This window comes from Streptomyces avidinii (assembly GCF_014650695.1).
GTDB lineage: Bacteria > Actinomycetota > Actinomycetes > Streptomycetales > Streptomycetaceae > Streptomyces > Streptomyces avidinii.
Genome location: NZ_BMVL01000019.1, coordinates 1 through 114,721, shown reverse-complemented (window position 1 = coordinate 114,721; position 114,721 = coordinate 1). Strand labels below are relative to the sequence as shown.

98 protein-coding genes, 1 tRNA gene and 1 pseudogene (1 of these 100 cut by a window edge) are annotated in these 114,721 nt (G+C 72.5%); 51 read left to right on the top strand and 49 right to left on the bottom strand.

Features of this window, described 5'->3' with window-relative positions; genetic code table 11:
* On the bottom strand, nt 1-666 hold the 5' portion of the coding sequence (locus IE257_RS34215; protein WP_189973729.1) for a DUF8842 C-terminal domain-containing protein. Its footprint begins 144 nt before the window's first position; only the first 666 of its 810 coding nucleotides appear in the window; the start codon lies at nt 664-666; its stop codon lies off the left edge, out of view.
* Nucleotides 667-961: 295 nt separating this feature from the next.
* Here IE257_RS34215 and IE257_RS39250 point away from each other — a divergent pair, with 295 nt between their 5' ends.
* The 3 genes and pseudogenes from IE257_RS39250 to IE257_RS34200 all read left to right on the top strand — a co-directional run.
* Nucleotides 962-1,732: a LysM peptidoglycan-binding domain-containing protein gene (locus tag IE257_RS39250; RefSeq protein WP_189973728.1), complete on the top strand. Its 771-nt coding sequence runs from the start codon at nt 962-964 to the stop codon at nt 1,730-1,732.
* A 100-nt stretch (nt 1,733-1,832) separates the two neighbouring features.
* The gene (locus IE257_RS34205; protein WP_229920830.1) at nt 1,833-2,363 is read left to right on the top strand and encodes an MTB12 C-terminal domain-containing protein; all 531 of its coding nucleotides are present in this window, start codon (nt 1,833-1,835) and stop codon (nt 2,361-2,363) included.
* Between the two features lie 37 nt (nt 2,364-2,400).
* Nucleotides 2,401-3,354: pseudogene (locus IE257_RS34200) on the top strand (helix-turn-helix transcriptional regulator); the annotation flags it as partial.
* Between the two features lie 308 nt (nt 3,355-3,662).
* Here IE257_RS34200 and IE257_RS34195 read toward each other — a convergent pair.
* Together IE257_RS34195 and IE257_RS34190 are read right to left on the bottom strand one after the other, a co-directional pair.
* Nucleotides 3,663-4,769, bottom strand: coding sequence for a phosphatase PAP2 family protein (locus tag IE257_RS34195; RefSeq protein WP_189973725.1), 1,107 nt, complete (start codon nt 4,767-4,769; stop codon nt 3,663-3,665).
* A 241-nt stretch (nt 4,770-5,010) separates the two neighbouring features.
* A complete protein-coding gene (locus IE257_RS34190) occupies nt 5,011-6,126 on the bottom strand; it encodes a putative hexosyltransferase (protein ID WP_189973724.1) in 1,116 nt (371 codons plus the stop codon).
* 293 nt (nt 6,127-6,419) lie between these two features.
* Between IE257_RS34190 and IE257_RS34185 the strand changes: the two genes are divergently transcribed.
* Complete coding sequence (locus IE257_RS34185; protein ID WP_189973723.1) at nt 6,420-8,072, top strand: MFS transporter; 1,653 nt, start codon at nt 6,420-6,422, stop codon at nt 8,070-8,072.
* Nucleotides 8,073-8,318: 246 nt separating this feature from the next.
* Entirely contained in the window at nt 8,319-9,488 is a 1,170-nt protein-coding gene (locus IE257_RS34180) for an acyl-CoA dehydrogenase family protein (protein WP_189973722.1), read from the top strand.
* Between the two features lie 9 nt (nt 9,489-9,497).
* Here the strand turns inward: IE257_RS34180 and IE257_RS34175 are convergent, their stop codons facing one another.
* Nucleotides 9,498-9,947, bottom strand: a complete 450-nt coding sequence (locus IE257_RS34175) for a cell division protein SepF (RefSeq protein ID WP_052875748.1) — start codon at nt 9,945-9,947, stop codon at nt 9,498-9,500.
* Between the two features lie 284 nt (nt 9,948-10,231).
* Here IE257_RS34175 and IE257_RS34170 point away from each other — a divergent pair, with 284 nt between their 5' ends.
* From IE257_RS34170 to IE257_RS34155, 4 genes are all read left to right on the top strand, one after another.
* Nucleotides 10,232-11,494, top strand: coding sequence for a DUF5685 family protein (locus IE257_RS34170; protein ID WP_189973772.1), 1,263 nt, complete (start codon nt 10,232-10,234; stop codon nt 11,492-11,494).
* Between the two features lie 77 nt (nt 11,495-11,571).
* Nucleotides 11,572-12,387: a DUF1684 domain-containing protein gene (locus IE257_RS34165; protein WP_189973721.1), complete on the top strand. Its 816-nt coding sequence runs from the start codon at nt 11,572-11,574 to the stop codon at nt 12,385-12,387.
* Between the two features lie 135 nt (nt 12,388-12,522).
* The gene (locus IE257_RS34160; protein ID WP_372453125.1) at nt 12,523-13,407 is read left to right on the top strand and encodes a S1 family peptidase; all 885 of its coding nucleotides are present in this window, start codon (nt 12,523-12,525) and stop codon (nt 13,405-13,407) included.
* 100 nt (nt 13,408-13,507) lie between these two features.
* Complete coding sequence (locus IE257_RS34155) at nt 13,508-13,987, top strand: OTU domain-containing protein (RefSeq protein ID WP_189973719.1); 480 nt, start codon at nt 13,508-13,510, stop codon at nt 13,985-13,987.
* Nucleotides 13,988-14,022: 35 nt separating this feature from the next.
* Here IE257_RS34155 and IE257_RS34150 read toward each other — a convergent pair whose 3' ends face one another.
* The 8 genes from IE257_RS34150 to IE257_RS34115 form a co-directional block, all read right to left on the bottom strand.
* Nucleotides 14,023-14,919, bottom strand: a complete 897-nt coding sequence (locus IE257_RS34150) for a DUF4231 domain-containing protein (RefSeq protein ID WP_189973718.1) — start codon at nt 14,917-14,919, stop codon at nt 14,023-14,025.
* 84 nt (nt 14,920-15,003) lie between these two features.
* Nucleotides 15,004-18,993: an FxSxx-COOH system tetratricopeptide repeat protein gene (gene fxsT / locus IE257_RS34145; RefSeq protein ID WP_189973717.1), complete on the bottom strand. Its 3,990-nt coding sequence runs from the start codon at nt 18,991-18,993 to the stop codon at nt 15,004-15,006.
* On the bottom strand, nt 18,977-20,389 hold the full coding sequence (locus IE257_RS34140) for a TIR-like protein FxsC (RefSeq protein WP_189973771.1): 1,413 nt from the start codon (nt 20,387-20,389) through the stop codon (nt 18,977-18,979). Before IE257_RS34140 ends, fxsT begins: the two co-directional genes overlap by 17 nt.
* A 43-nt stretch (nt 20,390-20,432) precedes the next feature.
* Nucleotides 20,433-21,167: an AAC(3) family N-acetyltransferase gene (locus tag IE257_RS34135; RefSeq protein WP_189973770.1), complete on the bottom strand. Its 735-nt coding sequence runs from the start codon at nt 21,165-21,167 to the stop codon at nt 20,433-20,435.
* 107 nt (nt 21,168-21,274) lie between these two features.
* Nucleotides 21,275-23,527 carry a radical SAM/SPASM protein FxsBH, inactivated beta-hydroxylase extension form gene (gene fxsBH, locus IE257_RS34130; RefSeq protein ID WP_189973716.1) on the bottom strand — a complete coding sequence of 751 codons (2,253 nt, stop codon included), beginning with the start codon at nt 23,525-23,527 and terminating at the stop codon, nt 21,275-21,277.
* A 29-nt stretch (nt 23,528-23,556) separates the two neighbouring features.
* The gene (gene fxsA / locus IE257_RS34125) at nt 23,557-23,721 is read right to left on the bottom strand and encodes an FxSxx-COOH cyclophane-containing RiPP peptide (protein WP_209468431.1); all 165 of its coding nucleotides are present in this window, start codon (nt 23,719-23,721) and stop codon (nt 23,557-23,559) included.
* A 390-nt stretch (nt 23,722-24,111) separates the two neighbouring features.
* A complete protein-coding gene (locus IE257_RS34120; protein WP_189973715.1) occupies nt 24,112-25,014 on the bottom strand; it encodes an alpha/beta fold hydrolase in 903 nt (300 codons plus the stop codon).
* A gap of 297 nt (nt 25,015-25,311) precedes the next feature.
* Nucleotides 25,312-25,914, bottom strand: a complete 603-nt coding sequence (locus IE257_RS34115) for a TetR/AcrR family transcriptional regulator (RefSeq protein ID WP_189973714.1) — start codon at nt 25,912-25,914, stop codon at nt 25,312-25,314.
* A 143-nt stretch (nt 25,915-26,057) separates the two neighbouring features.
* Between IE257_RS34115 and IE257_RS34110 the strand changes: the two genes are divergently transcribed.
* From IE257_RS34110 to IE257_RS34090, 5 genes are all read left to right on the top strand, one after another.
* Nucleotides 26,058-27,455, top strand: a complete 1,398-nt coding sequence (locus IE257_RS34110; RefSeq protein WP_189973713.1) for a purine-cytosine permease family protein — start codon at nt 26,058-26,060, stop codon at nt 27,453-27,455.
* Between the two features lie 32 nt (nt 27,456-27,487).
* Nucleotides 27,488-29,143, top strand: a complete 1,656-nt coding sequence (locus tag IE257_RS34105; protein WP_189973712.1) for an amidohydrolase — start codon at nt 27,488-27,490, stop codon at nt 29,141-29,143.
* Between the two features lie 822 nt (nt 29,144-29,965).
* Nucleotides 29,966-33,541 (top strand): DNA polymerase III subunit alpha, encoded by a 3,576-nt coding sequence (locus tag IE257_RS34100; protein WP_189973711.1) that lies wholly within the window; start codon nt 29,966-29,968, stop codon nt 33,539-33,541.
* A complete protein-coding gene (locus tag IE257_RS34095) occupies nt 33,538-34,548 on the top strand; it encodes a DinB/UmuC family translesion DNA polymerase (protein WP_189973710.1) in 1,011 nt (336 codons plus the stop codon). The genes IE257_RS34100 and IE257_RS34095 overlap by 4 nt, the downstream gene beginning before the upstream one ends.
* 212 nt (nt 34,549-34,760) lie before the next feature.
* Entirely contained in the window at nt 34,761-35,621 is an 861-nt protein-coding gene (locus IE257_RS34090) for an esterase/lipase family protein (RefSeq protein WP_189973709.1), read from the top strand.
* 29 nt (nt 35,622-35,650) lie between these two features.
* Here IE257_RS34090 and IE257_RS34085 read toward each other — a convergent pair whose 3' ends face one another.
* On the bottom strand, nt 35,651-36,748 hold the full coding sequence (locus tag IE257_RS34085; RefSeq protein WP_189973708.1) for a lytic polysaccharide monooxygenase auxiliary activity family 9 protein: 1,098 nt from the start codon (nt 36,746-36,748) through the stop codon (nt 35,651-35,653).
* A gap of 522 nt (nt 36,749-37,270) precedes the next feature.
* Here IE257_RS34085 and IE257_RS34080 point away from each other — a divergent pair.
* On the top strand, nt 37,271-38,527 hold the full coding sequence (locus IE257_RS34080; protein WP_189973707.1) for an esterase/lipase family protein: 1,257 nt from the start codon (nt 37,271-37,273) through the stop codon (nt 38,525-38,527).
* Nucleotides 38,528-38,576: 49 nt separating this feature from the next.
* Here the strand turns inward: IE257_RS34080 and IE257_RS34075 are convergent, their stop codons facing one another.
* The 4 genes from IE257_RS34075 to IE257_RS34060 form a co-directional block, all read right to left on the bottom strand.
* Nucleotides 38,577-39,248: a histone deacetylase gene (locus IE257_RS34075; RefSeq protein ID WP_189973706.1), complete on the bottom strand. Its 672-nt coding sequence runs from the start codon at nt 39,246-39,248 to the stop codon at nt 38,577-38,579.
* Between the two features lie 10 nt (nt 39,249-39,258).
* Nucleotides 39,259-40,332: a tRNA (adenosine(37)-N6)-threonylcarbamoyltransferase complex transferase subunit TsaD gene (tsaD, locus tag IE257_RS34070; protein ID WP_189973705.1), complete on the bottom strand. Its 1,074-nt coding sequence runs from the start codon at nt 40,330-40,332 to the stop codon at nt 39,259-39,261.
* Between the two features lie 224 nt (nt 40,333-40,556).
* Nucleotides 40,557-41,039, bottom strand: coding sequence for a ribonuclease FAU-1 family protein (locus IE257_RS34065; RefSeq protein ID WP_189973704.1), 483 nt, complete (start codon nt 41,037-41,039; stop codon nt 40,557-40,559).
* On the bottom strand, nt 41,036-42,001 hold the full coding sequence (locus IE257_RS34060; RefSeq protein WP_189973703.1) for a GNAT family N-acetyltransferase: 966 nt from the start codon (nt 41,999-42,001) through the stop codon (nt 41,036-41,038). Before IE257_RS34060 ends, IE257_RS34065 begins: the two co-directional genes overlap by 4 nt.
* Nucleotides 42,002-42,072: 71 nt before the next feature.
* Here IE257_RS34060 and IE257_RS34055 point away from each other — a divergent pair, with 71 nt between their 5' ends.
* Nucleotides 42,073-42,462, top strand: a complete 390-nt coding sequence (locus IE257_RS34055; RefSeq protein WP_229920828.1) for a GntR family transcriptional regulator — start codon at nt 42,073-42,075, stop codon at nt 42,460-42,462.
* 94 nt (nt 42,463-42,556) lie between these two features.
* On the opposite strand, the gene IE257_RS34050 is transcribed toward IE257_RS34055, so the two are convergent.
* The gene (locus IE257_RS34050) at nt 42,557-43,654 is read right to left on the bottom strand and encodes a DUF5925 domain-containing protein (protein WP_372453126.1); all 1,098 of its coding nucleotides are present in this window, start codon (nt 43,652-43,654) and stop codon (nt 42,557-42,559) included.
* A 206-nt stretch (nt 43,655-43,860) separates the two neighbouring features.
* On the opposite strand from IE257_RS34050, the gene IE257_RS34045 reads away from it, so the two are divergent.
* Nucleotides 43,861-44,664, top strand: a complete 804-nt coding sequence (locus tag IE257_RS34045) for an SGNH/GDSL hydrolase family protein (protein WP_189973769.1) — start codon at nt 43,861-43,863, stop codon at nt 44,662-44,664.
* Here the strand turns inward: IE257_RS34045 and IE257_RS34040 are convergent.
* Nucleotides 44,634-46,454 carry a serine/threonine-protein kinase gene (locus tag IE257_RS34040; RefSeq protein ID WP_229920827.1) on the bottom strand — a complete coding sequence of 607 codons (1,821 nt, stop codon included), beginning with the start codon at nt 46,452-46,454 and terminating at the stop codon, nt 44,634-44,636. The genes IE257_RS34045 and IE257_RS34040 overlap by 31 nt on opposite strands.
* Nucleotides 46,455-46,733: 279 nt before the next feature.
* Here IE257_RS34040 and IE257_RS34035 point away from each other — a divergent pair, with 279 nt between their 5' ends.
* Nucleotides 46,734-47,003: a hypothetical protein gene (locus tag IE257_RS34035; RefSeq protein ID WP_076046471.1), complete on the top strand. Its 270-nt coding sequence runs from the start codon at nt 46,734-46,736 to the stop codon at nt 47,001-47,003.
* A 49-nt stretch (nt 47,004-47,052) separates the two neighbouring features.
* On the opposite strand, the gene IE257_RS34030 is transcribed toward IE257_RS34035, so the two are convergent.
* Together IE257_RS34030 and IE257_RS34025 are read right to left on the bottom strand one after the other, a co-directional pair.
* Nucleotides 47,053-48,249 (bottom strand): CaiB/BaiF CoA transferase family protein, encoded by a 1,197-nt coding sequence (locus IE257_RS34030; protein WP_189973699.1) that lies wholly within the window; start codon nt 48,247-48,249, stop codon nt 47,053-47,055.
* Nucleotides 48,250-48,541: 292 nt separating this feature from the next.
* The gene (locus tag IE257_RS34025) at nt 48,542-49,666 is read right to left on the bottom strand and encodes a type ISP restriction/modification enzyme (RefSeq protein WP_189973768.1); all 1,125 of its coding nucleotides are present in this window, start codon (nt 49,664-49,666) and stop codon (nt 48,542-48,544) included.
* Nucleotides 49,667-49,811: 145 nt separating this feature from the next.
* Between IE257_RS34025 and IE257_RS34020 the strand changes: the two genes are divergently transcribed.
* Complete coding sequence (locus IE257_RS34020) at nt 49,812-49,985, top strand: hypothetical protein (RefSeq protein WP_189973698.1); 174 nt, start codon at nt 49,812-49,814, stop codon at nt 49,983-49,985.
* A 160-nt stretch (nt 49,986-50,145) separates the two neighbouring features.
* Here IE257_RS34020 and IE257_RS34015 read toward each other — a convergent pair whose 3' ends face one another.
* Both IE257_RS34015 and hmgA read right to left on the bottom strand, forming a co-directional pair.
* Entirely contained in the window at nt 50,146-50,895 is a 750-nt protein-coding gene (locus IE257_RS34015) for a GntR family transcriptional regulator (protein WP_189973697.1), read from the bottom strand.
* Nucleotides 50,896-50,958: 63 nt separating this feature from the next.
* A complete protein-coding gene (gene hmgA / locus IE257_RS34010; RefSeq protein ID WP_189973696.1) occupies nt 50,959-52,272 on the bottom strand; it encodes a homogentisate 1,2-dioxygenase in 1,314 nt (437 codons plus the stop codon).
* A gap of 217 nt (nt 52,273-52,489) precedes the next feature.
* Here hmgA and IE257_RS34005 point away from each other — a divergent pair, with 217 nt between their 5' ends.
* The 8 genes from IE257_RS34005 to IE257_RS33970 all read left to right on the top strand — a co-directional run bounded on the left by IE257_RS34005 (nt 52,490) and on the right by IE257_RS33970 (nt 64,476).
* The gene (locus IE257_RS34005) at nt 52,490-54,628 is read left to right on the top strand and encodes a right-handed parallel beta-helix repeat-containing protein (RefSeq protein ID WP_189973695.1); all 2,139 of its coding nucleotides are present in this window, start codon (nt 52,490-52,492) and stop codon (nt 54,626-54,628) included.
* A gap of 160 nt (nt 54,629-54,788) precedes the next feature.
* Complete coding sequence (locus IE257_RS34000; RefSeq protein WP_189973767.1) at nt 54,789-55,628, top strand: cupredoxin domain-containing protein; 840 nt, start codon at nt 54,789-54,791, stop codon at nt 55,626-55,628.
* Nucleotides 55,629-55,983: 355 nt separating this feature from the next.
* The gene (locus tag IE257_RS33995) at nt 55,984-57,303 is read left to right on the top strand and encodes a hypothetical protein (protein WP_189973766.1); all 1,320 of its coding nucleotides are present in this window, start codon (nt 55,984-55,986) and stop codon (nt 57,301-57,303) included.
* Between the two features lie 35 nt (nt 57,304-57,338).
* On the top strand, nt 57,339-57,959 hold the full coding sequence (locus IE257_RS33990; RefSeq protein ID WP_189973765.1) for a TetR/AcrR family transcriptional regulator: 621 nt from the start codon (nt 57,339-57,341) through the stop codon (nt 57,957-57,959).
* A gap of 85 nt (nt 57,960-58,044) precedes the next feature.
* On the top strand, nt 58,045-60,243 hold the full coding sequence (locus IE257_RS33985; protein WP_189973694.1) for a molybdopterin oxidoreductase family protein: 2,199 nt from the start codon (nt 58,045-58,047) through the stop codon (nt 60,241-60,243).
* A gap of 73 nt (nt 60,244-60,316) precedes the next feature.
* On the top strand, nt 60,317-61,780 hold the full coding sequence (locus tag IE257_RS33980; protein WP_189973693.1) for a CitMHS family transporter: 1,464 nt from the start codon (nt 60,317-60,319) through the stop codon (nt 61,778-61,780).
* Nucleotides 61,781-61,878: 98 nt separating this feature from the next.
* A complete protein-coding gene (locus IE257_RS33975) occupies nt 61,879-63,291 on the top strand; it encodes an aldehyde dehydrogenase family protein (protein ID WP_189973692.1) in 1,413 nt (470 codons plus the stop codon).
* Between the two features lie 105 nt (nt 63,292-63,396).
* A complete protein-coding gene (locus IE257_RS33970; protein WP_189973764.1) occupies nt 63,397-64,476 on the top strand; it encodes a Zn-dependent alcohol dehydrogenase in 1,080 nt (359 codons plus the stop codon).
* A gap of 359 nt (nt 64,477-64,835) precedes the next feature.
* On the opposite strand, the gene IE257_RS33965 is transcribed toward IE257_RS33970, so the two are convergent.
* On the bottom strand, nt 64,836-65,486 hold the full coding sequence (locus IE257_RS33965) for a TetR/AcrR family transcriptional regulator (RefSeq protein ID WP_189973691.1): 651 nt from the start codon (nt 65,484-65,486) through the stop codon (nt 64,836-64,838).
* 69 nt (nt 65,487-65,555) lie between these two features.
* Between IE257_RS33965 and IE257_RS33960 the strand changes: the two genes are divergently transcribed.
* From IE257_RS33960 to IE257_RS33950, 3 genes are all read left to right on the top strand, one after another.
* On the top strand, nt 65,556-66,707 hold the full coding sequence (locus tag IE257_RS33960; RefSeq protein WP_189973690.1) for an acyl-CoA dehydrogenase family protein: 1,152 nt from the start codon (nt 65,556-65,558) through the stop codon (nt 66,705-66,707).
* Between the two features lie 135 nt (nt 66,708-66,842).
* Nucleotides 66,843-67,130 (top strand): YiaA/YiaB family inner membrane protein, encoded by a 288-nt coding sequence (locus IE257_RS33955; RefSeq protein WP_189973689.1) that lies wholly within the window; start codon nt 66,843-66,845, stop codon nt 67,128-67,130.
* Nucleotides 67,131-67,224: 94 nt separating this feature from the next.
* Entirely contained in the window at nt 67,225-67,860 is a 636-nt protein-coding gene (locus IE257_RS33950; protein WP_189973688.1) for a TetR/AcrR family transcriptional regulator, read from the top strand.
* 16 nt (nt 67,861-67,876) lie between these two features.
* On the opposite strand, the gene IE257_RS33945 is transcribed toward IE257_RS33950, so the two are convergent.
* On the bottom strand, nt 67,877-68,338 hold the full coding sequence (locus IE257_RS33945; protein WP_189973687.1) for a MaoC family dehydratase: 462 nt from the start codon (nt 68,336-68,338) through the stop codon (nt 67,877-67,879).
* A gap of 106 nt (nt 68,339-68,444) precedes the next feature.
* Between IE257_RS33945 and soxR the strand changes: the two genes are divergently transcribed.
* Nucleotides 68,445-68,888 carry a redox-sensitive transcriptional activator SoxR gene (gene soxR, locus IE257_RS33940; protein ID WP_189973686.1) on the top strand — a complete coding sequence of 148 codons (444 nt, stop codon included), beginning with the start codon at nt 68,445-68,447 and terminating at the stop codon, nt 68,886-68,888.
* Here soxR and IE257_RS33935 read toward each other — a convergent pair.
* The 4 genes from IE257_RS33935 to IE257_RS33920 all read right to left on the bottom strand — a co-directional run bounded on the left by IE257_RS33935 (nt 68,869) and on the right by IE257_RS33920 (nt 73,076).
* The gene (locus tag IE257_RS33935) at nt 68,869-69,684 is read right to left on the bottom strand and encodes a 3-keto-5-aminohexanoate cleavage protein (RefSeq protein ID WP_229920825.1); all 816 of its coding nucleotides are present in this window, start codon (nt 69,682-69,684) and stop codon (nt 68,869-68,871) included. The two genes, soxR and IE257_RS33935, sit on opposite strands and share 20 nt — an antisense overlap.
* A complete protein-coding gene (locus IE257_RS33930) occupies nt 69,681-70,262 on the bottom strand; it encodes a hypothetical protein (RefSeq protein WP_189973685.1) in 582 nt (193 codons plus the stop codon). The genes IE257_RS33935 and IE257_RS33930 overlap by 4 nt, the downstream gene beginning before the upstream one ends.
* 95 nt (nt 70,263-70,357) lie before the next feature.
* Entirely contained in the window at nt 70,358-71,668 is a 1,311-nt protein-coding gene (locus IE257_RS33925; RefSeq protein WP_189973684.1) for a serine-threonine protein kinase, read from the bottom strand.
* A gap of 94 nt (nt 71,669-71,762) precedes the next feature.
* Complete coding sequence (locus IE257_RS33920; RefSeq protein ID WP_189973683.1) at nt 71,763-73,076, bottom strand: exo-beta-N-acetylmuramidase NamZ family protein; 1,314 nt, start codon at nt 73,074-73,076, stop codon at nt 71,763-71,765.
* Nucleotides 73,077-73,171: 95 nt separating this feature from the next.
* Here IE257_RS33920 and IE257_RS33915 point away from each other — a divergent pair, with 95 nt between their 5' ends.
* The 3 genes from IE257_RS33915 to IE257_RS33905 all read left to right on the top strand — a co-directional run bounded on the left by IE257_RS33915 (nt 73,172) and on the right by IE257_RS33905 (nt 76,418).
* Entirely contained in the window at nt 73,172-73,936 is a 765-nt protein-coding gene (locus tag IE257_RS33915; RefSeq protein WP_372453127.1) for an SDR family oxidoreductase, read from the top strand.
* Nucleotides 73,921-75,744 (top strand): class I adenylate-forming enzyme family protein, encoded by a 1,824-nt coding sequence (locus tag IE257_RS33910; protein ID WP_189973681.1) that lies wholly within the window; start codon nt 73,921-73,923, stop codon nt 75,742-75,744. The genes IE257_RS33915 and IE257_RS33910 overlap by 16 nt, the downstream gene beginning before the upstream one ends.
* A gap of 68 nt (nt 75,745-75,812) precedes the next feature.
* Nucleotides 75,813-76,418 carry a TetR/AcrR family transcriptional regulator gene (locus tag IE257_RS33905; RefSeq protein ID WP_189973680.1) on the top strand — a complete coding sequence of 202 codons (606 nt, stop codon included), beginning with the start codon at nt 75,813-75,815 and terminating at the stop codon, nt 76,416-76,418.
* Nucleotides 76,419-76,518: 100 nt separating this feature from the next.
* Here IE257_RS33905 and IE257_RS33900 read toward each other — a convergent pair whose 3' ends face one another.
* From IE257_RS33900 to IE257_RS33865, 8 genes are all read right to left on the bottom strand, one after another.
* Nucleotides 76,519-77,718 carry a S8 family peptidase gene (locus IE257_RS33900; RefSeq protein WP_189973679.1) on the bottom strand — a complete coding sequence of 400 codons (1,200 nt, stop codon included), beginning with the start codon at nt 77,716-77,718 and terminating at the stop codon, nt 76,519-76,521.
* A 189-nt stretch (nt 77,719-77,907) separates the two neighbouring features.
* Complete coding sequence (locus tag IE257_RS33895) at nt 77,908-79,140, bottom strand: acyl-CoA dehydrogenase family protein (RefSeq protein WP_189973678.1); 1,233 nt, start codon at nt 79,138-79,140, stop codon at nt 77,908-77,910.
* Nucleotides 79,141-79,151: 11 nt separating this feature from the next.
* Complete coding sequence (locus IE257_RS33890) at nt 79,152-80,201, bottom strand: phosphotransferase family protein (protein ID WP_189973677.1); 1,050 nt, start codon at nt 80,199-80,201, stop codon at nt 79,152-79,154.
* A 132-nt stretch (nt 80,202-80,333) separates the two neighbouring features.
* A complete protein-coding gene (locus IE257_RS33885; RefSeq protein ID WP_189973676.1) occupies nt 80,334-81,245 on the bottom strand; it encodes an MBL fold metallo-hydrolase in 912 nt (303 codons plus the stop codon).
* Nucleotides 81,246-81,364: 119 nt separating this feature from the next.
* Nucleotides 81,365-81,661 carry a hypothetical protein gene (locus tag IE257_RS33880; protein ID WP_189973675.1) on the bottom strand — a complete coding sequence of 99 codons (297 nt, stop codon included), beginning with the start codon at nt 81,659-81,661 and terminating at the stop codon, nt 81,365-81,367.
* 87 nt (nt 81,662-81,748) lie between these two features.
* Complete coding sequence (locus IE257_RS33875; RefSeq protein WP_189973674.1) at nt 81,749-82,066, bottom strand: DUF202 domain-containing protein; 318 nt, start codon at nt 82,064-82,066, stop codon at nt 81,749-81,751.
* Nucleotides 82,063-82,461, bottom strand: coding sequence for a YidH family protein (locus IE257_RS33870; RefSeq protein ID WP_189973673.1), 399 nt, complete (start codon nt 82,459-82,461; stop codon nt 82,063-82,065). The genes IE257_RS33875 and IE257_RS33870 overlap by 4 nt, the downstream gene beginning before the upstream one ends.
* Before the next feature lie 9 nt (nt 82,462-82,470).
* Complete coding sequence (locus tag IE257_RS33865; RefSeq protein WP_245385618.1) at nt 82,471-83,001, bottom strand: NUDIX hydrolase; 531 nt, start codon at nt 82,999-83,001, stop codon at nt 82,471-82,473.
* A gap of 76 nt (nt 83,002-83,077) precedes the next feature.
* Between IE257_RS33865 and IE257_RS33860 the strand changes: the two genes are divergently transcribed.
* Nucleotides 83,078-84,733: an FAD-binding dehydrogenase gene (locus IE257_RS33860; protein WP_189973671.1), complete on the top strand. Its 1,656-nt coding sequence runs from the start codon at nt 83,078-83,080 to the stop codon at nt 84,731-84,733.
* Nucleotides 84,734-84,770: 37 nt separating this feature from the next.
* Here the strand turns inward: IE257_RS33860 and IE257_RS33855 are convergent, their stop codons facing one another.
* Complete coding sequence (locus IE257_RS33855; RefSeq protein WP_189973670.1) at nt 84,771-85,196, bottom strand: ASCH domain-containing protein; 426 nt, start codon at nt 85,194-85,196, stop codon at nt 84,771-84,773.
* Nucleotides 85,197-85,462: 266 nt separating this feature from the next.
* Here IE257_RS33855 and IE257_RS33850 point away from each other — a divergent pair, with 266 nt between their 5' ends.
* From IE257_RS33850 to IE257_RS33830, 5 genes are all read left to right on the top strand, one after another.
* The gene (locus IE257_RS33850; RefSeq protein ID WP_189973669.1) at nt 85,463-86,410 is read left to right on the top strand and encodes a hypothetical protein; all 948 of its coding nucleotides are present in this window, start codon (nt 85,463-85,465) and stop codon (nt 86,408-86,410) included.
* 135 nt (nt 86,411-86,545) lie between these two features.
* Nucleotides 86,546-88,117, top strand: a complete 1,572-nt coding sequence (locus IE257_RS33845; protein ID WP_189973668.1) for an APC family permease — start codon at nt 86,546-86,548, stop codon at nt 88,115-88,117.
* A gap of 221 nt (nt 88,118-88,338) precedes the next feature.
* Nucleotides 88,339-89,778 carry an amino acid permease gene (locus IE257_RS33840; RefSeq protein WP_189973762.1) on the top strand — a complete coding sequence of 480 codons (1,440 nt, stop codon included), beginning with the start codon at nt 88,339-88,341 and terminating at the stop codon, nt 89,776-89,778.
* A gap of 140 nt (nt 89,779-89,918) precedes the next feature.
* Nucleotides 89,919-90,863 carry an aminoglycoside phosphotransferase family protein gene (locus IE257_RS33835; RefSeq protein WP_189973667.1) on the top strand — a complete coding sequence of 315 codons (945 nt, stop codon included), beginning with the start codon at nt 89,919-89,921 and terminating at the stop codon, nt 90,861-90,863.
* Between the two features lie 85 nt (nt 90,864-90,948).
* Entirely contained in the window at nt 90,949-92,364 is a 1,416-nt protein-coding gene (locus tag IE257_RS33830) for a hypothetical protein (RefSeq protein ID WP_229920823.1), read from the top strand.
* 15 nt (nt 92,365-92,379) lie between these two features.
* Here IE257_RS33830 and IE257_RS33825 read toward each other — a convergent pair whose 3' ends face one another.
* Entirely contained in the window at nt 92,380-92,763 is a 384-nt protein-coding gene (locus IE257_RS33825) for a hypothetical protein (protein WP_189973666.1), read from the bottom strand.
* A 101-nt stretch (nt 92,764-92,864) separates the two neighbouring features.
* On the opposite strand from IE257_RS33825, the gene sigJ reads away from it, so the two are divergent.
* Nucleotides 92,865-93,809, top strand: coding sequence for an RNA polymerase sigma factor SigJ (sigJ, locus tag IE257_RS33820; protein ID WP_229920822.1), 945 nt, complete (start codon nt 92,865-92,867; stop codon nt 93,807-93,809).
* 112 nt (nt 93,810-93,921) lie between these two features.
* Here sigJ and IE257_RS33815 read toward each other — a convergent pair.
* A tRNA-Leu gene (locus IE257_RS33815) sits at nt 93,922-94,009 on the bottom strand.
* Between the two features lie 167 nt (nt 94,010-94,176).
* Between IE257_RS33815 and IE257_RS33810 the strand changes: the two genes are divergently transcribed.
* From IE257_RS33810 to IE257_RS39245, 3 genes are all read left to right on the top strand, one after another.
* The gene (locus tag IE257_RS33810; RefSeq protein WP_189973665.1) at nt 94,177-95,502 is read left to right on the top strand and encodes a M20/M25/M40 family metallo-hydrolase; all 1,326 of its coding nucleotides are present in this window, start codon (nt 94,177-94,179) and stop codon (nt 95,500-95,502) included.
* A gap of 129 nt (nt 95,503-95,631) precedes the next feature.
* A complete protein-coding gene (gene chpH, locus IE257_RS33805) occupies nt 95,632-95,865 on the top strand; it encodes a chaplin ChpH (RefSeq protein WP_033223906.1) in 234 nt (77 codons plus the stop codon).
* A gap of 161 nt (nt 95,866-96,026) precedes the next feature.
* The gene (locus IE257_RS39245) at nt 96,027-96,785 is read left to right on the top strand and encodes a chaplin (RefSeq protein WP_229920821.1); all 759 of its coding nucleotides are present in this window, start codon (nt 96,027-96,029) and stop codon (nt 96,783-96,785) included.
* Nucleotides 96,786-96,824: 39 nt separating this feature from the next.
* Here the strand turns inward: IE257_RS39245 and IE257_RS33795 are convergent, their stop codons facing one another.
* Nucleotides 96,825-97,013: a DUF5703 family protein gene (locus IE257_RS33795; RefSeq protein WP_030388705.1), complete on the bottom strand. Its 189-nt coding sequence runs from the start codon at nt 97,011-97,013 to the stop codon at nt 96,825-96,827.
* Nucleotides 97,014-97,060: 47 nt separating this feature from the next.
* Here IE257_RS33795 and IE257_RS33790 point away from each other — a divergent pair, with 47 nt between their 5' ends.
* Nucleotides 97,061-97,717 (top strand): hypothetical protein, encoded by a 657-nt coding sequence (locus IE257_RS33790; protein ID WP_189973664.1) that lies wholly within the window; start codon nt 97,061-97,063, stop codon nt 97,715-97,717.
* A 95-nt stretch (nt 97,718-97,812) separates the two neighbouring features.
* Here IE257_RS33790 and IE257_RS33785 read toward each other — a convergent pair whose 3' ends face one another.
* Together IE257_RS33785 and IE257_RS33780 are read right to left on the bottom strand one after the other, a co-directional pair.
* Nucleotides 97,813-100,095 carry an ATP-dependent DNA helicase gene (locus IE257_RS33785; protein WP_189973663.1) on the bottom strand — a complete coding sequence of 761 codons (2,283 nt, stop codon included), beginning with the start codon at nt 100,093-100,095 and terminating at the stop codon, nt 97,813-97,815.
* The gene (locus IE257_RS33780) at nt 100,092-101,075 is read right to left on the bottom strand and encodes an aldo/keto reductase (RefSeq protein WP_189973662.1); all 984 of its coding nucleotides are present in this window, start codon (nt 101,073-101,075) and stop codon (nt 100,092-100,094) included. The genes IE257_RS33785 and IE257_RS33780 overlap by 4 nt, the downstream gene beginning before the upstream one ends.
* Before the next feature lie 100 nt (nt 101,076-101,175).
* Between IE257_RS33780 and IE257_RS33775 the strand changes: the two genes are divergently transcribed.
* Together IE257_RS33775 and IE257_RS33770 are read left to right on the top strand one after the other, a co-directional pair.
* A complete protein-coding gene (locus tag IE257_RS33775) occupies nt 101,176-102,225 on the top strand; it encodes an LLM class F420-dependent oxidoreductase (RefSeq protein WP_189973661.1) in 1,050 nt (349 codons plus the stop codon).
* A 222-nt stretch (nt 102,226-102,447) separates the two neighbouring features.
* Complete coding sequence (locus tag IE257_RS33770; RefSeq protein ID WP_189973660.1) at nt 102,448-103,278, top strand: ferritin-like domain-containing protein; 831 nt, start codon at nt 102,448-102,450, stop codon at nt 103,276-103,278.
* Here the strand turns inward: IE257_RS33770 and corA are convergent.
* Entirely contained in the window at nt 103,256-104,248 is a 993-nt protein-coding gene (corA, locus tag IE257_RS33765; RefSeq protein ID WP_189973659.1) for a magnesium/cobalt transporter CorA, read from the bottom strand. The two genes, IE257_RS33770 and corA, sit on opposite strands and share 23 nt — an antisense overlap.
* Before the next feature lie 54 nt (nt 104,249-104,302).
* Here corA and IE257_RS33760 point away from each other — a divergent pair, with 54 nt between their 5' ends.
* The 4 genes from IE257_RS33760 (at nt 104,303) to mshC (ending at nt 107,841) form a co-directional block, all read left to right on the top strand.
* Nucleotides 104,303-105,022, top strand: a complete 720-nt coding sequence (locus tag IE257_RS33760) for a histidine phosphatase family protein (protein ID WP_189973658.1) — start codon at nt 104,303-104,305, stop codon at nt 105,020-105,022.
* Nucleotides 105,023-105,098: 76 nt separating this feature from the next.
* The gene (locus IE257_RS33755; RefSeq protein WP_189973657.1) at nt 105,099-105,689 is read left to right on the top strand and encodes a DUF3090 domain-containing protein; all 591 of its coding nucleotides are present in this window, start codon (nt 105,099-105,101) and stop codon (nt 105,687-105,689) included.
* On the top strand, nt 105,653-106,501 hold the full coding sequence (locus IE257_RS33750) for an SCO1664 family protein (protein ID WP_189973656.1): 849 nt from the start codon (nt 105,653-105,655) through the stop codon (nt 106,499-106,501). Before IE257_RS33755 ends, IE257_RS33750 begins: the two co-directional genes overlap by 37 nt.
* Nucleotides 106,502-106,611: 110 nt before the next feature.
* On the top strand, nt 106,612-107,841 hold the full coding sequence (mshC, locus tag IE257_RS33745; RefSeq protein WP_189973655.1) for a cysteine--1-D-myo-inosityl 2-amino-2-deoxy-alpha-D-glucopyranoside ligase: 1,230 nt from the start codon (nt 106,612-106,614) through the stop codon (nt 107,839-107,841).
* A 254-nt stretch (nt 107,842-108,095) separates the two neighbouring features.
* On the opposite strand, the gene IE257_RS33740 is transcribed toward mshC, so the two are convergent.
* The 5 genes from IE257_RS33740 to IE257_RS33720 form a co-directional block, all read right to left on the bottom strand.
* Nucleotides 108,096-109,088: a PAC2 family protein gene (locus IE257_RS33740; RefSeq protein ID WP_189973654.1), complete on the bottom strand. Its 993-nt coding sequence runs from the start codon at nt 109,086-109,088 to the stop codon at nt 108,096-108,098.
* A gap of 127 nt (nt 109,089-109,215) precedes the next feature.
* Entirely contained in the window at nt 109,216-110,823 is a 1,608-nt protein-coding gene (locus tag IE257_RS33735) for a glycerol-3-phosphate dehydrogenase/oxidase (RefSeq protein WP_189973653.1), read from the bottom strand.
* 41 nt (nt 110,824-110,864) lie between these two features.
* Nucleotides 110,865-112,391 carry a glycerol kinase GlpK gene (gene glpK / locus IE257_RS33730; protein ID WP_189973652.1) on the bottom strand — a complete coding sequence of 509 codons (1,527 nt, stop codon included), beginning with the start codon at nt 112,389-112,391 and terminating at the stop codon, nt 110,865-110,867.
* An 81-nt stretch (nt 112,392-112,472) separates the two neighbouring features.
* Nucleotides 112,473-113,255, bottom strand: coding sequence for an MIP/aquaporin family protein (locus IE257_RS33725; RefSeq protein ID WP_189973651.1), 783 nt, complete (start codon nt 113,253-113,255; stop codon nt 112,473-112,475).
* A 313-nt stretch (nt 113,256-113,568) separates the two neighbouring features.
* Nucleotides 113,569-114,336 (bottom strand): IclR family transcriptional regulator, encoded by a 768-nt coding sequence (locus IE257_RS33720; protein ID WP_189973650.1) that lies wholly within the window; start codon nt 114,334-114,336, stop codon nt 113,569-113,571.
* Nucleotides 114,337-114,721: the final 385 nt, after the last annotated feature.

Below are 114,721 nucleotides of genomic sequence, written 5' to 3'. Positions count from 1 at the left end.
CTGGGTCTTGTTGACCGCGGCCCGCCAGCCGTCGGTGACCGACAGGGCCTGGTGCGCCTGCCACCAGGCGACCTGGCCGCCGCCCTCGGCGCCCGGCTGCAGTACGGCGTGCAGCTGGCCCGCGGCGAGCAGGACCGACCAGCCGCCGAGGAGGCCGGGGACCTCGGCGGTGTCGGTGACCGGGATGAACCCCTGCTCGATGAGGAGCGGCAGGAAGTCGTCGCCGGGGCCGTCGCTGCCGGGGCGGGCGATCGGGGCGGTCGGCTCGACCACCAGGGCGGGGTGCAGCTCGCCGCCGATCAGGATGAGGCCGCTGGTGATGCCGAGGACGGCCTGGCCGCCCTGCACGTTCTGCGGGGGGACCCCGGGGCCACCGGCGGCGGCCGGGCTGTCGCCGGTGATGCTGCGGACGGCGCCCTGGAGCTGCTCCTCGGAGACCGAGACGACCTGCGAGGGGATGCAGGTGGCGTGGGCGAACGCGAGGACGGCGGTCTCCTCGCCGACGAACAGCACCGTGCTGGTGCGGTCGTTCTCGGGGTCGCCCGGGGTGCGGCAGGAGGTGCAGTCGTAACTGCGCGGCGCGTCTTCGCCGACGAGCAGCCTGTCGGCTTCTTCGTCACCGATCTCGGCACGTACCTCATCACTGACGTCGAGCATGCGCGGCACGGGGTGGCTCCTCGGCATAGGTGCGGGTCCGGGAGGCTCCCGGCTCGCCGGGCTCAACGGCCCGGCGGCGGCCGGGGTCACGCCATTTGAGGGAACGGATTCGAACCTGGCCCCCGGAAGGGTGAACCGTCCGACCGGACCTTTGTTTTCGTGCCAACTGTTTTCTGGTTGTGTGCAGTTGATGCCCGGGTGTGGCTGTTTCGAGCGGAGTCGGCGGTCGGCCGACCGGGTGGGGTGCGGGCCCCGCCGCGTGGCGGGCCGGAGGAGGCCGCGGGCGGCTGCGTAGCGTGACCCGATGCCCAACCACCGGACCCGTCGGGCCGTCGGCGCCGGCGCCGCAGCCTTTGTCCTCGCCTCCGTGCTGGCGCTCGCACTGCCCCGCGGTGAAGCGGTGGCCGCGGCTCCGCCGCCACCGGCACCGGGGCCCGCGGGGGCGGCGCATCCCGGCTCGCCGGGGGTGATCGGGAGCGGGCCCGGGGACTGCGGGCCGGGCGGGGAGTGGCCCTGGGACTGCGTGGCCGACTGCGAGAGCGGTGGGCGGTGGTCGGTGAACACCGGCAACGGCTTCTACGGCGGGCTGCAGTTCTGGCAGCCGACGTGGGAGGAGTACGGCGGGCTGGCGTTCGCGAAGCGGGCCGACCTGGCCGCGCGCGCGCAGCAGATCAGGGTCGCGGAGGACGTGCTCGGCTCGCAGGGCTGGAACGCGTGGCCGGTGTGCTCGAAGCGGTACGGGCTGGCGGGGCGGATGCACACGGTCCGGGAGGGGGACACCCTGGTGTCGATCGCCCGCAAGCACCGCGTGCGGGGCGGGTGGCGAGCGCTCCACGAGGCGAACCGGGCGCTGATCGGGCCGAAGCCGGAGGCCATCGCGGTGGGCATGCTGCTGGCCCTCCCCACCCCGGAGCCCACCGCCCCGGCACCGGTCCCGGCCGCCCCGAAGCCCGCCCCGTCGCCCACTCCGAAGCCCGCCCCGTCTTCCGCCCCGAAGCCCGTTCCGGCGGGGCCGGCGCCCGCGCCGGTGCCGGTCGCCGCACCGGCCGCCCCGCGGCCCGTCCCGCGGCCCTGACCGTCCCGCGGGACCGTTCGCGCGTTGCGCGATGACCGGAAGGCGCTGACCCTGGAAACGACGGGCCGAACGGCTCGGTCGGACTCCGGTGGTGAGCCAGATGGTCCAGAGCAGACACCCACGCGCACCCTCACGTGCCGCGGCATGCACGGCGGCCGCGGTCCTGCTGGCCGTACCGGCCGTCGTGGGGTGGTCCTCGGGCGCCACGGCGGCGGGTGCCCCGGCCCCACCGGCCGCCGCGGTCCTGATCCTGCCGGCCGCGGACGGGCCCGCGGATCCCGAGGCGGCCAAGAAGCAGATCGAGAAGAACTGGACCGCCTTCTTCGACCCGAAGACCCCGACCGACGAGAAGGCCGAGCTGTTGCAGCACGGCGACCTGCTCAAGCTGCTGCTGAACGGCTTCTCGGCCGGTGCCGAAGCGGCCAAGACCTCCGTCAAGGTCACCGACATCACCTTCACCTCGCCCACCGAGGGCACGGTGACGTACGACCTGAGCGTCGGATCCGAGACGGTGCTGCCGGGCAGCAAGGGGTCCGTGGTGCTGGAGGACGGGGTCTGGAAGGTCTCGTTCGAGACCGTCTGCGAGCTCATCGAGGCGAGCGGCGCGGAGGCGCCGCCGCTGCTGTGCTGAGTACGGGCCGATCGCGGGGCTTTGGCAGACTCGGGGGATGCTCGACACCTCCGCACGACTGCTGCGCCTGCTCTCCCTGTTGCAGGCCCACCGCGAATGGACCGGCGCCGACCTCGCGGACCGGCTCGGAGTCACCGCGCGGACGGTCCGGCGGGACGTGGACCGGTTGCGGGAGCTCGGATACCCGGTGAACGCCAGCCCCGGTACCGGCGGCGGCTATCAGTTGGGCGCGGGGGCCGAGCTGCCGCCGCTGCTGCTGGACGACGACGAGGCCGTGGCCGTCGCCGTGGGCCTGCGGACCGCCGCCGGGAACGGGGTCGAGGGCATCGGGGAGGCCTCCGTACGGGCCCTCGCGAAACTGGAGCAGGTGCTGCCGTCGCGGCTGCGGCGCAGGGTGTCCGCGCTCAACGAGTTCACCGTGCCGATGCTGCGCGGGGCGCAGCGGTCCACCGTGGACGCCTCGGTGCTGACCGAGCTGGCCTCCGTCTGCCGCGACGCCGAGCGGCTGCGCTTCGGGTACCGCGACCACCGGGGGAACGTCAGCCGCCGCACGGTCGAACCGCACCGGCTGGTGTGCACCGAGCGCCGCTGGTACCTCGTCGCCTGGGACCTGGACCGGGAGGCGTGGCGGACCTTCCGCGCCGACCGGATCGAGCCCAGACCGCCGCACGGACCACGGTTCACCCCGCGCCCGCCGCCCGCCGAGGACCTCGCCGCGTACGTCTCCGAGGGCGTGTCGCAGCGGGTGTACGCGGCCCGCGCGGTGGTGCGGCTGAAGGTGTCGGCGCAGGACGCGGCGCGGATCATCGGGCCGAGCGAGGGAGTCCTGGAACCGGTCGACGGGGAGAGCTGCCTGCTGCGCACCGGGGCGGTGAACCTGGACGTTCTGGTGATTCACGTCATGCTGCTCGGCTGCGAGTTCGAAGTGGTCGAGCCGCCCGAGCTGACGGATCGGATCAGGTGGGCGCGGGATCTCCTGACCAGAGCCGTGGACCCGGAGAAGTGAAGGAAATGTAGCGGACCTGAGGGGGATTCAGCTGGTCCGGACCAGTGTGATCACGGCAATTCCGGACATGAATTCCGCAGGCTCCGGGCCGAATTCCAAACCGCCCGCATCCCGGGCGTGTCGCGGACCGGTAAACAATTTGCGGCTGTAGATATTCTGTGACACAAGCGTGACCCGGGACGGACGAACGTCCGGGCGTGGCGCTGACGAACGGCGAAGGCGGGCCGGGTCCGAGGACCCGGCCCGCCTCGGTGTCGCGGGGGGAAGGTGGTGCGTACCGTCCCCCGCCCCGGTCAGCCGCCGGCGACCGGACGGGCCGCGGCCCCCCGGGCGGCGGCCCGGTCGGTGTGCGGCGGGCGGCGGCTGCCGGCCGGGGTGACCGGGGTCCGCTCGGAGCGGATCACGTGCGGCCGGCCGGCCGGGTGCACGGTGGCCCGGGGTGCCGAGGAGTGCACGGCGACGACGGCCGCCACGGTCGTGGCCGCCGCCGAGGTCGCGGCGGTGGCTGCCACGTTGGCCGGTACGGGCTGCGGGACCGGCTCCCCTCCGGTGCCGGCCGCGGGGCGCAGCTGCCACTTGCCGCCCGCCGAGAGCAGCGGGGTCAGCGCGGAGACGACCGGCGCGGGCATCCGTCCGGTCTCGGCACGGCGGCGCAGCAGCTCGCGCCGGTCGAAGACGTAGGCCTCGGTCCGGGCGATGAGCGGTTCGAACCAGGGGAGGGCCAGCATGATCAGCAGGCCCGCGGACCACCCGAGCAGGACGTCGCTGACCCAGTGGGTACCGAGGTACACGGTCGTGGCGCCGACGCTCAGCGAGACGACGGCGGACACGATGGACAGCACCCGCCGGGTGACTCCGGTCGAGGCCAGATAGGCCAGGATTCCCCAGGTCACAACGGCGTTGGCGGTGTGGCCGGAAGGGAATATATCGCCACCGGCGAAGAGTTCGGCGGATCCGATCTCCGTGGCGTAGTGCGGGCCGAGCCGGCCGAGGCCGAGCTTGACGGCACCGACGGTGACGTTGAGCAGCAGCAGCGCGACGGCGAGGGTGATCAGCGGGCGCAGGGTGTGCTGCCGCCAGGAGCGCCAGCCGAGCCAGGCGGCGACCATGACCGCGGTGGGTCCGCGCTGGCCGAGCACGACGAGATAGTCGAGGAAGGCGTGCAGTTGCGGCCACTGCTCGTAGGGCCGGAAGAACATGATCTGCCAGTCCAGCCGGACCAGCCAGGAAGTGGTCAGTACGGCAACCACGATTGCGAGGTAGAACGCGAGGGTCGATCCCAGGAGCACGACGCGGTGCCGGCTCATCTGCGGAGTTTGCAGATGAGCCGGTCGCTCTGGTTCCCGGTCCAGCCGGGCGAACACCCGCTCCAGACGGGTCAGGATTTGGTCGGTACGCACTCAATCGACGTTACCGCCCGCCGCTGGTCGGCCTGGGCGAATCGCGGGCTTTGTGATGACCATGTGATGTGGAGTTGGTCTCATGCGGGACTTAATTCCCGCTATTTCGACTGCGGTTGGAAGCTTCTTGATCCACTGCTTCGAGAATTGTTTCGGCCGCTTATCGGGACTTTATTGCCCTACGGGTCATTTCTTTTGCCGAAAGATGGATGGGAATGATCCGTTCCGTGACGTGCCGGCTCTACGGAGGACCCGAGCCGTTCAGCCAGAACGCCCCGTAGACCGCCGAGGCCACCGCCAGCGCGCCCACCACCGACACCGCCCGCCCGGTCCGCCGGCGCGCCAGCGCCACCGCGGGCGGCAGCATCAACGGGAAGGCCGGAAGCAGCAGCCGCGGCTTGGAGCCGAAGTACCCCGACGCGCACAGCGCCAGCGCCACGACGATCCCGCAGTACACGAGCAGCGGCACCGGCTGCCGCTGCCGGACGCACTTCCCGTACAGCCAGAGCACCAGCACGACCCCCGCGACCAGTCCCACCCCGGCGAGGAACGCGGACGAGGCCAGCTTCGCCCCGACGAACCGCGCGAACGCCCAGCCGCCGTCGAAGCCGTTGCCCCAGCCGCCCTGCACGTCCAGATAGCCGAGCAGTCCGCCCCCGGTGCGCGCACCGACCCACAGCACGTACGCCGCAGCGCCCGCCGGAGCCAGCAGTGCGCCGGCGACCGTCCGCCAGGACCGCTCCCCGCGCCGCCGGGCCAGTACGGCGGCCACCCACACCGCCGCGACCACGGCCGCACCGACCGGGCGGGTCAGTCCGGCCCCGGCCGCGAGCAGCCCGGCCGTCAGCCACCGACCGCGCAGGGCCCCGTAGAGCGCCCAGGCGGCCAGGGCGGTGAACAGCGACTCGCTGTACGCCATGGACTGCACGATCCCGACGGGCAGCGCCGCCCACAGGGCGACCGCGAACAGCCCGGCCCGGCGGCCGTGGACCAGATCGGCCACCGCGAAGATCCCCCAGGCCGCGGCGAGGCCCGCGACCACCGACACCACCAGCCCCGCGGAGCCGTACGAGAGCCCGGTCGCAGCCGACACCACCCGTTCCAGCCACGGCAGCAGCGGGAAGAACGCCAGGTTCGAGTGCACGTCCCCGTTCGGGAGGACCACCTCGTACCCGTACCCCTCCGCGGCGATGCGGGCGTACCAGAGCGAGTCCCAGCGGGCCGACAGCAGCGTGTGCGGGCTGCTGCCGACCGCCGCGCCCCACACCGCGAGCACGGTCAGCCCGAGCAGCCGGACCGCGGCGAAGACGGCCAGTGCGGGCGCGGCCCGGCGAAATCCAAGATCCTTCACGGGCATGATTATCGGTGGCGCCGGTGAAGCGGCTCGCGGGCCGGGGGGCCAGAACCACGGACCGTGAGCATGCGTGTACGCGGGGGAGGGCCGAGGGGGAGGTGAGTGGCGTACGCCACACGGGGGCCGCCGGGGGGATGAGAGCTTGACCACGTGTGGCACATGCGAACTCGCGTACGCTGACCGTTCACTCGCGTGTCGATGCCGGACCCCGTTGGACGCCGCACAGCGCACCCCCCCCCGTGGCTCCGCAAGACGCTGGTCCGCCGAGCGCGAGGGATCACCTGGGAGGTACATGCATGTCGGGGACGAACGCGGCCGGAGTCGGGACCCCTTCCCCCTGGCAGCGGATCGGCGCGGCTTCCGGCGGGGTCAACCGCTGGGTCGTCCTGGCGGTCCTCTGCATCAGCCTGGTCCTCGTCGCGCTCGACGCGACGATCCTGCACGTCGCTGTCCCCTCCGTCACCGAGGACCTGCGCCCCGGGTCGATCGAGCTCCTCTGGATCGTCGACGCCTACCCGCTGGTCTGCGCCTCCCTGCTGATCCTCTTCGGCACCCTCGGCGACCGCGTCGGCCGCCGCCGCATCCTCCTCCTCGGCTACGGACTCTTCGGCGTGGCCTCCGCGATAGCGGCCCTCGCCGACAACGCCCAGGTCCTCATCGCCGCGCGCGCCCTGCTCGGCATCGGCGGCGCGATGATCATGCCCGCCACCCTGTCGATCCTGCGCCAGGTCTTCCCCGACCGGCGCGAGCGGGCGCTCGCCATCGGCATCTGGACCGCGGTCGCCGCCATCGGCGCGGCCAGCGGCCCGGTGCTCGGCGGCTTCCTCGTCCAGCACTTCTGGTGGGGCTCCGTCTTCCTCATCAACATCCCGCTGATGGCACTCATCGTGCCGCTCGGGCGCTGGCTGCTGCCGGAGTCGCGCGGCGCCGCCGACGGGCCGTGGGACGTACTCGGTGCGCTGATGGCCGCCGGCGGTGTGCTCGGCGCGGTGCTCGGCATCAAGCGGCTGGGCGCCGAGCGCCGGCTCCTCGACGCCGAGGCACTGCTCCCGCTGCTGGTCGGCGTGGTGCTGCTCGTACTGTTCGTGCGCCGGCAGAAGCGGCGTGAGCACCCGCTGATCGACATCCGGATGTTCTCGCGGGCCGCCTTCTCCACGTCGGTCGCCTGCATCGTGCTCGCGATGCTGGCGCTGGTGGGCCTGGAGCTGATCGCCGTCCAGTACCTCCAGCTGGTGCTGCAGCTCAGCCCGCTGGAGACCGGCCTGCGGCTGCTGCCGCTGACCTTCGCCGCGATGGCCGCGGGCGCCACCGGCTCGTACACCCTGAACCGGATCGGGCCGCGCACGATGGTGTCGCTGGGCTTCGTCCTGACCGCCTTCGCCGTGCTGCTGCTGACGCTGATGGGCCAGCACGACCGGCCGCTGCTCCTGACCGTCGGCTTCATCCTGCTCGGCTTCGGACTGCAGACCACGCTGTTCGCCGCGTACGAGTCGATGCTGAGCGAGGCTCCGGCCGAGACCGCGGGCGGTGCGGCGTCGATCGGCGAGACCTCGTACCAGCTCGGCGCGGGCATCGGCATCGCGCTGCTGGGCAGCGTGATGAACGCGGCGTACCGGCCGGGGCTGGTCGGGGTGCCGGGGGTGTCGGCGGCGGATTCGGCGGGCGCGGCGAATTCTCTGGGCGAGGCCTACCAGATCGCCGCGCACCTCGGGGGGCCGGCGGGGGCCTCGCTGTACGCCGCGGCGCGGCAGTCGTTCGTGCACGGACTGCATGTGACCCTGCTGGTCAGCGCGGCGTTGTTGGTGGCGGGGGCCGTGATGGCGCTGAAGCTGCCGCGGGCGATGGATTGCGGGGCGGTGGAGCCGCTGCCCGACGGCGAGGCGGTGCGGTTGCCCGCGCAGGCGAAGGGGGAGGCGGCGCGGCCGACCCCGGTGGAGCAGGCGGGCTGACACCGTCCGGCCGGCCCGCGGGTACGGCGCCGTTGCCGGGGCGCCGCCCCCGAACCCCCGCGCGTCGAACGCCGGCAGGGCTGGACGGGCGCCGCAAGCGTCGGCCGGGCTGGAAGAGCGCCTCGGCGGGGCCGGAGCAGCGGCCTCGACAAGTGGGACTGGATTTGCCCGGCAAGGGCTAATAGCGTCGGCCGAGCGCAAAAACTTGCGCTGCTAGGTTCCTGCTCAGGCCGCCGGGAGGCCCCCGTGTCCTTCGTTCCCACCGATCCGCTCGGGCTCGACGAGCTCCTCGGGCCCGAGGACCTCGCCGTCCGGGACACCGTGCGTGCCTGGGCCGCCGACCGGGTGCTGCCGAACATCGCGCAGTGGTACGAGGACGGCGAGCTGCCCGGGATCCGGGAGCTGGCGCGGGAGCTCGGCGCCATCGGGGCGCTCGGGATGTCCCTCCAGGGGTACGGGTGCGCCGGCGCCAGTGCCGTGCAGTACGGGCTCGCCTGCCTGGAGCTGGAGGCCGCCGACTCCGGGATCCGTTCGCTCGTCTCGGTGCAGGGCTCGCTCGCCATGTACGCGATCTGGAAGTACGGCTCCGAGGAGCAGAAGCAGCGCTGGCTGCCCGGTATGGCGGCGGGCGAGCTGATCGGCTGCTTCGGGCTGACCGAGCCCGATGTGGGGTCGGACCCCGCGGCGATGCGGACCTACGCCAAGCGCGACGGCACGGACTGGGTGCTGAACGGCCGCAAGATGTGGATCACCAACGGTTCCGTGGCGGCCGTCGCCGTGGTGTGGGCGCAGACCGACGACGGGATCCGCGGCTTCGCGGTGCCCACCGACACCCCCGGGTTCTCCGCGCCGGAGATCAAGCACAAGTGGTCGCTGCGGGCCAGCGTCACCAGCGAGCTGGTGATGGACGACGTACGGCTGCCCGCGGACGCGGTGCTGCCGCAGGTCACCGGGCTCAAGGGGCCGCTCGGCTGCCTCAGCCACGCGCGGTACGGGATCATCTGGGGATCCATGGGCGCGGCGCGGGCCAGTTTCGAGTCCGCGCTCGACTACGCGAGGACGCGGGAGCAGTTCGGCAGGCCGATCGGCGGCTTCCAGCTCACCCAGGCCAAGCTGGCGGACATGGCCCTGGAACTCCACAAGGGCATCCTGCTCGCCCACCACCTGGGCCGGCGGATGGACGCGGGCACCCTGCGGCCGGAGCAGATCAGCTTCGGCAAGCTCAACAACGTCCGCGAGGCCATCGAGATCTGCCGTACCGCGCGGACCATCCTCGGTGCCAACGGGATCTCCCTCGAATATCCCGTCATGCGGCACGCCACCAACCTCGAATCGGTCCTCACCTACGAGGGCACTGTCGAGATGCACCAGCTGGTGCTGGGCAAGGCGCTCACCGGGCTGGACGCCTTCCGGTGAGAGCCCTGCTCAGCTCTGGTTGAAGAAGTCGCGCGAGCGGCCGCCCGCTTCGCCGCTGACGATCTGGGTGTCGGCCGGGGTCAGGAGGAAGACCCTGGTCGCCACCCGCTCGATCGACCCGCGCAGCCCGAAGGTCAGTCCGGCCGCGAAGTCGACGACGCGCTTCGCGTCACCCGGGTCCATCGACGACAGGTTGACGATCACCGGCACCCCGTCGCGGAACAGCTCGCCGATCCCCCGTGCGTCACGGAAGCCGTCCGGGGTGACCGTCGCGATACGACGGCCGTGCTCCACGGCAGACTCGGAGGCCACCCGCACCCGGGGGTCGGTGACCCACTGCTCGCCGGGGCCGGCCACCGACCCCTGGGCGGCCTCCGCGTAGTCGTCGTCGTAGTAGCGCTCGTCGTCGCTGTCCTCCACGAGACCCAGCCAGGCACTCGCCTTGCGCACCGAACCCATGGACTGCCTCCTTTCACCGCGGTCAGTCTGTCTTCTCTCCGCTGCCCCTATGCTCGTCCATGATGCTGACAACGCGCCAAGTGGATAGTCGCCGCGCAGGGGTTTCGTGACGGTACTGGTGCAGAACATCCGTTGCACGGTCAAGGATCCTGGTGGCTACCACTGCTGACTGAGTGAAAATACGACCGCTGCCGCCTTACGGGTGAGCGATGCGGACGTACGGGTGAAACACGCGGGTCGATACGATGCCCGGCAAGCACGCGTACGACACACGGGGGAACAGCTTGTTCGGCATCGTCAGGCCCTGCACGCACCGGTTGGGAGAGCGGTTCAAGGCGGAGTGGATGGCCCATTTGTGCGGGCTGTGCCTGGCACTTCGGGGGGATCACGGACAGTTCGCCCGAATCGTTACGAACTACGACGGGCTGCTGGTCTCCGTTCTGACGGAGGCTCAGTCCGGTCCGGCGCCCGGTGCCCGGCGCACCGCGGGGCCCTGCCCGCTGCGCGGGATGCGCACCGCCTCCGTCGCCCAGGGCGAGGGCGCGCGGCTCGCCGCCGCCGTCTCGCTCGTGCTCGCCTCCGCCAAGGTGCGCGACCACGTCGCCGACCGGGACGGGCTGTTGGCCCGCGCCCCCATAGCCGCGGCCGCCCGCAAGGTGGCCCGCGGCTGGGACCGGGCCGGGGCCCGCACCGGAGCCTCGCTCGGCTTCGACACCGCGGTGCTCGTCGACGCCGTGGACCGGCAGGCGGGCATCGAGACGCTGGCCGGCCCGGGCACTCCCGTGCTCGTGGTGACCGAGCCGACGGAGACCGCGACGGCCGCCGCCTTCGCCCATACCGCACAGCTGGCCGGACGGCCGGGCAACGCCCCCGCGCTGGCCGAGGCGGGCAGGTACTTCGGCCGGCTCGCGCACCTGCTGGACGCGGTGGAGGACCAGGGCGCCGACGCCGTCGCGGGCGCCTGGAACCCGCTCACCGCCACCGGCACCTCGCTCACCGAGGCCCGCAGGCTCTGCGACGACGCCCTCCACGGCATCCGGCTGGCCCTGCGCGAGGTCGAGTTCACGGACGCGGGGCTCGCCCACCGGCTGCTCGTGCACGAACTGCGCACCTCGGTGGACCGGTCCTTCGGGACCAGTAGCTGCGGCCATACCGCGACGGCCTCCGCCGGGCAGGGAGGAAACCCGTACGCGGGCGGCCCCGCGGTGGACCCGTACGGCGCGAACCCGTACGGCGGCAACCCCTACGCCCCGAACGCTCCGCAGGCCCCCGGCGGGCCGGGTATGCCTCCGCCCATGGGGCCCGGCGGCGGTGGCGGCGGCGGTGGGCTGCCCCCGCAGCGGCCGCGCCGCGGGCTGCTCGCGGGCTGCGCGGTGGCCATCGGGCTGTTCTGCACCTGCCAGATGTGCTGCACCGAGTACGAAGGTCCGTGGTCGCGGGAGCGGCGCGAGCCGCTCTGCGACGGCGAGGACTGCTGCGACGGCTGCGACTGCTGCAGCAACTGCGGATGCGACGACTGCTGCTGCTGTCCCTGCGACGGCTGCTGACGGTCTTTCGGATTTCACAGGTCCGGACGGCGTACGCGGGGATTCCCGTCCGGACCGGCGTGGAAGGGCTGAGCGGGATGAGCGACGACGCAGACGATCCGCACGCCGCATGGCGGACATGGCACGAGCGCAGGGCGGCGGCCGTGTCCACGCCCTACGGCCCCCTCGCCCTGACCGGAACCTTCTGGCTCGCCGACTACCCGGAAGGTCGAATTCCGGCCGTTCCGGGGCGCTGGCGCGCCACGGAGGCCGGTGCGGTGCTGACCGTCACCCCCGAGGACTCCTGCCGGCTCGACGGCGAGCCCTTCACGGGTGAGGTCGTCCTCGACGCCGACGAGGGGCCGCCCGCGCACGCCCGGCTCTCCGCCGGGGCGCTCCGGATCGTCGTGATCCGGCGCGAGGGGGAGTGGGGAGTACGCGTCTTCGACCCCGACTCCGAGGCCCGCCGGGCCTTCGCCGGCGTCGAGACCACCCCGTACGACCCCGCCCACGCGCTGCCCGGGCGGTTCCGGCCGTACGCCGAGGACCGGAGCGTCCAGGTGGAGAACGCCGACGGGCGGGCGCGCGGACTCGGCCTCGGCGGAGAACTGCTCTTCGCCTTCGAGGGCGCCGAGCACCGCCTCCGGGTCGCCGTCGACCCGGACGACGGCAGCCTCTGGGCCGTCTTCGGGGATGCCACCGGCGGGAGCTCCAGCTACCGCTTCCGCTTCCTGAAGCCCGGCATACCCGACGCGCGGGGCGCGATCACGGTGGACTTCAACCGGTCCCTGCTGCCTCCCTGCGCCTTCGCGGACCACTTCATCTGTCCTTTCCCGCCACCCGGGAACACGCTGCCGTTCGCGGTCGCGGCGGGTGAGCGGAGGCTGAAAGCCGCTCTTGCGACCGGTATCTGACGACAGGACACTCCCGACAGCGCTTGTCAGGGGCACGGCCAAAGCTCATGCGCCCGCCGTGCCCCCGGCTGCGCCTCACGGGCTCTGGCACCCCCACAACCGCCGGGCCCCCGACCCTCTCCAGGAGGACGAGAAGTGAGGATCAAGCGCATGACCCGTACCAGGCTGCTCGCGGCGGCCACCGGCCTGGCCGCCGCCGCAGCGCTCGCCGTCCCCACGGCCGCGAGCGCGGACTCGCAGGATGTCGGATTCAGTGCCGACCGGCTCGCCTCGGCCGGCGCATCCGTCCTGCGCGCCGACGTGGCGGGCACCGCCTGGCACACCGACCCCGCCACCGGAACCCTCGTGGTCTCCGCCGACTCCACGGTCTCCCAGGCCGGCATCGCGAGAATCAAGCGAGAGGCCGGAGCCGACGTCGGAGCCCTGCGCATCGAACGCATCCCCGGCAAGCTGACCAAGCTGGCCTCCGGCGGCGACGCGATCTACGCGACGAGCTGGCGCTGTTCGCTCGGCTTCAACGTCCGCAGCGGCAGCAACTACTACGCCCTCACCGCCGGACACTGCACCGACGGCGCCGGCACCTGGTGGACCAACTCCGCCCGCACCACCGTTCTCGGCAGCACCACCGGCTCCAGCTTCCCGACCAACGACTACGGCCTCATCAAGTACGCGAGCAACACGCCGGTCCCCCCGGGGACCGTCGGCAGCCAGGACATCACCAGCGCCGTGAACGCCACCGTCAACATGTCGGTGACCAGGCGCGGCTCCACCACCGGCATCCACAGCGGACGGGTCACCGGGCTCAACGCCACCGTCAACTACGGCGGCGGCGACGTCGTCTACGGCATGATCCGCACCAACGTCTGCGCCGAACCCGGCGACAGCGGCGGCCCGCTCTACTCCGGCACCCGGGCCGTCGGCCTCACCTCGGGCGGCAGCGGCAACTGCTCCTCGGGCGGTACCACCTTCTTCCAGCCCGTGGTCGAGGCCCTCAATGCCTACGGGGTCAGCGTCTACTGACGGTGACTCACGCGCCCCCGTCGCACCCCTGGACGTCCTCCCGCCTTCTGGGAGGATGTTCCGGGCGAGGACCGTGTCCACGGGGGAGGCTGGTTTCTGCATGAAACGCATCGGCGTGACCGGGCACCGAGCCATTCCGGACTCGGTGCTCGGCCATGTGGAGGACGGCCTGCGGGCCGTCCTGGGCGGCCACGAGGGACCGTTGGAGGCCTTCTCCAGCCTCGCCGAGGGGGCGGACCAGCTGTTCGCCGCCATAGCGCTGGAACACGGCGCCGGTCTCACCGTGGTGATCCCCAGCGAGGACTACGAGGAGGCCTTCGAGGACGCCGAGGCCCTCGCCCGCTACCAGGGCCTCAGGAACCGGGCCACCCAGGAGATCCGGATGGACTTCGCCCGCTCCACGGACGAGGCCTACTACGCCGCCGGCACCTACATCGCCGACTCCTGCGACCGGCTCGTCGCCGTCTGGGACGGGCAGCCCGCCCGCGGGCACGGCGGCACCGCCGAGATCGTCGCCTACGCGCGGGCGCTCGGCAAGCCGGTCACCGTCATCTGGCGCGAGGGCGCGACCCGCGACTGAGTCACGCCCCCGCGAGGCCGCGTCGGCGACGGCCCTCAACTGCTGTGCCGGGCCAGCCAGTCCGTGTGCTGCGGGGACACGTACCGCTCGGTCTCGTACACCGACGAGGGCCACTGGGACTCGGTGATGGTCGTCTGCATCACGACCATCATCGCCGCCAGATCCTGCTCGATCAGGGTGTGCGCCTCGATCAGCGGATGGTGGCGGCGCACCTCGTTCCAGGCGATACCGGCCGCCGCCGCCGCGCTCAGCAGCGCGGTCAGCCTCGGCCCGGGACCCGAACCGAAGGACCCCAGCAGCGCGAACATCAGGGCCAGGCAGGTCAGCAGCACGATCGTCCACGACCACAGGTTCGTCGCCCGCCGGGACACCTCCGCGCGCCGCCGGTACCAATTGCGCTGCTCGATCAGCCGGTCCCGGACGTACGTCTCGCGCCGCGCCTGGTAGTCCATCCCTCGCAGCCGCTCCATCGCGCCGGTGATCTCCCCGCCCTCCGGCACCGTCCCGGCGGAACGCGGATCCTCCCAGCCCATCTTCCGCAGCTCGGCCAAACCCGCCTCCAGCCTGCTCCGGTACGTCACCCCGGGCTCGGCGACCTCGCTGCCGAACGGCGCCCCGTGCACCGCGTACCGCCAGGCCAGGGACTTGATGAACTCCGCCGCACTGCGGTTGAGCTGCCACTGCGGGCGGGCCCGGCGCCGGGTCGCCCGCATGCCCACGACCAGCACCCCCACGTACGAGAGCACGCTCAGCAGCCCGAAGAGGTACATCGAGCCCAGCTTCGGCCCGGCGGGCAGCGCGGCGGCCGCCGCGGCCGCGACCAGCAGCAGCAACTGGGCGCGCGTGGCCTGGGTGGACTCCCGCTGCCGGGAGATCGCCGCCTGGTCGGTGTGGTGGAAGAGGGCCGGCAGGTCCTCGTTTCGAAAGGTCATGCTGTCGGTCACAGCGCCCCCCTGCTGTCGGGTGGCGGGCGGCGGGACCCCGCGGTCGCGGAGCCTCCGCCGCCCTCCGTCGGATCAGACCGCGAGAGGCTCCAGGTCGCGGTGGACCCGCCGCTCGTCGCGCGCGTAACGGGCCAGGCTGTGGTCCTCCCCGAGCAGCCGGGTCAGCTCGGACACCGCCTCCGCCCGCAGTCGGGCCGCCTCCTCCTTGCGGCCCATCGAGTCCAGGCTGATCGCCATGTTCGAGCTGCTCGCCAGGGTCTCCGGATGGTGCGCCCCGAGCGCCTCGCGCAGCCGCATCACCGCCAGCCGCTCCAGCTCCAGGGCGCCCTCCGGATCGCCCAGATCGGCCCGGGTGTTGGCCAGGTTGAGATGGGCGAAGACGGTGTGCGGGTGGTTGTCGCCGAGTACGTCCCGCATGCCCCGTATCGTCTGGCGCAGCATCGTCTCCGCCGTCTCCGCCGCACCCGTGCCCCAGTGGAAGACGGCCAGGTTGTTCACCGCCGCCAGGGTGTACGGATGCCGCTCGCCCGGCACCTTCATGTACTCGTCCACCACCTCCTGCGCCAGGTCCCGCGCCCCGCCCGGGTCCCCGGTCGCGAACAGGTCCGAGGCCAGGTTGAGCTCGCAGGACAGCAGGTCGGGATTGACGGAGGTGTACTTGGCCCGGTAGCGGGCCCGGGTGGCGGTGGTCAACCGGAGGGCGTCCTCCAGCTGACCGGCCCGGCGCAGCGACACCGCCAGGTTCTTCGCGGCCGACAGGGTGCCGGGGAAGGCCCGCCCCAGCGTCCGCTTGTAGGTCTCGTACGTCCGGCTGAGCAACTGCACCGAGTCCTCGTACCGGCCCACCTCACGCAGGTCGCGGGCCAGGTTCTGCGCGGAGGACAGGGTGTACGGGTGCTCCGGCCCGAGCACCTCCGTGCGCAGGTCGTGCACCTCCTGGTCGATCTCGCGGGCCCTGGTGTACTGACCCACGAGCCGCAGGTTCAGCGCCAGGTTGTTCGCGGCGGCCAGGGTGCGCGGGTGCGCCTCGTGGAAGATCTGGCTGAAGCCCTCGTGCGCGTCGGTCGCCAGCTCCATCGCCTGCCCGTACTGGCCCAGCGCGCCCAGGGTGTTGGCCAGACCGCTCATGGTCATGTAGGTGTGCGGGTGCGAGGGACCGAGCACGGCGCGCTGCCGCTCCAGCGTGACCTCGTCCAGCTCCTTCGCCTCCACGAACCGCCCCTGCGAGCGCAGGATGTTCGACAGGTGGAAGCGCAGGTACAGGTACTGGAGGTCGTCGTTGCCCAGCATCTCCTTCCAGGACTCCCGCAGCTCCTCGCCGAGCGAGTACGCGGCCTTGAAGTCCCCGCGCTTCCAGAGGTAGCGCACCCGGTCGATCAGCAGTCGGCGCGTCTCCGGCTCCTTGCAGAACCGGGCCTCGGACGGGGTCAGGTGCGACCAGATGGTGTTGAACCGCGGCCACGTCTCCGGGTTGTCGATCGGCTCGTCGTCGTCCGGCCGGGCGCCGGCCAGGATCCGGTGGACCGCGTGCCGCGCATCCCGCTGCTCCTCCTCGGTCAGCTGGTTGCGTATCACCGCCTGCACCAGCCGGTGCACCTGGATGCTGTTGCTGACCTGGTCGACCTTGGCCAGCGCGAACCGGCCGATCTCCCGGATCACCCGGCCCAGCACCAGCTTCTCCTGCAGCGAGGAGTCGTAGGGCTTGAGGGCGTCGATCATCTCCTTGCTGTACAGCAGGTTCGCGGAGATCGGCTCGGGCGCCAGGAACGCACAGAGCTGGAGCAGCCGGACCGCGGCCGGCGAGCGGGACTGCAGCCGCTCGATGGAGATGTTCCAGGTGGCGGCCACCGGCTCCGGGTAACCGGGCGGCTGGTTCAGGGCCAGCACACGGGCGGCCTGCTGGGCCAGCTGCTCGATGTACGCGGACACCGGGGTCGCCGTCTCCGCGATCCAGGCACCCGCCTGCTCGACGGCCAGCGGCAGGTCGCCCACCGCCACCGCGACCTGCTCGGCGTCGTCCTTGCTGAGCCCGGGAGCCCGGCGCTGGAGGTGCTCGATGGACTCCTCGCGCAGGAACACGTCCACCGGCAGCGCGTCACCGTACTGCGACCAGGACTGGTTGCGGGAGGTCACCAGGACATGGCCCGGACCGCCCGGCGGGAAGAACCGCTTGAGCGTCTCCGGATCGTCCGCGTTGTCGAAGACGAGCAGCCAGCGGGAGGAGGGAACCCCGCGCCGCAGCAGGTCGATCGCCTCCTGGGAGGCGGCCGCCATGTCCTCGCCGGTCTGCGCGCCCAGCCGGACCGCCAGCTCCGCGAGGGCCGCGACCACGTCGTCGGTCTGCTCCGAGGAGATCCACCACACCAGGTCGTAGTCGGCCATGAACCGGTGCACGTACTCCAGCGCCACCTGGGTCTTGCCGACACCACCGAGCCCGAAAAGGGTCTGCGGCTGCGGCAGCACCACGGCCATGCCCCCGCCGAGCTGGTCGCGCATCCGCTCCAGCACGATGCTGCGCCCGGTGAATCCGGGGTTGCGGGGCGGTGCGTTCCAGATCTTCGGGACGGTCCCCGGGAAGCGGGGGCCTGGCTGGGACGCGCTGTTGACGCTGTCGGGCAGGGCCATGGGACGCTCCACCGCACGCAGCAGGGCGGTGGTGGCGTGCACCTCGTCGAGCCGGAAGAGGTCCACCGGGTTGCGGTCGATGTACGGAGTGGACAGCCGTACGTCCCCCACCCTCAGCGGCACCAGCTGCCGCCGGCCCCCGGTGGGGTCCTCGGCGGCCGCGCGCTCCCACACGTCCACGGCCCGAGCGGACTTGAGGTAGGCCGTGGAGAGCAGCACCACGGTCCGGGCGGCGGTGTCGATGCTGATGCCCGCGCCCCCGAGGGTGTCACCGGCGGTCGCTTCCGGGGCCCGCTCGGCCGAGACGTCCTTGGGCACGACCCGGAAACCGGCCCGGGTGAGCACCGACTCGATCCAGTCGGCCCACATCCGGTTCTCGGCGACGTAGGACAGGAACAGGTCGGCGGGCAGCGCCGGGCGGCGCCGGGTGAAGGCGTCCCTGATGCGCAGCCGGACCTCCTCGCCGATGACCGGCATCGAGGTGATCCGGCCCTCGGTGACCACGGCGGTGAGCCGCTCGAAGGCGGAGAGCAGGGAGTTGGTGAGCCCGGCCTCGTCGCCGAAGGTGGCCAGGGTCTCCTCGTAGGCGTAGTAGGGGCGGTACGGGATCTCCACCGCGCCCCAGTAGGAGGTGAGCTCGTCCCCGACCAGGCCGTTCGGGAAGCGGTCGAACTTGATCCGGGCCAGCGCCCGGCCGGCGTCGGCCTTCTCCTTCTCGCCCTCGTCGATGCGCATCGGGACCGGGTAGATCTTGATGCCGCGGTCGTTGAACCGCTCGTCGATCTGCCGGGCGACGGATGCGGCGCCGTCGATGGACTGGTCGGACAGGGTGAAGCAGTCGACGAGGATGTCCGGGAGGTGGACCGTGCAGATGTCCGCGATGTCGGACAGGCCGGTGCGGCTGTCGATCAGGACGTAGTCGTAGTTCCGCTTCATGTCGGCGCGTAACGCGTCGAAGAAGAGCCCGCCGCCGAGCCGGTCGTAGAAGTTGTCCCAGTCGAAGGTGGAGACGGTCGCCGAGTACTCGCGGTTCTGCCGGCCCGCGGAGACGAAGTCCAGGGTGCCGCCGTCCGGGAACTCCCAGCCGTGGGTCTCCGGGGTGAGGGAGACGGCGTGCGGCTGTATCCGCGCGTAGTCCTTGTGCCAGTCGTCGGGCCGCTGCACCGGGCTGGTCGCCGCCCACGCGTATTCGCTGATCAGGTCGATGACCCCGGTGGTGGCCCCGAGCGTGGAGGGGTCCAGGAAGGGGTGGAAGAAGCGGTGCAGGCCGGGTGCCTCCAGGTCCCAGTCGACGGCGAGGACCCGCTTGCCGTTGGCGGCCAGGATCCAGGCCGTGTTGGCCAGTGCCATGGTGCGGCCCGTGCCGCCCTTGTACGAATAGAAGGTGACGATGCGTCCGTCACGGCTGTCGCTGTCGCTGTCACTGCTCGCTGTCATCCGCGTCCCCCCGGTCGGTGTCGTTGTCGTCGTTGTCGTGGAGGCCGGCCCCCGCCGGCCCGGTCCGGTGCCGGTCGGAGTCGGGCGGGAAGGGGACACGGGGCGATGACGGCCCGGGTGGCCCGTTCATCCCCATCGGACCGAGCAGCCGGGGCCGTTCGATGGAGGTGTCGCCCTTCGGCGGATACGGCTGGGCGTGTCTGAGGAACTGCTGAGCGGCGGCCTCGACCACCTGCGGCAGGATCTGGCCGAGGGTCTCCACGTTGGCCACGCCGTTGGCGGCGGCCCGGCAGGCGGCCCGGCCCTGGCTCATCGTCTTCGGCATGGTGGCCTCCAGCCGGTCGGCCAGCTCGCTCTCCTTCGTCCGGCTCTGGTGGTCGTACCGGTTCCACGGCACGACCACGTTGATCCACGGCCGGGGGTCCCGGTCGAAGGCGGCCAGCCGCTGGCGCCGGTCCTCGTCCTCCACCGCCCAGCGGTCGACGATCAGGATCTCCGGCCGGGTCGGCAGCTGCTTGCCGTCGAGGTGTCCGGCCTCGTCGTCGAAGGAGGACATGCTGGTCTGGTAGTTGAGGTTCTTGACCAGGTCCTCGGCGACGTAGGCGATGGGCCGCTGGGCGACCGGGTGGTACGGGTTCCACTCCAGCGCGGTGTCCCCGTAGTACTCGGGGGTGCGGCCCTCGGGCAGTTCGTGCCGGGAGGCGGCGGCCACGGTGACGTGCAGGGTGCGGGCGGGGCTGCCGCTGGAGCCGAAGGCGCTGGGCACGTTCCGGTAGTCCAGCGGGCGAATGGGTTCCAGGTGGGCGGTCTCGGCGACCTGGACGATGCGGCGGGCGAGTTCGTACACCGCCTGCTCGTACTGCTCGGCGTAACCGCGCAGCTTGATCAGCCCGTACAGGCCGTCGGTGACGTAGCGCTCCCCGAACGTGTTGTGGTTGAACTGCAACCGCTCGGCAGGACCCGGGAGTTGCTCCGGCGGTACCGGCACCCATAACGCGGGCACGATGGCCTCGGCCGGTGTGTTGCGGACCGCGCCGTGCTGGACGGCGCGCTGCGCGAAGGCGAACCACTCCTTCCCGCACATCTCGCTCGCGAAGTACCGCGGCGAGAACAGGGGAACGAAGACACGGCAGTTGGCCAGTGCCCGGGCGAGCCGTTCGGACCAGCCCTCGCCGCTGCGTATCTCCCGGTCCATGAACCCGACGTCGTACCCGGCACGCAGGTCCGTCAGCGCCATGACGTGTCCGCAGAGGTCACGGAAAAGGCGCTCGACCCACATGTCCGGGTCGGGGCCCCCGGCCCCGAACCTCGGTGTATGTGCGTAACTGAGAAAAAAGTACGGCTCCCCTGTTGCGGGCACACGACCCCCGTCCCGAAGATGCGAGCGAAGAAACATCATTCCGGAGCTGCTTCGCCACATCCCCTCATCGTTCAGTCAATCAGCGTCTGTTTTCGGTCATCCAGTCAAGCGCGTGATCGACGGCCTCCGGAAGGGAGAAGAGCATGGTCGACGCGCCTCCCACCCGCCCCCTGCGCACCCGGGAATCCGGGAACGCGTCACCGATCTCCGCGAAATCGCTGTCATCCAGCGCGACGTCCTCGTATGCGGTCCACTCCCCCTCCTGCCGGTGCCTTTGCAGCCCCGGAAGGTTCACCTTCACCACACACTCGTACATGCGCAAGGGGGGCTTCGGAATTCGGTACTCCGCGAGATGGAACGCGGTGCAGACCGAAAACCCCACATTGATCATGAGTACCTGCCCGCCCTCCCAGCACAGTTTCCCCAGGGGAGACTCCTCCCCCAGATGACTCTCGATTCGGTGCCCGGAACAGATCCGTTCCGCGTCCGCCCCGAGGGCGGCGAAGGAGGTCTGCGGGTGGGCGCTGCGCGCCGCGCCCGGCGCGGTGCGGACGGCCTCGGCCAGGGATCCCATGCCCTGGCTCGGGGTGCTCGCCGGGTCGAAGGGGGGCATCCGCTCCCGGAAGGCCCGCACCCCGGCCTCGTCCAGGCCGCCGATCCGCTCCAGATGCGCGGTGGAGGTCGTGGAGTTCGCCGGGGTGAACGCGGGAACGACCAGTGTGCCGCGCGGGCCGAGGACGCCCGTCAGGGCGTCGCGCAGCAGCTCCGCGCGCAGCCCGGTCCCGCCCAGGGCGGCGTGCACCAGGAGCCGCATGCCGGGGCGGACCCCGAGCAGGCGTAACCTCACGGCCAGCTGGAGCCGTCCGGTGCCGGGGGAGGAGGCGGGGGCGTCGGGGGAGGCTCCCGGGGAGGGGGCGGCATTCACGCGTCGACCGTCTTCAGTTCGTAGCGCAGCTCCGCGACCAGCCGCTTGCCGGTGACGGTCAGCTCGGCCGCCTCCGACAGCCGGTCCAGGGCCTGGTGGATCCGGTCCGAGCCACCCGGCTCGGACGCCGCCGTGGCCCGCCGGTACGCCTCCACCGCCACCCGCTCGTGCACGTCGGCCAGCAGCCGGGACACCGGGACCGGCCGCTCCCGCCACGGCGAGCGGTGCTGCCACTGGCCGTCCAGCGCGTACAGATCGGCCACCTCGGTCAGCGCCCGCAGCCGGGTCCGCCGCCGGCCGGTCAGCAGCGCGAGCGCGGTCTCCCGCACCCCTGCCTCGTACGGCACCCCGAGCGCCCCCGGCCCGTGCCGGCCGGCCTCGCCCCAGCCGCCCGCCCGCGGGCCGCCCGCGAGCGGGGTCAGCGTGGTCAGCCCGGAGGCCGCCGCCCGGGCGAACTCCGGCACCACCTCGTGCAGCAGCGCCCACGCCCGGTCCAGCCGGCCCCGCCACTCCTCGGCCTCGCCCGTACCGAGGCGCAGCCTGGGCGGGCGGGCGAAGCAGTTGCGGTACGGGTCGAGGTCCTCCAGGGCCACCGGGGCCGCGTCCGGACCGGGCGACCAGGTGCGTACGGGCTGCCAGCGGGCGTCCCCGGCCGCGGGGCCGAAGCGGTGCTCCGCGCGGCCGTCCCGTACGGCGTACCCCTCGTCGGTGACGTGCAGCGCGGCCCGGCCCTCCGTGCCGGGCTCCCCGAGCCGCAGCAGGCCCAGCGTCGGCAGGTACACCTCGCCGTCCCGGTAGGCCACTTCGGCCGGCAGCTCCAGTCCACCGCGCAGCACGGCCGCGGCGGCCAGGGCGGTCAGCCTGCGCGCCGCCTCCTCGGCGTCCGGCGTGCCGGCGCGGGCGGCGTCCAGGGCCGCCAGTACCCAGGTCCGGGTGAAGGGGTGGTCCAGTACAGCGGCCAGCGCGTCCGCGCCGGCCTCCCCGGCCCGCTCCACGGCGGCCAGCAGCTCCCAGGCGTGCGCCCAGTCCGGGTCGCCGGCGAGGTCCGCGTGCAGCCGGGCCAGCAGGATCCGGGTCAGTTCCTGCTGGGACCTGGTGAGTTCGGCCGGGTCGGACAGCTCCGGCGCGGTCTCCCGCGGTGCCGTGCGGCCCTCCACCCCGTCCACGAGTTCGCGGAGGTCGGTGCAGTACACGGAGGGGTTGTCGAAGCCGTTCCGCTCGCGGTAGCGGTGCGTATAGAGCCCGCCGCCGCACGAGCGTACGACGGGGCACCGGCGGCACGAGTCGCTGACGCCCGCGAGGCCCAGCTGCCGGGCACGGACCCCGGGATGGGCCGCGACCTGGTCAAACGCGTGGTCGAAGACGTTGAACCCGGTGGTGGCGGCCCCCTCGAAGGCGCTCTTGAGGGAGTCCACCTGCTCAAGGGTCCCGTCGGTCTCGACGACGACGAGGTCGGTGGGCGCGAGGCCGAGCGACTCGGTGAGGCTGGGCCCGCCGCGCAGGGTGGAGAGCAGGGATTCGAAGAGCCGTACGGGTACCGGGCGCCCCAGCCGCTCCCAGTGGTCGAAGACCCGCAGCAGCCAGCGCGCGTACGCGTCGGGGGCGCCGTCGGGGCGGGCCGGGGGAGTCTCCCAGGTGGCGTGCGGGAGGAGGAAGTCCACGCGCGGGGGCTCCAGTTCGACCAGCGCGTCCAGGACGGCGACAGGGTCGTTGGCCACGTCCACGGTGCAGAGCAGGCCCTGGTACAGGTGGCGGTAGGGCTCCGAGCGCAGGAGCGCGACGGCGGCGAGGACCAGCGGGTGGCTCGTACGGCCGTCGGCGAACCGGCGGTGGCGGTCGTTGGCGGCGCGGTCCCCGTCGAGGGAGATGCCGACCCGGACGCCGAACTCGTCGAAGAGGTCGAGGTAACGACTGCTGAGCTGGAGCCCGTTGGTGTGGATGCGCAGGTCGAGGGCGGCGATCCCGCTGAGCGCGCGGCCGAACTCCTCGCACACGAGGCGGAGCCGGGCCGTCCCCGCCAACAGGGGTTCCCCTCCATGGAGGATCACCGTGACGGAGGGGAGTGCATGGTCACGGGCATGTTCGGCGAGCCGCGACGCGGTATGCGAAATAACCTCGGGGGAGATCACTTTCGGCCGGGCTCGCCAGCTCTGATCTGCATGTTCGTAGACATAGCAATGATCACAAGCAAGATCGCATCTGCTGTGAACTTTCAGGACGATCTCGCGAAATGCGATCAGGCCGGTCATTCCACCAGTCTAGAGCGCATACTTCGGTGTCAGAGCGCGGAGTTGAAGATCGGTGCCTGAACCGGACGGGCAGATTCGGCCGGCAGCACGCGACCGAGCGTCGTCGCCGCGGACGCGGAGTGGACGTCGATCTTGGTGAGCGGGACCCGGTGGGCCTTGACCGAGCTGGTCGCGGGGGTCGTTGAAGTGTTCACGGCACCGTCCTTGGGGAAGCCATGTGGAATGGGCATGTGAATGACAAGAGCGTGATGCTGTTGTCAAGCGTGGACTTTACTCGGCCACACCCCATTCGCAACACGAGACATGACGCCTGGTCATGACTTCCCTGCAAAGCGTGGGGATATCCCGAGGTGGCCGAATCAGGCGTTTCCCGCAAAGAAAGATCCTTTTCATCGCCGGGGGCCGGCCGACGGCCGCGTCGGCCCGGACCTACGCCGGCCGCCGCGCTCTGACCTGGGGCGATGCGGGGGTGTGCACCGGCGGCGGAGGTAGAGGGCCGCCCGACGCGGCGCCACCCCCGCCGAACAGCGGACAGGGGGCGGTGGTCACCGCGGTGGGGCGGGGGAGGTGCGGCGCAAGGCCCCCTAGGCGGGCTGCTGTTCGTTGAGGTCCGGCGCCGGGAGGTCGCGCAGCAGCCAGTTCAGTACGTCGGGCAGCGCGCGCAGGGCGGCGAAGTGCGCGGCGGCCGGGACGATGTTGGTGGTGGCCCCCGGGATGCGGCGGGCCAGCCAACGGGAGTGGCCCACGGGGGAGAAGACGTCGAGCTCCCCGTGCCAGATGAGCACCGGGCAGCGGATGTCGGCCGGGTCGAAGCCCCAGGGGCGGCTGAAGGCGAGGACGTCGTCGATCCATCCGTACGCCGAATGGCGCAGCCCCTCGCGGTAGTTCCGCAGGAGCATCGACCGCAGGCCGGCGTCCGAGACGATCATGCGGTCGTTGTCGGTCAGCTCCCGGCGCAGCTCGTCGAGCAGTCGTCCGGGGTCCTTGCGGATGCCGGCGGCGCGCGGGATCAGACGGGCCGCCAGTTCCTCGGGGTCGTCGGTGGCGGTGGTGTACTCCCGTACGTTCGACGCGGCCATCCCGGCGAACCAGTCCAGGTCCTCCGCGTCCCGGGGGGCGAGGCCGACCATGGCCGCGGTCCGGGTGACCCGGTCGGGGAGGAGGGCGGCGCAGGCCAGTGCGCCGGCGGCGCCGCCGGAGCGGCCGGCGACCGCGAAGGTGTCGAGGCCGAGGGCGTCGGCGATGGCGGCCACGTCCTGGGCCACATCGGCGACGGTGCGGCCCACATGGCGGTCGGAGCCGCCGTAGCCGGGTCTGTCGTAGGCGATGAGCTGCATTCGGCGTTGGTAGAGGACCATGCCCCGGGGGGCCGGGCCGAGGCGGCTACCGGGCATGCCGTGCAGCAGAAAGACGGGTTTGCCGTCCGGATCGCCCCAGCGCTCCACGGTCAGAGCGCGCCCGTCCGCTGTGCGCACCTGATTGCGCACGCGCTCCCTCCTTCACGATCGATGCGAGTCGTCACCGCGATTGTGCTCGCTGGGGGAGGAGTGCGGTAGGGCGCACTTCGAGCGGAATTCTGGTGAAGGTTTTCACAAACCCGGAACTGCTGGTTGTCTTCCGCATATGCCCTGGTCAAGAGGGCGCACCAGGGGCGTGAATGGGTGTGAACGGACCCTTGGACTGCTCTGAATGACCCTATTCGGCGCGGAGGACTCCGCTTTTTGGCGTCGAATTGCCGCATCGGACGCCGGGTTGCGTACGAAAGGGAAGGACTTTCCGCCGCCTCACGTGCGCGGGATGAGCAGGGCCGCCGCCGAGCGGGCCTGTTCCAGGGCCCGGGCCCGGTCCGCGCCGCGCTGGCCGAGGACGACCCGGGTGCTCAGGCCGTCCAGCAGCGCGAGCAGCTCCGAGGCCCGCGCGGGCACGTCCAGGAGTGCGAAGCGGCCCTGTTCCACGCCCTTGGCCAGCAGCGTCTCCAGATCGCGCTGCCAGCTGTCGTCGATCTCCTCCTGGGCGGCCTTCAGTGGCTGGTTGGAGGCGGTACGGGCCCACAGCTCGATCCACAGCGTCCAGCGCGGGTCGCGGGGGCCCTCGGGGAGGTAGAGCTCCAGGAACTGGTCCAGCTTGCGCGCCGCCGTCACCCTGCGCCCCAGCAGCGCCCGGCGCTCCCCGGTGAGCTGCTCCTCGCTCCAGCGCAGGGCCTCCAGCAGGAGCCGGTCCTTGCTGCCGAAGTAGTACAGGATGTGGCCGCCGCTGGTGCCGAGCCGCTCGGCCAGCGCGGACATGGTGAGTGCGGCCAGTCCGTCCTCGGCGATGGCCGTCATGGCCTCTTCCAGCATCCGCTCCTGGGCGATCTGCCCGTCGCGCCGCCGTGCTGCTCCCGCCACCGCTCCCGCTCCCGCCCTCCGGATCTTCGTGGGCCGACCCTATCCCGGACAGGGTCTTGACGGGGTCGCAGTCCAGCCCTCATCTTGAATGCCATTCAAGAAGTTAGAACGCCATTCAAGATCGTTCAGAGTCAGGGGTCGCCATGGGGCAGCAGGAGACAGTCGACGTCGACGAGGTGTTCCGGGTCGAAACGCACGGCATCGACCCCATTCCCGACGCCGAACGCCACGGCAGCGCCAAGGACCTCTTCTGGCTCTGGTTCGGCTCCAACCTCACCTTCACCTACGTGATCAACGGCGCCCTCGCCGTCGCCTTCGGGCTCTCCTTCTGGCAGGCCACCGCCGTGGTCGTGATCGGCGGGCTGTCCTTCTTCGCCATCAGCGCCGCCGGACTCAGCGGCATCCGCACCGGCACCGCCACCCTCGTGATCTCCCGCGCCGCCTTCGGCGTACGCGGCAACTTCCCGGCCGGCGTCCTCAACTGGGTGGTGAGCATCGGCTACACCATCGTCAACACCGTGGTGGGCACCCTCGCACTGGAGGTCTTCTTCGCCGAGATCGGCTGGCAGAGCGGCACCGCCGGCCGCGCCGTCGCCCTCCTGGTCACCCTCGCACTGACCTTCGCCGTCGCCATGTGGGGCCACGCCACCGTGCAGTTCGCCGAGCGCTGGATGGCCTACGTCCTCGCCGCCGGCTTCGGAGTCCTGCTCCTCTTCGTCCTGCCCGGCACCGACACCGCCGCCGCCCCGGCCGGCGCCGCACCCGGACTCTCCGGCTGGAGCCTGGCCTTCGTCGTCATGCTCGCCGGCCCCTTCTCGTACCTGCCGATGCCCGCCGACTACACCCGCTACCTGCCCCGGACCACCTCGCTGAAGTCGATCACCTGGATGGGCGCCCTCGGCGGCTTCCTCTCCTCCGTGGCCCTCGGCGTCGCGGGCGTCGCCGCCGCCACCCAGACCGACATGACCGACGCGGTCGCCGGCGCCGAGAGCCTGCTCCCCGGCTGGTTCCAGCCGCTCTTCCTGGCCCTCGTACTCGGCGGCTCGGTCACCAACTCGATCATCACGCTCTACTCCTCCAGCCTGAACCTCCAGGTCCTCGGCATCCCCTGGAGCCGAGCCCGGGCCATCGTCATCAGCGCCGCCGTCACCGCCCTCGGCTCGCTCGCCGCGCTGTTCCTCACCGACTTCACCACCTCCCTGCTCTCCTTCCTCTCCCTGCTGATCATCGTGTTCGCCCCCTGGGGCGGGGTCTTCCTCGCAGACATGCTGCTGCGCCGCTGCCACTACGACGCCGACGCACTGCACACCGGGAGCGCGGGCGCCTACTGGTACCGCTCCGGCTACCACCCCGCAGGCATCACCGCCCTGCTCGCCGGCATGACCTTCGCCGCCCTGACCTGCGACTCCGAGCTGTGGACCGGGCCGCTGGTCGCCCCGCTCGGCGGCGCCGACCTCACCCTGCTCGGCTCGGTCGTCTCCGGACTCACCTACGGGGCCCTCACCCGCCGCCGGGTCGCGGCGTACGCCCCGGCCGCCTGAACGACACCGCACAACCAATGGAGCACCCCCACATGGCACGCCACCCCTTCCCCGCCGACCTGCTGCTCACCGGAGCCCGGATCCACACGGTCGATCCCGACCTGCCCGCGGCCGAGGCACTCGCCGTCCACGACGGCCTGATCGTCTGGGTCGGCCCGGACGACGAGGCCGCCGCCTGGGCCGGCCCGGACACCGAGCGGATCGACGCGGGCGGCAAGCTGGTCCTGCCCGGCTTCATCGACGCCCACAACCACGTCCGGCTCGGCTCCGACGCGGACTGCGTCCAGCTCGCCGGCGTGCGCACGCTGGAGGGCATCCACGAGCGGATCCTGGCCTGGCGGCAGGCCAACCCGGACGCCGGGTGGATCGAGGCCGAGGCCTTCGACTACTCCGCGATCCCCGAGGGGCGGATGCCGTGCGCCGCCGACCTGGACCCGGTCACCGGGGACACCCCGGCGATCGTGCTCTCGTACGACGTGCACACGGCCTGGCTGAACACGGCGGCCATGCAGCGGCTCGGGGTCTCCCGGGACCGCACCGACCTCCCCTTCGGCACGGCCGCGGTGGACCCGGAGACCGGCGAACCCACCGGATTCGTCAAGGACTTCGCCATCAAGGGCCTCTCCCGCGACGGCCACCGGGCCCTGCGCGAGCTGGGCGTGCCGTGGGCCTCGCCGGACCGGCAGTACGGGCGGCTCGTCAAGAGCCTCGACGACGCCATCGGCTTCGGCATCACCACGGTGGTCGAGCCGCAGAACTCCCTCGACGACCTCGAACTCTTCGAACGGGCCCGCTCCGAGGGGCGGTTGCGCTCACGGATCGTCGCGGCGCTGTTCCACCCGCGCGGCACCGCAGACGCCGACCTGGACGAATTCGCCGACACGGCACGGAGGTTCGCCGGGGACCGGCTGCGTGTCGGCCCGCTCAAGCTCTACATCGACGACGTGGTGGAACCGCGTACCGCCGCGCTCCTGGAGCCGTACACCGGCTGTGGCGCACACCGCGGCGAGACCTTCTACCCCGCGGAGGAATTCGCGGAGCTGCTGGCGAAGCTGGACGCGCGGGGCTTCCAGTGCTTCGTGCACGCGACCGGCGACCGCGGCATCCGGACCGTCCTGGACGCGGTGGAGCACGCGCGGGCGCTGAACGGCCCGCGCGACGCCCGCCACCAGGTGGTCCACGTGGAGTGCCTGGACCCGGCGGACGTACCGCGCTTCGCCCAGCTCGGCGTGATCGCGTGCATGCAGCCCCGGCACTGCGCCCCGGAGATCGCGGGACCCGGCCAGGACTGGGCGGAGAACGTGGGCGAGGACCGCTGGCACAAGGCCTGGCCGATGCGGAGCCTGCACGAGGCGGGTGCGGTGCTGGCGTTCTCCAGCGACTGGAACGTGGCCGAGATGGACCCGATGGTCGGCATCTACACGGCTGTGACGCGCCGCCCGCTGTCCGGCGACGGCCCGGCCTGGCAGCCGGCCGAGACGGTGGACGTGGAGACGGCCGTGTACGGCTACACGATGGGCTCGGCGCACGCCAACTTCCTGGAGCGGGAACGCGGTTCGCTGACGGTGGGCAAGGCGGCGGACTTCGTGATCCTCTCCCGGGACATCCTCGCCGTCCCGGCGGACCGGATCCCGGGCACGGTCGCCGAGACGGTCGTGGTGGCGGGCGAGGTGGTCCACACGGCGTAGCCCCTGCGGTGCCCCTGCGGGGTTGCTCGGCGGTGTACGGCCCGGCGCCCCGGCGCGGGGTGCCCTGCGGGCGGCTCGGGGTGTGGGTCGGCGCCCCGCACGAGGGTCTCCTCGGCGCGTCCCCTGCGGTGCCCCTGCGGGGTGCTTGGCGGTGTACGGGTGTGGGTCGGGGCCCCGCACGAGGGTCTCCTCGGCTCGGCGCGCGCGGCGGCGTCATGGCCGTACGGGGCGGTCGCGCCTCGTCCTGCGGGGACCCTCCTGCGTGTCCCCGCCCCACGGCCGGCTTCGACCGTGCCGGGCATCCCGTTACATGCCTCGGGACGGCTCCCGGCGGCTTGGACGGCGGAGGGGAGTGGGGACGTGCCGGGGTGTCCCCGCAGGACGAGGCGCGACCACCGCACACAGCCGAGACATGCCCGCGCGCGCCGAGCCGAGGAGACACCCCGGCACGGCCCCACGCACCGACCCGAGCCGACCCCGCCGCACCACTCGTTCGGCGCCGCCGACGCTTGGGCGCGGGCCCGCACATCCAGCCTCGCCGGCGATTGAGGCGCGGGTCCGGGCAGAGCCCGGCACACCGGCGCGAGCCGCACCACCGAGCCGCCGAGCCGCCCGCAGGGCAACCCGCGCGGGTCCGGGCAGAGCCCGGCACACCGGCGCGAGCCGCACCACCGAGCCGCCCGCAAGGGGCCGGGCCCCGCAGCAGGGGCGGGCCGAACGGACGACCCCAGGTGATCGAACAAGTGTTTCGCACGGATATTCGAATTGCTCTATGGTGGAGAGCGGGGGAGGTGTTCATTCGAGCGAAGCAGGAGGCCGCGGGTGCCTGGTTTTACGCATCTGCACACCGTTTCGGGGTTCTCCATGCGCTACGGAGGCTCGCACCCGGAACGGCTGGCGGAGCGTGCCGCCGACCGGGGCATGGACGCCCTCGCCCTGACCGACCGCGACACCCTGGCGGGTGCGGTGCGGTTCGCGAAGGCGTGCGCGGGGGCGGGCATCCGGCCGTTGTTCGGAGTGGACATGGCTGTATCGCCGGCGACGGGTCCGGCCGGGCCGGGGGGCTCGACCGGCTCCGCCGCGGGCGGCGGGCCGGGCGCGGGCGGCGGGTCCGGCGAGGCCTCCTACCGGCGGCGCACCCCCGTCAAGGGCGGGGCCTTCGTGGACGAGACCGCCGCGCGGGCCGTCTTCCTGGCCAGGGACGGGGCCGCCGGGTGGGCCGAGCTGTGCCGGATGGTCACCGCCGCCCATGCGGGGGTCGCCGAGGTCCCGCTGGTGCCCTGGGGCGCCCTGCGCGGGGAGGGCGTCTTCGTCCTGCTCGGTCCCGACTCCGAGGTGGGGCGGGCGCTCGCCGCGGGCCGCCCCGACCGGGCCGCCCGACTGCTCGCACCCTGGCGGGAGGTCTACGGCGACTCCCTGCGCCTGGAGGCCGTCCACCACGGCCGCACGGGCACCGGCCCCGGCTCGCTCCGGCTGGCCGCCCGTACCGTCGGCTTCGCCGCGGACCAGGGCGTCCCGGCCGTGCTGACCAACGCCGTCCGCTACGCCGACCCCGGCCAGGGCCCGGTCGCCGACATCCTCGACGCGGCCCGCCGCCTGGTCCCCATCGACCCCCGCAACCCCGCGCAGCCGCTCGACAGCGGCGAGCGCTGGCTCAAGGACCCCGCCGCCATGGCCGAGGCCGCCGACCGGATCGCGCAGGCGGCGGGCCTGCGCCCCGCCGATGCCAGGCGCCTGCTCGCGGAGACCCGGCGTACCGCCGAGGCCTGCTCCGTGGACCCCGAGGACGACCTCGGCATGGGTTCCGTGCACTTCCCCGAGGCCCGGCTCGTCGGCGCGGCCCACCGCAGCGCCCAGCGGGTCCTCGCCTCGCGGGCCTCGGCGGGCATGGTGCTGCGCGGGTACGCGGGCGACCGTGCGTACTGGGAGCGGATGCACCACGAGCTCGACATCATCGCCTACCACGGCTTCGCCTCGTATTTCCTGACGGTCGCTCAAGTCGTGGACGACGTGAAGGAGATGGGCATCCGGGTGGCCGCCCGCGGCTCCGGCGCCGGCTCCCTCGTCAACCACCTGCTCGGGATCGCGCACGCCGACCCCGTCGCCCACGGCCTGCTGATGGAGCGCTTCCTCTCCAAGCGGCGGCGCGTCCTGCCCGACATCGACATCGACGTGGAGTCCGCCCGCCGGCTGGAGGTCTACCGGCGGATCATGGACCGGTTCGGCACCGAGCGCGTCGCCACCGTCTCCATGCCGGAGACCTACCGGGTCCGGCACGCCATCCGCGACGTCGGCGCCGCCCTGTCCATGGACCCCGCCGTCACCGACCGGCTCGCCAAGGCCTTCCCGCACATCCGGGCCCGCGACGCCCGCGCCGCGCTGGAGGAACTGCCCGAACTGCGTGACGTGCGCGGGGAGTCGTACGGCCGGCTCTGGGAGCTCGTCGAATCGCTGGACGCGCTGCCCCGCGGCATCGCCATGCACCCGTGCGGGGTGCTGCTCTCCGACGACTCCCTGCTCGCCCGTACGCCGGTGGTGCCCACCAGCGGCGAGGGCTTCCCCATGTCCCAGTTCGACAAGGACGACGTGGAGGAGCTCGGGCTGCTCAAACTGGACGTGCTGGGCGTGCGGATGCAGTCCGCGATGGCGCACGCGGTCGCGGAGATCCGGCGCGGTACGGGGCAGGAGCTCGACCTGGACGACCCGGCGCAGGTGCCGCCGGGCGACCGGGCCACGTACGAGCTGATCCGCTCGGCCGAGACCCTGGGCTGCTTCCAGATCGAGTCGCCGGGCCAGCGGGACCTGGTGGGGCGGCTGCAGCCGTCGACCTTCCACGACCTGGTCGTCGACATCTCGCTGTTCCGGCCGGGGCCGGTGGCCGCAGACATGGTGCGGCCCTTCATCGAGGCCCGGCACGGGCGGGCGCCGGTCCGCTTCCCGCACCCGGACCTGGCCGACGCGCTGCGCGAGACGTACGGGGTGGTGGTCTTCCACGAGCAGATCATCGAGATCGTGCACGTCATGACCGGCTGCGGGCGGGACGAGGCGGACCGGGTGCGGCGCGGGCTGTCCGACCCGCAGTCGCAGGCGCGGATCAGGGTCTGGTTCGCGGCGAGGGCGGCCGAGCGCGGTTATCCGGTGGAGGTGATCGGCCGGACCTGGGAGATCGTGGAGGCCTTCGGGTCGTACGGCTTCTGCAAGGCGCACGCGGTGGCCTTCGCGGTGCCCACGTACCAGTCGGCCTGGCTGAAGGCGCATCACCCGGCGGCCTTCTACGCGGGGTTGCTGACCCACGATCCCGGGATGTATCCGAAGCGGCTGCTGCTGGCGGACGCGCGGCGGCGGGGCGTGCCGGTGCTGCCGCTGGATGTGAACCGGTCGGCGGCCGCCCATCGTATCGAACTGGTGTCCGATGCCGGGGGAGTGTGGGGGCTGCGGCTCGGGCTGTCCGACGTCCACGGCATCAGCGGGGCCGAGGCGGACCGGATCGAGGCCGGACAGCCGTACGCTTCCCTGCGCGACTTCTGGGACCGGGCGCACCCGGGCCGCCCGGTCGCCGAACGCCTCGCACAGGTAGGGGCGTTGGACGCCTTCGGCGCCAACCGGCGGGACCTGCTGCTGCACGTGTCCGAACTGCACGGCGCGCAGCGGGCCGCAGGGGTGCGCGGACCCCAACTTCCTCTGGACGGCGGCCGGTCCACGGCCTCCGTCGGGCTGCCCGACCTGACCGAGGCGGAGCGGCTCAGCGCCGAGCTGGGCGTCCTCGGCATGGACGCCTCGCGGCACCTGATGGGGGACCACCACGCCTTCCTGGCCGAACTGGGAGTGATCCCGGCGCGCCGGCTGCGGGACACCGAGCACGGGCAGACCGTGCTCGTCGCGGGGGCCAAGGCGGCCACCCAGACCCCGCCGATCCGCTCCGGGAAGCGGGTCATCTTCACGACACTGGACGACGGGACGGGCCTGGTCGACCTGGCCTTCTTCGACGACAGCCACGAGCGCTGCGCGCACACCGTCTTCCACTCGTTCCTGTTGCTGGTGCGCGGTGTCGTGCAGCGGCGGGGCCCGCAGAGCCTGAGCGTGGTCGGGGCGGCGGTGTGGAACCTGGCGGAGCTGGTGGAACTGCGGGCGGCGGGCGGCCTGGACGCGGTCGCGGCCCGCCTCGCGGAGCCGGCCGAGCCGGCCCCGGGCGACGGCGCGGCCGACGGTGGCGATGCGACCGACGGAGCCGACGGTGCCGGCGCGGCCGACGGAGAGCCGGGGGCGAAGGCGCCCGGCCGCAGGATCCGCATGTCCACGGGGTACGAGATGAACCCCTGGGCCGACCTCCAGCCGCCCGGCACCGGCCCCGCGACCGGTCGCAAGCTGTGGCACTCCAGCCCGGGGAGCGCGGGATGACCACCGTCGAGCGGGTCGTGATGTGCCTGCGCCCGCACCCCGCCGACGGGGGGCCGCTCGGGGCGCGGGAGTACGCCGGGATGCTCGCGCTGCTCGGCGGGATCACCCCGGCCGTGCAGGCGCTGCCGCCCGACACCGTCCTCGCCGACATCCGGGGCGCCCTGCGGTACTTCGACTGCGACGCCACCCGGCTCGCCGCCGTGATCCGGGTCCGGGCCCTCGCCCTGTACGGGGTGGACGCCACCGTCGGCGTGGCCGGCAATCCCATGCTGGCCCGGGCCGCCGCCCGCGAGGCCCGGCCCGGGGGGACCCTGGTGGTCCCCGGGGAGCCCACCGCCGTACGGGAGTTCTTGGCGGGCAAACCCGTCACCGTCCTCGACGGGGTCGGGCCGAAGGCCGCCCGCATCCTGTGCTCCTACGGCCTCGACTCCGTCGGGCGGATCGCCGCCGCCCCGCCCGCCGCCCTGCGGCGGATCCTCGGCGCCCGGCTCGGCCGGGAGGTGCACGAGCGCGCCCTCGGGATCGACCGGACCCCCGTCCGGCCGGGTGCGGCCGCCCGCGCCATCGCCGCCGAGCGGCTCTTCGATCTGGACGAGCTGGATCCCGCACGGCACCGGCGGGCGCTGCTCTCGCTGACCGAAGAGCTCGGCGCGAGGCTTCGTACACAGGAACAGGGCCGCGGGCAGGTCTGCCGCGCCCTTTCCCTGACCGTCCGCTGCGCCGACCGCACCACGCTCACCCGGACGCGCACCCTGGCCGAACCCACCGCGCACTCGGCCGCCCTGACCGCCACGGCCTACGCCCTCTACGCGGGCCTCGGCCTGCAGCGGGCCCGGGTCCGCGCGTTGTCCCTGCGCGCAGAGGACCTGACCTCGGCCGATCGGGCCGTGCGGCAGCTCAGTCTCGACCCCGAGGACGAGAAGGCCCGCCGGCTGGAGGCCGTCACGGACCGGGTCCGCGCGCGCTTCGGGCCGCATGCCATCGCCCGCGGCACGCTGGCCGCCTGACGGTTCGCCGGGGCGTCTTCGGGTGTTCGCGCGCGGTTCGCGGGAGGGCCCATAGGGGTTCGGCGGGGCGACGCGCGATTTTTTACTGACGCGTAACTTCCCTGTATTGCTACTCACCCGTAATTTAGCGGCAGCAGCTCCCCTTGTGATCCGGATCACGGGACGAATCCCCCCGCTCATCCCCTTGAGTCGACCCGCAAGGAGATCACACGATGCTGCCCTGGAGACGCCTGCTCCGTCCGCTCGCCGTCCTCACCCTCACCGCCGCCGCGCTCGTCGCCCCCACCGGCGCCGCGCAGGCCGCGGCCGCTCCCAGCAGCGGCTGGAACAACTGGTCCTGCAAGCCGTCCGCCGCGCACCCGCGCCCCGTCGTGCTCGTGCACGGCACCTTCGGCAACTCCTGGGACAACTGGCTCGGCTTCGCCCCGTACCTCGTGAACCGCGGGTACTGCGTCTACTCGCTCGACTACGGCCAGCTGCCCGGCGTACCCCTCTTCAACGGGCTCGGCCCCATCGACAAGTCCGCCGGACAGCTCGACGTCTTCGTCGACAAGGTGCTCGCCGCCACCGGCGCCTCCAAGACCGACATCGTCGGGCACTCGCAGGGCGGCATGATGCCGCGCTACTACCTGAAGTTCCTCGGCGGCGCCTCCAAGGTCAACGCGCTGGTCGGGCTCGCCCCCGACAACCACGGCACCACGCTGCTCGGGTTCACCAAGCTCCTGCCGTACTTCCCCGGAGCCGAGGACCTGATCAGCACCGCAACCCCCGGTCTCGCCGACCAGATCGCCGGATCCGCCTTCCAGCAGAAGCTGAACGAGGGCGGGGACACCGTCTCCGGGGTGAAGTACACGGTCATCGCGACCAAGTACGACGAGGTGGTGACGCCGTACCGGAGCGCCTTCCTGGAAGGGCCGAACGTACGCAACGTCGTACTCCAGGACCTGTGCCTCCTCGACCTCTCGGAGCACGTCACGATCGGGCTCACCGACCGGATCGCCTGGCACGAGGCGGTCAACGCCCTCGACCCGGCCCATGCCGAACGGACCACCTGCGCCTCGGTCTTCGACTGACGAAGCCGGCGCAGGCGGTCCCGGCCCGGCTAGCGGCCGTGGCGGCCCGTCGCGGTACGCGCGGTGCGGCGGCGGGCGGCTGCGAACAGCGCCGCCGCGCCCACGGCCAGGGCGGCGGCCCCGGCGATCGCGATCGTCGGGGTGGCGCTGTTGCCGCCCGTCTCCGCGAGGTTCTCCTTGGCGGCTGCGGCCGCGGCCGCGGCCGGCGAGGACGAGGACGACGACCCGGCCGCGATCGGGGCGGCGGCATCGGCCTTGCCGTTCGTCTTCGGGTCGTTGTCGCCGTGGCCGTTGTGCTCCACCGAGGACTTGCCGGAGCCGTCCGCGATCTGCTGGTCGGTGGGGGCCGAGGGCTTGTCGACCGGCTTGTCGGACGGCTTGCCGGTCGGCTTGGTGCCCGTCCCGGTGCCGGTCCCGGGCTTGGCCGTCGGAGCGGTGCCGGTGCCGGTGCCGGTGCCGGTATCCGTACCACCGCCGTTGTCCTTGCCGAAGATCACGTCCGAGCAGGTGTAGAAGGCCTCGGGGCTGTCGGAGCGCTGCCAGATGCTGTAGATGAGGTGGCGGCCCGACTTGTTCGGGACGGTCCCGGAGAAGACGTAGTCGCCGTTCTGCATGCCGGGGTCGGTGGCCTTCGCGAACGGGGCGGGCTCCAGGTCGGACCACTTCAGCGGCTTCGCCGGGTCGTACCCGTCCTTGGTCACGTACAGCTCGAAGGAACCCTTGTGCGGGGCCGTGCCCTTGTAGCGGAAGGTGTGCGCGCCGGCGGACATCGGGCTGGCCGGCCAGTCGGCACGGGCCAGGTCCAGGCCCCGGTACTTGTCGTTGCCGGCCGAGCAGAGCTGGCCGTTCGGGATCAACGAGCGGTGGTTCCCGGCCGCGTTGGCGATGTTCACCGCGTTCCAGTCGTAGAACGCCTGCGCCCCGCTGGACGCGACCGCCGCCTTGCACGCCGCCGACTTCGGGGACTCCGGCCCCTCCGCGTAGCACGCCGCCACCCGGCTGACCGGGTCCGTCATCGAACCGTGGGCGACCGCGGGAGCTGCCGCGTACGCGGCCAGCGCGAGCGGAGCGAGACCGGCGGAGGCGATACGGGTCAGGGTGACGGCGGTACGACGGCGTGCGGGCATGGGTGATCTCCTTCGGGCGCAAGGCAGGGGCGTGCCGGCGGAATCGGACCCCGCGGTGCGCCGCCCCCCGGCGGCGCCACAACGGGCCCTTCCTGTCCTGGCCCGGCCAAGCTAGCCCCCCGGACCACGGCTTTTGCCCCCGCGGGCCCGCTGCAGCGGATCTTTAGGGTCGCCTTAAGGTCGAGGTAAGAGGGACCTCAGGAACCGGCGCTGCGGACCCCTCGCACCCCGCGGGTTCCGGCTCCACGCCGTCCGTGACGGTCCGGGGCGGATCCGGCCCGGGCCGGATCTCCGACAACCCCCGGGTGGCGAAACGATTTTGGTGTGACGCGTCTCGGCCGAATGCTGAAGATGATCACTCGGAGGGATGGTTTCCCTGGTCAGAGGCGCGGGGAGCGGTCGAGGGCTCGGTGTGAGGATGCCGTGCGGCAGGGGGCTGCTGGGTCTCGGGAGCCCCCTGCTCGCCCCGGGTCACCGCCGTGCGTGCGGTGGTTCCATGACTACGCAAGGAGTCGACCGAGCATGTCCAACACCGTCGTTGACATCTGGGGGCCTGTCTCCCCGCAGGCCCGTTCCTCCTTTCCGCCCGCGCCGGACGCGCACGACGAGTGGCCCCTGGAGGGCGGAACGGCCTGGGTGTACTACAGCCCGCTGAACCGCCGGCAGCTCATTCGGCCCGTCATCCTCTCCGACGGCTTCTCGGGCGGGTCCACCAACCTGGACCAGCTCTGGCACGGACTGGAAGAGAACGGGAACTACCGCTTCATCAGTGAACTCCACGCCACCGGCCGCGATGTGATCATCCTCGGCTACCACGACCGGACCGCCTCGATCACGGCCAACGCCGATACCGCGATCGAGTGCATCCGCCGGGCCGTCCACGAGCGGGTGGGGAACGCGAAGCTGGCCGTCGGCGGCTTCAGCATGGGCGGGCTCATCACCCGCTACGCGCTGGCCAGGATGGAGCAGGACCCCGGCCTTCCGGACCACGAGACCGCCACGTACCTCTCCTACGACACCCCGCACCAGGGGGCGTGGTTCCCCGTCTCGCTCCAGGCCTTCACCCACTACGCGACGGACAAGTGGGGAGACGTGCCCACGCTGGGCCCCGTGCTGCGGCAGCTCTCCGGGCTGCTCAACAGCCCCGCGGCGAAGGAGATGGCGCGGTGGCACATCGGAAAGGTCGACGCCGAGCCGGAGCAGGCACCGGAGCGGGTGGCGTTCCTGCGAAAGCTCGACGAACTCGGGGGATGGCCGCGGAACGTCCGCACGATCGGTGTGGCCAACGGTGTGAAGACCGGCGTCGGAAACGGCGCCGAGGCCGGCGCGACCGCGGTGCGGTGCGACGGCGAAACGCTGCAGGACACCTGGCTGAAGATCCAGGCCAAGGGTGACCAGATCGTCGCCAGGCTGCAGACGGCGGGCGACGAGGCGACCATGGTGCGCACCAGCGGGCTGCCCGACATCGACGGCGCTCCCGGCGGCCTGTTCACCATGCAGTCCGCGGCCGGCGACACCGGCAGCTTCGGCCTCGCCGCCCTCCTCATGAGCCTTATCGGCAACGAAGTCGACCCGGACGTCATCACCACGTCCTGCTTCATCCCCAGCATCAGCGCCGTCGCGTCCGGCGACATCAACGACCCGAAGGCGCTGCACGCCCCGATCGCGGCGGGCGACAGCGTGCTCGACGCCTTCCACTGCGCCGGCCGCAACGAGGGCCACACCACCATGACCGAAGAACTCGGGGCGTGGCTCGTGAACGAGATCGTGGCCGAGTGACAGACGGGGTGGGCGGGGCGGCCCGGCAGCCGCTCCGCCCACCCCGGTGTCACCGGAAGCCGTCAGCGGTGAGCAGCTCCCTCACCTGTGCGGCCGTCCAGTGGCCGGCGGCGCCGGGGCGGGCCGCGAGGTACTCGGCGATGTCCTGTTCCTCCCACGGGCCCGACTCCAGGAGGCCGCCGGCCAGGTAGCGCAGGTACGCGGCCGACGGGTTCCGCACCTCGACGTCCCGCAGGCTCCACGGCGCGGTGAACGTCAGCATGGGGACGCCCTCGATCGTGCCCGGGCAGATCAGGGTCTCGTACCGTCCCGGGCCCAGCTCGTCGCGGCCGTCCCTCAGGACCGCGGTCAGGTCCAGGTCTCGCCCGGGCCGCTCGTACATCTCCTGAGCGGCGATGTCGGACATCTGGCCGACCGTCACCAGGTGCGCCCTGCCGCGCGTCCGCCCGGACGCCGTGGGGTCGTAGAACGCGCGGCCCCCCGTCCACACCGGGGACTCCGTGGCGAAGTACAGGCAGCCCCGCAGCTCGACCGCGATCGAGCGCTCGGGCGCCCTGTGGTCCCGGCATCCCGGGTAGGTGCGGTTCGCTCCCGGCGGGGTTCCGCCGGCGAGGTACGCGGCGAGGCGGTCCATGTGCATGTTGGACCCGTAGGAGGCGTACCAGACCCTGTCGGGCGCGGAGATCGTCCCGGCGAGCGGTGCGGCGGTGTGGACGGGCATGATCGGATCCTCAGGAAACGAGCCGGGCGGCGGCACGGGCGACGGGGTGCAGGGCCGCGTACTCCAGTGGGGCGGACGGGTCGATCGAGACGTCGAGCGGGGCCGGTTCGGCGCCGGCCCGGACCAGCAGGTCGCCGACCGCGGCGATCATCGCCCCGTTGTCGGTGCACAGCTTCAGGGACGGTACCCGCAGGGTGATCCCGGCGGACCGGCAGCGGGCCTCGGCGAGCGCCCGTACGCGGGAGTTGGCCGCCACCCCGCCGACCACGACCAGCGTCCCCACCCCGTGCGCGCGGCAGGCGGCGACCGCCTTGCGGGTCAGGACGTCGGCCACGGCCTCCTGGAGCGAGGCCGCGCCGTCGGCGAGGGGCAGGTCCTCGCCGCGGATCCGGTGCTGCTCGGCCCAGCGGGCGGCGGCGGTCTTCAGCCCCGAGAAGGAGAAGTCGTAGGGCGCGTCGCGCTGCCCGGTCAGCGGCCGGGGAAACCGCACGGCACGCGGGTCGCCCTCGCGGGCGGTGCGGTCGATGGCCGGTCCGCCCGGGTACGGCAGCCCGAAGACCCGGGCGACCTTGTCGAAGCATTCCCCGGCGGCGTCGTCGATCGTGTCCCCGAGGTGCACGATCGGGTCGCGCGCCAGGTCCCGTACCAGCAGCAGCGAGGTGTGCCCGCCGGAGACGATCAGCACCACGCACGGGTCGGGCAGGGGCCCGTGCTCCAGGGTGTCGGCGGCGACGTGCCCGGCCAGGTGGTGCACCCCGTAGAGCGGCACGCCGAGCGAGAACGCCAGGGTCTTCGCCCCTGCCAGCCCCACCTGGAGCGCGCCGGAGAGTCCGGGGCCGGTGGTGACGGCCACCGCGCCGATGTCCGCCGGCCGCAGCCCGGCCCGGTCCAGGGCCTCCCGTACGACGGGGGTGAAGGAGTGCACGTGAGCCCGCGCGGCGATCTCCGGCACCACGCCGCCGAAGCGGGCGTGTTCGTCCATGCTGGACGCCACGGCGTGTCCGAGGAGCCGACCGTCCCGCACCAGCCCCGCGCCCGTCTCGTCGCACGACGACTCGATCCCGAGCACCACCGGAGAGCCCACGACGGCTCCTTTCGCACATTATCCGTATTTGCAAACCTTCTGCAATAAGGTACGCCGTCGCGGGCGGGCGCCGTCGCGCGGGAGCGGGTGGCCGGCGATCCGGAATCTCCCCTTGTCATATGCCTATCGGCCCGCCGCGGCCCGTGCGTATGGTGTGGCCCCGGACCACTCCCGGGCCCGGCGCCCTCCCGGCTCCCCACGGGAGGGCCGCCGCGCGCCCCGCGCTACGTCAGGAGAGCGGCCAGGCCGCCCGCCGACCGGGCCTGGTCGTCCAGCGCGTCGAGCGCCCGCACCGCCTGGGCGGCCGCCTCCGGGTCGCTCGCGGTGAGCCCGCTCTCCGCGAACTCGTCCTCGTCCAGCCGCAGCACGGAGGTCCCGTCCGCCGAGACCCACAGGTCGAGGTCCAGGTCCTCCACGAGGATCTTCCCGCTCTGCACCAGGGCCGGGCGCGTCACATCGCAGTACCAGCCCTTGAGCACGCCGTCACCCGTCCGCACCTCCTTGACCGCGTACCAGCGCGTCCGCCAGAAGTGCTCGATGAACACGTCGCCCGGCTCGAAGCGCACGAAACCGAAGTCCCGTACGCCCTCGGCCGCCCAGGGGGCGCGTACGGAGATCCGGTCGCCGTCGTCGGCGACCTGCGCCGCCGGGTAACGGATCTTGGTCCGTCCGGCCTTGGTCAGGACGACGGTCAGTTGCGGGGTCACAGGTTCTCCCGTCCCTTCGGTTTCGTCAGCTTCTTCGTGAAGCGCGTCTCGGTCGCGCAGATCTCGTAGCCGAACCACTCGTTGATGGCGAGCATCGGGCCGTTGCCCGCGTCGTTGCCGGTGAACGCCTCCGTGTAACCGGCCGCCCGGGCCCGGTGCAGCGAGACCGTCTTCGCGAGCTTGGCCAGACCCCGGCCGCGGAAGGCGCGCAGGGTGCCGGTCATCGCCGAGCCGTAGCGGGTGGCGCCGTCCGTCTGCGCCGCGGCGAAGGAGGCCACCCGCCCGTCGACCAGCGCGACGGTGGTCAGCTCCTTGTCGAGGGACGGGCTGTGCCAGGTCTGCGCGAGCCAGTGCTCGTAGTCGTCGAACGAGGCCGCCACGTCGCCCGGTTCGTCGGAGGTCGTCTCGGCGTCGGCCTCGAAGAGCGGTCGCGGGTCGGCGGCGAAGGCGGAGCCGGGGAGCAGTTCGACCCCGGCCGGAAGGTCCTCGTCACGCGGCAGCTCGGGCAGCGCGGCCGCGGTCAGGTCCAGGCGCAGGAAGTGCGCCGAGCGGCTGGGGCGGTAGCCGTGCCGCTCGGCGAAGGCGCGGTGCGCGGGCTCGTCGAGGACCCAGGCGTACACGTCCACCGCGCCGTGCGCGGCGAGGTGCTCCTCGGCGGCGCGGAGCAGGAGGCGGCCGGCGCCGAGACCGCGGTGGGCCGGGTCGACGTACGCGTTGACGTACGACTGGCCGGGCTCGGTGCTGTCGTGCGCGATGCCGACCTGGGCGGTGCCGATGACACGGCCGTCCGGGCCCTCGGCGACGAGGATCCGGTGGCGCTTCGCGGGGTGGGCGCAGGCCAGCTCGAAGGCCACGCCCTTGGGGGTGGTGATCGTGAAGGGCAGGGCCGCGCGCCGTACCCGTACGACGGATTCCGCGTCCGATCGGTCGCCGGAGCGGAAGTCGCGAATCGATGCGGTCATGCGGCAGACGCTACGGGCGGCTTCGTGCCGAGCGCCTCCCAATTGACCGGTCATGGGGGACAATCACCCGCGTGACCTCGACAAACCTGAAGATCACCATCGACGGCTCGGCCGGGTCGGCCGCCCCGTACGAACAGCTGCGCGCGCAGATCGCCGACCGGGCCCGGACGGGGAAGCTGCCGGCGGGCTTCAAACTGCCGACGGTACGGGGCCTCGCGGAGGAGCTGGGGCTGGCCGCCAACACCGTCGCGAAGGCGTACCGGGCGCTGGAGGCGGACGCGGTGATCGAGACGCGGGGGCGGAACGGGACCTTCATCGCGGCCGCGGGGGACGCGGTGTCCCGCGAGGCGGCGTCTGCTGCGCAGGCGTATGCGGACCGGGTGCACCGCCTCGGCCTGACGCAGGCCGAAGCCCTGGCCGCGGCCACGGACGCGCTCCGGGCCCGGTACGCCGCCGGGTAGCGCCCGCTTCCGGCCCCGCGCCGGCCGGGTGCCGGGGGCCCGCCCCCGGACCCCCGCGCCTCGAACGCCGGCGGGGCCGTATCCAGCGGCGCAGCTAGAGGTACAGCCCCGCCTCCGAGCTGTGCGGCTGCGGCGGCAGGACCGCCGCAGGGCCCGTGCCGCGGCGCAGGGCGAAGAGCTCCGCCAGGCTGGCACCCTCGCGGGAGACGCCCTCGTCCGTGCCCAGCCAGTCCACCGCCTCCCGGTGGGTCAGCCGGCCGACCTCGATCCGGGCCAGGCAGCGCCCCGGGCGGACCACCGCCGGGTGGAGCCGCTCCAGGTCCTCGTTGGTGGTGACCCCCACCAGGACGTTGCGACCCTGGCCCAGTAGCCCGTCCGTCAGGTTCAGCAGCCGGGACAACGCCTGCCCGGCCGTGTGGCGGGCCTCGCCGCGGATCAGCTCGTCGCAGTCCTCCAGCAGCAGCAGCCGCCAGCGGCCCTTCGCCGTGCCCTCGTCCTCGCCGATCGCGATGTCCATCAGGTAGCCCACGTCGTTGAACAGCCGTTCCGGGTCCAGGACGCAGTCCACCTGGCACCAGTCCCGCCAGGACCGCGCCAGCGTGCGCAGCGCGGAGGTCTTGCCCGTGCCGGGCGGCCCGTGCAGCAGGAGCAGCCGGCCCGCGATGTCGTCCGGGGTCACCTTCATCAGCCGGTCCATCGCCCCGGCCACCGGCGCCGTGTAGTTGGGCCGCACCTCCGCCCAGGTCCCGGCCGCGATCTGGCGGGTCGTCCGGTACGGTCCGCGGCGCGGGGAGACGTACCAGAAGCCCATCGTGACATTCTCGGGCTGCGGTTCGGGCTCGTCCTGCACGCCCTCCGTGGCCTTGCCGAGCACTCCGGCGGCGAGTTCGTCGCTGACCGCCGTCACCGTGACGTCCGCGCCCCGGCTCCAGCGCGAGACGAGCATGGTCCAGCCCTCGCCCTCGGCAAGGGTGGCGCTGCGGTCGCTGTCGCGCGCCGAGCGCAACACCGTGGCCTCCGGCGGCAGGAGGGTGGCCTCGGCCTTGACCCGCTCGATCGACACGCTGTGCGAGTACGGCTGCTCACCGGACGCGAACCGGCCGAGGAACAGCGCATCGACGACGTCCGACGGCGAGTCGCTGTCGTCGACGTTGAGCCGGATCGGCAGCGCGTCATGCGGGTTGGCTGACATGGCGCCCATGATCCGGCACGCGATGCCCTCGTGCACCCGTGTTTCGCCGGATCGGGTGCCCGGGTTCCCTCTTCAAACGCATCCGGGGTGAAGGTTCGCCCCCCAACTCTGCCCCGAACATTCTTGGCATGGACACTTCCAGCGAACCCCGGCTGCTTGTACCACGGACTCAGGAGTAACCCCCACAAGGAGCCGCACACATGAGCATGAGACTGTCGCGCTTCGCAGCCCTGTCCTCCTCCCTGTTACTCGCCGCGGGCGCCGCCCTGTTCGGAGCCGGCCAGGCCGCCGCCGCCCAGGCCGACTTCGGCTACGTCGCCCTCGGCGACTCGTACTCCTCCGGCGTCGGCGCCGGCAACTACGACAGCGGGAGCGGCAACTGCAAGCGCACCACCCGCGCCTACCCGGCCCTGTGGGCCGCAGCGCATTCCCCCCAGACCTTCTCCTTCACCGCCTGCTCGGGCGCTCGTACGGGTGATGTCCTCGCCAACCAGCTCGCCCCGCTCAACTCCGGCACCGACCTCGTCAGCATCACCATCGGAGGCAACGACGCCGGATTCTCCGACGTGATGACGACCTGTGTGCTCCAGTCCGAATCCACCTGCGTCAGCCGCGTGAACCAGGCCAAGGCCTACGTGGACTCCACCCTCCCCGGCCAGCTCGACCAGGTCTACAACGCCATCGACAGCCGCTCGCCCGGCGCGCACGTCGTCGTCCTCGGCTATCCCCGCTTCTACAAGCTGAACGGCACCTGCACCACCGGCCTCACCGAGGGCGAGCGGGCCGCCATCAACGGCGCCGCCGACCACCTCAACGCCGCCATCGCCAAACGCGCCGCCGACCACGGCTTCACCTTCGCCTCGGTCGCCGGTGCCTTCACGGGCCACGAGATCTGCTCCGGCAACGCGTGGCTGCACAGCGTCAACTGGCTGAACATCGGCGAGTCGTACCACCCGACCGCCGCCGGACAGTCCGGCGGCTACCTGCCGGTCTTCACGAACGCCGCCTGATCCGTCCGATTCCCGGGACTCGCCAGGTCCGCCCGACTCGCCCGACCCGCCGGGTCGCCCTGATTCGCCGGGGCGGGCCGGTCCGTTCCATCCGTTCCATCCGTTCCATCCGGCTCACCGGTCGCGGGGCTCGCGGGAGGGCTCGCCGTCGGCGGCACCGGCGACGCCGGTGACGGACTCGGTCCGGGGGAGGGGGCCCCGCTCGTCGGGGTCTCCTTCCGACAGGTCACGGAGGTGGCCACCCACTGGGTGGCCACCTCCGCCGGCCCCCGCACCTCCAGCCGGACCGCGTCCTCGAAGACCCCGTCCGGCTCGTGCGTCAGCTCCGTGTGCTCCACCCGCCGGCTCCTCGGTCCGCCCTCCTCGTAGGTGACGGACTGCCAGTCGGGCCCGGAGGTCCGACCACTGCGCGTGGCCCACCGGTACTCCAGTACGACCGGGGTGCCCTCCACCTCGACGGTGGCCGTGAAGGCGGGTGCGTACTCGGCGGGCGGTGGGCAACTGCCCGTATAGGAGGAGCGCACGGCGTCCACGTACACCGAGACGTGCTGCCCCGCAGCGCCCGGGGCGGACGCCGACACCGGGGCCGACGGAGCGGTCGAAGGGGTCGTGGTGACGGTCCGGGTGTTCGTCGCCGAGCCCGTCGGGGCCCCGTTCCCGCCGTCCGTCCCGCCGTCGTTGCCGCGGTCCCCCAGCAGCAGCCACCCCACCGCGACCAGGGCCAGCAGCATGAGCACGATCCCGACCGTCAGCACCAGCCCGGCGTGCCCCTCGCGCACCTCCGGCGGCGGCGTCCCGTACGGCGACCCGTGCGCGGGCCGCGCCACCCGCGTCGGCTGCGCCCCGTACGGATCGGGTGGCTCGTCCGCCCCCTGACGCTCCTGATGCTCCCGACGCCCGTGGTGCGCGACGGTCGTCGGCCCGTCCGGGCCCGACACCGGCCCGCCGGAGGCCCGTACGGTCCCGCCCGCACCCACCACCCGGAGCATCCCGGCCGCCTCCGCCGCGGGCAGCCGCTCGGCCGGGTCCTTGCGCAGCAGTCCCTCCAGTACGGGCTCCAGCGCGCCGGCCCGGCGCGGCGGCGGCAACTCCGCGTCCACCACGGCCCGCAGGGTGTCCAACGGTGTGGCCCCGTGGAACGGTGTGGCCCCCTCCACGGCGGCGTAGAGCATGACCCCGAGCGCCCACAGGTCCGACGCGGGTCCCGGATCATTCCCCAACGCCCGCTCCGGTGAAAGGAATTCGGGGGAACCGACCACCTCGCCCGTCATGGTGATGGCCGAAGACCCCTCCAGGCTCGCGATCCCGAAGTCGCCGAGCACCACCCGGCCGTCATTGGCGATCAGTACGTTGGCCGGCTTCACGTCCCGGTGCAGCACCCCGCAGTCGTGCGCCGAGCGCAGCGCGGCGAGCACCTGTTCCCCGATGTGCGCGGCCCGCTGAGGGGCCATCGGGCCCTCGGCCTCCAGTACGTCCGCCAGCGAGAGCCCGCGCACCAGCTCCATGACGATCCAGGGACGCCCGTCCTCGGAGGCCACGTCGTAGACGGTGACGACCCCGCGGTGCGAGACCCTCGCGGCGGCCCATGCCTCCCGCTCCAGCCGCCGGTACAGCCGCTCCAGTTCGGCGGGCTCCAGCCCGGCCGGCGCCCGGACCTCCTTGACGGCGACCTCGCGGGCGAGCACCTCGTCCCGGGCCCGCCACACGATGCCCATCCCGCCGCGGCCGATCGGTTCGAGCAGCCGGTAGCGGCCCGAGATGACACGATCGGAGTTCGATTGCTCACTCACGCGCGCCCCCGAGTGTGTTCCCGTGCGCCCGCGTGTCATCGGGCGATCACACCAAGTTAGCGCAGGGCGAGCCGTGTGACCCCTGTCGTGACGGGACTGGCGCAGAGGCCTTCCGCAGCGTGACGTCTGTGCGGAGAGTAATCGGCGACTCCGCTGAGTAATCGTCAACTCCCCGTCGCCGCAGGGGTAATTCACACCACCGGGATACCCGGGGGCGACGCGGGGGCGATAGGGTTAACCTGCCCGGGCCGGGTGCCCTCGTACGGGTGGGGAGAGATCATGGAACAGATAGCAATGCGCAGCAGGCCGCCTCGCGTGCCTGCCATCACCTGCGGCAGCAGTGCGACCAGCTCGCGCCTCGACCGCCACCTCGCTGTGCTGGGCGGTCCTGCCGTCCCGCACCGGGAGACCGCCGAGGCGACGCTGCTGATGCGCGAGCTCACCTCCCGCGACCACACGCACCGTCTGCGGAGCCGGAGCGCGCGCGTCTCGCTCTTCGCGCCGCTGCGCCGTCTGCGTCGCACGCTCTTCGGCAGCCGCCGCTCGTAACCGTCCCCCTACCGCAGCCGTCGGCCCTTCGGTCTCCGGCTTCCCGGCCCTACCCGATCACACCGTCCCGGCGCAGTTCCGAGATCTGTGCGTCCGCCATCCCCAGGGCGCGCAGCAGGGACTCGGTGTGCTCGCCCAGCGCGGGCACCGCACCCATGTGCGGTGCCGCGCCGCCCGGCAGTCCGATCGGCGGCAGCAGGGCCCGCAACGGGCCGACCGGCGATGACACCTCCCGCCAGCGGTCCCGGGCCGCGAGTTGCGGATGCCCGGCCAGCTGCGCCACAGAGTTCAGTCGCGCGCACGCGATGCCCGCCGCCTCCAGGCGCCCGATCGCCTCGTCCGCGCCGAGCCGGCCCAGCGCCTCCGCCACCACCGCATCGGTCTTCTCCCGGTTCCCGGTGCGCGCCGTGTTCGTCGCGTACGCCGGATCCTCGGCCAACTCGGGTCGCTCCAAAACTTGTTGCGCGAGCCGTCGCCACTCGCGGTCGTTCTGCACCGACAGCAGCACCCGGTCCCCGTCGGCCGTCGGATAGGCGTCGTAGGGTGCGATCACCGCGTGCGCGAGGCCGGTGCGCACGGGCTGTTCCCCGCCGTGCATCGTGTGGTGCAGCGGGTGGCCCATCCACTCGGCGAGCGCGTCCAGCATGGACACCTCCACCCTGCCCCCGCGGCCGGTGGTCCCGCGGCGCAGCAGTGCGGCCAGGACCCCCGAGAAGGCGTACATGGCCGCCGCGATGTCCGCCGCCGGGATCCCCGCCTTGACCGGCTGCTCCGGGGTGCCGGTCACCGCCACCAGGCCCGCCTCGCATTGCACGAGCATGTCGTAGGCGCGCTTGTGGGCGTACGGGCCCTCGGCGCCGTATCCGGAGACGTCCACGGCGACCAGCCGGGGGTAACGCGCGCACAGCGCCGCCGAGTCGAGCCCGAGCCGGGCGGCGGCCCCCTGGGCGAGGTTCTGCACGAAGACGTCGGCGTCGGCGAGCAGCCCGTGCAGGACCTCCCGGCCGCGCGGGTCCTTCAGGTCGAGCGCGATCGACTCCTTGCCGCGGTTGGCCCAGACGAAATGCGAGGCGAGGCCGTGCGCGGCCGTGTCGTAGGCGCGGGCGAAGTCGCCGCCGTCGGGGCGCTCGACCTTGATCACCCTGGCGCCGAGGTCGGCGAGCTGGCGGGTGGCGAAGGGGGCCGAGACGGCCTGCTCGACGGCGACGACGGTGACGCCGTCCAGGGGGAGCGGTTCGGTAGACATGCCCCCTGCCTACCGGGTCGGACGGGCGGCTGTCACCACACCGGGGGCGATGCGCGACATTGATCACGAATGGCGGCCGCCCTGACAGCCGCCACGGGTTGTTACGGGTCGCGGGGCGCGACGCCACGGGTTGTTACGGGTCGCAGGGCGCGATGCCGCGGGTCGCTACCGGCCCCGCGTGCGAACCTGCCAGTCGCCGGCGGCACGAACAGCGCGAGCAGCAGCCCCGACCACAGCAGCGCCCCGGATGCGGAGGCCCGGATGCGGAGGCCCGCACACGTGCCGGTCCTCCTCAGAGGAGGGCGAACTGCCCGCCCGGGCCCTCCTCCTGGTGGTCCAGCACCGAAGCCGGGCGCCGGGCCGAGGCCGGCGGCGGCAGCACCCCGGCCGCGCGCAGGGTCTCGGCCGGCAGCCCCGGGCCGGGCTCGAACGCGGCCCGCTCCGGAGCCAGTTCGGCCAGCAGCGCCAAGGTGGTGACCAGGGACAGCAGTTCCGAGGTCCAGCTCTGCGGCCACTCGGCGGGCCCCAGCGCCGCCAGACCGTCGGCGTCCGGGCTGCGGTGCGCGGTGCGGGCCGCGAACCAGGCCGGCAGCACCCGTACGCCCTGCGCCTCGTACTCCCAGGCCCCGGCCGGCACGGGGGACACGGTCCCGCCCCCGAGGCTCAGCGTCTCGCTCTCGGCGTCGTACGCCGGCTCGTGCGGCCAGCCCGCGACCGCCGAGCGGACGTACGGGCGGCGGCCGCCCGGTAGCCGGGGCGGCTCGCCACCGCGCGCCCCACGCAGCTGCACGCCGAGCAGTCGGTGCCCCAGCTCCAGCCCGGCCCGCCAGTGCGCCGGGTCGGCGGCGAGCGGCACCTCGTAACCGCGCGGGCCCGGGCGGCCCGCCGCCAGGATCCAGCACAGGACGTCCTCGGGGGCGACCCAGCCGCCGTGGCGCGCGCCCAGCAGGGGCAGGAGGCCGGGGGCGAGATTGGGCTCGGCGCCGCCGGGGCGCCGGTGCAGGGGACGGATCCGGCCGAGGCGGCCGACCGGGAGGTGCGCGGTGACCAGCGGATCCGGGGTCTCGACGAGGAACAGCTGGTGCGCGTCCCGGACCCGCCAGAGCTCGGGGCGGGCCACGTCGATCAGCCGCTGGTCGGGCAGTAGCCACTGCTCGTCGAAGGGCTCGCGGAGTACCCGTACGGGGTCGGGGCAGGGGCCGGGGGCGTCCGTGAAGCGGGCCGTGGCCGCCGAGCGCTGCCCCGGCAGGGCTGCCGCCCCCGCGTCGGGCCTGCGGCTGCGGCTCGGGCGGAACAGTCGCTCCCGCTCGGCCCCTTCGGAGCCCGTCAGGGCGGCCCAGCGGGCGCGCAGGGCCGCCGGATCGGGTGCGGCCACCCAGTCCCGGCCCAGTCGCAGGCTGCCCACGGCCCAGGGCATCAGGTCATCGAGCAGCGGTACGTCTTCGCTCACGCCGCCGATGGTAGCGACGGGACCGGGCAGCCGGGCTGCGTCCAGGCCGAAGAGCTACGCTCCTTATGTACGCATATGTGCGGTATTGACCGGTGAAGCTGAGGAGGCGGCCATGAGTCAGTACGACGAATACACGACCCCGTCGCAGGCCGAGGGCGAGCGCCTCGACGAGGACATGGACGAGGCCCAGCGCAAGCAGCGGCAGCACCCCCACACGATGCGGACCACGCCGTCGCAGGCAGAGGGCGAGCGCACCGGGGAGGACGACGAGAAGGAGCCGCGGTAGTCGCAGGGGTCGCCGCAGCGGTCGGGCGGTGGCTCCGAGGCCGGTCGGGCGGTGGCTCCGCGGCCGTCGGTGCGCGCCGGCGTAGGGCGTGTAGACGTCGGTGCGCGCCGCCGTGGTGCCCGGCGACGTCGGTGCGCGCGGACGTCGGTGCGCGCCGACGTCAGTGCGCGTCGACCGTCACGGTGAAGGAGAACCGGTCGCCGCGGTAGCGGATGCGGGCCACGTCCACCACCCGGCCGTCCTCGTCGTAGGTGACCCCCGTGTAGTGCAGGATCGGGCTGAGCAGCGGGACGCGGAGCAGCTCGGCCGTCTCCGGGTCGGCCAGCCGGGCCTCCACCGTGTCCGTGATCCGGCTGATGCGCACCCCGACGATGTCCCGCAGGACCTTGGTCATCGGCCAGCGTTCGAGATCGGCGAGGTCCACGGCCCCGGCGAACTCCGGGAGGACCGCGTTCTCCGCCCAGTTGGTCGGCTCGCCGCTCTCCCGGTCGTGGCGCAGACGCCGGTACGCCACCACCTCGGGCGTATCCGGGAAGTGCTCCAGCAGCTCCCCGGACACGGCCGTGCGGCCGTGTCCCAGGATTGTCGTGCGGTCGCCCGACTGCTGGGCCACGATCGCGTCGACCGAGCCCAGCAGCCGGACCGGGGTGCTGCGCAGCGCGCCCGGCTCGATGAAGGTGCCGCGCCGCCGGTGCCGGCTGATCAGGCCCTCGTTCTCCAGCTCCTTGAGCGCCTGCCGCATGGTCAGCACGCTCACCCCGTAGTGCTCGGCGAGCTGCTCCTCGGTGGGCAGGCGCAGCGAGGCGTCCGGGGTGCGCCCCAGTATCGAGGCGCGCAGTGACTGCGACACCTGGTACCAGAGCGGCAGCTTCCGGTTCAGTACCAGCGAGTCGGGGGCGAAGGCGGTCACGGGTGGATCTCCGAACGGCTGGGCAGGGGTGACGTGCGGCGCATGCAGGGTATGCAGTGCAGGTCAGCCGCGGAAGTGGCGCTGCAGACCCTGCCACACGGCGTCGTAGTCGCGCTGGAGGTGATCGGCACCGGCGGCCTGTGCGGTGGCGGTGATCGGCCAGCGCGTCTCGAACATGAAGGCCAGGCCGTCGTCGATCTTCTGCGGCTTCAGCTCGGCGGCACTCGCCCGGTCGAAGGTTTCGTGGTCGGGGCCGTGCGCGGACATCATGTTGTGGAGCGAGCCGCCGCCCGGGACGAAGCCCTCGGCCTTGGCGTCGTAGGCCCCCTCGATGAGGCCCATGTACTCGCTCATCACGTTGCGGTGGAAGTAGGGCGGGCGGAAGGTGTCCTCGCCGACCAGCCAGCGCGGTGCGAAGACCACGAAGTCCACCCCCGCCAGCCCCGGGGTGTCGGAGGGGGAGGTCAGGACCGTGAAGATCGACGGGTCCGGGTGGTCGTAGCTGATCGAGCCCAGGACGTTGAAGCGGCGCATGTCGTACACGTACGGGACGTGGCTGCCGTGCCAGGCGACCACGTCGAGCGGGGAGTGGTCGTAGGTGGCCGACCAGAGGTTGCCGCAGAACTTGTTGATCACCTCGGTCGGGCGGTCGCTGTCCTCGTACGCGGCCACGGGGGCCTGGAAGTCCCGTGCGGCGGCGAGGCCGTTGGCGCCGATCGGGCCCAGGTTCGGCAGTTCGAAGGGCTGGCCGTAGTTCTCGCAGACGTAGCCGCGGGCGTCGGCGTCGAGCAGCTCGACGCGGAACCGGACCCCGCGGGGGACGATGGCCATGTCGCCGGGGCGGGCGGCGAGCAGGCCCAGTTCGGTGCGCAGGAGCAGCCCGCCGCGCTCGGGGACGATCAGCAGCTCGCCGTCGGAGTCGCTGAACACCCGGTCGGTCATGTCGGCGTTGGCGGCGTAGAGGTGGATGGCCATGCCGGAGCGCTGGGTGACGTCGCCGTTGCCGCCGAGGGTCCACAGGCCGGCCAGGAAGTCGGTGCCGGGGGCCGGGGCGGGCAGCGGGTTCCAGCGGAGCCGGTTCGGGTCCGGTACGGCCTCCGTGAAGGGCGCGGAGCGCAGGGCGCCGTTGTCGACCCGGGTGAAGGGCGGGTGTGCGGCCGAGGGGCGGATCCGGTAGAGCCACGAGCGGCGGTTGTGCGTGCGCGGCTCGGTGAAGGCGCTGCCGCTGAGCTGCTCGGCGTAGAGGCCGAGAGGTGCGCGCTGGGGCGAGTTCCGGCCGATCGGCAGTGCGCCGGGGACGGCTTCCGAGCTGTGCTCGTTGCCGAAGCCGGTGAGGTACTCCAGTGCCTCGGCCGTCTTCCTGGCCTGCTCGCTCATGTGCTGCTCCCGCTCCGTCGAAGGAATCCTATGGTCGACAGTAGGATTCCGCAGCCCGCGCGTCAACGGCGGACCCCGGGCGGGGCCGCGAGGCCGGCGGGAGATCGGCGGGAATGGCCGGAAAGGCGGGAAAGGTCGAGGGGCGCCCGGCCGGACCGGAACGCGGATTCGGTCGAGGGGGATCACAAAAGATGAACATTGCTCTACTCTCACGCGCATGTCGTGGACCCGCAGGTTTCCTGCCGTGCCGGCGGCGCTCCTCGCCGCCCTCCTCGCCCTTGTGTCCCTCCTCGTCGCCGCGCCCGCCGCCCGCGCGCACGAGGAGCGCCCGATCACCCTCCCGGACGGCTCCGGATCCGTACCCGAGTACCGCAGGACGGAGCCCGACCTGATCGTCTGCAAGACCGACCGGCCCGCCTTCGAACGCCGGATATCCGCCTTCCCCGAAGAGCTCCGGCAGCGCAACCTCGCCCTGTACGAGCGCTGCGAGAAGAGCGGCTACCGGCACCTCCAGGAGGCCGTCGACGCCGTCGACCGGCCCGGGATGAACATCGCGATCCTCCCCGGCCTGTACGAGGAGGAGCCCTCGCTCCCCAAGCCGACGGGGGAGTGCGCCGCGCTGAAGGCCCCCGAGTCCTCGCTGGGCTACCAGATCCTGTCCTACGAGCAGCAGGTCCGGTGCCGGCACAACCAGAACCTCGTCGCGATCCTCGGCAAGACGAACCTGCAGATCGAGGGCACCGGCGCATCACGGCTCGACGTGGTCGTCGACGCCAAGTACCAGAAGCTGAACGCCATCCGCGCGGACAAGTCCAACGGCATCTACTTCCGCAACTTCACCGCCCAGCGCACCACCTTCAACTCGCTGTACGTGCTGGCGGGCGACGGCTTCGTCATCGACGACGTGCTGACCCGCTGGAACGACGAGTACGGCTTCCTGACCTTCGCCAGCGACCACGGGCTCTACAAGAACTGCGAGTCCTACGGGAACGGCGACTCCGGCATCTACCCGGGCAGCGCCTCGAACATCAACGACGGCCGCGGCTACGAGGTCCCCCGGTACTCCATCGAGATCACCGGCTGCCGCAGCCACCACAACATGGTCGGCTACTCCGGCACCGCGGGCGACTCGGTCTGGGTGCACGACAACGAGTTCGACCAGAACATGGGCGGCGCCTCGATGGACAGCGCCTTCCCCGGGCACCCCGGACTCCCGCAGAACCACGCCAAGTTCGAGCGGAACCTGATCCACGACAACAACCAGGACTACTACGGCTTCGTCGCCGACGGCACCTGCGCCAAACCGCCGATCGAGCGCGGCTACGAACGCGGCGTCGTCTGCCCGCAGATCTCCATGCCCCCGGGCACCGGCATCATCACCGCCGGCGGCAACTGGAACCTCTACGAGGGCAACTGGGTGTACGGGCACGAGCGCGCGGGCTTCTTCCTCAGCGCGGTCCCCGCCTTCATCCGCGGCGAGGAGGCGTGGTCCAAGCAGACCGACACCTCCCACCACAACCGGTACGCCGGGAACGTCATGGGCAAGGACAAGTCCGGCGCCGCCCGCCCCAACGGCATGGACGTGTGGTGGGACGGCCAGGGGCGCGCCAACTGCTGGCAGGACGGACCCGACGGCTCCACCCCGGGCACGGTCCCGCAGTGCGGTGACCGCCGCGGCGAGGTCTCGGGGGCGTCCTCCCGACTGGTCGGCGAACCGGTCAAACTGGTCCAGCTCCTTGTCTGCGCGGACTACAACGTCCAGGCGCGCAAACTCCCGGCCGGCTGCGACTGGTACGGCGCGCGCGGCCTGGAGCGGGTGGAGACCCAGCTCGCGCTGGCCGTCGCCGCGGTGCTGCTGCTGGTCGGCGGGGTCCTGTGGTGGCGCCGGCTGCGCGGCTCACGCCCGGGCACGGCCGCCTCGCTGGCGGGGCTGGCGGGTCTGGTCCTGGACGTGGCCGGCTCCACCACGGCCCTGACGGCCACCTTCGTCCCCGCGCTGGCCCTGCTCCTGCTCGGCCTGTGGTGGACGGGCGTCGGCCTGGTCCTGCGCACCGGCCGCCCGTGGCTGGCCCGCCTGACCCTGCTGCTGGCCGGGCTCACCCTGCTGGACGCCTTCGACAAGGCAGTCCTGATGATCCCGTGGACCCCCCTGAGCCCCGCCTGGGTACGGGCCCTGGTGGCCGTGGTCTGGGTCCTGTGGGCGGTGGTGGCCTCGGCCCGCCCGGGCGCCCCGGCCCACCCGTCCGGCCCGGGCGGCGACCCCGCGGGCGACCGCGCCCCGGTCCCCGCGGGCCCGGCCCCTGTGCTGCGCGCGGTGGCCTCCGAGCCCCCGGCCACCCCGAAGCCCGCGCCGTGATCCCCGCCCAGGCCGCGCCGACCCCAGGAGGCCAGCCGTGACCGACCGGCCCGAGCACCAGCCGGAGCATCAGCCCGACGACGACAGCCGGTGCGACGCCTGCGGTACGCCGCCGCCCCGCGCGGCCCGCAGGCTCCGCCGAACCGCCCGCGCCGCCGCCCTGCTCACCCTTGCCCTGCTCCTGGCGGGCGGCGCGGCGACGGGCTGCGGCGGGCGGGCCACCACCCACCACAAGCCCGGCACCAGCCACGAGCAGGCCTCCGGCAGCGTGGGCACCCTGCTCACGGCCACCGACACCACCGGCCACCGGCTCCGCGAGGTACCGGCCCAGGGGGCGCCGGAAGTCCGGCTCACCGTCCGCCCGGACAGCGAGGACGGCTGGAACCTCCAACTGGCGGTGAAGGACTACCGCTTCACCCCCGACAGCACCGGCGGCGCCGCACTCCCGGGCGCGGGCCACGCCCACCTGGAGCTCGACGGACGCAAACTGGCCCGGCTGTACGGCCCCTGGTTCCACCTGCCCGCGGCGCAGGTCCCCGAGGGCACGCACACCCTGACCGTCCGCCTCTACGCGGACGACCACACCGCCTGGGCCGTGTCGGGCAAGCCGGTCGAGGGCACGGCGCAGCTCACCGCCACCGCCCCGGGGCCGCCGGACGGCCACAGCCACGGCGGGAGTCCGAGCCCTGCCCCGCCTTCAGCTCCGACTCCGACTCCTGCTCCGGCTGCGGAGCAGGCCGACCGGACGGTCACCGTCACCGTCCGGGACGGCAAGGTCACCCCCGCCCCCGCCCGCACCGAACTGCGGCGCGGAGAGCGCGTGGCCCTGCGCGTCACCAGCGACCGCGCGGACACCCTGCACGTCCACGGCTACGACAAGGAACTCGCCCTGCCGGCAGGCCAGGAGGCCACCCTGATCCTGACAGCCGACCGCACGGGCCTCTTCGAGGTCGAAACCCACGAGTCCAACCTCGTCCTGACCCAACTCCTCGTCCGATGACCCGCCCCCACACCGTCCCCGGCCTCACCCAGCGCCCGCCGCCCGGGCCCGGGCGCAAGGCCCGGCCCGTGCCTGCGCCGGCAGCCCGACCCGCGTTCGGACGCCCGCCCGGGCCGGGGCTTGAGCCGATACCCGGGCCCCTGGCCGGACGCGGGTCCCGACCCGTACTCCGGCCTGCATCCCGGCCCGCGCTCCGTCCCGCATCCCGGCCCCGGCGTCCCGGAGCCGGGCTCGGGCCAGCGGCGCCCTGCCGGGATGCCCGCGGGACGGCGGCGCCGTCCCGGGTAGGCCCATGGTGAGCCCCCTCGGGCCGGGGGGCACCCAGGGCGGCGGTGGTGGTGGTCGCGGCCAGGGCGTGGTCCTTCACCCGGCCGATCCGCTCACCTCGCTCGCGCACGGGATCGGGTCCCAGCACGATCTGCCCATCTCTCCCTTCTATGCCTTCGCCGGTGCCTTCGCCGCGCTGTTCGTCTCCTTCCTCGCGCTCGGCCTCCTCTGGTCCACCTCCCGCTTCCGCGGAGAGCGCTCGGGTCTCGCCCTGCCCGCCGCCCTGCAGCGGGTGGCCGACGCGCCGGCCACCCGAACCGCTCTGCGCGGACTGGGACTCGCCGCCGCACTCGCCGTCCTGCTGTACCTCCTCCTCGGTCCCGACGACCCCGCGCACAACCCCGCTCCCGGCGCCGTCTACGTCCTCCTCTGGGTCGGACTCGTCCCCGCCTCCCTCCTCCTCGGCCCCGTCTGGCGCCTGCTCAACCCGCTCCGCACCCTCCACCACCTGCTCTCCCGGGCCCTGCGCCGCCAAGACCCCGACACCGGCCCGGGCCACCACCGCCCCGTTCCGGTCCGGATCGGTCAATGGCCCGCCGCCGCCGGGCTGTTCGGTTTCACCTGGCTCGAACTCGTCGCTCCTGAACCCGCATCCACCACCACCCTCCTGATCGCGATCACCGCCTACGCCACCGGCCAACTCCTGCTCGCCGCCCGCTTCGGCGAGCGCTGGTTCGACGGCGGCGACGCCTTCGAGGCGTACTCCACCCTCCTGGCCCGGCTCTCCCCCCTCGGCCGTCGCAGCGACGGCCGCCTCGTTCTCCGTAACCCCTTCCACGGACTCGACGCGACACCCGAGCGGCCCGGACTCGTCGCCACCGTCTGCGTCCTCCTCGGCTCCACCGCCTACGACGGCTTCTCCGACAACCCCTCGTGGATCAACGCCCTACAGACCTCCCCCCTCGGCCGCACCCCCACGGCCACACTCGGACTGCTCGCTTCCATCGCCCTCGTCGCCACGCTCTACTGCCTGTGCGCCGCGGCCACCCGACTCGTCAGCGGCCCGCACCCCGGACCGCTCACCGCCTTCGCGCACTCACTCGTACCGATCGCACTCGGCTATCTCATCGCCCACTACTTCTCCCTCCTCGTAGTCGAAGGACCACGCACAGTAAGCATGGCACTCGGCACTGACAACGCCCCCGAACCCGTGCCACTGCTGGGTCCGGGCGGCCTCGCGGCCCTCCAGGTCGTCGCCGTCGTCACCGGTCACGTGCTCGGCGTCGTCGCGGCCCACGACCGTTCCGTACGCCTCTTCCCGCCCGCCAGAGCGGTGGCCGGCCAACTGCCGCTGCTGGCGCTGATGATCACTTACACCCTCGGGGGGATCGGACTTCTGCTGAACTGAGGCCCCCACCGAACCCGGAAGCGAGGAGCGGCATGATGGACCCCGTGCCTCCCGCCCACTCCCTGCGCCGTACGCCGATCCAGCAGCGCAGCGCCGACCGGCTCGCCCGGATCCTCGACGCCTGCGCCGAGCTGCTCGACGAGACCGGGTACGAGAATCTCAGCACCCGTGCCGTGGCCCTGCGCGCCGGCGTGCCGATCGGCTCCGTCTACCGCTTCTTCGGCAACAAGAGGGCCATGGCCATCGCCCTCGCCCACCGCAACCTGGACCGCTACGTCGACGGCATCGCAGACCGGCTCGCCGACCTCCCCGCCACCCACTGGCGGCCCGTCGTGGACGCGGTACTGGACGAGTACCTGGCCATGAAGCGCAGCATGCCGGGCTTCGCGCTCGTCGACTTCGGCGTGCCCGCGCCGCCCACCGAGGGGCCGGAGGCGGACCCGAACCACCAGGTCGCCGCCCGGCTGACCGAGCTGCTCTCCGCGCACCTCGGTCTCACCCCGGACGCCACTCTGGAGCGGGCCGTACTCGTCGCCGTCGAGGCCACCGACGCGCTGATCCAGCTGGCCTTCCGGGCCGACCCGGCCGGGGATCCGGGCATCGTCGACGAGACCCGCGCGATGATGCACGCCTATCTCGCCCGCGTACTCGACTGACGACCCCTCCCCTCCGTGCGTACCGGTCGGTATGCTCGGTGCACCCGGCGTGCCCGTGCCGCAGACCGCCGCCCCTGGAGGGCCCATGTCCCGCACCGCCCTGCGCATCTGCCCCCTCTGCGAAGCCACCTGCGGCCTCACCCTCACCCTCGCGGACGGCGCGGTCACCGGCGCCCGCGGTGACCGGGAGGACGTCTTCAGCCGCGGCTTCATCTGCCCCAAGGGGGCCGCGTTCGGAGCGCTCGACTCCGACCCCGACCGGCTGCGCGGCCCCCTCGTCCGCCGTGCCGGCCGGTTGCGGGAGGCCACCTGGGAGGAGGCCTTCGACGCCATCACCGCCGCCGTCCCCGCCCTGGTCCGGGAGTACGGGGCCCAGTCGGTCGGCGTCGTACTCGGCAACCCGAACGTGCACACCATGGCAGGCGCCCTCTACCCGCCCCTGCTCCTCAAGGCCCTCGGCACCCGCAACCTCTTCACCGCCAGCACGCTCGACCAGATGCCCAAGCACGTGTCCAGCGGACTCCTCTTCGGCGACCCCTTCGCCATCCCGGTCCCCGACCTCGACCGGACCGACTTCCTGCTCCTCCTGGGCGCCAACCCGGTCGAGTCCAACGGCTCGCTGTGCACCGCCCCCGACTTCCCGGGCCGGCTGAAGGCCCTGCGGGCCCGCGGCGGCACCCTGGTCGTCGTCGACCCGCGCCGTACGCGCACCGCCGCACTCGCCGACCGCCACCTCGCGCCGCGCCCCGGCAGCGACGCACTGCTCCTCGCCGCCCTCGCGCACACCCTGATCGAGGAGAAGCTCGCCGCCCCCGGCGCACTGGAGGAACTCAGCCAGGGCATCGGGGAACTCGGTGCCGCGCTCGGGAGTTTCACTCCTGAGGCCGTATCACCCGCATGCGACCTCACGGCCGCCGAGATCCGCACGCTCGCCCGCGAGCTCGCGGCGGCACCCACCGCCGCCGTCTACGGGCGAATCGGCAGCTGCACGGTCGAGTACGGCACGCTGGCGAGCTGGCTGGTCGACGTACTCAACATCCTCACCGGCAATCTGGACCGGCCGGGCGGAGCCCTGTTCCCGCTCTCGGCGACGGCCCCGCCGGGCCGGCCCGCGGGTCCGGGCAAGGGATTCGCACTCGGCCGCTGGTCGAGCCGGGTCGGTGGCCACCCCGAGGCCAAGGGCGAGCTGCCCATGGCCGCACTGGCGGAGGAGATCGAGACCCCGGGCGAAGGGCGGATCCGCGCACTGCTCGCCGTCGCCGCCAATCCGGTGCTGTCCGCGCCCGACGGCGACCGGCTGGACCGGGCGCTGGCCGGGCTCGATTTCATGGTCTCGGTCGACCCGTACCTGAACGAGACCTCACGCCACGCACACGTCGTCCTGCCACCGCCGCCGCCCTCCCGGAGCGCGCACTTCGACTTCGCGTTCAACGGGTTCGCCGTGCGCAACCAGGCCCGGTACTCGCCCGCCGCCGTCCCGCTGGAGGGCGAGGGCATGGACGAGTGCGAGATCCACGCGCGCCTGATCCTCGCCGTCTCCGGACTGCACGGCGCGCCGCCCGAGGCCGTCGACGAGCGTGTCATCGCCGACACCCTGGCCCGGGCGGTCACCGATCCCCACTCACCGCTCCACGGCGGCGACCCGCAGGAACTGGCCCGCCTGCTGAACGGCACCACCGGCCCCGAGCGGCGCCTCGACCTGATGTTGCGCACGGGCCCGTACGACCTGACCCTCGACGATCTGCGGCAGGCGCCGCACGGCATCGACCTCGGCCCGCTGCGGCCCCGGCTCCCGGGCGTGCTCAAGACCCGCAGCGGCAGGATCGAGCTGCTCCCGGACCCGATCGCGGCCGAGCTGCCCCGGCTGCGCGCGGCGCTCGCCGAACGCCCCGCCGCCCTGGTGCTCGTGGGCCGCCGCCATCTGCGGTCCAACAACAGCTGGTTGCACAACGTACCGGCCCTCACCGGAGGTTCCAACCGCTGCACCCTTCACGTCCACCCGCACGACGCGGAGCGACTCGGACTCGTGGACGGAGGGCAGGCCAGGATCACCGCCGAGGGCGGGAGCCTGGAGGTGCCCGTCGAGGTCACCGATGCCGTCCGCAGCGGTGTGGTGAGCCTCCCGCACGGGTGGGGCCACGATCGCGCCGGCTCGCGGCTGTCGGTGGCGGCCGCGGTGCCCGGTGCGAACGTCAACCAGCTGCTCGACGGCACCCGCATGGACCGGCTGTCCGGCACGGCGGTGCTCAACGGCTTCCCCGTCGAGTTGACACCCCTGCCCTGAGCTGGGGTTTTGCTCGTATTGCTCACGCGTAGACGTCTTGTTGGCGCGCTGAGGGGGCACCTACCTTCCCCACATGCTGACCTTCCTCGGCTTCGCCATGATCGCGACCTTCCTGGTCCTGATCATGCTGAAGAAAATGTCGCCCATCGCGGCGCTCGTCCTCATCCCCGCACTCTTCTGCGTGTTCGCAGGGAAGGGCGCGCACCTCGGCGACTACGTCATCGACGGCGTCGGCAAGCTCGCCCCGACCGCCGCCATGCTGATGTTCGCCATCGTCTACTTCGGAGTGATGATCGACGTCGGTCTCTTCGACCCGATCGTCCGCGGCATCCTGCGCTTCTGCAAGGCGGACCCGATGCGGGTGGTGGTCGGCACCGCCGTCCTCGCCGCGATCGTCTCGCTCGACGGCGACGGCTCGACCACCTTCATGATCACCGTCTCGGCCATGTATCCGCTCTACAAGCGGCTCGGCCTCAGCCTGGTGGTCATGACGGGCGTCGCGGCCACGGCCAACGGCGTCATGAACACCCTCCCCTGGGGCGGTCCGACCGCCCGCGCCGCCACCGCCCTCAAGCTCGACGCCGCCGACATCTTCGTCCCGATGATCCCGGCTCTCGCGGTGGGGCTGCTCTTCGTGTTCGTCCTGGCGTACGTCCTCGGTGTGAAGGAGCGCCGCCGGGTCGGCACCCTGGTACTGCCCGGGCAGGTGGAACGGGAGGCGGTCGAGGACGAGCTGGTCCCGGCCGCCCCCGGGGCGTCCGGCCCGTCCGCATCCGCCGAAGGCGCCACCGACTCCGCCGCTTCCGCGGCCGCCTCCGCGACCGGCTCCGCTCCTGCCTCCGCCTCCGCCTCCGCCCCGCTCGGGAGCGGCGACATCCCCGCCCCGGAGGACGGCTTCCAGGGCCTGGATCCGCACCGCCCCACCCTGCGCCCCCGCCTGTACTGGTTCAACGCCGGCCTGACCGTCGCCCTGCTGACCGCGATGATCACGGAGCTGCTGCCCATCCCGGTGCTGTTCCTCCTCGGCGCCGCTCTCGCGCTCACCGTGAACTTCCCGCACATGCCCGACCAGAAGGCCCGGATCGCCGCCCACGCCGACAACGTCCTGAACGTCGCCGGCATGGTCTTCGCCGCCGCCGTCTTCACCGGGGTCCTCACCGGCACCGGCATGGTCAAGCACATGGCCGACTGGCTCGTCGGCGCCATCCCCGAGGGCATGGGCCCGCACATGGCACTGGTCACCGGCCTGCTGAGCCTGCCGCTCACCTACTTCATGTCGAACGACGGCTTCTACTTCGGTGTCCTGCCCGTCCTGGCCGAGGCCGGCGCCGCCCACGGGGTCTCCTCGCTCGAGATCGCCCGCGCTTCCCTCGTCGGCCAGGCGCTGCACATGTCGAGTCCGCTGGTTCCGGCCGTCTACGTCCTCGTCGGCATGGCCAAGGTCGAGTTCGGCGACCACACCCGGTTCACCGTGAAATGGGCGGCTCTGACCTCCCTCGTGGTCCTGGCGGCGGGGATGCTTTTCGGCATCATCTGACGTCCCGCGCCCCCTGGCCGACAAAAACTACCGGCGCTAGTTTGTAGGGTGTTCGAGAGGTCGGATCTACGCGCTCGTGCGTGCTCGGGAGGAATGCCATGAAGGCCCACGACGGGATGTACATCGACGGCGCGTGGCGGCCCGCCGCCGGCAGCGAGCTGATCGAGGTCGTGAACCCGGCCGACGGCCAGGTCATCGGCACGGTCCCGGCCGGTACCGAGGAGGACGTGGACGCAGCCGTACGCGCGGCCCGTGCGGCACTCCCGGGCTGGGCGGCCACGCCCCCGGCCGAGCGGGGCGCGCTGATCGGCGCGCTGCGCGACGCGCTGCTGGCCCGCAAGGTCGAACTGACCGACACCATCACCGCCGAGCTCGGGTCCCCGCTCGGCTTCTCGAAGGCGGTCCACGTCGGATCGCCGATCGCCGTGGCCGCCTCCTACGCCGAACTCGCCGCCTCGTACGCCTTCGAGGAACGCATCGGGAACTCCACCGTGCTCCTGGAGCCGGTCGGGGTGGTCGCGGCCATCACGCCCTGGAACTATCCGCTGCACCAGGTCGTTGCAAAGGTGGCGCCCGCTCTCGCCGCCGGCTGCACCCTCGTCCTCAAGCCGGCCGAGGACACCCCGCTGACCGCACAGCTCTTCGCCGAAGCCGTGCACGAGGCGGGCATCCCGGCCGGAGTCTTCAATCTGGTGACCGGTACCGGTCCGGTCGCAGGCCAGGCCCTGGCCGCGCACGAGGGGGTCGACCTCGTCTCCTTCACCGGCTCGACCGCGGTCGGCAAGCTGATCGGTGCCACGGCCGGAGCCGCCGTCAAGCGGGTCGCGCTCGAACTGGGCGGCAAGTCGGCCAACGTCATCCTGCCCGGCGCCGACCTGGCCAAGGCCGTCGCGGCAGGCGTCGGACACGTCATGAACAACACCGGCCAGAGCTGCAACGCGCTCACCCGGATGCTCGTCCACCGGGACCAGTACGAGGAGGCCGTCTCGCTCGCGGCCGAGGCCGTCGCCGACTACCCCACCGGTGATCCCCGCCAGGCCGGCATCCGGGTCGGCCCGGTCGTCAATGCCAAGCAGCACGAGCGGGTCCGCGGTTTCATCACCAAGGGCGTGGAGGAAGGCGCGCGCCTGGTCGCAGGCGGGCCCGACGCGCCGCTGGAGCAGGGGTACTTCGTGGCGCCGACGGTGTTCGCCGACGTCACGCCCGACATGACCATCGCCCAGGAGGAGATCTTCGGCCCCGTGCTGTCGATCCTGCGGTACGAGGACGAGGAGGAGGCCCTCAGCATCGCAAACGGCACCGTCTACGGCCTGGGCGGCGCCGTCTGGGCGGCCGACGAGGCGACGGCCGTGGCCTTCGCGCGCCGTATGGACACCGGGCAGGTGGACATCAACGGCGGCCGCTTCAACGTGCTCGCGCCCTTCGGCGGCTACAAGCAGTCGGGCGTCGGGCGCGAGCTGGGCCCGCACGGCCTGGCCGAGTACCTCCAGACGAAGTCCCTGCAGTTCTGAGCCCACCACCCGGCCCACCGGCCCACTCTGTCCCGCCCCGATCGCCCGATCGCCACCGCACCCGCACCCTCACCCAGCCAGCATCGGAAAGACGAGATGACGACCATGGTCCGCGCCGCCGTCCTGCCCGCCGTCGGAGCCCCGTTGGAGATACGGGACATCGTGCTGCCGGATCCCGGCCCCGGGCAGGTCCGGGTGCGGCTCACCGCCGCCGGGGTGTGCCACTCCGACCTCTCCCTCACCAACGGCACCATGCGCGTCCCCGTACCCGCCGTCCTCGGCCACGAGGGCGCGGGCACCGTCCTCGCCGTGGGGGAGGGCGTCACCCACGTCGCCCCGGGCGACGGCGTGGTGCTCAACTGGGCGCCGTCCTGCGGAGCGTGCCACCACTGCACGATCGGCGAGGTCTGGCTCTGCGCCACCGCGCTCGCCGGGGTCGGGGCGGTCCACGCGCACGACGCGCAGGGCACCGCACTGCACCCCGGGCTGAATGTGGCCGCCTTCGCCGAGGAGACCGTCGTCGCGGCCAACTGCGTGCTGCCCGCCCCCGACGGGATCCCCCTCGCCGAGGCCGCCCTGCTCGGCTGCGCCGTCCTCACCGGCTACGGGGCCGTCCGGCACAGCGCCCAGGTCCGCCCGGGCGAGTCGGTCGCCGTGTTCGGCGTCGGCGGGGTCGGCCTCGCCGCCCTCCAGGCCGCGCGGATCGCGCAGGCCGGCCCGGTGATCGCCGTCGACGTGTCCCCCGCCAAGGAGGAACTGGCGCGAGCGGCCGGAGCCACCGAGTTCGTGCTCGCCTCCGACACGACCGCCAAGCAGATCCGCGTGCTGACCGGCGGGCAGGGTGCGGACGTCGCCGTCGAGTGCGTCGGCCGGGCGGAGACCATCCGCGGCGCCTGGGAGTCGACTCGTCGCGGCGGCCGCACCACGGTCGTCGGTATCGGCGGCAAGGACCAGCAGGTCACCTTCCACGTCCTGGAGATCTTCCACTTCGCCCGCACCCTCACCGGCTGCGTCTACGGCAACAGCGACCCCGCCCGAGACCTCCCGGTGATCGCCGAGCACGTCCGCGCGGGCCGCCTCGACCTCGGTGCCCTGGTCACCGACCGCATCACCCTCGACGGCATCCCGGCGGCCTTCGACGCCATGCTGGCGGGCAAGGGAGGCCGCTCCCTCGTCGTCTTCTAGGGGGTGCCCGCCGCCTGGCGCAGCCGCAGGTGCCGGTGCGCGTCGTGGAGGGACCAGTGGCCGGGCGGTGACCGCGTAGGCCCCGGCGTCGACCGCGCGCAGCAGCGGGGTCCGGCCGTCGGGGCCGACGCGGTCGAGCCGCACCCCGTGGCTGTGCAGGGCCTCGACCACCGGATACGACCCGCGGGCCGCCGCGATGTCCAGCGCCGACAGGCCGTCCGCGCCGAGCGCTTCCGCGCCGAGTGCTTCCGCGCCGAGCGTGTCCGGAGCGGCCTGATCGGCCGCCGCCTGCAGCAGGGTGCGGACCCGCGCCGCGTCGTCGGCGCGCACCGCGGTGATCAAGTCGGTGTCCCCGAGCGTCAAACCGTCCCCTTCAGCGCCTCGTACTGCAGGGCCAGCCCGTCCAGCAACGCCGCCAGGCCCGTCTCGAAGGCGCCCTCGTCCACCTCCCGCCCGCGCTCCGCCAGCAGGTGGGCCTGGCCCAGGTGCGGGTAGTCCGCCGGGTCGTACGCCGCCCGGTCGTCCACGAAACCCCGGGCGAAGGAGGCCACCGCCGAGCCCAGGATGAAGTACCGCATCAGTGCGCCGATCCGGGTCGCCTGCGCCGGTGACCACCCGGCCTCCGTCATCGCCCCGAACACTGCGTCCGCCAGCCGCAGCCCGGCCGGCCGGCGGCCCGGCCCGCGCGCCAGGACCGGCACGATGTTCGGGTGGTCCGCCAGGGCGTCCCGGTACGAATGCGCCCACGCGTGCAGGGCCCCCCGCCAGTCCTGGCCGCCGTCGAACATAGACAGGTCGACCCGTGCGCTCACCGAGTCCGCCACCGCGTCCAGGATCTCGTCCTTGGTGCGGAAGTGGTTGTAGAGCGAGGGCCCGCTGACCCCGAGCGCGGCCGCCAGCCGCCGCGTCGACACCGCCTCCAGCCCCTCGGCGTCCACGAGGGCGCCGGCCACCTCGACGATCCGGTCCCGGCTGAGAAGGGGCTTGCGCGGTCTGGCCATGCGCCACATAGTAGGGCCTGCCCGCCATAAACTACCGGTGCTAGTTAAAGGTGCCGATCCCGCCCCCGGAGGTGCCCGGTGAATATGGAGCTGAGCGAGGAGCAGACCGCAGTCCGCCGGCTCGCCCGCGATTTCACCGAGCGCGAGGTCGTCCCGTACACCGCCGAGTGGGACCGCGCCGAAAGCGTCGACCGGGCCATCGTGAAGAAGCTGGGCGCGCTCGGCTTCCTCGGGCTGACCGTCCCCGAGGAGTACGGCGGCTCCGGCGGCGACCACCTCGCCTACGTCCTGGTCACCGAGGAGCTCGGACGCGGCGACTCGGCCGTGCGCGGGATCGTCTCCGTCTCCCTCGGCCTGGTCGCCAAGACCATCGCCGCCTGGGGAACCGAGGACCAGAAGCACGCCTGGCTGCCCCGCCTCTGCTCGGGCGACGCCCTCGGCTGCTTCGGACTGACCGAGCCCGGCACCGGCTCCGACGCCGGCAGCCTCACCACCCGCGCCGTTCGCGAGGGGGACGCGTACGTCCTCGACGGCAGCAAGATGTTCATCACCAACGGCACATGGGCCGACGTGGTGCTGCTCTTCGCCCGTACCGGCGACGAGCCCGGCCATCGCGGGGTCTCCGCCTTCCTCGTGCCCACCGACACCCCGGGCCTGACCCGCCGTGAGATCCACGGCAAGCTCGGCCTGCGCGGTCAGGCCACCGCCGAACTCGTCCTCGACGGCGTCCGCGTGCCCGCCTCCGCGATGATCGGCCCCGAGGGCAAGGGCTTCTCCGTCGCCATGTCCGCCCTCGCCAAGGGCCGGATGTCGGTCGCCGCCGGCTGCGTCGGCATCGCGCAGGCGGCCCTGGACGCGGCGCTCTCGTACGCTGCCCGGCGCGAGCAGTTCGGCAAGCCGATAGCCCACCACCAGCTGGTCCAGGAGCTCATCGCGGACATCTCGGTCGACGTGGACGCCGCCCGGCTGCTCACCTGGCGGGTCGCCGACCTCATCGACCGCGGGCAGCCCTTCGCCACCGAGTCCTCCACCGCCAAGCTCTTCGCCTCCGAGGCCGCCGTGCGCGCCGCGAGCAACGCCCTCCAGGTGCACGGCGGGTACGGCTACATCGACGAGTACCCGGCGGGCAAGCTGCTGCGCGACGCCCGCGTGATGACCCTGTACGAGGGCACCAGCCAGATCCAGAAGCTGCTCATCGGCCGCGCCCGCACCGGGGTTTCGGCCTTCTGAGCATGATTGGGCACGGGCATGAGTGCCCGCAGTGCTCATCCCGCATGAGCACTGCGGGATGAGTACGCGGGATGAGTACGAGGGATGAGTACGCGTGCGGATGTGCTCCGTGCCGGTCCGACCGATCCTCGACCCATGAACGAGACACCGGTCAAGCAGCAGAGCACGGGGGCGTACTACGGCCAGGCCGTCGCCTCCTTCGGCATCGCCATCGGCGCCGTGGCCGTGGGGATCTACAACCTGGAGGTCGACGGCTGGGTCCGCGCCTTCCTGGGCATCGCGGTCCTGTACCTCACCACCTCCGCCTTCACCCTCGCCAAGGTGGTCCGCGACCGTCAGGAGGTCACTCAGATCGTCAGTCGGGTGGATCAGGCCAGGATGGAGAAGATCATGGCCGAGTACGACCCCTTCGCGCCGAAGTAGCCGCCCCGGCGGACGGCGCGCGCCCGACAAGGCTAAGCGCTTGCTCACCCTCCGGTAGGGTGTTGCCTTCCGTACGGTGAAGGGTGAGTGGGCGATGGGCAGCGCGGAGGATGCGGTCGACGGCTACCGGCCGTGGTCCGAGGTCACCCCCGACGCCGCGCGACGGCTGCTCGTCGCCGCCGTCGAGGCCTTCGCCGAGCGCGGGTACCACGCCACCACCACACGTGACATTGCAGGGCGTGCCGGTATGAGCCCGGCCGCGCTCTACATCCACTACAAGACCAAGGAAGAGCTGCTCCACCGGATCAGCCGGATCGGCCACGACAAGGCGCTGGAGATCCTGACCACCTCCGCCGACGGCCCCGGCAGCCCCGCCGACCGGCTCGACGCCGCCGTGCGGTCCTTCGTGCGGTGGCACGCGGCGCACCACACCACCGCGCGCGTGGTCCAGTACGAGCTCGACGCCCTCGCCCCCGAGCACCGCGCCGAGATCGTGGAGCTGCGCCGGCAGAGCGACGCCGCCGTGCGCCGCATCCTGGCCGACGGTGTGGCCGCGGGGGAGTTCGACGTCCCCGACCTGCCGGGCACCACGCTCGCCGTACTGTCCCTGTGCATCGACGTGGCACGCTGGTTCAACGTGGCCGGGCAGCGCACGCCCGACGAGGTCGGCGGGCTCTACGCCGACCTCGTGCTCCGCATGGTGGCCGCACGGCCGGCCCCCGCGCGGTAGTGCGGACGGACGGGCTTCAGAAGTAGTAGCGCGACACCGACTCCGCCACGCAGACCGGCTTGTCGCCGCCCTCCCGCTCGACCGTCACCGTGGCCGTGACCTGCACGCCGCCGCCCGCCTCCGCGACCTCCGTGATCACGGCGGTCGCGCGCAGCCGCGAACCGACGGGCACCGGAGCCGGGAAACGCACCTTGTTCGTCCCGTAGTTGAGGCCCATCCGCATGCCCTCCACCCGCATGATCTGCGGTACCAGGCTGGGCAGCAGGGACAGCGTCAGATAGCCGTGCGCGATCGTGGAACCGAAGGGTCCGCCCGCCGCGCGCTCCGGGTCCACATGGATCCACTGGTGATCGCCGGTGGCGTCCGCGAAGAGGTCGATGCGCTTCTGGTCCACCTCCAGCCACTCGCTGGGGCCGAGCGGTTCGCCGGTCCCGGCGTGCAGTTCCTCGGCGGACGTGAAGACCCTCGGCTCGGCCATGCCCTGTTCCTGTCTCTCGCAGACGACTGACGGACGAATAAGCGCTTGCTCAGCATGCTGGGGCCCACATGCGTATGTCAACGGACCTCCGACTACGCTCGACCGGGTGCCGCAGATTCCCGAGAAAATCCACGAGCTCACCGTCGGCCAGCTGTCCGCCCGCAGCGGCGCGGCCGTCTCCGCGCTCCACTTCTACGAGGCCAAGGGCCTGATCAGCAGCCGCCGCACCTCCGGCAACCAGCGCCGCTACACCCGTGACGCCCTGCGCCGTGTGGCCTTCGTCCGCGCCGCTCAGCGCGTGGGCATCCCGCTGGCCAGCATTCGCGAGGCGCTCGCCCGGCTCCCCGAGGAGCGCACCCCCAACCGCGAGGACTGGGCCCGCCTCTCCGAGGCCTGGCGCGCCGAACTCGACGAGCGCATCACCCGACTCGGCCGGCTGCGCGACCATCTGACGGACTGCATCGGCTGTGGCTGCCTGTCCATGGAGACCTGCGCGCTGTCCAACCCGGACGACGCCTTCGGCGAGCGCCTCAGCGGCTCGCGGCTCTAGGGGGTGTCCTGACCGGCGCCTCCGCCGGCAGGCCCCGCTCCTCGACCGGCAGGCCCCGCTCCTCCGTCGGTACGCCCCGGGCCTCCGCCAGCAGATCCCGCGCCGCCGACACCAGTTCGGCGTTCGACCGCGCCGGCCGCCCGTCGGGCAGGTGCGTCACATCCCCTGCGCCGGTCCGCACGTCCGTCCCGCACCGTGCGGCGAGCCGCAGCACCGGCCAGGCGGCCGCGTCCCGCCCGTACAGCAGCACCGGGACCGGCGGCAGCCCGCGGAGCCCAGCCACCAGAGCCGGATCGCCCGCCGCAAGTTCGGCCGAGAGCCGGACCCGCCCCGGCTCGCGCACCGGCCAGGCCAGGAACCGCGCCAGCGGCTCCGGCCCGGCCGTACCGCCCAGCGGCACCACCGCGTCCACGGCGACGCCCCGTGCCAGTAGGGCCTCCGCCAGCCCGGTGGCCCCAGGCTGCCCGAAGTCCACCACGGTCCGGTCCGGCAGCACCGTCCACGAGGCCACCCGCTCCAGCCGCCCGGCCGGATCGGGCTCGGCCGCGGTGCTCGCCGTCACCGAGAGTGCTACGCCGACCCCCGCGCGGCGCAGCACCTCCAGTACCGGCCCGACCACCCGCGGCGAGAGGCTTTCGCGCCCGCACGGGGCGCGCGGGTGCACCAGCACCTCGCCGGCCCCGGCGGCGACGGCCGCGAGCGCCGACTCGGCCAGCGCCTCCGGCGACATCGGCACGGCCGGGCCGCCGGTGGCGCTCCGCGAGCCGTTCAACGACACCGACACCGTGGTTCTCACGCGGCTCCCGCCGTCGGGAGGTCCAGTAGGGCCGGTCTGGGCACCACGATCCCGCAGCCCGCGCACACCGGCCCGTCCCAGGCCAGCGCCCCCACCCAGGGGCCGACCGGAGCCACCTCCGGCCAGTGCAGTTCGGTGTCCCCGCAGACCGGGCACGCCGTCCCCGGCTCCGACTCCAGCGCCCGCACCAGCCTGCGCAGCACCTCGCCCAGGGTTCCCTCCGGCCGCACCCCCGGATCCGCGCACCGCACCACCGCGTCCCCGCTCCCGCCCCAGGCCCACTCCGGGCGGCGCACTCCGTGGTGCTTCTCGCGCCGGCGGCGTTCCGCGAACTGCCGCTCGTACTCCAGCCAGACCGCCCGCGCGTCCTCCAGCTCCTCCAGCGCGGCCACGAGCCGCAGTGGATCGGCCCCCCGGTCCTCGGGGGCGATCCCGTGCCGGTCGCACAGGTGCCACCACGTGGCCCGGTGCCCGTAGGGCGCGAAGCGCTCCAGGCAGCGGCGCAGCGAATGGCGCCGCAAGGCCCGGTCATTGCGCGCGTCGCGCACCTGGTAGGCCAGACTCCGGAATCCCGCCATCACACCATCACCTCCGCCGATGTGCCCAACATGCCCGGTCGGAGGCGGGCGCATGCGGGGGCGGTCGAGGCGTGCGGGTGGCACATGGCCAGAACTCAGCGCCCCATGCGCCCCGCGGTCACCACCACTCGGGCCAGTTCCTCGTGGCAGATATCGCTGTGCGCCCCCGACGGGGCGCCGCCGCGCCGCACCACGGAGCCCGCGTCCACACTGACGCAACCGGCTGCGGGCACCCCCTCGCGCAGCGCCGTTTCGAGGCTCAGCCGGGGCGCACCCGGGATCGCCCGGACCCCGTCGTGCCCGATGGCGCCCCACCGCTCGTCGAAACCCAGGAGTCCGGCCGAATCGCCTGCCATCCGGGAGGCCAGCGGGTAGAAGACCTTGAGGGCCGAGTCGTGCGGGGAATGGCAGGCGACCACTGGTCCGTCGACCCGGCGCTGGAGGCCGCGCAGGGCGCCGCCACTGCTCTTGTCGTGCGGCAGCCGGTCGGCGAAGGCGTAGTGGGAGAAGGCCCCCTGGAGCAGGGTCACGGACTTCACGTACCGGGCCCGGTCCGGCACCGCGCGCAGCGAGAAGGACACCACCCGCGCGCCGAAGCTGTGCCCGATCAGGTGGAACCGCAGCGCCGGGCGGGCGGCCGCCAGCTCCGTCAGCACCGGGCCGAGTCCGCGTTCGCCGACCACGCCCGCCCGCTTCTTCATCTTGTAGTAGGCCGCTTGCCGCAACAGCTCCTTGGCGCCGCCCCACAGGCCGCGCAGCCCGCCGCCGAGGGTCAGGCCGGGCCCGGCCGGGTCCGCCGGTGCCGGTGCGCCCGCCCGGAGCAGCGCGGCGGACAGGGCCCGGCACACCTCCAGCACATCGTCGGTGAAGATCGCCGGTACCGACGGGGCGACCGCGGCGGGGACCGCGTCCACCCCCGCCAACTCGCGCACCAGGGCGCCGAACTCCATGAAGGCCGACGCCGAGTCGGGCCGCTCCTCCAGCAGTTCCGCCACCCGGTCCAGCTCGGCGCGCCGCTCCGGCCAGAACTCCGCGAGGGCTCGCCGGGTGACGGGGTCCAGGGCCGTACCGAAGCCGGGTGCAGCCAGTAGGCCGGGTGCGTCGAAGTCGGGTATCGGCTCGTCGGAGAACCGCATCGCGGGCCATACGACACCCACGTACCCCAGCCGCACCCCCGACCCCACCAGCCCGGGGAAGGGGGCGAAGAACCGGTCGTAGAGCCGCGTCGCCGTGGACCGGTCGCTGTTCCAGCCGTGTGCGAAGACCAGCAGGTCCGTGGCCTCCATCCGGGATACCGTCCCCTGCGTCGCCCGGTCCACGTCCCCTTCGGAGTCGAAGGTCAGCTCCGCGTACGGCCCGACCCCGATTCCGACCGCGCCCCTGCTCCCGCCACCGATGTCCGCCATGACGTCCCCCTCCACGCCGTGCCTCCGGTGCAGTCAGCATCCTGCTGCTGCGCCCGCCCGACCAGCCCCCTGACGCGGTCGGCTCACGGAAGGCTCACGGGTAGAGCAGGTATTTTTCGCGCACCGCCCCGAAGCGCGCCAGTCCCACCGCCCAGTCGCCCACCACCTCGTCCACGTCGGCCCCCGCCTCCACCAGGGTCCGTACCCGGTCCGAGCCGGTCAGCCGGTCGATCCAGTGGTCCGCGCGCCAGCCGAAGCCGCTCCACACCCGCCGCGCGGTGATCAGCAGCCCGATCCCGGCCCGTACCGGGTCGAAGGCGTCCCGATCGTGCACGATCAGCCGGACTCCACCGCACACCTTCCCCTCGTGCTTGGAGAAGCTCGGTGTGAAGTACGCCTCCCGGAACCACACCCCGGGCAGCCCCAGCGCGTTCGCCGCCTCCGCCCACCGCCGGTCGATCCCCTCCGCGCCCACCACCTCGAAGGGCGTGGTCGTTCCGCGTCCCTCGGAGAGGTTCGTCCCCTCGAACAGGCAGGTACCGGCGTACGCGAGGGCCGTGTCCGGCGTCGGCATGTTCGGGCTGGGCGGCATCCACGGCAGCCCCGTCTCCCCGAAGAACGACTCCCGCCGCCATCCGGACAGGGGCACCGTCCGCAGCCGGACGGGCCGGTCCGTCAGGAACTCGCCGTTGAAGAGCCGGGCCAGTTCGGCCGCCGTCATCCCGTGCGCGAGGGCGATCGGCTCCCGCCCGACGAAGCTCGCGTACGGCCGCTCCAGTACGGGCCCCGCGGCCCGCCGGCCGCCCACCGGATTGGGGCGGTCCAGCACCACCACCGCCTTGCCGGCGAGCGCGGCCGCGCGCATGCAGTCGTAGAGCGTCCAGATGTAGGTGTAGAAGCGGGCCCCGACGTCCTGGATGTCGAAGAGGACGGTGTCGATCCCGGCCGCCGCGAAGACGTCCGCGAGCTGCTGCCCGCTCCGGCCGTACGTGTCGTACACCGGCAGTCCGGTCGCCGGGTCCAGGGAGGCCCCCTCGGACCCGCCCGCCTGCGCCGTCCCGCGGAACCCGTGCTCGGGCCCGAACACCGCGACCAGGTCGACCCGTTCGTCCGCGTGCAGTACGTCGACCAGGTGCCGGGCGTCGGCGGTGATCCCGGTGGGGTTGGTGACCACCCCGACCTTCTCCCCGGCCAGCGCGGCGTACCCGTCCGCGGCGAGCCGGTCGAAGCCGGTACGCACCCGGCCGGCCGCCCCGGTGGCCGCCCCGGCCCCGGCGGTCCGGGCGTGTCCGGTGGTCCCGGTGGTCCCGGTGGTCCCCGTGGACTCGCTGCGCCCCGCCGCCCCCAAGGCACCCGCCGACCCGATGGCCCCCGCCAGCCCCAGCACCCCGCGTCGCGACAGCGTCATCCGGCCACGCTACGAGTCCCGCCCCTTTCCTCCTGACATACCGACTGGTTAGTCTGCCCACGATCCGGCATCCGGCCGCACGAGAGGTGGACCCCGTGAGCGCGTACCAGGACCAGCGAGTCGTCGTCACCGGCGCGGGCGGCGGCATCGGCGCCGCCCTCGCGCACCGCTTCGCGGCCGAGGGCGCCACGGTGGTGGTCAACGACCTCGACCCGGCCAAGGCCGCCGCGGTCGCGGGGTCCATCGGCGCGCGGGCGATCCCGGTGCCGGGCGACGCCTCGGCCGTCGTGGCCGAGGCCCGCGAGGCCCTCGGCGGGACGGTCGACATCTACTGCGCCAACGCCGGGCTCGCCTCCGGCGGCGACGCCTTCGCCGACGAGGCCGTCTGGGAGGCCGCTTGGGACACCAACGTCATGGCCCACGTCCGCGCCGCCAGACTGCTGCTGCCGGACTGGGTCGAGCGGGGGAGCGGCCGCTTCGTGTCCACCGTCTCGGCCGCAGGGCTGCTGACCATGATCGGAGCGGCCCCGTACAGTGTCACGAAGCACGGTGCGCTCGCCTTCGCCGAATGGCTCTCGCTGACCTACCGCCACCGGGGCGTCCAGGTCCACGCCATCTGTCCGCAAGGGGTGCGCACCGACATGCTGACCGCCGCGGGTTCGGCGGGCGAACTCGTTCTCGCGCCGACCGCGATCGAGCCGGAAGCGGTCGCGGACGCGCTGTTCGACGGCATGGAGAAGGGCCGATTCTTGATCCTCCCGCACCCCGAGGTCGCCGACTTCTACGCCGCCCGCGCCACCGAGCCGGATCGCTGGCTGAGCGGCATGAACCACCTCCAGCAGAAATGGGAGACCCGGTGACCCCCTCGCAGGACTCCAGGACCTCCCAGGTGTCCCTGTATGCCGCGAAGCCCTGGCTCGGGCGGCTCACCGAGGTCCAGCGGGCGCCCGTCGACCCGCCGCCCACCGTGCTGCACGCCTTCCGCGAGGCCGTCGCCCGGGCCCCCGAGCGCACCGCGCTGGCCTACTTCGACGGCCGGATCGGCTACGCCGAGGCCGACGCGCTCTCCGACTCCGTCGCCGGTCACCTCGCGGAGCGGGGCGTCCGGCGCGGCGACCGGGTCGCCGTCATGTTGCAGAACACCCCGCACTTCGTGCTCGCCGTCCTCGCCGCCTGGAAGGCCGGGGCCGTCGTCGTCCCGCTCAACCCCATGTACAAATCTGGTGAGATGGGGCATATCCTCCGCGACTCGGGGGCCGCCGCGCTCGTCTGCGAAGGCCGCGTGTGGGCGGCGTACGTGCGCGAGACCGCGCGGGACAGTGCCGTGCGGACCGTGCTGACCACGTCGGACCTGGACTTCCAGACCCGCAACGACCCGCGGCTCTTCGGCCCGGCGGCGGACCGCGCCGCGGCCCCCGCCCGGCCGTTCGTGCCGGCCCAGGCGGACGCGCCGGACGCGGTGGCCGGCCGCGAGCATCCGGCCGGCCCGGACGCCACCGCAGACCCCGCAGCCTCCGCAGACCCCGCAGCCGCCGCCGGCCTCGATCCCGCCGACCTCCTCACGGTGGCCCGCGGCCGGCGGTCCGCGCCGGACCAGCCGCACCTCACCGCCGCCGACACCGCCCTGATCAGCTACACCTCCGGCACCAGCGGTACTCCCAAGGGCGCGATGAACCCGCACGGCGCGCTCACGTACAACGCCGTCCGCCAGGTCACCTCCCACCCCCTGCCCGAGGGCGCCACCTACTTCGCCCTCGCGCCGCTCTTCCACATCACCGGCATGGTCTGCGAGCTCGCCGCCTGCTTCGCCAACGCCGGCACCCTGGTCCTCGCCCACCGCTTCGACGCGGGCGCCGTGCTCGACGCCTTCCTCGAACACCGCCCCGCCTACACCGTCGGCCCGGCCACCGCCTTCATGGCCCTCGCCGCCCACCCCGGCGTCACCCCCGACCACTTCGCCTCGTTCCGGGTGATCTCCTCCGGCGGCGCCCCGCTGCCGCCCGCACTCGTCGAGCGCCTGCGCGCCGCCTTCGGCTTCTACCTCCGCAACGGCTACGGCCTCACCGAGTGCACCGCCCCCTGCGCCAGCGTCCCCGTGCACCTGGAGGCGCCGGTCGACCCCGTGTCCGGGACCCTCTCCGTGGGCCTGCCCGGCGCCGACACCGTCGTCCGCATCCTCGACGAGCACGGAGCCGAGGTCCCCTTCGGAGAGACCGGCGAGATCGCCGTCCGCGGCCCGCAGGTGGTGCCCGGCTACTGGGGCCTGCCCGCCGACACCGCCAAGGCCTTCCCGGAGGGCGAACTGCGCACCGGCGACGTCGGATTCATGGACCCGGACGGCTGGCTCTACGTCGTCGACCGCAAGAAGGACATGATCAACGCCTCCGGCTTCAAGGTCTGGCCGCGGGAGGTCGAGGACGTGCTGTACACCCACCCCGCCGTCCGCGAGGCCGCGGTGGTCGGGGTGCCGGACGCGTACCGCGGGGAGAGCGTGAAGGCGTACGTGAGCCTGCGCCCCGGCACCTCGGTGGAGCCGGCGGAGCTGTCCGCCTACTGCGCCGAGCGCATCGCCGCGTACAAATACCCGCGCCAGGTCGAGATCCTGCCTGTCCTTCCGAAGACGACCAGTGGCAAGATCCTGCGACGGGAACTGCGCGATCGCGGCTGAAAACAGTCGGAGGGTCGTACAGCCGGTCCCCGTGACCGGGCAGGAATCAGGAAGGGAAGGTCAGCGCCATGGCGGCCAGGACCACGGAACCCGCAGGCACGCACGAGGCCCCGGTACCGCAGCGGCTGCTGGCCGTCGCCACCCGGCTCTTCGCCGAGCGCGGCTACGACCGCACCTCGGTCCAGGAGATCGTCGAGGCGGCCGGCGTCACGAAGGGCGCGCTCTACCACTACTTCGGGTCCAAGGACGACCTGCTGCACGAGGTGTACGCGCGGATGCTTCGGCTCCAGCAGCAGCGCCTCGATGCGGTGGCCGACTCCGACGCGCCCGTCGAGGAGCGGCTGCGCGCCGCGGCCGCCGACGTGGTCGTCACCACCATCGAGAACCTCGACGACGCGATGATCTTCTTCCGGTCGATGCACCAGCTCAGCCCGGAGAAGTTCAAGCAGGTGCGGGCGGAGCGCCGGCGCTACCACGAGCGCTTCCGGGCGCTGGTCGAGGAGGGCCAGCGTACGGGGGTGTTCTCCAGCGCCACCCCCGCCGATCTGGTGGTGGACTACCACTTCGGGTCCGTGCACCACCTGTCTACCTGGTACCGGGCGGACGGCCCGCTCACGCCTCAGCAGGTCGCCGATCACCTCGCCGACCTGCTGCTGCGCGCCCTGCGCCCGTAGGCCCGGCGCCGGGAGTCATGCGAACGGGGCCCTCCCGCCGTACGGATCCCCCCAGGTCCGGACGGCGAGAGAGCCCTTGAGGCGCCTCGGGAGCCGACCGCTACGGGGCGACCTTCAGCAGCTTGTTCGCCGTGCCCGCCGACGGGTTGGTGACGGCACCGGAGGTGGCCGCTCCCGTCAGCGCCGAGGCCGTCTGCGCCGGAGTCGAGTCCGGGTGCGCGGCCAGGTACAGCGCCGCCGCGCCCACCACGTGCGGGGTGGCCATGGAGGTGCCGGAGATGGTCTTCGTGCCCGTGTCACTGTCGTTCCAGGTGGACGTGATGTCCGAGCCCGGCGCGTACAGGTCCACCACGGAGCCGAAGTTGGAGAACGAGGACTGCTTGTCGTCGATGGTGCTGGACGCCACCGTGATGGCCTCCGGAACCCGGGACGGCGAGCCCTGGCCGGCGTCGGCCGACTCGTTGCCCGCCGCCACGGCGAAGGTGACGCCGGAGGCGATGGCCCGGCGCACCGCCTCGTCGAGGGCCTCGTCGGCGCCGCCGCCCAGGCTCATGTTGGCGACCGACGGGCCCTTGTGGTGCTGGGTGACCCAGTCGATGCCGGCGACGACCTGCTCGGTGGTGCCGGAGCCGTTGTCGTCGAGCACCCGCACCGCGACGATCTTCGCCTTCTTGGCGACACCGTGCTCGGTGCCCGCGATGGTGCCGGCCACGTGGGTGCCGTGACCGTTGCCGTCGTCGGCGCTGTCGTCGTTGTCGATGGCGTCGAAGCCTGACGTCGCGCGGCCGCCGAAGTCCTTGTGGGTGGTGCGGACTCCGGTGTCGATGACGTAGGCCGTCACGCCCTCGCCGGCGCCATCGGGGTAGTCGTACTTCTTGTCGCCCGCCTGGGCGGTCTGGTCGATCCGGTCCAGACCCCACGACGGCGGGTTGGGCTGGGAGGTCTTGATGGTGAACTTCTTGTTCTGCACGACCTTGCCGACGGCCGGGTCGGCGGCCAGCCGCTTGGCTTCGGTCTCGCTCAGGCCGTCGGCCGAGAAGCCGTTGACCCCGGAGCCGTAGGAGCGCTTCAGCTCGCCGCCGTACTTGCGGGCGAGCTGTTCCTTGTTCGCGGATGCGTCGAGTATGACGACGTAGCTCCCGCTGATCGCGCCGGGCGCGCCGAGGCCGTACACGGTGCCTTCGGCCGGTGCGGCGGCCCCCGCGAAGGGGGAGGTGATCATGGTCACGGCGGCAGCTGCGGCTGCTGCCGTGCCGATCGCCGCGTACCGGAAACCGCGCGAGCGCTTGTGAGTTGCCATCTGGAGGGTTCTCCTCGTGTTGACGTTGGGGGCGTCAGACCTTCTGGAGAAGCCTGTTCCGATTGACAGGCGCAAATCAAGAACGCCTTGGGGGTGCGGGGTTATTCAACAAGGTTTCTTAAAGGGTCCCCCGCATCGCCTTCACCTCGTTCATGAGTTCGCACGAACTCCTGCACGATTCCCTCACGTTCACGGCCGACCCGCCGGGTAGCGCTTCAACTCCCGCCTTGCCAAAGACCGCTGGTGCACCTCGTCCGGCCCGTCGGCCAGCCGCAGGGTCCGCGCCGCCGCCCACAACTCGGCCAGTGGGAAGTCCTGGCTCACCCCGCCCGCGCCGTGCAGCTGCACCGCGTCGTCGAGGATCTGCACCACCGCCCGCGGGGTCGCGATCTTGATGGCCTGGATCTCGGTGTGCGCGCCCCGGTTCCCGACCGTGTCCATCAACCAGGCCGTCTTCAGAACCAGTAGCCGCAGCTGCTCCACCGTGACCCGGGCGTCGGCGATCCAGTTCTGCACGACGCCCTGGGCGGCCAGCGGCTTGCCGAAGGCGGTACGTTCCACCGCGCGCCGGCACATCAGCTCGATCGCCCGCTCCGCCATCCCGATCAGCCGCATGCAGTGGTGGATGCGGCCCGGGCCGAGCCGGGCCTGGGCGATGGCGAAGCCGGTGCCCTCCTCGCCGATCAGGTTCGCCACCGGGACCCGGGCCCCGTGGAAGACCACCTCGGCGTGGCCGCCGTGGTCGTGGTCCTCGTACCCGTACACCGTCATGGCCCGGCGCACCTCGACCCCCGGGGTGTCGCGCGGCACCAGGATCATCGACTGCTGGCGGCGCGGATCGGCGCCCTCCGGGTCGGTCTTGCCCATCACGATGAAGATCCGGCAGTCCGGGTTCATCGCCCCCGAGATGAACCACTTCCGGCCGGTGACCACGTACTCGTCACCCTCCGCCGAGCGCTCGATCCGCGTCTCGATGTTCGTGGCGTCCGAGGAGGCCACCTCGGGCTCGGTCATCGCGAAGGCCGACCGGATCTCCCCGGCCAGCAGGGGCTCCAGCCACTGCTTCTTCTGCTCCTCGTTCCCGAACTGGGCGAGCAGCTCCATGTTCCCGGTGTCCGGAGCCGCGCAGTTGGTGGCCGTGGGCGCCAGGTGCGGGCTGCGCCCGGTGATCTCGGCGAGCGGCGCGTACTGGAGGTTGGTCAGCCCCGCGCCGTGCTCGGCACTGGGAAGGAAGAGGTTCCACAGGCCCTGACGGCGCGCCTCGGCCTTCAGTTCACCGAAGACGGCCGGGGTGTCCCAGGGCGAGGCCAGCCGTGCGCGCTGCTCGGCGGCGACGGGCTCCGCCGGGTAGACGTACTCCTCCATGAACGCGAGCAGCCGCTCGCGGAGTTCCTCGGTCCGGGCGTCGAATGCGAAATCCATGGGTGCGTGCCTCAGCCTTCCTGGAGGTCCTGGCGGTTCTGGAGAGTGGTCAGTCCGTGCTCGATGAAGACCGGGACCAGCTCGCCGATCCGGTCGAAGCCCGCTCCGACGGTCTGCCCCAGCGTGTAGCGGTAGTGGATGCCCTCGAGGATCACGGCGAGCTTGAACCAGGCGAAGGCCGTGTACCAGGCGATGGCTCCGGTGTCCCGCCCCGAGCGGGCGGCGTAGCGCTCGACGAGCTCGGCGGGCGTCGGATGGCCCGGCGCCCCGCTCGTCGTACTGACCGGCGATCCGGTCACGCCCAGGTCCGAGCTGTACATCACGAGCAGCCCGAGGTCGGTCAGCGGATCCCCGAGCGTGGACATCTCCCAGTCCAGCACGGCCCGGATCACGTCGTCCGGGCCACCGATCAGCACGTTGTCGAGCCGGAAGTCCCCGTGCACCACGGTGGGGGCGGGGGAGTCGGGGAGGCTGCGGCCGAGCGCGCCGTGCAGCTCGTCGATCCCGGCGAGCTCCCGGCCCCGGGAGGCCGCGAGCTGCTTGCCCCAGCGCCGCAACTGCCGGTCGAGGAAGCCCTCCGGCCGGCCGAAGTCGCCCAGGCCCACCGCCTGCGGGTCCACCGCGTGCAACTCGACCAGGGTGTCGACCAGGCCCAGCACCGCCCGCCGGGTCCGCTCCGGGCCGAGCGCGGCGAGCTGCTCGGCCGTCCGGTAGGGCACTCCGTCCACGTACTCCATGACGTAGAACGGCGCCCCGAGCACGGCCTCGTCCTCGCACAGGAGCAGCGGCTCCGGCACCGGCACGGCCGTGCCGTGCAGCGCCTCGATCACCCGGTGCTCGCGCCGCATGTCGTGCGCGGTGGCCAGTACGTGGCCCAGCGGCGGCCGGCGGACCACCCAGCGGGCGGTCCCGTCCGTGATCTCGTACGTGAGATTCGACCGGCCGCCCTCGATGAGCCGGCCGCGCAACGCCCCGGACACGAGTCCCGGCCGGGCCCGGTCGAGATGACCGCGCAGTCGCTCCAGGTCCAGGCCGCGCGGGTCGGCCGGGGCTGAGGTCATGGTGCGCACCTCCGTGCGAGTCGAGGAGGGGAAGAGCGACGGTGCGTCGGAGCACCGTCGCCAGCCATCATGCCGACCAGTCGGTATGTCGTCCAGAGTGCGGGCGGAAGGAAACGGTTCCGCCCCGCCGTCTCAGGCGTGGCAGAGGATCGGTGTTCCGCCGTTCATCACCGTCATGTCCGTCAGGACGGCAAGGATGTCCAGGGGCGCCCCCTCGGGCTTCCCGGCCAGTTCCGCGTACGCCCGGTGCACGTTCGCGACCAGCCGCTCGCTCTCCCGCCAGGCCCCGAACTCGCCGAGATCGGCCTGCTGGGCCACCTCCAGCGGGGACAGCCCCTTGGACCGGCCCTCCCGGGCGATTTCGGCCACGTAGCGCAGATAGCGCTCGGTGGAGTCGTAGGCCGAGGGGTCGGTCAGCGGCCCGTGCCCCGGTACGACGGTCTCCGCGTCCAGCGAGCGCAGCAGCTCCAGCGCCCGCAGCGATCCGGCCAGGGAGCCCATCGCCAGGAACGGGGTGCCGCCGGCGAAGACCAGGTCGCCGGTGAACACCACCCGCTGCCCGGGCAGCCACACGACCGAGTCCCCGGTGGTGTGCGCGACGCCCGGGTGGACGACCCGCACCTCCGTCGCGCCGACGTACAGGGTCGCCCGGTCGCTGTAGGTGAGGTCGGGCGGAACGATGTCGACCGCGCCGAAGTCCGTGGCGGGCCAGATCAGCTCCAACTGGTGCCCGGCGGCGAGCTGCTCGGACCGCGCGTTGTCGTGGCCGAGGATCAGCGCCTCGGGGGCGAAGACGCCGTTGCCGTACGTGTGGTCGCCGTGGTGGTGGGTGTTGACCACGGTGCGGGGGAGCGGCACCCCGGCCGCCACGACCGCCTCGCGCAGCGCCAGGGCCCGCCGCTCGGTGGCGGCGGTGTCGACGAGCAGGGTCCGGCCCCCGTCGGTCACGAACCCCGCGTTGTTGAGGCACCAGCCGCCGTCCGGCTGGACGTAGGCGTACACCCCCGGCGCGGGCTGGACGAGGTACGGCTCTTCGTCGGACATCTGCGCTCTCCCCGGGTCGCTTTGACGAACGGTCGGCATCCTGCCAGCCGTCGCGGCGCCGGGGGAGGGCGGGTGGTCGTCAGCACACGTCAGCACACGTCAATGCACGTCAGCGCCCGTCAGTGGTCGTCGTAGTGTCCGTCGTGCTCCGCGTGCCGGTGTCCGTCGTGCAGGTAGTCCACGTGATCGCCGTGCCGGACCGACTCGTGCCCGCAGTCCGCACCGTGCGCGTGCGCGTGGCCGTCGTGCGTCGTGTGCCCGCTGGGCTCGCACTCGTCCCAGTGGCCCGAGTGCTCCCGGTGCAGGTGGCCGTCATGGGCGTAGTCGACGTGGTCGCCGTGCGAGACCGCCTGGTGGCCGCAGTCCGCGCCGTGCGTGTGCTGGTGCGTGGGGTGTTCGTGGTGCAGCGTCGTCATGGCGCCGAGGTTAGTGCGGATTGCCGGGTATCGCCCGTTGTGTCGTGGTGGCGCGGCGAAGCGCGATCATCACACCGGAGGCGGGGCTCAGAGGATCACCGTCATCGCGAACACCGCCAGTGCCGTCGTGCACGCCACCGCCGCCAGCGCCGCCCGAAGCGCGAGCGGCCGCGGCCGGCCCGCCGCCAGTTCCCGGATCCGCCGGTGGGCCACCCACAGGAACGCCAGCCAGATCAGCGCGATGACCGCCGCCCCGGCCAGCTCCACGGGCGAACCGGACCCGCGCAGCGCCTGCCGCAGCGCCAGCACCGCCACGACCGAGCAGGCCAGCGTCGTACGCCGCCACGCGAGCCGGGTCCGCTCGGGCTGCAGTCCGGCATCGCGGTCCGGGCCCGGGGCGCTCACTGCCCGGTCGTCCAGCCGAGCAGGACGACCACCACCATCGCCACCGCCACCAGTCCCACGCCCAGGCTCAGCAGCACCGGGAACCGCGACAGCGGCAGGTCCTCACCCCGCCGCATCGCCCGCTCGCACCGCACCCAGTGGTTCACCGCCCGCAGCGCACAGGCCGCACCCACCGCGAGCAGCGCGAGGGCCATCCCGACCCGCACCCCCCAGCGCAGGTCCGGCAGGAACTGGTCCACGGCGAACCCGCCGCCCACCAGGGCCAGCGAGGTACGGATCCAGGCGAGGAAGGTCCGTTCGTTGGCCAGCGAGAAGCGGTAGTCGGGGGTCTCGCCCTCGTCCCTCAGCCGCGAGGGTGCGAACCAGAGGCGCACGTCCTTGACGAAGTCGATCACCCGACAAATCTACTGGCGGAACTCCGGGCGCGCGCGCAGCCGCCGGTACGCCTCCAGCCCGTCCGGCACCCAGGCCCACTCCCCGTCCGTCACCCGCCGGTCCAGCTCCACCGGCGTGAGGTACGTGTGCCAGTCGACCTCCGAGGCCTGCGGGTCCACCGGCAGCTCGCACCGCACCTCGTGCACGTACGACCACCAGGCCCCGCCCGGGCCCTCGTACAGGAACTTGAACAGCGGCGTCGGCTGCGCCAGCCCCCGTACGCCCAGCTCCTCCTCGGCCTCGCGCAGCGCGGCCTGCGGGTAGCTCTCGCCGGCGCCCACCACCCCGCCCACGAACATGTCGTAGTACGAGGGGAAGACCAGCTTCGAGGCGGTCCGCCGGTGCACGAAGACCCGCCCCTGCGCGTCCACGGCCCGCACGAAGACGCAGCGGTGGATCAGCCCTTGCGCGTACACCTCGCCCCGCGGGGCCTGCCCGACGACCCGGTCGTCCCGGTCCACCACGTCCAGTACTTCATCAGCGGCACTCACACAGGTCATCCAACCACCGCTGTTGACTGGTTACCGCTCCGTAGCCAAGGATCTGCCCCACCATCGACGGAGGACGGGTAGCCGCATGACGTACGACGCTGACGTGATCGTGATCGGAGCCGGGCTCGCGGGGCTCGTGGCCACCGCCGAGCTCGTCGACGCGGGCCGCAAGGTCATCCTGCTCGACCAGGAGCCGGAGCAGTCGATCGGCGGCCAGGCCCACTGGTCCTTCGGCGGGCTGTTCTTCGTGGACTCGCCCGAGCAGCGCCGGATGCGGATCAAGGACCATCACGACCTGGCCCTCCAGGACTGGCTGGGCACCGCCGGATTCGACCGCGAGGAGGACGCCTGGCCGCGCCGCTGGGCCGAGGCCTACGTCGACTTCGCGGCCGGCGAGAAGCGCTCCTGGCTGCACGCGCAGGGCGTCCGCTTCTTCCCGGTGGTCGGCTGGGCCGAGCGCGGGGGCTACGACGCCAACGGCCACGGGAACTCCGTCCCCCGCTTCCACATCACCTGGGGCACCGGCCCCGGCCTGGTGGAGCCCTTCGAACGGCGGGTCCGGGCCGGCGTGGCCCGCGGCCTGGTCCGGTTCGCGTTCCGCCACCGCGTCACCGGGCTCTCCGCCACGGCCGGCGCGGTGGACACCGTGACGGGCGAGATCCTGCAGCCATCCGATGCCGTACGGGGCACCGCCAGCAGCCGCGAGGCCACCGGGACCTTCTCCCTGCGGGCCCAGGCCGTGATCGTCACCAGCGGCGGCATCGGCGGCAACCACGACCTCGTCCGCGCCCAGTGGCCCGACCGGCTCGGCACCCCGCCGCAGCGGATGCTGTCGGGGGTCCCGGCACACGTGGACGGCCTGATGCTCGGCATCGCGGAGCGGGCGGGCGCCAGCCACATCAACAAGGACCGGATGTGGCACTACACCGAGGGCATCCAGAACTGGGACCCGATCTGGGCCCGGCACGGCATCCGCATCCTGCCCGGCCCCTCCCCGCTGTGGCTGGACGCGACCGGCCGGCGGCTGCCCGTGCCGCTCTTCCCGGGCTTCGACACCCTCGGCACCCTCGACCACATCATGAAGACCGGACACGACCACACCTGGTTCGTGCTCAATGAGCGCATCATCGGCAAGGAGTTCGCGCTCTCCGGCTCCGAGCAGAACCCGGACCTCACCGGCAAGTCCGTGCGGGACGTCTTCACCCGGGCACGTCAGGCCGTACCGGCCCCGGTCCGGGCCTTCATGGACAAGGGGGCCGACTTCGTCGTCGAGCGCGACCTGTCGGCCCTGGTCCGCGGGATGAACGCGGTCACCGGGGAGGGCCTCCTGGACGAGGCCACGGTCCGGGGCGAGATCGTGGCCCGCGACCGGGAGATCGCCAACCCCTTCACCAAGGACCTCCAGGTCACGGCCATCCACGGGGCCCGCAGGTACCTCGGTGACAAGCTGATCCGCACGGCCGCCCCGCACCGGATCCTGGACCCCAAGGCCGGGCCGCTCATTGCGGTACGGCTCTCGATCCTGACCCGCAAGTCCCTGGGCGGCCTGGAGACCGACCTCTCCTCGCGCGTCCTGACAGGCTCCGGCGAACCGCTGCCGGGCGTCTACGCGGCGGGCGAGGCGGCCGGATTCGGCGGCGGCGGGGTGCACGGCTACCGGGCCCTGGAGGGCACCTTCCTCGGCGGGTGCATCTTCTCGGGCCGGGCGGCGGGCCGCGCCGCCGCCCGCGCCGTCGGCTGACCGGCCCCAGGGCCCGCCGGACGCCGGCGGGCCGGCGTCAGACCAGCCGTTCGGTGACCCGGAACCGCTCCGCGATGACGAGGGTGTCGTCGTCGACCGTGAACCCCGGGTCGCCGATCGCCCCGCGCACCGGGTCGCTGTGCCAGAACTCCTCGTGTGCCGTACGCCATTCGGCCACCGACGCGTACCCCTCGCCCTCGTCGAGGGCGTGCTGGAGCCCGATGTCCCCCAGTCGCAGCACCTCCACGGCGGTCACCTCCACCACCGCCACCCCGCGCTCCGCGGAGTCGACCAGCAGCGACCGGGCGCCGGGCTCCGGCAGGGGCTCCTGCTCGGCCTCGTACTCCGCGAGCAGGCCGGTGGTACTGGTCTTCGCCCCGCTCAGCACGGCCGCGACCAGCTGATCGCGCAACGGCCCGGGGAACCCCAGCAGATAGGGGGGAAGATCATCATATGCAGTCATGCGGCCACCGTACGAGACGCTGCGGACACCTCCCGGAAGTGGACCGTTCACCCAACTCGCACCCCCCTCGCAGCAGTTGAAACCCGCCACGCAGTGGACTGGACCTTGACGCGGAGCTGGGCGTACCGCTTTGCTGTGCGTGATCACCGGCGCGCTCACCGTCGCGATCCCCCGAACCGCCCGGCCGAGCCCCTCGCGTGCGCCTGCGCGAGTAAACCGGCCACCGCTGACCCACGTCCGCCCGCGCCCTGGAGGGAAACCCGCGGATGTCCCCGCCTCCGCCGCCCCTCGGCCGCGCCCGCAAGCGGGACGCCCAGCTCTTCGACCCGGCCCTGTGCGACGCCGAACTCGTCGACGTCCGATCCCAGTTCACCCAGGGCCGGTGGGCCCGGGCCCGCGCCCTCCTCGTCGGCACCGGTGACGACTGGGACCGCCGCGGCCACCGCGTCGTCGTCCTCGCCCAGACCCCTGCGGCCACCGCCTGGGCCCGCGAGTGGCTGCTGGCCGAACCGGAGAGCGCCGACGCCGCGACCCTCCTCGCCTGCGCCGCCGTTTTCGGCGCCCTGCGCCACAAGGGCACCCCGGCCGCGGCCGAGGAGGCCTGCCGCCGGGCCGCCGCCCTGCACCCGGCGGACCCCACCCCGTGGCTCGGTCTGCTCCTCCTCTCCCGCGCCTTCGGCAGCGAGGAGGAGTTCAGCCGGCACTTCGACCAGGTCCGGGCCCGCCATCGCGAGCACCACCACGCCCATCACCTGATGGTCGCGAAACTGGCCGAACGCGTCCTGGTCTCCGGTCAGGACCCGCTGCACGAGGTCTACGACTTCGCGTCCTGGGCCGCCGAGGAGTCCCCGGCCGACTCCCCGCTCGCCGTCCTCCCCGTCGTCGCGCACGCCGAGCGGTACCGGGTGCTGGCCGCCACCCACGGCCACTCGCCCGAGGCGGCCGCCGCCCACTGGGCCGGCCGCCGCGCCCGCCAGGTGCTGCGCTCCGCCTTCGACTGGTGGCTGGAGTGGGAGCGCGACGACCACCCCCGCAACCGGGTCGACCTCAACTTCCTCGCCCACGCCAAACTCTGCGAGGGCCGCCCCGCCGAGGCCGCGGCCCTCTTCCACCGCATCGGCAGCCATGCCACCCGCGCCCCCTGGTCCTATCCGGACCGGGACCCGCAGAAAGCCTTCCTCGCCGCCCGCGGCGTCGCCCTCGGCACCGCCTGACCGGGCGCCGCCCCGCACCGAAGGCCCCGTAAACCACCTCAAGCGCCCCGTACCTCCCGCAAGCCCCGCACCCCCGCAAGCCCCCGCAAGTCCGCTCCGCCCCCGAGAGAACCGCGCCCCCGAAAGGACGCCGCCATGCCGACGGGCAGATCCTCCACGCTCCAAGACCCTGCCGAGATCAGTACGTACAAGGGCCAGGACCGGGCCCTGCGCGCCGGCCGCCTCGGCACCGCCGGCCTGCTCCTGTCGGTACTCGCCGCCAGCGCGCCCCTGATGGTGGTGGCGGGTGTCATGCCCACGACCTTCGGGGTCATGGGCATCGTCGGCCAGCCGCTGCTCTTCGTCATCCTCGGCGCCGTCCTCGCGCTCTTCAGCGTCGGCTACGCCGAGATGAGCCGCCACGTCCACAACGCCGGCGCCTTCTACGCGTACATCGCCCGCGGCCTCGGCCCCACCGCCGGCGCGGCCGCCTCCCTCGTCGCCCTCGTCGCGTACAGCGCCATGCAGGTCGGCGTCTTCGGCATCCTCGGCTTCGAGATATCCGGCCTCTTCGCCACCTACCTGGACATCGAGCTCGCCTGGTGGATCCCGGCCCTGCTCGCCGTCGCCGCCACCGGGGCGCTCGGCTGGCTCAAGATCGACCTCAACGCCAAGGTCCTCGGGGTCCTCCTCCTCGTCGAGTGCCTCCTCGTCGTCGTCTTCGACATCGCCGCCATCGGCAAGCCGGCCGCCGAAGGCCTCTCGCTCCACGCCTTCAACCCCGAGACCCTCGGTGGAGCCGGCTTCGGCACCGCCCTGTGCTTCTGCATCGCCGCCTTCGTCGGCTTCGAGCAGTCCCCGGTCTACGCCGAGGAGACCAGCAAGCCGCACATCGTCGTCTCGCGCGTGATGTTCCTCGCCGTCGGCTTCGTCGCCCTCTTCTTCGCCGTGAGCGCCTGGGCCCTCACCGTCGCCACCGGCCCCTCCGGGGTGGTCAAGGCCGCGGGCGAGGCCGGCCCCACCCTGCTCTTCCAGCTCACCGAGGCCCGCCTGGGCACCGCCTTCACCGACGTCCTGCACGTCCTCTTCGTGACCGGCATGTTCGCGGCCATGCTCAGCTTCCACAACGTGGTCGCCCGCTACGCCTTCGCCATGGGCCGGGAGGGCCTGCTCCCGGCCACCTTCGGCCGTACCAACCCCGGCACCGGCGCCCCTGCCACCGGCTCCCTGCTCCAGACCGGCATCGCCGCCCTCGTCGTGATCGCCTTCGCCCTCACCGAGGACAAGGCGCCCGCCGACCCCTCCCTCAAGGTGCAGCTGCCCGACCCCACCACCCCCGTCCTGCACCTGTTCACCTGGATGGGCAGCGTCGGCGCCCTCGGCGTGACCCTCCTCATGGCCGCCGCCTCCTTCGCCGTCATCGCCTTCTTCGTCCGCCGCGGCACTGCCGGCGCCCAGGTCTGGCGGCTCGTCGCGGCCGGCACCGCCGGCCTCGCCCTCCTCGCCATCGCCGTCTACACGGTCAAGGACTTCGGCGTCCTGGTCGGCGCCGAGAAGGGCTCCGCGCTCAGCTGGGTGCTGCCCGGCATCATCGGCGCCGCCGTCGTGATCGGGCTGGTCTACGGAGCCGTGCTGCGCCGCAGCCGCCCCGAGGTGCACGCCCGGATCGGCCTGGGCAACGAAGCCTTCCGCCTCGACCAGGCCGCGGAGGGAACCCCCGGCGACTGACCTAGCTTTCCAGCCCCTATGAAGCCCCCGACACCCGTTTCCATGGTCGTCGGGGGCTTCGGCGTGCAGGGGGTGCTTTTGGAGGGGAGCGGAGCCTCATGGTCTCCTGTTGCGACCAAAACACCCGGATCGCAGCACAGGGGACACCACCCGGCTCCCCTGCGCCGCGGTCCGGGCACTGCCTTGTCCCACCATCGAAGGCGAAGTCCTACATGAGCGACCTGAGTGACCGCACCTTGACCGAGGCCCCCGCCCCGGCGCCGACCCGCCATGTCGACGCCGGTGACGAGGGGTACAGCAAGGACCTCAAGTCCCGCCACATCAACATGATCGCGATCGGCGGCGCGATAGGCACCGGCCTGTTCCTCGGCGCCGGCGGCCGCCTGGCCGGCGCGGGCCCCTCGCTCGCGATCGCCTACGCGGTGTGCGGAGTCTTCGCCTTCTTCGTCGTGCGGGCCCTCGGCGAGCTCGTCCTGTACCGCCCGTCCTCCGGAGCCTTCGTCTCGTACGCGCGCGAGTTCATGGGGGAGAAGGGCGCCTACACGGCCGGCTGGCTGTACTTCCTGAACTGGTCCACGACGACCGTCGCCGACATCACGGCCGCCGCGACCTACGCCCACTTCTGGTCGATGTTCACCGACGTCCCCCAGTGGGTCCTCGCCTTCATCGCCCTCGCCATCGTGCTCACCGCCAACCTGATCTCGGTGAAGTACTTCGGCGAGATGGAGTTCTGGTTCTCCCTCGTCAAGGTCGCGGCCCTCGTCGTCTTCCTGATCGTCGGCGTCTGGCTCGTCGCCACCAGTCACGACATCGGCGGCAACACCCCGGGCCTCGCGAACATCACCGACAACGGCGGCCTCTTCCCCTCCGGCGTCCTCCCGATGCTCCTGGTGATCCAGGGCGTGGTCTTCGCGTACGCCTCCGTCGAGCTCTGCGGCGTCGCCGCCGGTGAGACCGAGAACCCCGAGAAGATCATGCCGAAGGCCATCAACTCGATCATGTGGCGCGTGGGCCTCTTCTACGTCGGCTCGGTCGTCCTGCTGGCCCTCCTCCTGCCCTACACGGCGTACAGCTCGGACCAGAGCCCCTTCGTCACCGTCTTCGACAAGCTCGGCGTCCCCGGCGCCGCGGGCGTCATGAACCTCGTCGTCCTGACGGCCGCCCTCTCCAGCCTGAACTCCGGCCTCTACTCCACCGGCCGCATCCTGCGCTCGATGTCCCTGGCGGGCTCCGCCCCCAAGTTCACCGGCGTCATGAACAAGGGCAAGGTCCCCTACGGCGGCGTCCTGTTCACCGCCGCCTTCGGCGTCGCGGGCGTCGGCCTGAACTACTGGATGCCCGGCGAAGCCTTCGAGATCGTCCTCAACCTCGCCTCCATCGGCATCCTCGGTACCTGGGCGATGGTCATGATCTGCTCGCTGTTCTTCTGGCGCCGCGCGCAGAACGGCCTGGTCGAACGCCCCGCCTACCGCCTGCCCTGGGCCCCGTACACCCAGATCGTGACCCTCGGCTTCCTCCTCACGGTCCTGATCCTGATGTGGAGCGACGGCGGAGTCGGCCGCACCACGGTCATGTTCCTCCCGGCCATCGCCGCCGCCCTCGTCGGCGGCTGGTTCCTGGTCCGCGGCCGCGTCGCCGAACTCGCCGCATCCCGCGACTGACCGACTCTTCCCGCAAGGGGCTCCCGCGCCGACTCCCGGCTCGGGAGCCCCTTCGCTTGTCCCATCCGCGCACAGCCGGGTCGGTGACGCTCCGTGCGCCCCTTGACACCCCTTCGCAGTCTGGTGAAGCTGATCCGGCTATGAGTCGATCTCAACTTCCCTCAGGTCAGGACCCGTTCACCGAATCCTCCGCCGCTCGCGCGGTGCTGGAGGCCGTGCGCCTCGCAGGTGCACCACAACCCCACGATCTTGAGCTGCTGAGACTCGGCGAGAACGCCCTCTTCGCGAGTCCGGCCCAGGGCCTCGTGTACCGCGTCGCGCGGTCCGACGGCCTCACCGCCAAGGTGGAGAAGGAGCTCGCCACGGCGCGATGGCTCGTTGCCCAGGGCTTCCCGGGCCTGCCGCCCCGTGACGAGTTTCGCCAGCCCGTGTCCGCCATGGGGCGGCTGGTCACCTTCTGGCAGTATGTGCCCCGCTCTCCGCGGGAGCCGCTCCTCACCGACCTGGCCGTGCTCCTGCGTGACCTGCACGCACTGCCCGCCCCCAATTTTCCGGTGCCGGTGCTCAACCCCTTCCCCCTCATGCTGGACCGTTTGCGAGAGGCCGGCGCGCAGAGCGCCGACCGCACTGACGCGGCGGTCCCCGAGAAGGACCTGGCGTTCCTGGTGGCAGCCTGCGAGGCCAGCGAAGGGGCGTTCACGAACCTCGTCACCGCAGACCCTGCCGTCGGACTCGTGCACGGAGACGCCCACCGGGGCAACCTCCTGCGCCACGGCGACCGCGTGCTCCTCATCGACTACGAGGCCGTAGCGCTCGGCCCGCGCACCTGGGACCTGCTGCCCACGGCCACCGCAGCAGACCGCTTCGGTCTCGCGCCTGCCGAGTACAAGGAATTCTGTGCCGTGTACGGGGCGGACGTCACCCGGCAGCACGGCTACCGCATCCTGCGCACCGTGCGCGAGCTCGGCATGACGACCTGGCTGATGCAGAACGTCCCGCACTCGCCGGCAGCGGCCCACGAGTTCGCCATCCGCATGGACTCGCTGCGGAAGGGGGACCATGCCGCCCGGTGGCACGCCCTCTGACGACCGCGCCGCATCCGCTCTGCCCGGAGGGGCCGCCGCACCATTCGATCCCTACATCTCACGTCTCGGTACCCGCCTGACCACGGTGTACGCCACTTCATGGACCTACGCCCCCGACACCGCGAACGGCGGCGACGACGAGGCTGCCTCCCTGAGCCCGTCCGCCCAGCTGAACCTGGGACGGCTTGCGAGCGCCTACGACCGGCACGCCGACGAGCTCCCGCGCATCCTGCACCGCGAGGGCCTGGACACGTCCCTCTTCACAGCCCGCCGGTGGAGCGCCGCCGGAGAGCCGCCACCGACCGTGGCAACCCTCTGGCAGTTCACGGCGCCGTCCGGGCAGATCCTCCTGGCGCTGACACTCGACCTCGCCGCACCGCTGCTCCAGTGCATCCCGCTGCTGGAGGACCTCTACTACGCCGACATCACCTTCGGTGGTGCGGGGGTGGAGGAACTGGCCGCCTCCAGAATCGGTACCGCGCCCTCCGGGTTGCTGCCCGAGCGGCACCAGCTCGTCTTCCGCGCCTCGCCCACCGCTGCCGACGTGCCCTCCCCGGATGACGCGCAGCGGATCATCTATCGGGCCGACCTGCCCACGCGTCCCGGGCTCGACGCGCTGTGCACACCGGACGAACTCAACCGCCGCCCGACCACATCCGGCGTCCTCGGTCCCTACGTGAGCCTGTTGACCGGCCATCAGGACTACGTGGAGAACGCCGCGTTCCTCTCAGCCGTCCAAGCCGTCGCCTCGGCCGCCCGACTGCGGGAGATCCGGGTGCTGGCCGAATCGTACGCACGCCGATTCCGGGCCCGTACGGACGGAAACACCCGACCGCACGAACGGCGCACCCTCCTCGAACGCATCACGATGGCGCAGGGCCACCTGGAGCTGGAGCTCGGATACAGCGTCGAGGTCCCCGCGGACCTGGCAACCCTGATTCCGTCCCTGAGGCCGACCTCCTACCACGCGGCACTGTACGAGGCCATGGGCCTCACCGACCGCGCAGCCGCAGTCAGCCAGACACTCCAGCGCCTCGGCAACGCCACCGCCGCCGAGCTGACGTCGGTCGAGTCCGCCGAGCTCAGGGCGGCGGACCGGCGCCGGGTGCGGACCGTCGTCGCCGTCACCTTCGTCACGACCGTGACGGCGACTCTGGGCCTGCTCTTCGCCTTCTTCGGCATCAACGCCGCCGAGGTCGACGAGCGGCGCTCCATGTTCGACCTCGCCTACGCCCCGGTGTACGCCCTCATAGCCGTCGTCCTTGTCTTCGGCTTCCTGCTGTACGCCGCCCTTCAGGCCTTCGACAGGGCCGCCCTGCGCCGCAGCCACTCGGTGCAGGCCCCGACCTGGCACGGCACGCACCGACTGCTCGCGAGCGAGCTCGGTACGGCCCTCCTGGACGGCCGCCCGCCCCGAGTCCCGGAGCCGCGCAACCAGCCGACCATCGAACGGGCGGACGCCGCCCCGCCGACCCAGCCTCCCGGCCGGCGAGGACCGTGACCTCTGTCGTGCCCGTCAGGACAGGCGGGCGGACGGGGCGCGGCTCAGGGCCAGCAGGCTCAGGGCGAACATCAGGACGCCGAGCGGGACGTGGACCGACGCGACGCGGGCGATGCCCAGGAGCACCTGCACCGAGGCCAGGACGAGGAAGCCCGACGCGTACAGGATCGGCCGGGGCGATCCGCCGCCCGGGCGCCAGGCCAGGACCGCGGCGAGCACGTACAGCATCGACGCCCCGTACATCACGCGCGCTCCGATGCCGTGCAGGAGCTCGCCGTGGGACGAGGACAGCAGCAGCCCGGCCGTGACCGCCTGGAAGAAGAGGGCCAAGGTCTGCGCACCGACCGCGATCTGCACGAACGTGGCGGTGCGCGGCTTCTCCGTCGTCAGTGTGGCCATGATTGCGGCCCCCTCTTCTGCCTCAAGGCGTAGATCGATAAGGTCTCGGTAGTTCGACGACGTGGCCCCGCCGAATGTGAGGCGGGCCGGGGGGAGCGGTCGTGAGCACGAGTACGTCGTCCACCCCGGGGGGTGGCCGGCCCGGGGCGGACCCGGGCGTGATCGTCGGCGAGCGCGGACGCCTCACCAACCTCACCTACCGGCTGCTGGGCTCGCTGGCCGAGGCCGAGGACGCCGTACAGGAGACCTACGCGCGCTGGTACGCGATGCCGACTCACCGGCAGGAGGCCATCGAGTCGCCCGGTGCCTGGCTGACGACGGTGGCCGGCCGCATCTGCCTGGACCTGCTCGGCTCGGCGCGGGCCCGGCGCGAGCGCTACGTCGGCGAATGGGTCCCCGAGCCGCTGCCCGACCGCGCCGAGTGGACCGGCGGGCCGGCCGACCCCGCCGACCCCGCCGACCGGGTCACCCTGGACGAGTCGGTGAACATGGCCTTCCTCGTCGTCCTGGAGTCGATGACACCGGCCGAGCGCGTCGCGTTCGTCCTGCACGACGTCTTCCGCTACCCCTTCGCCGAGATCGCCGGCATCATCGGCCGGACCCCGGCGGCCTGCCGGCAGCTGGCGACCTCGGCCCGCCGGCGCGTGCGCGCCGCACGGGTCCCGACGGCTCCGACCGCCGGACAAGCCGGTCTCGTAAGAGAGTTCAAGGAGGCGTGGGAGGCCAGGGACATCAAGGCCCTCGTCGGCCTGCTCGCCCCCGACGCCGCGATGATCGCCGACGGCGGCGGACTCGTCGGCGCCGCCCTGCGCCCGGTCGAGGGCGCCGAGCGCATCGCCGAGTACCTGATCACCATCGCCGACAGGGCCCCTGGACTGACGCTCCTGGAGCGCTCGGTCAACGGTCGGCCCGGCCTGGTCGCCCAGCACACCGGGGCCACCGTGACGGTGGCGGCGTTCGAGCTCACCGACGGGCGCGTCACCCGTATCTGGGCGGTCCGCAACCCGGAGAAGCTCCGGCCGTGGGCGCAGACCGGACCGCGCTGATCCTGCGCCCGGCCCCGCGCCCCCACCCGTGCCCACCCGCACCACACGACGAAAGAGCCGGTCGGAACGACGTGAAGTCGTTCCGACCGGCTCTTTTTAGGTCCTTGGACCATGGTGTCCGAGGGGGGACTTGAACCCCCACGCCCGATAAAGGGCACTAGCACCTCAAGCTAGCGCGTCTGCCATTCCGCCACCCGGACAAGGTGTCTGTCTCGCGTCCCTCGCGGGCCGTTCCGACGTGGAAAACATTACCAAACATTCCGGGGTCCTCGATCACACCCCCCGACGGCCGGGGATCGCCCTTGGGGAGAGCGGTCATGAGCGGGAGGATGGGGACGTTCGGTACTGATCAGTGGGAGGAAGCAGCGTGAGCGAGTCGAGCGCGGGCAGGACCGTTTCCGGCGAGGACGAGGTAGTCGACCTCTGCCGGGACCTCATCCGGATCGACACCAGCAACTACGGAGACCACTCGGGCCCCGGGGAGCGCAAGGCGGCGGAATGGGTCGCCGAGAAGCTCGCCGAGGTCGGGCTGGAGCCGCAGATCTTCGAATCGCACAAGGGACGCGCCTCGACCGTGGCGCGCATCGAGGGGGAGGACCCCTCGCGGCCGGCGCTGCTGATCCACGGGCACACCGACGTGGTTCCGGCCAACGCCGCCGACTGGACGTACGACCCCTTCGCGGGTGAGATCGCCGACGGCTGCGTCTGGGGCCGCGGCGCCGTCGACATGAAGGACATGGACGCGATGACGCTGGCCGTCGTCCGCGACCGGATGCGCAGCGGCCGCAAGCCCCCGCGGGACATCGTGCTGGCCTTCCTCGCAGACGAGGAGGCGGGCGGCACCTACGGGGCCCGGCACCTCGTCGACAAGCACCCGGGCCTGTTCGAGGGCGTCACCGAGGCGATCGGCGAGGTCGGGGGCTTCTCCTTCACGGTGAACGAGAACCTGCGGCTCTACCTCGTGGAGACCGCCCAGAAGGGCATGCACTGGATGCGGCTCACGGTGGAGGGCACCGCGGGCCACGGCTCCATGACCAACAACGACAACGCCATCACGGAACTGTGCGAGGCCGTGGGGCGGCTCGGCCGCCACCAGTGGCCGGTGCGCGTGACCAAGACCGTGCGGCACTTCCTGGACGAGCTCTCGGACGCGCTCGGGACCCCCCTGGACCCGGACAACATGGACGCCACGCTCGCCAAGCTCGGCGGCATCGCCAAAATGGTCGGGGCGACGCTGCGGAACTCGGCCGCTCCGACCATGCTCGGTGCCGGCTACAAGGTCAACGTCATCCCCGGCCAGGCCACGGCGCACGTCGACGGCCGCTTCCTGCCGGGCTACGAGGACGAGTTCTTCGCCGACCTGGACCGCATCCTCGGCCCGCGCGTGAAGCGGGAGGACGTGCACGGGGACAAGGCGCTGGAGACGGACTTCGACGGCCGGCTGGTGGACGCCATGCAGGGTGCCCTGAAGGCCGAGGACCCGATCGCGCGCGCGGTCCCGTACATGCTCTCGGGCGGTACGGACGCCAAGTCCTTCGACGACCTCGGGATCCGCTGCTTCGGCTTCGCGCCGCTGCAGCTTCCGCCGGAGCTGGACTTCGCCGGGATGTTCCACGGCGTGGACGAGCGGGTGCCGGTCGACGGACTGAAGTTCGGCGTGCGCGTGCTCGACCGGTTCATCGACAACGCCTGAGAATCGGGAAGGTGTGCGCATTCCACTGAGAAGAGTGAATGCACTCATACGCTCGTAGCCCCGGTGATCCCTCCTCGTTACAGGTGTTGCGGTCCGCGGCTGGGACCGCATTGCCTACTAGGAGGAACAATGATCAAGAAGGTTGTCGCCGCTGCGGCTGCCACCGGTGGCCTGGTTCTCGCGGGTGCGGGCCTTGCCCACGCCGATGCGGGTGCGCAGGGTGCGGCCATCGGTTCGCCCGGTGTCCTGTCCGGCAACGTGCTGCAGGTGCCCGTCCACGTTCCCGTGAACGTCTGCGGCAACACGGTCTCCGTCATCGGCCTGCTGAACCCGGCCTTCGGCAACACCTGCGTCAACGCCTGACGCGTTTGAAGTCTTGGGCCCCGGAGCGCATCCCAGCGCTCCGGGGCCACCGGGCTTTCAGGCCCGGATTTCTCTCACTTCTCGGCGTACCAGGCGGGGGAGCCCGGACGGCCGGGCCATCGAACGATGGCCGAAACGTACACACCAGGGGACGAGTACAGATGCGACGACCGGCACAGGTCACCAGGAAGACCCTGATCACCATGGCTGCTGCGGGGGGTGTTCTCGCCCTGGGCGGGGGCTACGCACACGCGGACTCCGGCGCCGCGGGGCACGCCGCGAACTCTCCGGGCCTGCTGTCCGGGAACAACCTGCAGGCACCCGTGGACGCACCGGTGAACGCCTGCGGGAACACGGTCACGGTGGTGGGCGGCCTCAACCCGGCCTTCGGGAACAGCTGCGCCAACGGATCGGGCCACACCAAGCCGAAGCCGCCGAAGCCGAACCACCCGGGTCACCCCGGCCACCCCGGCCACCCGGGTCACCCCGGAGGCGGCGACGAACCGTGCGACGACCACCCGGGCAACCCCGGTAACCCCGGTAACCCCGGTAACCCCGGTAACCCGGGCAACCCTGGGAACCCCGGTAACCCGGGCAACCCCGGTAACCCTGGCAACCCGGGCAACCCCGGTAACCCTGGCAACCCCGGGAACCCGGGCAACCCCGGTAACCCTGGCAACCCCGGGAACCCGGGCAACCCCGGGAACCCGGGTAACCCCGGCACGCCCACCACCCCCGGTACCGGTTCCGTCACTCCGGTCACGCACCCCGGGCCGGGCACCGGGAGCAACAACCCCGGTCAGGCGGGCGGGCTCGCCGCCACCGGGTCCGGTGACGTCCTCACCGCCGGGCTCCCGCTCGCGGGCGGCCTGCTGCTCGCCGGCACCGTGCTCTACCGGCGTGCCCGCAAGGCCGCCTGACGGATCTTCACGGCGCGGGCCCCGCCCCCGGGGCCCGCGTCACCAGGTCGCGCGGACCTGGCGGATGATCCGGCGGCGAAGTCGCACACGGCGACTGCCGTCCCGGTACAGGCTCAGGCGGTCGAGTTCCCAGTTCCCGTACTCGGCATGGTCGGTCAACAGGCGGGTCGCCTCGCTGCGAGGGACACCGCGGGGCACGTACACGTCGACAAATTCGTATTCCGGCATCGCATCTATTGTGCGGGCAGAGGCCTGCTACGGATAGCGTCTGCTCTATGTCTGATGCCGCTCTTCCCACTGTTGCCGAGGTACGCGCCGCCGCCGAGGCGGTCAAGGCCGCGCTCGACCGTCACCTCGCCGCGGTCGAGCGCAGGATCGGGGACGAGGACCCCGACGTCTACGCCGCGTTCAACGAACTCGCCGCCGCGGCCGAGGTGTACGACGAACTCCTCTACGACCGCTACGACGAGGTCACCCCTTTCGAGATCCCCACGCCCGAGGACGGCGTGCCGTACACCGGCCCGGCCGAGCCCGCCGCCTTCAGCGTGCTCATCCGCCGTGACTACGCCGTCGTCGAACCGGCCCGGCTGGTCGCCCAGGCCGAGCGCGTCGCCGCGCACGACCGGGACGCCGAATTCGTCAACGACGGCGGCAGCGCCGAGGCGCTGGGCGTGCTCTTCGGGGAGTACGAGCCCGACGAGATCGCGTCCCGCTACAAGGACTTCGGGCTGGAGGAGGGCGACTCCACCCTCTGGATCGCCGCCTCGGAGGAGGTGGCGGAACCGGGCGAGTGGCTGGGCTCGCCCTTCGGGCACATCGATCCGCAGGACGTGCTGCACCGGTTCGACGTCAGCTCCGTCTTCGACGAGGAGCCCGACGACTTCGACGAGGACGAGGAGGAGGCCGCGGCCCCCGGCCTGACCCCGGCCTGACCCCGGCCTGACCCCGGCCTGATCAGGGCCGCCCCCGGCCCGACCTCGGCCCGATCCCGTGGCCCCCGCCCTGCAGGGCGGGGGCCACGGCCGGCTCACTCCGGTTGCGCGCCCGCCGTCGCCAGGGCCGTCAGCAGGCCCGTCAGCCGGGTCGTACGCGGCTTCGCCGGTACCTCGGCCACCGCGCGCGGCAGGGCCTGGTCGACGCCGTGCACCACGGACAGGTGCCGCTCGCCCCGCCCGAACGCCGTGTAGACCCAGTCCCGCGACAGCGCCTGGGCCGCGTCACCCGGCAGTACGACGACCACCGCCGGCCAGCGGGCCCCCACGGCCTGGTGCGCCGTCACGGCCCAGCCGTGCCGCACCTGGGACTCGACCAGCTCCTTCGGTACGACGATCCGCGCGCCCGCGCGGTCCAGGTGCAGGCCCTCGGCGTCGGCCGACACCACCCGGGCCGGCAGGGCCCGCCCTGCGGACGGCACGTGGACGACCCGGTCACCGGGGTCGAAGCCGCCGAACCGGCCCGGGCCGGGGTTCAGCCGCTCCTTCAGGGCGGCGTTCAGCGCGCGGGTTCCCGCAGCGCCACCGTGGCCCGGGGTGATCACCTGCACGCCGTCCGCCGGGATCCCGAAGGCCCGGGGCACCGACTCGGCCACCAGCTGCACGGTCCGGTGCACCGCCTCTCCGGCGTCCTGCACCGGAACGATGACGACCTCCTTGCCGGGCGCCTCGACCTGGTTCAGCTCCCCGATCCCGACCCCGGAGACGAGCTCGCCGATCGGGCCCGGGTCGGGGGTGCGGGAGACCAGCTGCGGGCAGGTGCGGGCCGCCAGCACATCGGCGAACACCCGCCCGGCCCCGGCGGATCCGAGGACGCCGGGATCCCCGGAGAGCACCAGCCGGGCCCCGTCCGGTACGGACTCCACCAGCGCGGCCGCGGTCTCCACGTCCAGCTGCGGCGCGTCCAGCACCACCAGCAGGTCCAGCGCGAACTGCCCGTCCGCGTCCCGCCCGGGACCCTCGGCCCCGGACAGCAGCTCCGCCACGGTCACCGCGTCCGGGGCGCCCGGTGCGTGCGCGGCCAGGCAGACGCGCAGGCCCAGCTCCCGGGCCGCCGCTGCCAGGGCGAACGGCTCGGCGCGGGCGGCCTCGCCGCCGGTGTGGGTGACCAGGCCGTGGTCCGCGACCGCGCGGATCAGCTCGGCGGCCGAGGGGCTCGGAGCGGCCCCGGCGGACTGCTCCCAGTGCGCCCCGTCGTCGAAGGTGCCGGCGGCCAGCCGGGCCAGGCCGTCGGCCAGGCTCTCCTCGGCCATGGCGGCGCCCTCCAGGCCCACCAGCACCCGTACCGGCTGCTCCGCGTCCTCCGTGCCCTCGGCGACCGGAGGCCCCAGGGGCTCGTGGAAGACGAGCACCGAGCCCTCGGCGACGGCCTGTTCCAGTGCTGCGGCGGGATCCGGTACGCCGTACTGGGCCAGCGCCTTCTCCAGCACCGGAGCCTCCAGCGCGGTGTGCCCCTTCAGCCCGGCCCGGTCCAGCAGCCAGCCCACCAGGACGGTGGTGCGGCGCTCGTCCCCGGGACCGGCCTCCGGGCCCAGCAGGGCCCGCGCGAAGCCGTCGGCCTGGGTCGGCCGCACGGCCGGGACCGACAGCAGCCGCCAGGGGTTCTCGGCGAGCTGTCCGGCGGCGTCCTCACCCAGGGCCGCCGCGGCGGGCCCGGCCAGGGACTCGGGGGCGCCACCGCGGGCCAGCACGGCCCGTACGCCCTCGACGGCGTCGGCGGAGGGCGCGGCCGCTGCTGCCGGGGTGGCGGGGCGCGGTGCCGGGGGCGCGGCGGGCGCGGGTGTGGGTGCGGCCGCCCTGCGGGGCGCGGCCGGAGCCTCGTCGAAGTACACGGCGGAGGGCTTCGCACCGCTCTCCACGGCCCGTACGGCGGCCAGCAGGTCGGCGGCCGTCCCGCTGAGCTTCGCCCCGGCCTCGACGGGCGCCTCCCGCTCGGCCTTGCGCCGGGCGATCCGCTCCCGTTCGACGCGCTGCGCGGCCAACTCGGCCTGGGCCTCGGAGACTGCGGGCGCCGCCGTGGCCTCGGCGGCCGGCTCGGCACGTTCCGCGGCGTCAGCGTCCGCGACCTCGGCCCCGGCCCCGGCCCCGGCCCCGGCCTCGGTCCCTCCGGGGCTCTCCCCCTCCCCGCCCCTTCCCGAAACCGGAGGCTCCGCCCCCGGCTCCCCGTCCCCGCCTTCGTCAGCGGGATCCGCGCCCGCTCGGCCCGTCTCGGGCTCGGGGTCGGGCTCGTGCGCGCCTTCGGCCGCTGCGGACGGCTCGGCCTCCGGGGCGGCCGGGTCCTCCGCGGCAGCGGTATCGGCCTGAGGGTCCGTACTCACAGCGTGCTCCAGTTCTGATCGGGGTAGCGGTGCACCGGAGCCGAAACATCGTCCAGCGCCCGGCAGATCTCCTCCGGAAGACTAAGGGCCTCCACCGACAGCGCCGCCGCGAGCTGTGCGGACGTCCGCGCGCCGACGATCGGCGCCACCACCCCCGGCCGGTCCCGGATCCACGCCAGGGCCACCTGGACCGGGGTCACGGCCAGCCCCTGGGCCGCAGTCACCACCGCGTCCACGATCCGACCGGCGGCCTCGTCGAGGTACGGATCCACGAGCGCGGCCAGCGCTTCCGAGGCACCGCGGGAGTCGGCCGGGGTGCCGTCCCGGTACTTGCCCGTCAGCACCCCGCGCCCCAGCGGCGAAGAGGGCAGCAGGCCGATCCCGAGGTCCAGTGCCGCCGGCAGCACCTCACGTTCCACCCCGCGTTGGAGCAGCGAGTACTCCATCTGCGTCGAGGCGATGCGGGTGCGCACCCCGGGGGCCGCGAGCTGCCAGGTCGCCGCCTTCGCGAGCTGCCAGCCGCAGAAGCCCGCCAGCCCCGCGTACCGGGCCCGGCCGCTGCTCACCGCCAGGTCGAGCGCCTGCAGGGTCTCCTCCAGCGGGGTCGCCGGGTCGAAGGCGTGCACCTGCCACAGGTCGACGTAGTCGGTGCCCAGCCGGTCCAGCGAGGCGTCCAGGGCCGCGAGCAGGTGCCCGCGCGAGCCGTCGAACCGCCGGTCGGGGTCCGGCACGCTGCCCGCCTTGGTCGCGATCACCAGGTCCCGGCGCGGCACGAGTCCGCCGACGAGCCGTCCGAGGAGGTACTCCGCCTCCCCGCCGGCGTACACGTCGGCGGTGTCGACGAGGGTGCCGCCCGCCTCCCAGAAGGTCTTCACCTGCTCGGCGGCGGCTTCCTCGCCGGTGTCGTGGCCCCAGGTGAGGGTGCCGAGGCCGATCCGGGAGACGCGCAGTCCGGTGCGGCCGAGATGCCTCTGCTCCATGAGCGCTGAGACTACTGGGGCGCTGACGCGGAGGACCCTGGCGCGCTACAGTCCCCGCACACCTACGTTACTGATCGGTAAACCGGTAAGGGGACGACACATGCGGCTCGGCATCAATCTTGGTTACTGGGGCGCGGGCATGGACGCCGACAACCTCGCCGTCGCCCAGGAGGCCGACCGCCTGGGCTACGACGTCTGCTGGGCCGCCGAGGCCTACGGTTCCGACGCCCCGACCGTGCTCGCCTGGGTCGCCGCCCAGACCGAGCGCATCGACGTCGGCTCGGCGATCCTGCAGATCCCGGCCCGCCAGCCCGCGATGACCGCGATGACCGCGGCCACCCTCGACTCGCTCACCAAGGGCCGCTTCCGGCTCGGCCTCGGCGTGTCCGGCCCGCAGGTCTCCGAGGGCTGGTACGGCGTCAAGTTCGACAAGCCGCTCGCCCGGACCCGCGAGTACGTGGAGATCGTCCGTAAGGCGATGACCCGCGAGCGGCTGAGCTACGAGGGCCAGCACTGGACCCTGCCGCTGCCGGACGGCCCGGGCAAGCCGCTCAAGCTGACCGTGCACCCCGAGCGCGAGCACATCCCGCTCTACATCGCCGCCATCGGGCCGAAGAACCTGGAGCAGACCGGCGAGATCGCCGACGGCGCACTGCTGATCTTCCCGGCCGCCGAGCACTTGGAGGCCACCGCGCTCACCCACATCCGGGCGGGCCGCGAGAAGGCCGGGCTGACCATGGAAGGCTTCGACGTCTGCCCGACCGTGCCGCTGGCCCTCGGCGAGGACGTGAATGCGCTCGCGGACATGTTCCGCCCGTACACCGCCCTGTACGTGGGCGGCATGGGCAGCAGGAAGCAGAACTTCTACAACCAGCTGGCCCAGCGCATGGGTTACGAGAAGGAAGCCGCCGAGATCCAGGACAAGTACCTGGCGGGCGACAAGAACGGCGCGGCCGAGGCCGTTCCGCACTCGCTGATCGACTCGACCACGCTGCTCGGCCCGGTCGCCCGGATCGCGGACGGCATGCGGGCCTACGCGGAGGCCGGGGTCACCACCCTCACGCTGGCCCCGGCCGGCTTCACGCTGGACGAGCGGATCGCCGCCCTGCGCGCCGGCACCGAGGCCATGGAGCTCGCGGGCCTCGCCTGATCACCCGCTCCGGGTGCCGGCGGACGAACGCCGGCACCGTCGGAAGCTTCTGCGGCCGTGGTGGGGGCTCGGGGGGTCTTCCCCGCCACGGCCGACACAGCGCACAACGCCCAGGACGCCCGCCGGGTTACGCGTTGCGGTCCAACACCCGATTTCGTTCATTCGGACGAGTAGTGCGACCCATCGGTTGCCCGCCCCGCCGACCGGCGTTTGACTCGTTGCATGCTCTCTGCCCGCAGCCTGTTCCAGGAGATCGTCGACAACGACGACTCCTTCCAGCTGTTCTGCTCCATCGCCGCCAGCGGGGAGACCCAGGGTGGCTGGGAGAACGCCCGTATCGCGGCCCTGGTGCCGGACGGCATGCGCCACCTCGCGCCCAAGATCACCCGCCACGGCGCCGACGAGGACAAGCACGGCCGCATCTTCAACGCGCTGCTGCGCAAGCGCGGCCTGCCGCCCCTCCCGGTACCCCCCGAGACCGACTACACGATGCTGCTGGAGCGCCGCGGGATCGGCCTCGCGCACGACAAGCTGCGCCGCGAGGAGGCGCTGACCGAGGAGGACATCGTCGTCTACCTCGCGCACAGCCGCGTCACCGAACAGCGCGCCGCCGACCAGATGGACATGCTGGTCGAGTACTTCGGGGACCATCCCGAGGTGGGCAAGGCGATCCACCTGATCAGCCACGACGAGGACAACCACCTCGCCTACTGCCACGAGGAACTGCTGCGCCTGGTCCGGTCCGGCTACGGCCGGACCATCCAGCGGGTGCTCCGCGAGAGCGCGCTCGCCGAAATCTCCGTCTACCGGGACGTGAGCCTCGCCGTCATGGCCCACATGGGGCGGCTGCTGCACTGGCCCGCCCCGAAGAGGGCCGCACTCGCCGCCGGCATCCACGCGATGTACGCGTACGAGCGCTTCAGCGGATGGCACCGGATGGTGAGCCTGCGGATGCCGGAACGCCTGGACGCGCTCGGCGGCGCACCGGCCGGCATGCCCGGCCCCGCCCACACCCCGCACGAGAGGGAACTCAGAGCCAGCCCCGGCGCTTGAACATCCGGTGCAGGCCCAGACACGCGCCGGCCATCACCACCAGCACCGCCGGATAACCCCAGGCGTGCCCCAGCTCCGGCATGTGGTCGAAGTTCATCCCGTAGATCCCCGCCACCATCGTGGGGACGGCCGCCATCGCCGCCCAGGCCGAGATCTTGCGCATGTCGTCGTTCTGCCGCAGGCCCATCTGCGCGAGGTGGGCGGAGAGCGCGTCCGACAGCAGCCGGTCCAGACCCTCGATGTACTCGCTGGCCTTGGTCAGGTGGTCGGCGACATCGCGGAAGAACGGCTGCGCGTGCTCGTGGACGAAGGGGACCTCCCCGAAGGCGAGCCGGTCCATGGGCTGGAGCAGCGGGCTCGTCGCCCGCCGGAACTCCAGCACCTGCCGCTTGAAGCCGTAGATCCGGGCGGCGGTGTTCTTGGTGTCCGAGGCGTTCGGGGCGAAGACCTCCGCCTCCAGCTCCTCCAGGTCCGACTGGAGCTCGGCCGCCACCTCGATGTAGTGGTCGACCACCGCGTCGGACACCGCGTACAGCACCGCCGTCGGGCCGTGTCGCAGCACGTCCGGCTCCTGCTCCAGCCGGTGGCGCACGGCGGCCAGCGGGGCCCCCTCGCCGTGCCGGACCGTGACCACGAACGAATCCCCTATGAAGACCATCAGCTCGCCCGCGGTCACCGTGTCCGCGGCCTCGTCGTACAGCACCGGCTTCAGGACGACGAACAGCGAATCGTCGTACACCTCCAGCTTCGGGCGCTGGTGCGCGGTCAGCGCGTCCTCCACCGCCAGCGGGTGCAGGCCGAACTCCTGGCGGACATGGTCGAACTCCTTCTCCGTCGGCTCGTGCATGCCGATCCAGAGGAAGGCGTCACCGGTCGCCCGGGCCTGGTCGAGGGCGTCCGAGAAATCGCCCGGTCCCTCGGTACGGCGGCCGTCCCGGTAAATCGCGCAGTCCACAATCACGCGGGGCATTCTTCCCTGCCGACGGCCCGCCCGCACGCCACCGGCAGCGCATACGCTGGCCCCATGGCCACGCTGATCCTCGTACGACACGGGCGGTCCACCGCCAACACCGCCGGTCTGCTCGCCGGATGGACCCCCGGGGTGGCGCTCGACGAGCGCGGCGCCGAGCAGGCCGCCGCACTCCCCGGCCGGCTGGCGGGGGTGCCGCTGGCCGTCGCCGTCACCAGCCCGCTGCAGCGCTGCCGGGAGACCCTCGCGCCGCTGCTGGCCGCCCGGCCGGAACTGGAACTCCACACCGACGAACGCATCGGCGAGTGCCACTACGGCGACTGGTCCGGTCGCAAACTGTCCGAACTCTCCGACGAACCGCTGATGAAGATCGTCCAGCAGCACCCCTCGGCGGCCGCCTTCCCCGGCGGCGAGTCCATGCGCGCCATGCAGGCGCGCGCCGTGGACGCCGTACGGGACTGGGACGCGCGGATCGAGCAGGAGCACGGGAGCGACGCCGTCTTCCTGATGTGCTCGCACGGCGACATCATCAAGTCCCTCGTCGCGGACGCCCTCGGCATGCACCTCGACCTCTTCCAGCGGATCCACGTCGACCCCTGCTCGGTGACCGCCATCCGCTACACCGCCACCCGGCCCTTCGTGTTCAGGCTCGGTGACACCGGGGACTTCGGCTCGCTCGTACGGCGCCCCGCCGCACCGGAGACCGTCGCCTCGGACAAAGACACCGAAGACGCCGGAGACGCCGTCGTGGGAGGCGGCGCGGGCGCGGCTTGATCGCACGGCGCAGTAGGGTGGACGGGCCCACACAGGGCGCGGATCTGCCCCTGCCGCCGAGACTTGGAGACTGGACGTGCCCCGTCAGGTGTTCCTCTACGACCCCCCGGACCGCTTCGTGGCCGGCACGGTCGGTCTGCCGGGACGCCGTACGTTCTTCCTGCAGGCCTCCTCCGGTCCCCGCGTCACCAGCGTCTCCCTGGAGAAGACCCAGGTCGCGGCGCTGGCCGAGCGGATGGACGAGCTGCTGGACGAGGTCGTACGGCGCACCGGCGGCAACGCCCCGGTCCCGGCCGTCGCCCCGGCCGAGGCCGCCGACACCGCGCCGCTGGACGTCCCGGTCGACGAGGAGTTCCGCGTCGGCACCATGGCCCTGGCCTGGGACGGCGAGGAACAGCGCATGATCGTCGAGGCCCAAGCGCTCGTCGAGCTCGACGTCGACTCCGACGAGGACCTCGCCGAGGCGGAGGAGCGGCTGCTCCAGGACGAGGAGAACGGCCCGCCGATGCTGCGGGTCCGCCTCACCGGCGCCCAGGCACGCGCGTTCGCCAAGCGGGCCCTGGACGTGGTCAACGCCGGCCGCCCGCCGTGCCCGCTGTGCAGCCTGCCGCTGGACCCGGAGGGGCACGTGTGCCCGCGCCAGAACGGCTACCGGCGCCAGCCGTGACCGACACGGGGGAGCTGGAGGAACTGCTCGCCAAGGGTGAGCTCACCGTCATCGGCCGGATCCGCGAGGCGTCCAACGCCGTGCTGCTGTGCAGCGTCACGTACGGGGGCGTCAGCGCCGACTGCGTGTACAAGCCGGTCAAGGGGGAGCGGCCGCTGTGGGACTTCCCCGACGGGAACCTCGCCCAGCGGGAGGTCGCCGCCTACGTGGTCTCCGAGGCCACCGGTTGGGGCCTGGTCCCCGCCACCGTGCTGCGTGACGGCCCGTACGGCGAGGGCATGGTCCAGCGGTGGATCGAGGCGGAGCAGTCCGAGCAGGACTCCCCGCTGGGCGCGCTCCTCGGGCTCGTCGACGGCGAGGAGGCGGGGGAGGGCTGGAAGCCCGTGGCCCTCGCCGAGGTCGGTGAGGGCCGCACCGCGCTGCTCGTGCACGCGGACGACCCCCGGCTGCGCCGCCTCGCCGTACTCGACGCCGTGATCAACAACGGCGACCGCAAGGGCGGCCACCTGCTGCCCGCGCCCGACGGACGCCTCTACGGCATCGACCACGGGGTGACCTTCCACGCCGAGGACAAGCTGCGCACCCTGCTGTGGGGCTGGGCGGGGGAGCCGCTGACCGGCGAGGCGCGCGGGGTACTGGCCGCGTTGGCCGCCGGACTGGCCCCGGGAGGCCCGCTCGCCACCCGGCTGGCCGAACTGATCACCCCGGTCGAGCTGGCCGCCGTACGGGACCGGGTGGAGCACCTGCTGCGCACCGGAACCCATCCGCAGCCGTCCGGGCAATGGCCGGCGATCCCCTGGCCACCGGTCTGAACCAGCCACCGGCCGGACGCACAGAATCGGCCAGATCGCAAGAGTGCCGATCAAGACAACAGTGCAGGTCCAGTTCGTTTCCGGAACACCCGTCCGGTTAGGCTCGAGACATGCATGCCTGGCCCGCTTCTGAGGTCCCCGCCCTTCCTGGCAAGGGCCGCGACCTCCAGATCCACGACACCGCGACCCAGGGGACGATCACCCTCGCCCCCGGTCCCGTCGCCCGTATCTACGTCTGCGGCATCACTCCGTACGACGCGACCCACATCGGTCACGCGGCGACCTACAACGCGTTCGACCTCGTACAACGCGTGTGGCTCGACACCAAGCGGCAGGTCCACTACGTCCAGAACGTCACGGACGTGGACGACCCGCTCCTGGAGCGGGCGCTGCGCGACGGCCAGGACTGGACCGAGCTGGCGGAGCGCGAGACCGCACTCTTCCGGGAGGACATGACGGCCCTGCGGATGCTGCCGCCGCAGCACTACATCGGAGCCGTCGAGGCCATACCCGGCATCGTGCCGCTGGTCGAGCGGCTGCGCGACGCCGGCGCGGCGTACGAGCTGGAGGGCGACGTCTACTTCTCGGTCGAGGCCGACCCGCACTTCGGCGGGGTCTCCCACCTCGACGCCGAGGCGATGCGGCTGCTCTCGGCGGAGCGGGGCGGCGACCCCGACCGGTCCGGGAAGAAGAACCCGCTGGACCCGATGCTGTGGATGGCCGCACGTCCGGGCGAGCCGAGCTGGGACGGCGGCTCGCTGGGCCGCGGCCGGCCGGGCTGGCACATCGAGTGCGTGGCGATCGCCCTCGACCACCTGGGCATGGGCTTCGACATCCAGGGCGGCGGCTCCGACCTGGCGTTCCCGCACCACGAGATGGGCGCGTCGCACGCGCAGGCGCTGACGGGCGAGTTCCCGATGGCCAAGGCGTACGTGCACGCCGGCATGGTGGCGCTGCACGGCGAGAAGATGTCGAAGTCGAAGGGAAACCTCGTCTTCGTGTCGGCGCTGCGGCGCTCCGGAGTGGATCCGGCGGCGATCCGCCTGGCACTGCTCTCGCACCACTACCGGGCCGACTGGGAGTGGACGGACGAGATCCTCGCCGAGGCCGTGGCCCGGCTGGAGCGCTGGCGCGCGGCCGTGTCCCGGCCGGACGGCATCCCGGCGGACGCCCTCGTCGAGGAGGTCCGCGAGGCCCTGGCCAACGACCTGGACGCCCCTGCCGCGCTGGCGGCCGTGGACCGCTGGGTCGAGCGGCAGATCGCCACGGACGGCGACGACGAGTCGGCCCCCGGCCTGGTCTCCCGCACGGTGGACGCCCTCCTGGGCGTGGCCCTGTAGCCACCCCCGCAGCCCTGCTGCCGATGCCCCCTGGCCCCCCGGCCCGGGGGCATCGCCCTTTCGGCACGCGCCCGGTCGGGCCTCCCGCTGCGCGGAGCCTCCCCCCGCCCCGCCCTCTCGCCGTATCCCGGGGCGCCGCCCCGGACCCCGCGCCTCGAACGCCGGCGAGGCTGGATTTCCAGCCCGTCCGGCGTTCGAGGGCCGGGTAGGGGGATGGCACCGCGCAGCGGCGAGGCCTGCGGTGAGGCCTGTGGTCAGGCCTGTGGCGGGGTGTCGTTCTCGTCCGGCTCCGGGCTGTCGTCCGACGGGCCCGGTTCGGGGTCCGGTTTGCGCTTCGGGGGTCGGGGGAGGCCCCCCGAGGTGTCGCGGAGGTACGAGCCGTCGCCCGGCTCGGCCGGCGGCCCCGCGGGGTCGCGCCGGCGCAGGTACCGCTCGAACTCGCGGGCGATCGCATCGCCCGAGGCCTCCGGCAGGTCGGCCGTGTCGCGGGCCTCCTCCAGCGTCTGGACGTACTCCGCCACCTCGCTGTCCTCGGCGGCCAGTTGGTCCACCCCCAGCTGCCACGCCCGCGCGTCCTCGGGGAGTTCGCCCAGCGGGATCCGGATGTCGATCAGATCCTCCAGGCGGTTCAGCAACGCCAGCGTCGCCTTCGGGTTCGGCGGCTGCGACACGTAGTGCGGCACCGCCGCCCACAGGGACACCGCGGGCACCCCGGCATGCGTACAGGCCTCCTGCAGGATGCCCACGATCCCCGTCGGACCCTCGTACTTCGTCTCCTCCAGGTCCATCGTCCGCGCCAGATCCGCGTCCGAGGTCACTCCGCTGACCGGCACCGGGCGGGTGTGCGGGGTGTCACCCAGCAGCGCACCCAGGATGACGACCATCTCCACGCCCAGCTCATGGGCGAAGCCGAGGATCTCGTTGCAGAACGACCGCCACCGCATGGACGGTTCGATGCCGCGGACCAGCACCAGGTCGCGCGGCTTGGTGCCGCCGATCCTGACCACCGACAGCCGCGTCGTCGGCCACGTGATCTTCCGTACCCCGTTGTCCAGCCACACCGTCGGCCGGTTGACCTGGAAGTCGTAGTAGTCCTCGGCGTCGAGCGCCGCAAAGACCTCGCCCTTCCACTCCCGGTCCAGGTGTGCGACCGCACCGGAGGCCGCGTCACCCGCGTCGTTCCAGCCCTCGAACGCGGCCACCATGACCGGGTCGATCAGCTCGGGCACGCCCTCAAGCTCGATCACCCAGGTCTCCTTCCGAAGTTCCCTTGCGTACGTGGGTCAGCCTAAGCCTTGATGAGGCACCGGCCACAGCCCACGACAGAGGGGCGGTTCCCCTCGGAACCGCCCCTCTTCCCCACCTGTGCAGGAGCTATGCCTTGCGGCCCAGCATCTCCTCGACGCGGGCACGTACGGACTCGTCGTCCAGGCCGCGGATCGTCACCGTCGTGCGGCGGCGCAGCACGTCGTCGACCGTCTCGGCCCACTCGTTGTCACGGGCGTAGGCGACCTGCGCCCAGATCTCCGGACCGTCCGGGTGGATCCGCTCGGCCAGCGCCGGGTCCTCGTTCGCGAGGCGCGCGATGTCGAAGGCCAGCGAGCCGTAGTGCGAGGCCAGGTGGCGGGCCGTCAGCGGGTCCATCCGCGTGCCGGGCTCCCGGTCCACCAGCAGCCGGTGCGCGACCGCGTTCGGGTTGGCGACACCGGGCAGTGCGATCCGGCGGACCAGCGACTTCACCGGCTCCATGTCCTCGGTCAGCGGGCTGCCCGGGAGCTTCGCCAGCTTGTCCATGACCACACGGCCGATGTGACGGTACGTCGTCCACTTGCCGCCGGCCACCGAGAGCATGCCGCCCGCGCCCTCGGAGACGACCGTCTCGCGCTTGGCCTTCTCGACGCCGCCGGGGCCGCCGGGCAGCACCCGCAGGCCCGCGAAGGCGTACGTCATCAGCGAGCGGTCCAGGTCCGCGTCCTTCACCGAGAAGGCCGCCTCGTCCAGGATCTGCTGGATGTCGGACTCGGTGGCGCGCACGTCCGCCGGGTCGCCCTCGTACACCTCGTCGGTGGTGCCGAGCAGCAGCTGGTCCTCCCACGGGAGGGCGAAGGTGATGCGGTACTTGTCGATCGGGGTGGCCATGGCGGCCTTCCACGGCGACTTCCGCTTCATGACGATGTGCGCGCCCTTGGAGAGGCGGATCGACGGCATGGAGTGCTTGTCTTCCATGCGCCGCAGGTGGTCCACCCACGGGCCGGTGGCGTTGAGCACGACGCGCGCGTCGACCCCGAACTCGGTGCCGTCGAGACGGTCCTTGAGCTCGGCGCCGGTGACCCGGCCGTGCGTCTTGCGCAGTCCGGTGACCTCGGCGTGGTTCAGGACGACCGCGCCCGACTCGACGGCCGCGCGGACCGTCATGACGGCGACGCGGGAGTCGTTCATCTGGTGGTCGTAGTAGACCGCGACGGCCTTGAGGTTGTCCGTCTTCAGGCCGGGGTTGTCGGCGACGGCACGGGCCGGGGATATGACCTTGCCCATGCCGTCACCGAAGGCCGAGAGGGCGGAGTAGGCGAAGACGCCCGCGCCCAGCTTGGCCGCACCCACCGGACCGCCCTTGTAGACCGGCAGGTAGAAGGTGAGCGGGTTGACCAGGTGCGGGGCCACGTCCTTGGCCAGCACCCGGCGCTCGTGGTGGTTCTCCGCGACCAGCTTGACCGCGCCGGTCTGCAGGTAGCGCAGACCGCCGTGGACGAGCTTGGAGGAGGCCGAGGAGGTGGCGCCGGCGAAGTCGCCGGCGTCCACCATGGCAACCCGCAGGCCCGACTGCGCGGCGTGCCACGCCACGGAGGTGCCCAGGATTCCACCACCGATGACCAGCAGGTCGTACGTGGCCTTCGACAGCTGCTCACGGGTCTGTGCGCGGCTGACGTTGGCACCGGCGGTCGGGTGCGTGCCCAGTGCGGGAACGCTCTGCAGGCTGCTCATATCTCTCTTAGCTCCTCGTCGATTGACTCAGCTGAGTGCGGTCAGCTGGCGTCTTCGTCGTCGACCCAGCCCATGGAACGCTCCACGGCCTTGAGCCAGCTCTTGTACTCGCGGTCCCGCTGCTCGGCGGGCATCCGCGGGGTCCACTCCGCCGCGCGGCGCCAGTTGGCGCGCAGGGCGTCGGTGTCGGGCCAGAAGCCGACGGCCAGGCCGGCGGCGTAGGCGGCGCCGAGGCAGGTGGTCTCGGCGACCATCGGGCGCACCACGGGGGCGTCCAGGAAGTCCGAGAGCGTCTGCATCAGCAGGTTGTTGGAGGTCATGCCGCCGTCGACCTTGAGGGCGGCGAGCTCGACGCCCGAGTCCTTGGTCATGGCGTCGGTGATCTCGCGGGTCTGCCAGGCGGTGGCCTCCAGGACGGCACGGGCGATGTGCGCCTTGGTGACGTACCGGGTGAGGCCGGCGATCACACCGCGGGCGTCGGAGCGCCAGTACGGGGCGAAGAGGCCGGAGAAGGCCGGCACGAAGTAGGCGCCGCCGTTGTCCTCGACCGAGGAGGCCAGCGTCTCGATCTCGGCCGCGGACTTGATCAGGCCCATCTGGTCGCGCATCCACTGGACGAGCGAGCCGGTGACGGCGATGGAGCCCTCCAGCGCGTAGACCGGCTTCTGGTCGCCGATCTTGTAGCCGACCGTGGTCAGCAGGCCGCTGTAGGAGTTGATGACCTTGTCGCCGGTGTTCATCAGCATGAACGTTCCGGTGCCGTAGGTGGACTTGGCCTCGCCCTCGGCGAAACAGGTCTGGCCGAAGAGGGCGGCCTGCTGGTCACCGAGCGCCGAGGCGACCGGGACGCCGGCGAGGACGCCGTCCTTGACGTGTCCGTAGACCTCGGCGGAGGACTTGATCTCGGGGAGGATGTCGAGCGGCACCTCCATGGACTTCGCGATGCCCTCGTCCCACTTGAGGTTGTGGAGGTTCATCAGCATGGTGCGCGAGGCGTTGGTGACGTCGGTGACGTGCACACCGCCCTGGGGGCCACCGGTGAGGTTCCAGATGACCCAGGAGTCCATGGTGCCGAAGAGGATGTCGCCGGCGGCGGCGCGCTCGCGCAGGCCCTCGACGTTGTCGAGCAGCCAGCGGGCCTTCGGGCCGGCGAAGTAGCTCGCCAGCGGCAGGCCGGTCTCGCGGCGGAAGCGGTCCTGGCCGACGTTGCGCCCGAGCTCCTTGCACAGGGCGTCGGTACGGGTGTCCTGCCAGACCAGTGCGTTGTGGACCGGCTCGCCGGTGTGGCGGTCCCACAGGACGGTGGTCTCGCGCTGGTTGGTGATGCCGACGGCCTTGACGTCCGCGGCGGTGATCTCGGCCTTGGCGATGGCGCCGGCGACGACCTCCTGGACGTTGGTCCAGATCTCGGTGGCGTCGTGCTCGACCCAGCCCGGCTTCGGGAAGATCTGCTCGTGCTCCTTCTGGTCGACGGCGACGATGCGGCCGTCGCGGTCGAAGACGATGCAGCGGGAGGAGGTGGTGCCCTGGTCGATCGCGGCGATGAAGGGACCGGTGCTGGTGGTCATGTTGGCTGCTCCTGGCAGGTCTGGTGAGTAGGCGGAATCAGGAGGGCGGTGCGGATCTTACGATCTTGCCGGTACTGCTGATCAGGCGAACGCGATGTTGTAGAGACCACCGGCGAGAGCGGCACCGACGAGCGGGCCGACCACCGGGATCCAGGAGTAGCCCCAGTCGGAGCCGCCCTTGTTGGGCAGCGGCAGCAGGGCGTGCACGATGCGCGGACCGAGGTCGCGCACCGGGTTGATGGCGTAGCCGGTCGGGCCACCGAGCGAGAGACCGATGCCGACGACCACGAACGAGGTGATGAGGACGCCGATCACACCGAGGCCCTTGCCGTCGTCCTGGAGTCCCTGGGTCAGGATCGCCAGGATCAGGACGGCGGTGCCTATGATCTCGGTCGCGAGGTTCTGCACGACGTTACGGATCTCGGGGCCGGTGGAGAAGATGCCGAGCACCGGGCCGGCCACATCGTGCGGGTGCGGGTCCTCAGGACCGAGCTTGGCGTCGCGGATGTGCTCCGGGTCGGCCAGGTGGACGCGGAACTGTCCGTAGTAGGTGATCCACATCAGGACCGCGCCGAGCATCGCGCCCAGCAGCTGGCCGGCGAAGTAGACCGGGGTGTCGCCCCACTCGCCGGTCTTGATGGCGAGGCCGACGGTGACCGCCGGGTTGAGGTGCGCACCGGAGAGCGGCGCGGAGACGTAGGCGGCGATCAGTACGGCGAAACCCCAGCCGAAGGTGATCGCGAGCCAGCCCGCATTGCGGGCCTTGGAGCTCTTGAGCGTCACTGCGGCGCAGACGCCACCGCCGAGCAGTGTGAGCAGGGCGGTACCGATGGTCTCGCCGATGAAGATGTCGGAGCTGGACACCCGCGACTCCTTTGTACGTCCAGGGGTGAGCGGACACCGGGTCCCTCCGGTGGTTCCGCGCACTCGGTGAGTGCTGCACCGGTCCGTGGCCTTGTCGCATCCTAGCGCGTATTGCCGGTAGGTGTTCGACAATGCCGACCGATGAACGGCAGTTTTCCGCCCAAGTGAAGAACGCGTCAAGGGTCGACCAGGCCAAGGTGTCGGATCGTTACCACTAGGTGCGATCAACCAAAACCAGCCATTCGATGGCTGAGATATGGCGAAAAGTGGGCAGAAAGAGGCCAGGGTGTGGCTACAGCCTGTTAAAGGAAGCTCAGAACCGGCCTGCGCCGAGATCGCGTGAAACCGCACGCGCACAGTCCCGCACCGACGCCACCAGGGCCGCACGGGGCTCCCCCGACTCGCCGCAGACCCGTTCCACGGCGCCCGCGACCGCCACCGCGCCGACCGGCATCCGGCGCCGGTCGTGGATGGGCGCCGCCACCGAGGCGACGCCCTCCCAGGTCTCCTCGACGTCGGAGGCCCAGCCGCGCGCCCGGGTCAGGCCCAGGAGCGCCTCGAAGTCGGTGCCGTCCGTGACCGTGCGGGGGGTGAAGGCCTCCCGCTCGACCTCATGCGCCTGGGTGTGCGCCACGGGGTCGTAGGCCGACAGCACCTTGCCCAGGGCCGTGGAGTGCAGCGGCTGCATGGCCCCCACCTCCAGCACCTGACGGCTGTCGTCGGGCCGGAACACGTGGTGCATGATCAGCACCCCGCTCTGGTGCAGCACGCCCACGTACACGCTCTCGCCGCTCGCCCGGGCCAGATCGTCCGTCCAGACGAGGGCGCGGGCCCGCAGCTCGTGCACGTCGAGGTAGCTGTTGCCCAGGCGCAGCAGCTCCGCGCCCAGCTGGTACCGGCCGGAGGCCGGGTCCTGCTCCACGAAGCCCTCGGCCTGCAGGGTGCGCAGGATGCCGTGGGCCGTGCCCTTGGCCAGGCCCAGCGAGGACGCCACGTCCGAGAGTCCCAGCCGGCGCTCGCCGCCGGCCAGGAGTCGCAGCATCGCAGCGGCTCGTTCGAGCGACTGGATGTTCCGTGCCATCGCGCAGCCTCCTGCAGACCTTCGGTATTACTGACCATCTTGACGCGGTTCGACAATGCTGAACAGTATCGGTCGATGCCGACCTTCCGCACCGTCGGAGATCTGTTCGCCGTACCGCCACCAGGACACCCCCGACAACTCCCCGCCACAGAATGCAGTCCGCCACGTGGGACACCCACACCGGGTCCGGTGCCTCGCGGTTACCCTGGCCGCGTGCACCCTTGACACAGAGGGGGGTGCAAAGCCGACAGCCGTCGCATCCCAGGGAGCACAACCATGGCTTCGTTGCCCAACCCGTCCGCTGACACCCAGACCCGGGCCGATGCCCTCCGGGAGGCGCTTGCGACCCGTGTGGTCGTCGCCGACGGGGCCATGGGGACGATGC

Bases quoted from the DNA above. Each gene is read 5' to 3' on its own strand.
- IE257_RS39250 (WP_189973728.1), top strand. From the start codon at position 962: ATGCCCAACCACCGGACCCGTCGGGCCGTCGGCGCCGGCGCCGCAGCC.
- IE257_RS34205 (WP_229920830.1), top strand. From the start codon at position 1,833: ATGGTCCAGAGCAGACACCCACGCGCACCCTCACGTGCCGCGGCATGC.
- IE257_RS34190 (WP_189973724.1), bottom strand. From the start codon at position 6,126: ATGCCCGTGAAGGATCTTGGATTTCGCCGGGCCGCGCCCGCACTGGCC.
- IE257_RS34185 (WP_189973723.1), top strand. From the start codon at position 6,420: ATGTCGGGGACGAACGCGGCCGGAGTCGGGACCCCTTCCCCCTGGCAG.
- IE257_RS34175 (WP_052875748.1), bottom strand. From the start codon at position 9,947: ATGGGTTCGGTGCGCAAGGCGAGTGCCTGGCTGGGTCTCGTGGAGGAC.
- IE257_RS34165 (WP_189973721.1), top strand. From the start codon at position 11,572: ATGAGCGACGACGCAGACGATCCGCACGCCGCATGGCGGACATGGCAC.
- IE257_RS34155 (WP_189973719.1), top strand. From the start codon at position 13,508: ATGAAACGCATCGGCGTGACCGGGCACCGAGCCATTCCGGACTCGGTG.
- IE257_RS34150 (WP_189973718.1), bottom strand. From the start codon at position 14,919: ATGACCTTTCGAAACGAGGACCTGCCGGCCCTCTTCCACCACACCGAC.
- fxsT (WP_189973717.1), bottom strand. From the start codon at position 18,993: ATGACAGCGAGCAGTGACAGCGACAGCGACAGCCGTGACGGACGCATC.
- IE257_RS34140 (WP_189973771.1), bottom strand. From the start codon at position 20,389: ATGTTTCTTCGCTCGCATCTTCGGGACGGGGGTCGTGTGCCCGCAACA.
- IE257_RS34135 (WP_189973770.1), bottom strand. From the start codon at position 21,167: ATGCGGCTCCTGGTGCACGCCGCCCTGGGCGGGACCGGGCTGCGCGCG.
- fxsBH (WP_189973716.1), bottom strand. From the start codon at position 23,527: ATGACCGGCCTGATCGCATTTCGCGAGATCGTCCTGAAAGTTCACAGC.
- IE257_RS34110 (WP_189973713.1), top strand. From the start codon at position 26,058: ATGGGGCAGCAGGAGACAGTCGACGTCGACGAGGTGTTCCGGGTCGAA.
- IE257_RS34105 (WP_189973712.1), top strand. From the start codon at position 27,488: ATGGCACGCCACCCCTTCCCCGCCGACCTGCTGCTCACCGGAGCCCGG.
- IE257_RS34095 (WP_189973710.1), top strand. From the start codon at position 33,538: ATGACCACCGTCGAGCGGGTCGTGATGTGCCTGCGCCCGCACCCCGCC.
- IE257_RS34090 (WP_189973709.1), top strand. From the start codon at position 34,761: ATGCTGCCCTGGAGACGCCTGCTCCGTCCGCTCGCCGTCCTCACCCTC.
- IE257_RS34085 (WP_189973708.1), bottom strand. From the start codon at position 36,748: ATGCCCGCACGCCGTCGTACCGCCGTCACCCTGACCCGTATCGCCTCC.
- IE257_RS34080 (WP_189973707.1), top strand. From the start codon at position 37,271: ATGTCCAACACCGTCGTTGACATCTGGGGGCCTGTCTCCCCGCAGGCC.
- IE257_RS34075 (WP_189973706.1), bottom strand. From the start codon at position 39,248: ATGCCCGTCCACACCGCCGCACCGCTCGCCGGGACGATCTCCGCGCCC.
- IE257_RS34060 (WP_189973703.1), bottom strand. From the start codon at position 42,001: ATGACCGCATCGATTCGCGACTTCCGCTCCGGCGACCGATCGGACGCG.
- IE257_RS34050 (WP_372453126.1), bottom strand. From the start codon at position 43,654: ATGTCAGCCAACCCGCATGACGCGCTGCCGATCCGGCTCAACGTCGAC.
- IE257_RS34045 (WP_189973769.1), top strand. From the start codon at position 43,861: ATGAGACTGTCGCGCTTCGCAGCCCTGTCCTCCTCCCTGTTACTCGCC.
- IE257_RS34035 (WP_076046471.1), top strand. From the start codon at position 46,734: ATGGAACAGATAGCAATGCGCAGCAGGCCGCCTCGCGTGCCTGCCATC.
- IE257_RS34030 (WP_189973699.1), bottom strand. From the start codon at position 48,249: ATGTCTACCGAACCGCTCCCCCTGGACGGCGTCACCGTCGTCGCCGTC.
- IE257_RS34025 (WP_189973768.1), bottom strand. From the start codon at position 49,666: ATGCCCTGGGCCGTGGGCAGCCTGCGACTGGGCCGGGACTGGGTGGCC.
- IE257_RS34020 (WP_189973698.1), top strand. From the start codon at position 49,812: ATGAGTCAGTACGACGAATACACGACCCCGTCGCAGGCCGAGGGCGAG.
- hmgA (WP_189973696.1), bottom strand. From the start codon at position 52,272: ATGAGCGAGCAGGCCAGGAAGACGGCCGAGGCACTGGAGTACCTCACC.
- IE257_RS34005 (WP_189973695.1), top strand. From the start codon at position 52,490: ATGTCGTGGACCCGCAGGTTTCCTGCCGTGCCGGCGGCGCTCCTCGCC.
- IE257_RS33990 (WP_189973765.1), top strand. From the start codon at position 57,339: ATGGACCCCGTGCCTCCCGCCCACTCCCTGCGCCGTACGCCGATCCAG.
- IE257_RS33985 (WP_189973694.1), top strand. From the start codon at position 58,045: ATGTCCCGCACCGCCCTGCGCATCTGCCCCCTCTGCGAAGCCACCTGC.
- IE257_RS33980 (WP_189973693.1), top strand. From the start codon at position 60,317: ATGCTGACCTTCCTCGGCTTCGCCATGATCGCGACCTTCCTGGTCCTG.
- IE257_RS33975 (WP_189973692.1), top strand. From the start codon at position 61,879: ATGAAGGCCCACGACGGGATGTACATCGACGGCGCGTGGCGGCCCGCC.
- IE257_RS33970 (WP_189973764.1), top strand. From the start codon at position 63,397: ATGGTCCGCGCCGCCGTCCTGCCCGCCGTCGGAGCCCCGTTGGAGATA.
- IE257_RS33965 (WP_189973691.1), bottom strand. From the start codon at position 65,486: ATGTGGCGCATGGCCAGACCGCGCAAGCCCCTTCTCAGCCGGGACCGG.
- IE257_RS33955 (WP_189973689.1), top strand. From the start codon at position 66,843: ATGAACGAGACACCGGTCAAGCAGCAGAGCACGGGGGCGTACTACGGC.
- IE257_RS33950 (WP_189973688.1), top strand. From the start codon at position 67,225: ATGGGCAGCGCGGAGGATGCGGTCGACGGCTACCGGCCGTGGTCCGAG.
- IE257_RS33945 (WP_189973687.1), bottom strand. From the start codon at position 68,338: ATGGCCGAGCCGAGGGTCTTCACGTCCGCCGAGGAACTGCACGCCGGG.
- IE257_RS33930 (WP_189973685.1), bottom strand. From the start codon at position 70,262: ATGGCGGGATTCCGGAGTCTGGCCTACCAGGTGCGCGACGCGCGCAAT.
- IE257_RS33925 (WP_189973684.1), bottom strand. From the start codon at position 71,668: ATGGCGGACATCGGTGGCGGGAGCAGGGGCGCGGTCGGAATCGGGGTC.
- IE257_RS33920 (WP_189973683.1), bottom strand. From the start codon at position 73,076: ATGACGCTGTCGCGACGCGGGGTGCTGGGGCTGGCGGGGGCCATCGGG.
- IE257_RS33910 (WP_189973681.1), top strand. From the start codon at position 73,921: ATGGGAGACCCGGTGACCCCCTCGCAGGACTCCAGGACCTCCCAGGTG.
- IE257_RS33905 (WP_189973680.1), top strand. From the start codon at position 75,813: ATGGCGGCCAGGACCACGGAACCCGCAGGCACGCACGAGGCCCCGGTA.
- IE257_RS33900 (WP_189973679.1), bottom strand. From the start codon at position 77,718: ATGGCAACTCACAAGCGCTCGCGCGGTTTCCGGTACGCGGCGATCGGC.
- IE257_RS33895 (WP_189973678.1), bottom strand. From the start codon at position 79,140: ATGGATTTCGCATTCGACGCCCGGACCGAGGAACTCCGCGAGCGGCTG.
- IE257_RS33890 (WP_189973677.1), bottom strand. From the start codon at position 80,201: ATGACCTCAGCCCCGGCCGACCCGCGCGGCCTGGACCTGGAGCGACTG.
- IE257_RS33885 (WP_189973676.1), bottom strand. From the start codon at position 81,245: ATGTCCGACGAAGAGCCGTACCTCGTCCAGCCCGCGCCGGGGGTGTAC.
- IE257_RS33880 (WP_189973675.1), bottom strand. From the start codon at position 81,661: ATGACGACGCTGCACCACGAACACCCCACGCACCAGCACACGCACGGC.
- IE257_RS33865 (WP_245385618.1), bottom strand. From the start codon at position 83,001: ATGACCTGTGTGAGTGCCGCTGATGAAGTACTGGACGTGGTGGACCGG.
- IE257_RS33860 (WP_189973671.1), top strand. From the start codon at position 83,078: ATGACGTACGACGCTGACGTGATCGTGATCGGAGCCGGGCTCGCGGGG.
- IE257_RS33855 (WP_189973670.1), bottom strand. From the start codon at position 85,196: ATGACTGCATATGATGATCTTCCCCCCTATCTGCTGGGGTTCCCCGGG.
- IE257_RS33850 (WP_189973669.1), top strand. From the start codon at position 85,463: ATGTCCCCGCCTCCGCCGCCCCTCGGCCGCGCCCGCAAGCGGGACGCC.
- IE257_RS33845 (WP_189973668.1), top strand. From the start codon at position 86,546: ATGCCGACGGGCAGATCCTCCACGCTCCAAGACCCTGCCGAGATCAGT.
- IE257_RS33835 (WP_189973667.1), top strand. From the start codon at position 89,919: ATGAGTCGATCTCAACTTCCCTCAGGTCAGGACCCGTTCACCGAATCC.
- IE257_RS33825 (WP_189973666.1), bottom strand. From the start codon at position 92,763: ATGGCCACACTGACGACGGAGAAGCCGCGCACCGCCACGTTCGTGCAG.
- chpH (WP_033223906.1), top strand. From the start codon at position 95,632: ATGATCAAGAAGGTTGTCGCCGCTGCGGCTGCCACCGGTGGCCTGGTT.
- IE257_RS39245 (WP_229920821.1), top strand. From the start codon at position 96,027: ATGCGACGACCGGCACAGGTCACCAGGAAGACCCTGATCACCATGGCT.
- IE257_RS33795 (WP_030388705.1), bottom strand. From the start codon at position 97,013: ATGCCGGAATACGAATTTGTCGACGTGTACGTGCCCCGCGGTGTCCCT.
- IE257_RS33790 (WP_189973664.1), top strand. From the start codon at position 97,061: ATGTCTGATGCCGCTCTTCCCACTGTTGCCGAGGTACGCGCCGCCGCC.
- IE257_RS33780 (WP_189973662.1), bottom strand. From the start codon at position 101,075: ATGGAGCAGAGGCATCTCGGCCGCACCGGACTGCGCGTCTCCCGGATC.
- IE257_RS33775 (WP_189973661.1), top strand. From the start codon at position 101,176: ATGCGGCTCGGCATCAATCTTGGTTACTGGGGCGCGGGCATGGACGCC.
- IE257_RS33770 (WP_189973660.1), top strand. From the start codon at position 102,448: ATGCTCTCTGCCCGCAGCCTGTTCCAGGAGATCGTCGACAACGACGAC.
- corA (WP_189973659.1), bottom strand. From the start codon at position 104,248: ATGCCCCGCGTGATTGTGGACTGCGCGATTTACCGGGACGGCCGCCGT.
- IE257_RS33760 (WP_189973658.1), top strand. From the start codon at position 104,303: ATGGCCACGCTGATCCTCGTACGACACGGGCGGTCCACCGCCAACACC.
- mshC (WP_189973655.1), top strand. From the start codon at position 106,612: ATGCATGCCTGGCCCGCTTCTGAGGTCCCCGCCCTTCCTGGCAAGGGC.
- IE257_RS33735 (WP_189973653.1), bottom strand. From the start codon at position 110,823: ATGAGCAGCCTGCAGAGCGTTCCCGCACTGGGCACGCACCCGACCGCC.
- glpK (WP_189973652.1), bottom strand. From the start codon at position 112,391: ATGACCACCAGCACCGGTCCCTTCATCGCCGCGATCGACCAGGGCACC.
- IE257_RS33720 (WP_189973650.1), bottom strand. From the start codon at position 114,336: ATGGCACGGAACATCCAGTCGCTCGAACGAGCCGCTGCGATGCTGCGA.